A 115,343-nucleotide genomic window follows, 5' to 3' on the forward strand; every position below is an offset into this window, starting at 1 on the left:
GGGTTCCTGTCTGATTAAGGCCTTCAGCAAAGAGCCCCGTTTCTTTATCGATTGTGGTTATCCAGGTGGGAAGGGCATCATCTTTTAGCCAAGTGCGGATGCGGTGTATTGGATATGTCAGTGAGTTCATGTACTCCTCCAAATAAAAAGGCACTCGATTGAGTGCCTTGAATCTCTTCTTTTAGAAAAAGCCTACCGCGACACCGATGAAGGACAGAACAACCAGTGAGAGCATCGCTTTAACTGGACTCAGACCTTTCTTCGCCATTGCAAACCAAGTTCCCAGTACGACAATAAGTGGCAGCAATTTCGGGAAGATACCGTCTAGCATCAGCTGAACATTGATGTCTACACCGTCCTTTGTGATGAACTCTAGTCCGGTTCCAAGGTTGACGTAACTGGCCGCGACGCCGCCCATCACAAATACACCGAGCAAAGAGAGTGCCTCGCGGATTTTGGTGGAGCGGTGGCTGACGAGCATTTCCACAGAGCCTGCCCCCATTTTGTAGCCCTTCATAAAGAGCTGGTAAGAACCGATGATAGCGATTGCGTTAAAAGCCACGATATAGAAAATCGGGCCGAGCATGCTGCCGCCGGCAGCCAGCGCCATACCGATACTGAGTAGGATAGGCACTAACATACCGGGGATCATCGAGTCACCGATACCAGCCACTGGCCCCATCAAGCCGACCTTTAGGGTGTTGATGGTCTCCCCGTCAATCGGTTCGCCGTTAGCTTTTTTCTCTTCCATACCAACGGCCATGCCGTTGATGATGGCGCCGAGCTGAGGTTCGGTGTTGTAGAATGAGGCGTGACGCTTCATTGCTTCTTGGCGCTCTTCCTTATTCGGGTAGAGTTTCTTTAGTGCCGGCATCATACCCAGGCAGAAGCCAAAAGATTCCAGGCGCTCAAAGCTCATAGATGAGAGGTTATACATCATCCATGCACGCCAGCATTTGATGAGATCTTTTTTATCGAGCGTTACTTTCGCGCCAATCTCAGTGCCAATTTTTTCATGTTGTGCAGTCATTAGAATTCATCCTCATCATCGTCAGCGTGTTGAACGGGAGTTGCAGTGACTGTTTGTGGCTCGGGTTTGTAGTTGTAGTGCAGTAGTGCAAACAGGGCACCAATCATGACTAGGCCGACCATGTTGAGCTTGAGGAATACGATGCCGACAAAGCCAACCAGGAAGTAAATCAGCATGGTCCACTCTTTGATGATCTGTTTTAGGAGTATCGCAATACCGACAGCGGGCAGAATGCCTCCGAGGACGGTCATGGTATCGATAACCATTTCCGGTAGGCTGGCCATGAAGCCTTCGATATATTGGTTACCAAAGTACACGGCAATAAACGTGGGGATGAAGCGCATTAAAAAGTTTGTTATTTGCGGGTAGATGGCGGAGTTCATATAAACGCCGTGCTCGTCGCCTGCTTCTACGGCAAGATCGGCTCGGTGGTTCCAGTAGGAGTTAAGCACCATCATGAAGTTAAAGATGATGGTACCGGCGATCCCGATAGTGGCGGCTATGGCTACGGCAACCTCTACGCCTTGCCCGGACATCACGCCCAATGCCACGGCAGGGTAGGCGACGAAGTTCAGATCTGCAGGCATAGAACCGCCCGGGGTCACCATTGCGATATAGACGGCTTGTACCGCGACGCCAACCATGATCCCCGTTTGGACGTCCCCCAAGATAATGCCGATTAGCATACCTGATACCAGTGGCCTGGTGATGGTGTACCAACCACCAGTTAGCCCGAGTAACCATGGGGTGGATAATGCTCCGAGATAACACAGTATCCCGATCAGTACTGCTTCTAAAAACATAATATAGTCCTTTCTTTCACGTCGTTTTGTCCCTTGCCATCAGTGCTGAAGCACCAATGAAATCGAACTTATAGTTAATTCAGCTTCTGTTGTGCGTCTTGCCAGGTGTAGGCGCTGGCATCCGGGACCAGTCTAAAATCGATATGGTGACCGCTTTGGGTTAGGAAATGAAAAGCCGCAATCTCGGCCGCGTTTACGCACTGGTTGGAGCCGATGGTTGTGGTCCCCTCTCTTGCGCTCATCGGGCCAACATTGATTTTGTTGTTCAGGTTGTCGAGGCTAATGCCTGCTTCGCAAATTTTCTGCAAAGTTACCGGCGACTTGGCAATAACAAAGTATTTCTTGTCGCTGGCTATTACTTTTGGCAGCTTGGTAATTGCTGTTTGGGTATCAAACAACCATACCTTTACATCCGTAACCGCCCCTTTCATGACCTGAGAGAGCAGCGGATCGGCAGCGACCGCATCGTCAATGGCCACGATCCCATCGCAAGGGAGCTCTTTTGCCCAGCGGGTCATGAGTTGTCCGTGGATCACGCGGTCATCGATACGTACAAATGAAATGGCCATGTTTACTCTCCTTAAAAATCGTCTTCTTCAACTTCAACGCGGTTGACAGGTTTTGCGACGACCACGGTTTTCAATGCCTCCTGGCGAAGGGTCTCTGCAACTTCTGGTGCGCTGTTATGTTCGGTGAAATCGGCGGTCATTAGCAGGGTGGGGAAGTTCACTCCTGTGATGACTTCAACGTCAGTGCCAAATGCAGTATCAAAGGCGTATGTGCAAGCCACGTTGTAGGGGGTGCCACACTCCAAATCGCACAGTACGACGATGCCATCGACATCCGGAGCTATCGCGTTGATTACTTCACGAAAATCCTGTTTGAATTTTTCTATCCCCCCTTCTTCTGTCAGGCAGACCGCAGTTGTTCTTTCTAATGTCCCGAACACCATATTGGCACTTTGTATTAGTGCGGTGGCGAGTGGGCCGTGGCTGGCAACAATGAAATGCAGCATAGTTAACCTCTTACAAATGCTTTGATAGTGGCGATCTCGTGTCCTTTGCTTTCCCCATGTGGCTTGATGACATAGGAATCGATGTTGGCCGGAATGACAAAGGTTTCTGCATAGTGCACAACAAATGGGGCAAATTGATTGTCGGGACTCAAAACAAGGGCCTCGCGTCCTTCGACCAAGTTCAGAACATTGACTGTGCCCTCAGTTTTGTGAAGAACTGGCTCTGTGAACCAATGCCGCCGAGTTTCTATAAACTCCCTCTCATGGAGTCCGGTTTTTTCTTCGCGCCAACCGTCCCCATGCGCAATGGGTTCAATTGCGTTGACGAGGTGCTGCCTGCACCACTCAGTGTTGCGCTCCCACTGGATCACTTCCTTGCCATGACCGAGATGTACTGGTCGTGGTAGCCCGTCAAGGCCTAACCGATCCCAATCCCATAGTTTGAATGTGAAGATATAGGGCGTTGCGCTGATTTCCAGCACCATCGAGTCTGAGCCGGAGCAATGCACCGTGCCCGCAGGGATTAAGAAGTGATCGTGTTTCTTGGCAGGAAATTGGTTGATAAAACGCCCGTCATCGAAAGATTTTTCGCCTCGTTGCGCCGCCTGAAGTTCGGCCATCATCTCATCCGGGTTGATGCCGGTTTTGGTTCCCAGGTACACACTGGCTTTGTCGCCGGCATCGAGCATGTAATAGCTTTCATCCTGGGTGTAGTGCATGCCGAATTCATTTTGAATGTATTCGGTCAGTGGATGTACCTGTAAACTTAAGTGCTGGCCTTCCATTGTATCGAGGAAGTCAAAGCGGATTGGGAACTCGGCCCCGAAGCGGGCATGTACGCGTTCACCAAGTAGTGCTTCTGGCTGTGTCAGTACCAGGTCTTGAGACGGAATTTCAACGGTCACTTCGCCAAATTTAAGCAATAGGCTGTTCTCTTCCGGCACACAATCAAAACACCATGCATAATTCGTTTTATCTTTGTCGAGGTCGCAGATTTCTTTCATCCATTGACCGCCCCAGACGCCGGGGTCGAAGAAAGGAACCAGTCGGAATGGTTGCTCTGTGGCTTGCTTAAGAGCTGCGTTGAATGCTTGACCGGTGATCAGCTTGGGCTCAAAGGCCGTGTTTGTATCTAGAAGGAAGTCAATTTCTGCCAGAAGAGGCGTTTTGTAGCGGTCGAAGGCTCGCCACTCAATGAAGAATGAGCGCTTGTACTTGCGCAGGATATCTTCATCGAGGTTATCGGCTCCCCAGTTGCCAAGTTCGCCGCGACGGAAACGCTGCTGAATTTCCCATCGGGCCATGTCGGCATAAATGAATGTATCCCCTTTGGCGATGAGGCGTGCGCCGTGCCCGAGCACCACGATTAATCCTGTCTTCGTATCGGCTACCTGCGATTTAAGTGCTTCGAGTTTTTCGTTATCGAAGAACTCAGCCAGTTTATGTGGGGCAATAACACCAAATACCCGGTCATTGGTAATGTGCCTTTCCAGCATCTGATGGATATGTGATTCGGGGTATTTCGTGTCATCGGTAGTGATCACCAAGCTCGGCGATAAGGCGGCAACCAGTTGGTCGAGTAATTCGTTGTGGTTCACTCCGTGATAGGTGTCGATGACCAAAACGTGCCTGTCCTGACCGGAAATCCGTTGTTTCAATGTTTGGGTGATTCTGTCCCAGCCTTGTGTGGCATGAGTATCGAAGCCTTTCACAGCTACATGTGGAAACTTGTCATAATTCGATCGACCAGATAGGTATTTCATACATCACCTTGGATTAATCATTTGCTGACAATTTAATCAGTCCATTTAGCAATCCTCAAATAGGTTAACGTGTTTAACCCGTCATTTATCGTTTGTTAATCAGGTATTGAGTGGCTAAATTTGCAGTTAATCTCATAATCGGCTCGATATAACGGTGAAAATCAGGTTAATCGATTAACCTGGTTTTAATCAGTACTTAAAGCCGATATAACTGATAACCGTTAGCGGGAGCTGTGCGGGTGATTCAGCCCAATGAGCCTTTCGCTGTGGTTTTTCATCCGTTGGGAGTTAGGTGCGTGAAAGCAACCATTGCAGATGTGGCGAAGTATTGCGGTGTATCGACAGCGACCGTGTCCTTGGTGCTGACTAACAAAGGCCGTATTTCAGCTAGAACACGAGAGCGGGTTTTGGAAGCGGTTAAGCAACTGGGATACGTTTATAATCAGGCCGCCGCCAACTTAAGGCATAAACGCAGTAACCTGGTTGGATTGGTTATCCCGGAGATTACCAACCCATTTTATTCGGAAATGATTGCAGGGCTCAGTCACTATCTTGAAGAGAAGGACTCGCTATTGTTTTTGGCCAATGCCCAGGAGAGTGTTGAGCGGCAAGTCAAGTTTATCGACTCTCTGCTCAGCCAAAATGCTGGTGGGGTAGTGATGTGCCCGGCCATGGATACTGACCTGGATTATTTGAAGACGGTTGAAAGTCGTGGGTTTCCGATCGTACTGGCGGTCCGGCCGATAGGGGAGGACCTGTTTGATTTTGTTGGCACAAACAATTTTATGGGACTGCAGTTGGCCACCGAACATCTGATCAAAAAAGGGCATCGGCATATTGCCTTTATTGGCGGCCTTGAAGCATCAAAAACACGTTCTCATCGCTTGGGGGGCTATATGTCCAAGCTTATGGAGCATGGTATTCCCTTCAATGAAAACTATATTCGCAGTTGTGCGGCTAGTCGCTCTGAAGGAGCAAAGGTGACGCGAGAACTGCTGGAAAGATACCCTGAAATTACGGCAATTATTGGCTATCAGGATATTGTTGCATTTGGTGTGATGCGGGCGATTAAAGATCTTGGCCAGCGTGTCGGCACTGATATTGCTGTAGTGGGTTTCGATGACGTCGCAGAGGCTTCGGACACCAGCCCCACGCTTACATCGGTCTCGGTTTCAGCTCGGGAGATAGGCCGTGCAGCAGGAGAGATCATTTTGTCGAGAATGGAAGGTGACAAACAGCCATACAAGAGTGTTGTTTTCCCGCCAAAATTGGTGGTTCGGCAATCTTGTGGCGGTTGACAAACTCTTTGTTTATTCCTTCATGATGAGTTTGGTCTGATTCTCTCGCTAAGGCTGTTAATGGGCAGTATCATATACAACAAAATAAGTCACAGAAGTAGTAAGTTATGTCGTTTCCACCTTGTCCAAATTGCCAGTCTGAATTCGTATACCAAGATCAAAATCATTTAGTGTGTCCAGAATGTGCTCACGAATGGAATCCATCAGAAGTCGCGGCTGAAGATACCATTACAGTTAAAGATGCCAACGGAACATTGCTTGCAGAAGGTGACAAGGTCACTTTAGCTAAAGATCTCAAAGTAAAAGGCAGTTCACTGGTACTTAAAATTGGTACAAAAGCAGCCATTCGACGAATCGTCGATGGTAAGGATCACCAACTCGACTGCAAAGTTGATGGAGCGGGTGAAATGATGGTGACTGCTCAGTTTGTGAAAAAAGCCTGAGTAATCTTCAACTGCGCTATAACAGTGCAATCAGGGTGACCCGTTACACTCGGCGGTTTGAGTGGCGTTTTGTGTGCTTTGCTGTTTTTGTTCGGGGAACCTTGTTGCGGGTGTTAGCTGCAAAGGAGTGTTGAGTGACATTAGTTGAGCAATTTGAAGCTAAGCTTCTTGAATATATACAAGGTGAAATGGTTCAAGATTTAGCACATGACATTAGCCATGTATTACGTGTCGTAAACACGGCCAAATTGCTGTGTCAGAAAGAGCATGCAATTGAAGAGGTAGTTGTTCCAGCTGCTTACTTACATGATTGTTTTTCATTCGAAAAGAATCACCCAAATCGAAGTCAAAGCTCTAAATTTGCAGCGGATAAAGCGGTACATTTTTTGGCAGATATCGGCTATCCATCGAAGTATTTCGAGGCAATACATCATGCAATCGTGACACATAGCTACAGTGCTAATATCACTCCCGAAACGCTAGAAGCAGAAATCGTGCAAGATGCCGATCGATTGGATGCGTTGGGGGCGATAGGAATCGCAAGGTGCTTGCAAGTTAGCTCGAAGTTAGGGCGTCCTTTGTACTCAAATGACGATGCTTTTTGTACAAGTCGAGTTCCTGACGATAGTTCGTACACGATAGACCATTTTTATACAAAGCTTCTGTCTCTAGCCAGTACTATGAAAACAGATTCTGCTCGGGCTGAGGCTGAAATACGAACCAGTTTTATGCAAGAGTATCTCAAGCAAATGGAAGCAGAGGTGAGCGGCAGCTAGCAATGTGCAAATGAACGTGTAGATTCTATTTCGACAGCGTTAAGGAATCCCTCTCTTTGATTAATGGGGAGTTTAAAAGAGAGGGATTGTTAAATCATAAACCTAGCGCATTTTGAATAATTCTGTGTGAAACCGGTTTTCTGATACACCCGCAGCATTAAGTCCGGTTTTGAGTATCTCTCCAAACTGCTGAGGACCACAGAAACAGATGTCGAAATTCTTACTCTTCACTTTTTCTATAATTTGGACACTGTCCAGCGGTTCACCACTTTCAGCGTTAACCAAGTGTAGCTCGATAAAATCAAGGCGTTGAATAAGAGACAGTATTTCATTGCGGAAGAATGCTTCTTTTTCAGAATTCACACAGTAGAACAGGTGAACTTCTTTTAGCTTTACCTGCTGTTTTTCAGTCTTCCTTTTTAACCAGTAAAGGCGGGAAATAAATGGCACGATACCAATACCTGCACCGACCCATACCTGTTTCTCGAATTCAGGGATTTGGAAAGAGCCGTAACCACCTTCTACAGTAACCTTCTGACCTGCTTTGAGGTTGTTGACCAGTTTGTGGGTATAGTCGCCCAGATCTTTCACACCAAACTCAATCAATCGGTTCTCTGCGTCGAAGTTCAGCACCGAGAATGGGTGTGGTGATTCCCCGTCATGGAAGTTCAGGTACGCAAATTGCCCCTCTTTGTAGCTGATATCCGATTCCAGATTGATAGAAAAACGTACAGCCATATTCTGATCAGACTGCACAGCGTACGCCTTAACGTTTCCTACTTTTCCGTCAGCTTTATTTTTCTTGCCAATGCTTCCAGACAGTGACAGCCATGAACACCAGATACCAACTATAGAAATTATTGCAATGGCGATATTCATAGGAATGGTGCCGATGTTCCAATCCAGCAGGAGTACAGTATGGAAAATACCGGCGAACATCAAAAGGCCGCCAATTTTGTGGGTGAACTTAAACTTCTTGTAGCTGATTGCCTGAACAAGGCTAATTATGCTGAAGATAAGGAATACCTTAAAAGAAATATCACCAACGTGTTCAGCTATAGCGTGCCAGTTCATACCTTCAATTTCAGGTTGTGGCCCTCGGCTTGGTCTTTGGAGAATACCTGAGCCAACAAGCCATTGGCCGCTCTTGATGATAAGCCAGTGGGAAAAGAGAGAGACCATGGCACCAATACCCAAGTTTTTATGTAGCTTATAACTTTTATCTAGGCCTTTTACCTTCTCCTCCACCCAACGAAAACGTGCTGCAAGTAAAACGGCAAGCCCCATATAGCCCAGACCAAGTAGACCTGAGTACATGGTCAATTGATGACGCCAGGAAAAAAAAGTTGTCTAAACTACTCCAGTTCACCAGTAGGCTTGGCAACCAGAGAAGAGTGAGTATGACTGTAAATCTAAACATAATTCGTTGATCATCAATAACAGGGGAATAATTGATGAGCATAATAAGAATGAAATGTGACGCTATAAAGCAGGTTTGCAGAGCCTTAATTAGCTTTACTTATCTTGACATTTCAGGGGGTAAAAAGCAGTAGGTCTACTGGACTTATGTTTGCCCCATTTCAAGCTAGAGTGAAAACTTAACCACCTTAACTTTACGTAAATTTTCCTTAGTAAAAGTTATTTCAGTAGCCACTCTCTTTGCCAGTACGCTTACTACGTCTTGTAGTCAGAAAAAAACTGCGTTCAATGCAATTATAATCACATGTAAAACTAAAAATAGCGATAACTGATGACTTTACCCATGCAACTGCTTGAAAGGTCAAGCTGTGTTTTGTAGCATATTTGATAATAATTACAAATTATTACAATGCTTTAAGGAAAAAATAATGTTAAAACGCAAGTGGTTGGCTAGTGCTATAGTCACATTGATGCTGTCGGGTTGTGCAGCAACATATGAATCGGCAGAAGAAGCCTATCAAGATGGTGATTATGCTAAAGCAAGAGAATCTTGGCAAAAACTGGCTTTAGAAGGCGATAATCGTTCAATGTATCGTCTATATACCTCAACGAATCGTCCATCAGATGAAGATATTGGTTGGCTAAAAAAAGCGGCGGATTCTGGTTTGGTAAATGCTCAATTTGATTATGGTATGCATGCGCTTGAGCAAGAAAATTTCAAAGAGGCACAAGCATACCTTATTCAAGCGTCAGAGAATAAATCAGAGAAGGCATCAAAAGAGCTAGCTAACAATAAAGACTTATTTCCTTTATGGCTAAAAGCAGAAGAAAGTGACGCTTACTCAATAAAGAAACTTGGTGAGCTATATTGGGAGAAAAAAGAATATAAGCAATCCCTAAAATGGTATGAACGATGTGTTGATAGCTATACGTATTGCTCTTTCTATATGGGACTTGCTTTTGCTAATGGCTACAGTGTTCCACAGGATTATAAAAAAGCGATTCATTGGTACTCTAAATCAGCAAAAGACGGAAACAAGGACTCAGCTAGAAATTTAGCGTGGTTATATGAGAATGGACAAGGTACGAATATAGACAAGGAATCAGCCTTCTATTGGATGTCAAAAGCAGCTTCTTCAGGTTGGACAGTCCCAACAGCCGCTTTGGGAAGATATTATTTGTACGGAATTGGTACTGAAAAAGACACAGATAAAGCATTTAAACTACTATCGAAGGTTGCGAATGAGGATAAGTACGCTGCATATCATTTAGCTGGGATGTATTTTAATGGCAATGGGGTAAAGCAGGACTATCAGAAATCATTTGACTGGTACTCTATAGCAAGTAAATCAGATAATGCCGCATCTGATTATTTTATTGCTCAACACTATTATAAAGGGTTGGGTAGAGATAAGGATCTAACACAAGCTTATAAATGGTATCTTCAATCTGCTGAGAAAGGGGATGTTGACGCTCAATTCAGACTGGGGTGGATGTTAAGTAATGGCGAAGGAGTTCCTGCAAGCTCCAGAAAGGCATTCAAATGGTATCAGAAAGCAGCCGAGCAAGGCTCTGTCTCAGCTCAGAATAACCTTGGGGTTATGTATGACCAAGGTCGTGGCACAGAAAAAGATCTTTATCAAGCTTTCAAGTGGTACGAAAAGTCGGCCAGGCAAGGTAATGATGTAGCGCAGAATAACTTAGGAATAATGTATGAAAATGGTACAGGGGTAAGGAAAAGCAATCAATTAGCTGCCTTCTGGTACGCAAAGTCTGCACAACAAAATCACAAAAAAGCGCAATCAAACCTAAGTGGAATACTAAATAAGCTTAGAACTAAAACCGTTCAGATAAAAAAAGCTTCGGTGTACAACGAAAGCAATTTTGACAGTAAACAACTGCTTACATTACCACAAGGTCAGCGTGTTTATGTGTTGTCCTCTGGAAGTAAATGGACAGAGATATATGTCCCTAAAAACCACACCATTGGTTACTTAAACAATACTCACCTTTACTAAAATGGATTGAAAAATGAAGAAGTTAATCTTTGCACTATTATTTATATGCCAATCGGTGTACGCAAACCCTACTGTATTTGGGCTAACGATTGGTGAAACTACTGTTGAACAACTTAAAAGTAAATACAATGTATCCCATCAAGGTATCAATAAGTATAGTCAAGGTGATATGTATCAGATTCCTCGAAAGCAAATACAATTTGAAGGAATTAATGATGTGACTGTGATCTTTAGTCGCTCCAACAAACTGATTGCGGTTTTAACCGAACTGCCGAAAAGTAAGTTTGATTATTTGAATGGCACTCTTGGGAAAAAATATCAACTAGTAAACCAAAAAATCCCTTTCGTTGGGAATAAATCTGCGACATACAAAGATGGTGAGACTGAGATTACATTGGAAGCTCCACACATGAGCTTTCAACTATCTATGAATTATATCCACTCAGACCTTTTGAAAGCCTTTAATACCCAAAGCGAAAAAGAGAAGAAAAAGAAACAGCAGCAAGAGAGTTCAATGCTTTGATCTAAATAGGTCGTTATTTTGTGCTCACTAGATGTGACGAAAGTCATAGCATCAGAGCTTTCAAGTTACTTTTTCTCATGTTTTAGAAACGATTTAGAGCTATTTACCTAAATCGTTTCTGTCCAAAAGTGAGTTGGATGGTGTGGTGTAGAACTGTAAGCTTAGGTCAAACTACACCACCGAAACCGTCAGATCGCGTATGAGTCAGTACTGATGGCCCTTTACTTCATTCATTTCAGCGTTTGTTGTCAATGGAAATACCTGCTGTCGTAGAACCCATTCGCATGTAACTATTTACAACATTATTATCCTCACAACTGATTTGTGAGGTTTTCATGATCCTATTTCTTATTTGCAGTTTCATTCTTGTATTGTTGTATCCTACCGCTATCGATCTCTATCTTGTTGGTTTACCCCAGATTGCCGCTGACCTTAATGCAACAGAAGCTCAGCTTCACATCGTTTTTTCTGTGTATTTGGCCGGTATGGCAAGCACCACGCTTTTTGCGGGAAAAATAGCTGATTCTGTCGGTCGAAACCTGTTGCTATTACGGGGGCCGTGATTTTCGCAGGAGCCTCTCTAATCCATTTACGATGATTTGGCACAAGCGCAATGCTTACAATCCCAAGGTTTTGTGGCTGAAAGACACCATCAAATCACTTTATTGTTGAAACACTTAAGCATCGCCAACATGCGGAGCACTTGAGCTTTGGCGATCAAACACCTTTTAAGTGGTTTCGGAAAAAATCAACGAATACTCTGGTGCGCTTGGGTAAATGTTCCCTTTTGGGATAGAGAATATACAAAGGTAATATCGGGCTTGTTTCCCAATCGGGAACAAGTTGAATGACCTCTTTTCGTTTTTCCTGCGGCAGTTTGGATAGCGCTAAATCATCCAGCATGGTAACACCGCACCCGCTTAACATGGCATCAACCATCGACGACACAAGATTGACACTGAACGCGCCCTTTAGCTTGATGGGTACCGCTTCCTTGGTCGTTTTATTCTGAAACGTCCAGTTATCTAACATGAACTCTGTATTTCTATAAAGAATGTGGTTGTATTTGTCGAGTTCGGAAGGATGTTCAATCTCACCGTGGCTTTTAATATAACTCTCATGGGCGAATGGCTTGCAATGCAGTGAGCGAAGATAATGCCCGACATAACCTTCCGGCGGGGAGTCAGTCATGAAAAATGCAACATCAAAGCCCGACTCAATGAGGTCTAGCGGACTTTCTGTAAAGATAATCTCTATCTCTAATCCTGGGTACGCCTGATAAAACTGAGCTAAGGGCTCTGTTAACAATATCGCACCGAATGATGCTGAAGCCGCTACACGCAGTTTGCCAACAACCTTTTCTGTTGAACATAACTTTTCGTTAATAACCTCAGCGCTTTCAAATAAGTACTTCACCTGCTTGTAAAACTCAACGCCGTCATAAGTAAGGTTGAACTGGCGGGTTGTCCTTTGTATCAACTGAACAGAAAGAATGTCTTCAAGCTGCTTTAGCTGCCTGCTCACGTGCGCATTTGAACAATTGAGCCTCCTTGCTGCACCAGCAATACTTTTTTCCTCACACAGTGCGATGTAGATGGGGATATAGGTGAGCCACTTTATTTCCATATGGTAATTCTGAATAACTAAATGAGTGCTACTGGAAATAATAGAGGGGATTTAAACTCCCGGCAATACAGAGAGGAGGAAGGTAACAGATGCAGTTATTCAACAGTTGGCTTGAGGGCCAAAACTTAAAAGAGCATGTCTCCAACCCCAATATTGAGGTTGGAGACTACAGCTATTACTCGGGTTTTTATCATTCAAAGTCGTTTGAAGAGCAGGCTGTTCGCTATTTACTGGGGGACGAGTCGACCAAGGAAGTATGGGCAAGCGGTCAGTTTGGAGATGTAGACAAGCTGCGCATAGGAAAGTTTTGCTCCATCGCGTCGGGAGCCACTTTTATGATGGCGGGAAACCAGGGCCATCGCATTGATTGGATCTCAATATTTCCATTTTCAGCAGAAACATTTGGTGGCGATGTTCAGGATGGATTCCTGAGAGCGGGTGATACTGTAATAGGCAATGATGTTTGGATTGGCAGTGAAGCGATGATTATGCCAGGCGTTCAAATCGGTGATGGTGCCGTGATAGGTGCCAGGGCTGTGATTACAAAAAATGTCGAGCCTTACTCTGTCGTTGTCGGTAACAATATCGTGGTAAAAAAGCGATTTGATGAAAAGTCGATTCAATCACTGTTAACGATAAAGTGGTGGGATTGGCCGCTGGAACATATTAAGGGCGCGATGAAATTGCTGTGCAGCGGGCAAATTGAGGAATTAGAGCGATACTTCTTCAAGAATTTGTCAGCCTGATCCAGATAGCTTTTGTGTTTCAGAACGAATATCAGCAGTTCGATATAACTGTAATCGGGCAGGTGCCTGCCCGATGATCTCAGTTTTGTATTCGCTTGTCTGAAGGCTTATTAAGTGTCGGATTTGGTGTTGTACATTTTCTGATTTGTCTTGTCGGACTCAGACCAGAAATTAATGTTGAACTGGGCATCGTCACTTAGTTCGATCCGATGCCAGTACTGCGGAGGGCTGGTAGCAAAATTGCCCGCTGGGATTACAACTTTAATTTCCGGCTCGGTGGCGTTTTCGTCGGCAAAACCGAAGTAAGTTACGACACCTTCCATTACACAAAGCTGGCCGAATACACCTTCAGCAGTATTGTGATGGGAAAGCAGCGCCGCAGGTACGTTCTCTTTGGTAAAAAACGGCGTTGAGCGTTGGATGGTCCAGTTTTTGGGAATGCGTTGATGACTCATAATATCTCTCCTGGCTCTTTGAATTAGTTAGCGCTCTGAAGTGCCTGAATTAGCTGTTTGAAGTTCTCGAAATAACGGAAATGCCTGGCTTACATTTTCTTTGGTGACCACGAAACCTGTGAGTTGCTGTTCCCGGTTATAGGCTTTTGCCAGTACGCCCTGGTCAGAAAACGTAACCTGCCATTTTGATTCGGCGTTAAATTGCCCACCAGACTGAACGGGATAGTTTGGTGTCTTTACCTTAATCATCATGGCCGGAACTTTCAGCTCGCCAGCTCCGGTCAGCAGGTGACTGGCAAGCGCATTAGCACTTAGAATGATCGGTTGTAGAAACGCCATTACCTTGCCGTTGATTTCAGCACAATCGCCAAGTGCATAGATATCTTTGATGCTGGTTCTCAGTTGACTATCGACAACAATACCGTGATTTACGTTTGCTCCGATCTGCTTTGCCAGCGCTGTATTTGGAAGCAGTCCGGCGGCTGAAATGATGCAATCAGCGCGGTATTCAATACCATTGTTGGTAGATACTGCCAGCCCGTCGTCAGCGTCATTAATCGCGGTAACATAGTTTCGGCTATCAATATGCAGACCGTCATTGCGTAGCTGTTTCTCCAAAGGTGTTGAAACAAATTCTGGCATTACACTCGCCATCAGCTGTTCACCCGGCTCAACAATCCGAACCTGTTTGCCACTGGATGCCAGATCCATTGCCAGTTCCACCCCGATAAGTCCGCCGCCCATGATCAGAATCCGTTGTGAGCCTGCGATATGCTGTTGAGACTCCCGGTACTCTTTCAGGCTGTTAAGGGTGATCACTTTATCGACAGCATTACCCTTGAGTTTGGGTACAAAAGCGTTGGCACCGGTTGCCAGAACAAGTTTCGAGTACCGGTAGCTGGTGCCGTTAGCGATGATGGAGTGCGCCTCAGCGTCGATCGCCTCTACTCTGGTATTTGCAAACAGTTCTACCTGGTAGTGACTGGCGAATGCTTCACCCGTCATTGAGATCAGATCATCAGCGGTCTGCCGACGGCTAAAGACATGGCTGAGATCTGGTTTGTTGTACTCATCACCGTTGTCCGTCGTAAATACCTGGATAGCAATATCACTGTTTTTACGGCGTAAGGTTTTAACCAGCTGGTAAGCGGCAAAGCCGCTACCAATGATGATAAGAGGATCTGTCATCAGGCTGCCTCCCCATTGCTTTTGTTGTGTTCAATGAAGACGTCTTTGCCTAGGTTGCACTCCGGACACAGGAAGTAATCCGGTACTTCATTCCACGGTGTACCAGGTTCAACACCCTGATTCGGCTCACCAGTCGCCGGATCGTAAATCCAGTTACATACGGTGCAGATCATGCACTGGCAGTCTGCCGGGTGGGAGCTTTGTTTGGTTGGGACGACTTCTGCGATCGGTGCTACCGGTTCAGGTTTGGTTGTTGACTGAGTCGGAGTTGAAGCCAGGGTTGCTTCTGAATGTATAGCCCATTGCTTAGCAATCTGGCGACCGTGTTCACGGCACTCGCGCATGGCTTTACCGTCCGGACGCCATTTGGTTTTCAGGCTCAGTGCAGTTTCAAATCCGGCATCTGTCAGGCGAGCGTGAATACGGTCTACCGCACCACCGTTCCAGCCGTAACTGCCGAAGGCTGCCGCTTTTTTGCCTCTGAATCTCAGGCCAGTGATCTCTTCCAGCATACCGGCGATTTTAGGCATCATGACATTGTTCATTGTGGATGAGCCGACAAAGATACCTTTTGAGCGGAATACGTTAGCCAGGATTTCGTTCTTATCGTGTTTGGAAACATTGAATACCTTAACCGCCACTTTCGGATCAAAGTCGTGGATCCCCTGGGCAATGGCATCAGCCATCATGCGGGTGTTGTTCGACATAGAGTCGTAGAAGATGGTGATACGATCTTCCTGGTAGTTATCAGCCCACTCTAGGTACTGGTGCACAATCTGAGTCGGGTTATCGCGCCATACAATACCGTGTGATGTGGCAATCATATCTACCGGGACATTAAAGCTCAGTACCTCTTTAATCTTGGCGGTCACCAGATTGCTGAACGGCGTAAGGATGTTGGAGTAATAACGCAGGCACTGCTCCATTAGCTCATTCTGATCTACCTCATCGTTAAACAGGTGCTCATCACAGTAGTGTTGGCCGAAAGCGTCATTACTGAACAGAACAGCATCACCGGTTAGGTATGTCATCATGCTATCCGGCCAGTGCAGCATAGGTGCTTCAATAAAGATAAGCTGCTTGCCGTTACCGATATCAATGGTGTCGCCCGTCTTAACTGTTTTGAAGTTCCACTCGGGGTGGTGGTGATGGCCAACGATAGAATCGATCGCCGCTTCAGTACAATAAATCGGTGTACCTGGTATTTTCTCCATCAGTGCTGAAAGCGCGCCGGAGTGGTCTTCTTCTGCATGGTTAACGACGACAAAATCGATCTCTTTCAGGTCGATTTCCATCTCTAGATTTTGGATAAACTGATGACTGAATCTGTGATCAACAGTATCGATAAGTACTGTTTTTTCTTCACGGATCAGGTAGCTGTTATAGCTGGTACCCTTGGTCATCTTATACTCGGTACCATGAAAGTCCTGAACTTCCCAATCACGTTGACCAACCCAGTGGATGTTATTTTTTACATGAATAGTCATCTTATTTACCTTAAAACAGTTACGACGTTTTCAGATATAAGAGCATGATGTATGCCATGTTTTTAAATCTTTATTTATCAATGCCTTATGATTTGGTGAGGTTGGTTTTTGTTAATTTGACAATATGGATGGCATTGTTAAAAAGATAAATATTATCTAAATGATAAAGACTTTTAGAGGCGATGCTGAGAGTGTTATTTAAGGATTAATAGTAAAAAATAGATTCTTATTTTTTATCTTAAATCAGAATCTTAAGTTCTTTTTTGGCGTGTTTTGTCATTTGGATAAAGATAGGTCGTTGTCTTTAAGATACAATTATTGCCAGTAATACAAAGCTTATGGGTACGAACATGGTTATGGCGAAGGTTGGTAAAGAGTGGATACAGGTTGCACTGGATATTACATCTGGTATCTCTGATCAGGACAGGTTCGACAGATTGCTCTCAACAATCAGGCAGACGCTGAATTGTGATGCTTCAGCCTTGCTGCTATTTCGTGATCAGCAATTTGTTCCGCTGGCCATTAATGGTTTGAGTGCCGATGTACTCGGACGTCGATTTGATATTGAACAACATCCACGCCTCGAAGCCATTGCAAGGGCGGGTGATATTGTTCGTTTTCCGTCTGACAGTGATCTGCCAGATCCTTATGACGGGCTTATTCCTAGTCATGAGGATGAACTCAAAGTCCATTCCTGTATCGGCTTACCGCTTATGCTGGAAGAACGCCTGATAGGCGCGGTAACAATAGATGCCTTTGATCCGACCCAGTTTGATAACTTTAAAAATGACGACCTGCGAATTATCAGTGCGCTGGCAGCAAGTAGCCTGAATACAGCATTGTTGATGGAAAAACTGGAGAGATCGGCAGGGATCGAAGCCAGTACGCCAAGGCGCTCTCACAAGCTTAGCCAGCAAGTTGAGATCATTGGAGAGTCACAGCCTATGCTCGAGCTTAAGGCGCAGATAGATGCCGTGGCTGATACGGATCTTTCTGTATTGATTATGGGTGAGACGGGTGTCGGTAAGGAGTTGGTAGCCAATGCCCTTCATGCTCAGTCTGCTCGCTCAGATAACCCTCTTGTTTACCTGAACTGTGCCGCGCTGCCGGAATCCGTGGCAGAAAGTGAACTGTTCGGGCATGTCAAAGGGGCATTTACCGGAGCAATCAGTAACCGTAAAGGCAAGTTCGAACTGGCGGATAATGGAACCTTGTTTTTAGATGAGGTAGGTGAATTATCGCTTCCTTTACAGGCTAAACTACTCAGAGCTTTGCAATACGGCGATATTCAGCGAGTAGGTGACGATAGAAATATCAAGGTGAATGTTCGTATCATTGCAGCTACCAACCGTGTAATGCATGAGGAAGTGAAAGAAGGTCGTTTCAGAGCAGACTTATATCATCGCCTGAGTGTATTTCCTTTGTTTGTTCCGCCATTGAGAGAGCGGGATAAAGATATTGTTCTTCTTGCTGGCTTCTTTGCTGAGCGGTGTGCACATAAGTTAGCGGTAGCCAATATTAGTTTTGATGCGAGAACCTTGTCTATCATTCAGAGCTATCCATGGCACGGTAATGTTCGTGAACTGGAGCATGCGATAAACAGAGCATCGGTTATCGCAAAATCAAACAGCCAGACAGATCAGATTATATTGCAGCCGAGGCATTTTAATCTTTCTGGTGAGTCAGTCGGTTCACAAAATACCGAATACCAGCCAGATGTCACTACAGATACTGATATGAATGAATACCGGCAACTTGGATTAAAAGAAGCTGTGGATCAATTTCAGACTCAGTTGGTTGAAAGTACTTATCTGGAGAACAATAAAAACCTGAGCGCAACAGCGAAGCAGTTAAAAGTCAATCCGGGCAATTTACACCGCTTAATGAAACGCCTGAATTTGAAATAGGATCAGGGATTGATTTATCGCAGCTCGGAGTGCCAGTATTCACTACCGATTCTGGCTAGTTTTACTGGTTAATGTCTTTAGACTAAAGAGATAAGGACGTTAAAACAGGAAGAGAACCGAGTTGTGGAACTGACCTCCGCCCAATGCCAGCAAGCCAGACTTGCCAGAGATCACCGTTATGACGGGCTGTTTTTTACTGCGGTGAAAACCACCGGTATTTACTGCCGTTCAGTGTGTCCGGCTCCGGCCCCGAAAGAAGAAAATGTCGAGTATTTTCCGACGGCCATAGCTGCAGCTAATGCTGGTTATCGCCCTTGTTTGCGTTGTCGCCCTGACAGCGCGCCCGGCTCTCCGGCATGGTTGGGGAAAAATGCCACTTTGAATCGTGCGTTGCGCCTGATTGATGAAGGGGCATTGTCTGAGCATCCGTTGCCCCGCCTTGCCGAACGGTTGGGGATCACTGAGCGTTACTTGCGCCAGTTGTTCAGCGATGAAATCGGCTTGTCACCCAAATCATACAGTCTGTATCAGCAGTGCCTGCTGGCGAAAAAGCTGCTGCATGATACCCGAATGCCTATAACCGATGTGGCACTGGCTTGCGGATTCAACAGTATTCGCAGGTTCAATGACTGTTTCAGGCAACAGTTCTCCCTTACCCCGACGCAGATCCGTAAGCAGGGTAAAGGCTCGGTTACAACAGGCAAAAAGATTGCAGGTAAAAGCATTGAAATTACCCTGGCTTATCGTCCGCCGTATAACTGGGCTTATCTGCAACAGTTCTTCGCGTCACGTTTGATCCCCGGACTCGAATGGCTGGGCGATAACAGTTACGGTCGGACATTTCATTATGGTAACTGTTTTGGTTATTTCACCGCGCATCATCAGTCGGGTAACGCTTCTTTTCGGGTTGAGCTACAGCTTTCAGAACTCAGTTATTTACCTCGGGTGATTAAGAATATTCGCCGCTGTCTGGATTTGGATGCTGACGTTCGGTTGATAGAAAGTCAGCTCAGTCGGGCGCTGGGTTGTGAGTCGTTGGCGATGGAGGGGATTCGTCTGCCGGGAATCTGGAGCCCGTTTGAAGCCGGGATCCGGGCGATATTGGGACAGCAGGTTTCAGTGAAAGCAGCACGAAATTTGGTCGGGCAGTTTGTGGCACTTAATCCGGATAATCATCAGTCGGCGGATTCGGCACAAACACAGTATTTTTTTCCGAGCCCGGAGCAAGTCAGTCTCTTTGATCTTGAAAAGCTAAAGATGCCGAAACGCAGACGGGAAACGTTGAGGTTATTTTCAGATTATGCGGCCAGCGATAATTCTCTGGATGATAACGCAGCCTTGTTGGAGCTGCCGGGGATTGGCCCGTGGACAGTGAACTACCTGCGAATGAGGGGGCTCAGCGACCCGGATATTTTTCTCTCCGGTGATTTGGGTGTAAAGAAGGCACTAGAGATGCTGCCAACCTCGTTTGATGGTACTCTCGCTGCTCCCTGGCGCAGCTATTTGACTTTGTATTTATGGAGCCTTTTGTCATGAATAATCAGCTATTAAACACTCCGATCGGCTGGTTGAATATTGTCGCTGATGATTCAGCTGTTATTGCGATTGAGTTTGATGCTGATCCTGAGGCTGTACAGGAGCCTAATTCAGTCTCAACCAATTGTTGCCAGCAGTTGTCCGCTTATTTTGATGGCAAGCTGAAGGATTTTGATGTGCCGCTGAAGATGCATGGTACTGATTTTCAGCGCCAGGTATGGCAGGCACTTAACCATGTTCCTTACGGTGAGACATGCTCCTATGCCGATATCGCCAATAAAATCGGCAATCCGAAAGCGGTAAGGGCCGTCGGTGCTGCAAACGGGAAAAATCCGATTCCGATTATTGTCCCTTGTCACCGGGTGATTGGCAGCTCCGGCAAGCTGACAGGCTATGCCGGAGGTTTGGACTTAAAAGTCTGGCTATTGGAGCATGAAAGCGGTGCGAGCCGTCAGTAAGGTATCACTCCTTCTGTAGTTCGATGACTTTAAATTGTTCGACATCAACCAGCCCTTTCACGGTGATTTTCAGCGATGGGATCACCGGCAGGGCAAGAAAGCTCATCTGAACAAATGGCTCGTCAACGGTAATACCGATCGCCTTTGCCGCTGCTTTCAATGCTACGATTTGGCTGGTGATGTTTTCAGAGCTTTCGAGACTCATGATCCCGCCTAACGCCAGATTAAGATCGGCTGTCACCTTTCCATCCCGGACGACGCAGTAACCACCGCCGATATCTAACAGGTGATTAACTGCCAGGGCTATGCTCTGTTCGTCAACGCCGATAGCGACAATGTTATGAGAGTCGTGACCAACACTGGTCGCGATGGCTCCTTGATTGAGTTCAAATCCTTTTACCAGTCCCATTACCGGCGGTAGCTGGTGGCCGTAGCGTTCAACAACAGCCAGCTTGTTGATACCCGGTTGATCGAACTCTTGTCCGTCGTAGTGGCAGACAAGGTGGTTGGTCAGCAGTTCATTGTGGACAATTTCAATGACATGGTAATCCCCGTTTTGTAGTGAGACTGCAAGTTCTTCTGCTGTGAGGGGAGCATGCTGCATAGTTGGCTGCAACGGTGGGGCAGAGGCTTCCAGTTTACTGGTAACTGATTCGTCGAGTCTGAGTTCATCAACAAATTGACCGCCAATCAGCACTCTTTGGATATCAACCTGATGAAGATCCTGAACCAGGTTGATGTCTGCTTTATAGCCGGGAGCAATCAGGCCAAGGCGGTGCAAACCAAAGTGGTGGGCTGCTGACCATGATGCAACCCGATAAGCGAGATGCGGCGGTATGTTGTGATGCTGGATCAGCCGTTTAACCATATAGTTGATATGGCCTTCTTTGGCGATTTCATGTGGATTCCGGTCATCGGTACACAGCAGGCATTGCGGGGAACTGTATTCGGTGATGAGTGGTGCCAGAGCATCAAGATTTTTCGCTACCGATCCTTCACGCAGAATTACCGCCATGCCTTTGGTGAGCTTCTCTTTTCCTTCTTCAAAGTTGGTGGTTTCGTGGCAGTTCTGGATGCCGCTGGTAACATAGGCTGACAAATCAAGCCCGCTGACCAGAGGACAGTGACCGTCGATATTGAGGCCGCTGAAGGCAGAAAGTTTATCGTGTATCGCCGGATTGGCGTTGATAACGGAAGGATAGTCCATCACTTCGGCCAGGCCGAGAACATGCGGATGGTCGACAAAGGCTCTCATCTCTTCCAGGGAAAAATCACTGCCGTTGATATCAAGATCGGCCACGGCCGGAACACAGGAGCTGATCTGGACGAACATATTTTGTGTCATCATCTCGCTGCAACGCAGGAACCACTCGATAGCTTCTTTACCGATAACATTGGTCAGTTCATGGGGATCGCAGACAATACTTGTGGTGCCGAGCGGCAGGGTTGTCCGTTCAAATTCAAACGGGGTCATGGTTGAGGTTTCAACGTGCATGTGGCCGTCAATAAAGCCGGGAACGGCTGTTTGGCTGTGGCAGTCTACCGTTCGTTCTGCGTTCAGCGATTCTGCTTCTGCGCCAACGGCGGCGATATGTCCTTGGTCGATCACAATCGGGCCGGGAATTGTTTCGCCGTTGATCAGGTCAAGCACAGAGAGGTTCGTCAGCTTCAGTGCCGCAGGTTTTTCTCTGCGTTGTACTGCGAGTATTCGGAGCAGCTGTTCCCTGCTGATTTGTTGGGTATGTTTGTGCATTAGATTCGACATCATTTTTCTCCTGATTAATGACCGTCGACGAAGACAAATTTAATAATGAACAGCAGTGCAACAATGGCGACGCCGGGGTGGATTTCACTCCAACGCCCGCTGCCTGCTTTCATTACACAATAGGTGATAAATCCGGTTGCGATCCCTTCGGTAATAGAGAAACTGAACGGCATCATGATGCAAGTAACAAAAGCGGGAGCTGCTTCTGTCATGTCGCCCCAGTTCACCTTTGCAAGGCCGGATGACATCAGAATACCGACGTAAACCAAAGCACCGGCTACGGCATAACCCGGCACCATGGCAGCCAGCGGTGAGAAGAAAATCACGACGATAAACAGCAGCCCGGTGACAACCGCAGTCAGACCTGTGCGTCCACCGACGGCAACCCCAGCCGAACTTTCGATATAAGCGGTAACAGTAGAGGTGCCCATGTAGGCGCCGGTTACGGAGGTAATTGAGTCTGTCATCAAGGCCTGTTTCATCCGAGGGAAGCGGCCGCGGTCATCGGTGATCCCGCACTTTTCCGTTACCCCGATCATGGTGCCGGAGCTGTCGAACAGGCTGACTAGGGCAAAGGAGAAAATCACACCGGCCAGTCCCAGATCTAAAGCGCCTGCAATATCGAGCTGGCCGAAGGTATTCTCAATGCTTGGTGGCATTGAGATAACACCAGTAAAGGTGACATCACCCATGATTGCGGCAATGGTAGTTACGACCACGATGGAAATCAGCACAGCGGCATGAATACCACGGGAAGCTAAGATAACGATAATGAAGAAGCTCAGGGCTCCGAGTACGCATTGCAATGAGCTTAAATCGCCGACGGTGATCATGGTGGCCGGGCTGGCAACCACGATGTCAGCGTTATTGAGGCCGACTAACGCAATCAGAAGGCCGATGCCACTCGGAATACCAATTCTCAGGCAGCGCGGAATGTTACTCAGGATCCATGAGCGGATCCCAAGCAGCGACATTAGAGCGAAACAGATGGCTCCCCAGAAAATAGTTCCCATACCTGTCTGCCAGCTTATTCCCATACCGACAACAACGGAGAAAGCAAAGAAGGCGTTAAGTCCCATGGCTGGCGCCAGTGCAATCGGCAGGTTGGCTATCAGCCCCATGGCGATACAACCTAGAGCACTGATCATACAGGTCACCACGAAAACCCCGCTGGGATCCATTCCGGCGGCAGACAAGATTTGCGGGTTTACAAAGACGATGTAAACCATGGTCATAAAAGTGGTGATACCGGCGATAATTTCTGTGGAGAGGGTAGTGTTATGGGCGGAGAGTTTGAAGAAACGTTCGATGAAACCAGGCGGATTTCCGGTTTGGCTGTTTTGTTGCGGTGAAGGTTGTTGCGGTTTAGGTACTGAGCTTCCGGGGAGCTCATTGACGGGGGCACTATTCTCGTTTCCAGGTACGTTCATAAGAGATTCCTTTTCTATCTTCTGTCTGACAGATAAGTGCCGGGCGGGAATAGTTCACATGAACCCATAGTATGATTCTTGTATTAACTGGATCTATTTTTAATTCATTTCTATTTATATAGAAAATGTCGGATTCATATTGTAACTATTCGATTTTAAAGACCTCTGGCACGACAAGTTACGTTTTATATATTGGCATTGCTCAACTTTATTGTAAGTAAAGGTCATGAATAAACAGGTTGATCGGGTTCTCACTTTATTAGCTTTATTATTCCGCAAACTCAGTCATTTGATGAATTCGTTAATAATGGATTGATTTAAATCAAATGCTTTTGGGGTATTCATTACCAAATATCAGAAATATGAACAGGTTTGGTTTTTTCTGAATTTGTTTAAGGTGTAATCAGCCAAATCTTTTGCAATCGATCAGGAAAGGAATGAATGCGTTAGCTAAAACCCGTGGCAGGCCAAGGCAGGAGGCGGATCAGACTTGTTGTCAGCAAGTGATTCTGGATATTGCCCGAAAGCTGTTCATGAAGCACCCGTATGAGAAGGTTACTACAAGGCGGATAGCCGCTGACGCGGGCGTTGATGTTGCTTTGATTAGCTACTATTTCAAAAGCAAAGCTGGGCTATATAAGGCGGTGTTTGACGATATTTATTCCCCATTCTTTGCCAGGTTGAATCAGTTGGAAAAAGCCTCTGCAACCCGCAATACCATCGAAGATTTATTTATGACGATCTTTTATCTGGATATTGAACATCCGGAATTGCTCGGAATTATATATAAAACCCTGGTGCTGAAAGACGGGCCGCGACGAAGTTTTATTGATAAATCCATTCTGGCTTATACCGACGCTTTCCATATAAAAATATTTACCACTTTACAGGGGAAAGGTTTTATTGACCCGAAACTAGATGTCTTCCTGCTTAAAGATAGTTTCAATGCGCTGGTGATGATGCCTTTTTTCTTTTATCCACTTAAACGGGAAAATTGTTCACAGGAAGAAACCATTGCTTACCTTGAGCAGTTATACCGGCAAAATATCCATTTATTCTTATATGGCTGTGTAGTGGATGAATAAAGCCCCGATTTATTCTTACAAATCGGGGCTTTGTTTTATTGTGTTGTTTTATCGCACAATGTTTCTATCGTTCATTACAGGTGAATCAGTTCACACTTGCTGTGCGGCTGCTACGTTCGCCGGATACAGTGCGTACTTTAACCGGTGCAGCTACCGCTGGTGGGTTTGCCTGATCATACGCCTGCCAGCTTTGACCATTGTCGGTTGAATACTCGATAGCAAGGCCAGGGAATGGCGAGTTGGCTTTGAGCACACCTGCTTCGATGACAGCACCCGGAACCGGTAGGTTGAAGCTGATGCCATCGGTTTCCATATCCGGCAGGATTTGCTGGCCAAGCAGGTTAGCAAAGCGGTTGTAATCTGCATTACGTGCAGGTTCATCTGCTGCTACTTTGTTCTTGTCATGGGCTTCCCATGGTGCGGTATGCCATGCACGTTCTGCCAGTGCAATAGCGCGAGGGAACAGCATGCCCTCGAATTGCTCTTCTGTACGAATGGTTTCCGCCCAGATTGAACCTTGCAGACCCAGAACATTCTCTGGACGCTCAAGTGATTTCACACCGGCCTTAGCCAGTACTTCTTCTTTGGTGATTGGTACACCGGCACGGGTGAAGTCGGCGTTAGCGAACAGATCATCAGGCATAAAGCCGAATGACTTACGGGTATCGGTAAAGCGAGGTGCCCAGTAATAGCCGCGTTCTTCCGGATCCGGCTCGTACGGATGGTCGAAGTAGAAGTGGCTGGCCTGGTTATAAACAACGCCGTAGCCGTTGTTAGCCAGGTTGTAGGCGCGGTCGGCAACACCCCATTCCCAGATGTTTTGCCATGCGTTACCGGCTACTTGCTTGTTGACCATCTGGCTAGGTGGGTAAACCTTGTTATTGTGCATCAGGCCGTCTTCCCAGCCGCCCAGGTTCAGACCATGGTTGGCGGTGATTGTCGAAATGCGTTCGACAAAGTAGCGGCTGAGTTCTGAAACATCCGTCACGCCTTTGTTATTGTTGGCAATAAAGTCCTGACAGATAGGGGAGTCTTTCCAGGCTCCGGCAATTTCATCACCGCCGAAGTGGAAGGTTTTCAGTGGCTGGATATCCTGATGAAGGGCAACCAGTCCGGCAACAACGGTATCCACGAACTTGTAAGTTGATTCCATACAGACGTTCATTGCGTTGTCGTTGAACATCTGCACTGAATGGTATTCAGTCTTATCATTGAAATCAGTTAGCAGGTATTCGTTGGCTTTGGCAGCATCACCTTGCTTCATGAAGTTGTGGTAGCGGGCTTCCATTGACTTGATTGCGGCATGGGCGTGGCCCGGCATATCCAGTTCTGGGATGACTTCAATATTCAGATTCTTGGCGACGCGAAGAATTTCACGGTAATCCTCGGCTGAGAAGAAGCCGTTTGATTCAGCCGTACCATTTGGACCCGCGCCCAGGAACGGCAGCAGACATTTCTGCTCTGTGATGTCGTGACAGCGTTTTGAGCCTACTTCTGTCAGCTCAGGCAGATCTGCAATTTCGATACGCCAGCCTTCATCATCGGCAAGACGAAGATGTAGTTTATTTAGTTTCAATGTTGCCATTTGTTCCAGCAACTGAAGCATAGAATCTTTGCTGCGGAAGTTACGGATAGTATCGATAGACAGGCCGCGGTAATGGAAGCGAGGAGCATCGGTAACATTGGCTGATGGAATCGCCATACCATCTTTCAGTTGCAGCAAGGTTTGCGCGGCATAGAAGGCACCAGCCTGATCGACGGCTTTGATCTTGATGGTGCTGGTGGTTGTATTTACGTCAAGGTTATAAGCTTCTGCCCACTTTTGCTGGCCGTCAACCGTCACTGAGCCCCAGCCAATGTGGATAGTGTTCGATGTCGCAGGTGTCCAGTTTACTGTTTGCAGGCCTAGCTGTTTGGCCAAATATTCTGCCTGCTCCTGATAGCCGTTGTCGAAGGTAACAACCCAGTTATTATTTAGGGTGACAGTTTCTGTACCGACAGTTATCGCCGCTGGTGTTGGAACAACGCCGGCAAGGTTGTCGATTTTGTTTAGATCGGCGTTACGCTCATAGCGGTCTTTTGCTGTAAACGGGTCGTAATGATCAGCCAGTGCACTGCTGTTGTAGCGTTTCCATTGTTTGGCTGAAGTAAAGTCGCTGACGAAAGGTAATTCATCACCAGGTTTTACTGGTACTTTGCCGTTGATGGTGTTGCTGGTACTGGTGATGAGCGCGGTAATTTCCTGGCCTTTGTCTTCAGAAACAAGATACCAGTTTGGCATGATATCGGTTTTTGCAACCTGCCAGTCACCGGCATCAAACTCAAAGCTAAATGTCTCCCCCTGTTTCAGAGGTTGGAACTGCGAAGTTGGTTCGAGCTTGAAAATATCGCCGTTCACATGAGTAACTTTTAGTGCTGATGTGGCGACAGTTTTAAACATGCGGATATGACTGAAATAGATAGCCCAGCCAGAAGCCGGTAAGTCTGTCGCGCTGTTATTGGTCAGAGAGAGTGAACCTCGGAATGTGCGCCATTCATCCTGGGTGTTGTCCAGCACGCTGTAAGTGACATCAAGTCCGCTTCCGAGCTGGCTTAAATTTGCAGGTGTAATGGCATAAGCCTGTGAGCAGCATGCTGCCGCAAGTGCTATGGACAGCAGTGATTTTTTTATCATATTTCCCCCTTGTTTTACGTTGAAAACAAAGGGTATGTAAAAGAGTATTGGCGATAGAAATGTTATTAGCGATTACATCAAATTACATTCTTGTTTTTATTCCCAATTATCAAGTTATTGGTAACGGATAATTGCTGTTGACATGCTTTTGCGATCGACTGCGCATCAGCGTTTTTTGTATAAATCGTACTAATTTAGTTATTAAAAACACTAATTTGCTGTTCTTTTCATTCGTTGAGAAAATTTGAATTAAGAAAAGCATCTTATGACTTCATTAAGAGTGATGGGATATTAACAATGGAGTATGAGGTGAACGTAAAAGGATTATTGTTTGTTGCGATAGGTGTTTATTGGGTTATTGCAAATATCATTAAGCCGGATCTACTCCATAGCATGCGAGGAGCAAAAACTTTCATCAGTATTTTTGGTGAAGATGTGTACAGGCTATATACGTTTATTATTGCAATCGCGGCTATCGTTTATGGCCTTTTAGTGACAGCGAATATTATCAGCTTAAATTTTGAATTATTGAGCGCTTAACCTTTGTTAAATCGTGCTCTGTATCCTTTATAGCATGATTGCCTATCTCGATAATCACAGCAATCTGCAAAAAAACTTGAAGTGAAACAGAAACGGGAAGATCTGCGGTCTTCCCGTTTTTTGTTTCATTTATCGTCAAAGACTGGTAGTGTCGCTGCCCTTGCTGGTGTATTGGGTTGAGGTTAACGGGGAAAGGCCGGCTAGCCTCAGTGAGAACTGGTGCACCCTCCTTTGTTGCCGTGATAATTCGCCCGGCATCTTATCTGAACCAAATAGGATACTGACTGTGAGCCAGACTGACTTTTCGACCCTGGATTTGAAACCAGAGTTACTTAAAAACCTGTCGTCATTGGGTTATAACTCGATGACACCAATTCAGGCGCAGAGTCTGCCGCATATTCTGGCTGGTAAAGATGTGATTGCACAGGGTAAAACAGGCTCGGGCAAGACTGCTGCATTTGGTCTGGGTGTGTTGGATCTTCTTAATGTGAAGCGTTTTCGGATTCAGTCGCTGGTGCTTTGCCCGACGCGTGAACTGGCTGATCAGGTAGCGAAAGAAATCCGTAAGCTGGCTCGTACTATTCACAACATCAAGGTGCTGACACTTTGTGGTGGTATGCCGTTTGGACCGCAAATCGGTTCATTGGAGCATGGTGCACACATTATTGTCGGTACACCTGGACGGGTAGAAGAGCATGTCCGTAAAGGTTTCCTGAATCTTGATAACCTGAATCTGTTGGTATTGGATGAAGCTGACCGTATGCTGGAAATGGGCTTCCAGGACGCGCTGGATGCCATTATTGATGCTGCACCGAAGCGTCGCCAGACTTTACTGTTTAGTGCGACCTATCCGGCACAGATCAAGTCAATTGCCGAACGCATTATGTTTAAACCGGTGATGACGAAGGTGGAATCCACTCACGACAATAGCAGCATTCAACAGCACTTTTATAAGGTAGATAGTAACGATGATCGTTTGACGGCATTACGTCTGTTGCTGTCTCACCATCGCCCGGAATCAACAGTGGTTTTCTGTAATACCAAGCGAGAAACACAGGAAGTGGCTGATGAGCTGGAGCATTACGGTTTTAGTGCGATAGCGCTGCATGGCGATCTGGAACAACGTGAGCGTGACCAGACTTTAGTGCGTTTTGCCAACAAGAGTGCTTCTGTGCTGGTTGCAACCGATGTTGCTGCACGTGGTTTGGATATTGAATCTCTGGACGCGGTAGTGAACTACCATATGGCGCGAGATACAGAAGTCCATGTTCACCGTATTGGCCGAACTGGTCGTGCAGGTAGTAAAGGTGTGGCTTGCTCATTCTTCAGTGACAAAGAGCACTATAAGATTGCTCTGCTTGAAGACTACCTGGACAAAACCATCGAAGGCGAAGAACTACCACCGATGCATTTATTGGATCAGCCAACTCATCGTCCGGCAATGGTAACTTTGCAGATTGGTGGCGGTAAGAAGCAGAAAGTCCGTCCCGGTGACATTCTGGGAGCGCTAACCGGTGAAAACGGCATTGCCGGTAACCAGGTAGGTAAAATCAATGTCTTTGATTTCTGTGCTTATGTCGCGGTTAACCGTGATGTGGCTCGCCCTGCATTGAAAAAGCTAGAAAATGGCAAAATGAAAGGTCGTTCATTCCGCGTTCGTCAAATTCGCAGCTAATGGCCAAAAAATGATATTAAAAAACCCGCTTCGGTGAACCAAGCGGGTTTTTTGTTTTTGGGCTATTTAGCTGTCTGCTTAGCAGATGGCTTATTTACAGGAATGCCAGCAGTGGAGAGATACACAGCAGGATACCGGTAAAGATAATGATGTTGGTTGCCATGCCTTTGTATTTCGCCAGATGCGGAACCTTGTATACCAGGTAAGCCGGGATCAGACAGCCAACCAGACCGAAGACCGGGCTGCAGACAGAAGTGAACGACAAGATTGGCGCATTGATGGCAACGGCACCCCATGCCAGCAGAATGATGAACAGGGTGACTAGTTTGTTTACTAGCGTAACGTTGATTTGTGATTCTTTGTATTTACGCAGCAACACGTTCATCGCTAGGCCGCGGCAGGCTTCCTGAAAAGCCAGGAATACGCCGAAAAATGAAGTAACAACCGCGAAGATGTTGATTATGATACCTGTGATAGTTGCCCAACTGCCAGGGAAGTAGCTGGCGATAATTGCTAGTGCTGAGATGTTCTTGTGCATGGCTTCTGTTGCTTGCTCTTGGCTGATTGCCAGAGTGAAAGAAACAGCAAAGAAAAACACGATAAAAAATAGCAGGAAGAAAGCAATCTTCATTGCTCGGGTTGCTTTATAACGTGCTACTTCGATGGACTTTTCATGCGAACGGTATGAAATCACCATCGGACTCAGAGACTGGATGAACAAAATTGAAGTCAGGGTGAACGGCAGGGTGATGATGGCATCTTTGATCATCGGGCCGATGTCGCCGACTGCCGGAATGTTAGCAAGATCCCAGCGGGCAACAAGCAGGATACCCATCACGGCAACTAGTGATAAAACAGTAATTGCCATAAAACCGGACAGTTTAAATAGCAGCTTTTCACCTTTGGAACCGATAAAAGCCAACGCACAGATCAGGGCAAGACCATAGAATACGTTGTCATTCAGATGACCTTCGGTAACACCGTAGGTATGCAGGTATGACGCGCTGTCGTTAGTCACGGCAAGCGAGTAAACCAAAACCCAGATCACCAGCATGATGAAGTAAAGCACACCTAATAGGATCCCCCAGTTTTTGCCGAGGTAACCTGAAATAATACCTGGGTAGTCAGTACATTTCTTGGATTCTGCCAAGGTGTTAATGAACAGCTTTTGGAACATGTACATTGCCGGGTAGCCGATAACGGAAGACAAAAGGAATACCCAAAGTCCCATTACGCCCACCTGTACCGGAAGGAAAACGATCCCCGCACCGATGGCCATACCGATGCTCATCACGATCCAGCCGATATCGACGCTGTCGAACTTGATCGCTTCTTTCCATTCCTGTTCTGTCATGTCTGCTTTGCCATGCAAAGCGGGTTGATAGCTTGTTTGTGCTGATTGTTCAGCATTTAGTAAATCGGCCATTATGATTCTCCAGCCATAAATCGATGTAGGGTCATATTTCTTATTTTTTTAGCGATAACACCCGAATTGATGTGATTGTTTGCCGTTGCTGTTCTATGAAATCAGCATGCATTTTTTTTCACTTTTTTCTGATGCTTATCGATAGCATACGCTCGTCAAAGGAGAAAAAATTTCCCTCAGATAGAAATATGACGCTCGAATTAGAAAATATTTCTCTCAAAATGGCTGACGCATAAAAGGATTTTATCTTTTTTGATTTAAATCGTGTCCGCCACAGATGGTGAGCCATAAGAGCATGATTTAGTTCAAAAATCCAGTCAAAAAATGAACAATTGGAACAGGTTGGGTGAGTTTTAAATCAAGAGAAAAATCACAAAAAGATCATTTAGATTTTGGTTTCTTATATTCCATCTAATGCATTAGTCTTGTTGAGTGTGGTTTGGGTTTAATTTATGGAGGGAATATGTTGGAGCTTAGGAAAGCAACAGAAAGTGACTATGAGATATTGTGCGGGCTATCAGTAACTGAATCTCAGGCTGAGTTTGTGCTGCCTGTATCTGATACCTGGACAGAGAAAAAAGCAGAAGAAGATTTTTATGTTATTTGTCTGAAGGAAACAGATGCAGAAGAGCTGGTGATTGGTTTCTTTCTTATTGATCGTAGTTTTGCTAATCATCAGACATTCCGGACTTATGGTGATTTAGGGTTACGATCTTTTTTTATCGATAAAGCTCATCAGGGAAAGGGGTATGGTAAAGAAGCGTGCCTTCAGCTTGGTCCTTTTGTGAAAGACAACTATCCACAAAGTGAAAAACTAGTGCTAACAGTAAATGTGAGAAACCCCAAAGCCAGAGCTTTGTATTTAGCTTGTGACTTTGTCGATACACAGCAACTTTATCTAGGCGGTCCAGTGGGGCCTCAGCATATTTTGTCTTTGTCAGTTAAATAAAAGCGTGGGATGTCCCGTTTGAATAGGGCGGGAACACTTTCGTTTTTACACTGTAAACTCGGCTTGGACATTAGGTTGTAACGAGAGCGCTTTAATCGCTTCACGAAAGCCGTTTAGCTTATCGTCATGGAGTAAGTTGTCATGGGGGAACTTACGACTATAGATAATGGTTCCTTCTGTATTAAGACAGATCACCGCTGGTGCTGACATTCCCTTTAAAGCTCCGGTATTAATTTGGAGTCCATAGTTTTCAGTGAAAACCGGATCCCGGAAGAAGCTGGCGGTATGAATATAGTCGAGCCCTTCCTTTTGACAGAATTGCTCAATGGCGAAAGGTAGATCGGCTGAAAGGCACAAGCAGTGGATATGCTTGTTCCTGCCAGCTAGCAGATTCAAATCGCGTAGTGATTGTGCCCATTCGGCAATATGAATAGAAGGAATAATGTTGAGCAGTATATTTTTTCCTTCTAAATCGGAAAGGGATATATCGGTGTTACTGTTGTCCGCAAGGATAAAGCATGGAGCCTGAGTTCCTGCATTAGGAAATTTACAGGCGTGGCCATCAACTTTGTGCGATGCAATAGACATACAATCCTCTTAAAAGCTCGGGCTGTGGTTTACGTATTGCTTAATTTCGAAGTTCAGCGCTTTGAGAAAGAGTTGATATTCCCTTGTTCCTTGCAATGCATTCATTAGGATTATTGAAGGCGATTTATAGGCTGATAACAAGGCGTGTTCATAGTTGATATCATGGCGTTTGCCGCACATTAAAACGGCAGCAATGCAGAATTTAACAATGTCATCGTTGATATTTAGTTTGAGCTTTTCGCAAAGCGACAGCATTTTTTTTAACGGAGCAGATTGGTTCGTTAATGACATTTAAACCTCATGATATCTCTGTTAAGCGCTGGAACTGAAGATGATGAGTTGCTTTGGCGCTATGATTTGCTTCCTGCTGACTGATTTTCTTCTTCTCTTTTGATAACCATCACGCGCCATTTTTTATGTTTTCTGATAGAAAATCAGAACATGTATTTTGACACTTTCGTGCTGATGCCATAATCAGCTTTAGTTTCAGGCTGGCATGTGAATGGCATTACCTGCAGGCTTTCACCATCCACTTTTGTAACTAGCTCACCACCACCGATAAAGGTGATTTTATAACCAGTTGTGATCGCCTGACTCATACCATGTACATCGAAGTATTCTTCAAGGGTTGTGAAATCAGCAACCTGGTGATTCTGACATCCGTCGTTAAAGAAGAATGTATTGAATTGTTGCTTTGGTGTTTTCTGTAGCGTGTTGCAGATCAGGTTCATTGAATCAACATTGAAGATGATCATTATTATTCCTTATTGTTAACGTGGCCGGTTGATTTTGTGAAAGATATCACGGTTTTTGTGTAATCTGGTCTAACCATTTCATTTATTTATGACAAGAAATTACAACTTATTTATACCGCCGTGAATATATTGCTGATTTTAAGAACTTTTTTGTCTCAAAATTGGTATGTAAATTTTTTTCTAAATGTGAATTTTTAAACGCTTAAAAAAACATGCATTTTCAAGGGAAGTTATGTGTTTTTGTCTTGAAAGCAAGTCATGAGTGCCTTTCTAACAACTCTTAAAGCTGAAAACACGTAAAGGGGGAATTGAATTAGAGATGAGAGAGCATGCTTAAATGCGCAGTTGTGTGAATATCGATCATGGTCTCATATTAAATGATTTCATCGGTTTCCTTCCTTGATGCTTTCTTTTTTTAGTCCACCATTAATATGTAACAATGTGCACTGTGTGGTTATTGTGAAATAGGAATAAAAACGTAAGGTTCTTTATGGATGAGGATCTTAGTTGTACGGGCGGCTGCCATTTGCTCATTTCAAGTTTTGTCGTATCTCTGACATGAGCAGGCTGTAGCGAATAATAAATTCAATACAGGTGTCCTATGAACGTCAAGAGTATTCAATTAAGGATCATTGCCCCTTTTGTCCTTGTGGTGGCAGGCTTTTTAGCGGGCTTTGGCTGGATGAGCTATAACGAAACGCGTTCACAGCTTTTTCAGCAACTTCAGGTTAGAACTGAGAACAGCCTTCAACGGTTACAGCTGAGCTTGCCGGAATCGGTATGGAATTTTGATCTCGAATTTCTGGCTGAAAGTGTTGATTTAGAGATGAATGCCGATTTTATGGCGGCCATTGCTGTAAAGAGTGATGGTGAACTTATGTTGTTCAGAGCGAAGTCACCAGATGGCAGTATTGTCGATGTTAGCGCGGCACCATCCTCAAACTCGTATAGTCTTCAGTCATTACTGCATTATGACGATGGCAACGGTCAGCAATCTGTTGGTGAAGTAACAATTTATATTGATGACAGTTTGGTTCATAACAAACTGCAACAGTTTCTTCGTGAACTAGCGATCGAGATTGTATTGCTGGAAATTGCAATTACAGCGTTGATGATACTGCTGGTTAATCATGTCGTGCTGTCTCCTCTTCGTAAAAACATTCAAACGACAGTGGAAATCACAAAAAGTGGGGATTTTCGACAACGGCTTAATACTGACTCCGGTGATGAAATCAGCCTGGTTGGGGAAGGGATCAACAACTTCATCTGTCGATTGCAACAAATCATTGGTCAGGTATCGCGACTCTCTGAGTCGGTGTTAAGCAGTGTGAGTGCTACGGTATCGGTAAGTCATGAAACAAATGATGATCTCCATAAACAAATGGATGGTATCCACACTATTGCGGAAGCCATCATGCAAATGAGCCAGGCGAATGAAAAAGTCGCGCAGGGGGCAATATCTACCTCTGATTCGGCTGATCAGGTGCAGAAACTAGCGGAACACAGTTGCCAAGTGGTTAATCAAGCGGTCAAGAACATTGAAGCGTTGGCAGAAAAAGTTCAGCGAACAACCGAGGTACTTCAGGAGCTGGCCGAAGACGGTGAGCAAATCGGCACTGTGACAGTGGTGATTAAAGATATTGCCGACAAAACTAATCTTTTGGCTTTGAATGCTGCTATTGAGGCAGCTCGGGCCGGGGAGCAGGGGAGAGGTTTTGCTGTTGTGGCTGAAGAGGTGCGCTCATTGGCAATGCGAACTCAGGATTCGACAGACGAAATCACTCAAATCATCGAGCGGCTACAAAACGGTTCTAAGGATGCAGTAAATGTGATGGTAGAAGCATTGGAACATGTTCAGCTGGTTGTTGATGAAGCATCTGATGCAGAGACATCGATCAGTAGAATTACGCCGGCAATCTGCACGGTATCTCGAATGAGCAGTGAGACTGCTAGCGCCTCAGAAGAGCAGAGCTATGCGGTGAAAGAGATCAATCAAATAGTTGAAACTATTTTGCAGTTGAGCCGGGAAACGGTGGATCGCGCGGTTAATACTGAGCAGCTCAGTCATGATTCAGCGCAGCTGGCAACAGAACTTCAACAGCAAATTGCCCACTTCAAGGTATGAGACTTGTTTTTAGCCTGATTCATGAGAAGGGATTAACAATGAATATGATAGAAGAGTTCAAACATAAACTGATATTGGCGGTATCGGTATTCGCTTTGGGACTTTCTTCCCTGAGCACTGTTGCCGCAGAGTATCCTGCTGACGTTAATTTAGTAAGTGAGGCGTGGGAAGATGCCACTCTAGAGGATGGCAGTGGTCTTTACTGGGATATTATGCGGCTTGTTTATGAACCCCTGGGTATCCGGGTTAATTACAGCACAACCTCTTACGCGCGAAGCATTTCTTTGGTGAAGCAAGAAAAAGCGGATGCCTGGCTTGGCGCATATTCTGATGAAGTTGGTGGTGTGTTGTATCCTCAATGGCATTTTGATGCAGATCTGGTTTCGGCTCTTTATAAGAAAAATGATGCTCTGAACTGGCAGGGGGAACAAAGTCTTGCCGGGAAAAATGTGGGCTGGATTAAGGGCTACGGCTATAACGACTATATGGATACCAAGTTTAAAAACAAGGAATACAAGTCAAGAAAACAGGCGATTAAGTTGCTTGAGGCAGGACGTCTGGATTTCTTTCTGGACGCCAAGGAAGAACTTGAAGAAGAGGTTGAAAAAGGCTATTTCAATGCGGCTGATTATGAAATTAAACCGATCATGCAGCTTAATTTGTACATGGCATTCAGTAACAATGAGCGCGGACGTCAGCTAAAAGACATCTTTGACGAACGTTTCCCTCAATTGCTTAAGTCGGGTGAAATCCAACAACTTTATAATAAGTGGGATTGGGAAACCTTCCCGTTTAACGAGCAGTAAAACTATATCCGTCCATACCTGCTACTTTGCCGATATGGACGTTTTCAACTCAGCTTTTCTTACCACTCAATTTCTAAATCAAATCTCTCCTGAAGCAACCTGCAATCGAGAATAAACATCGAAGCGATCATGTTATTGATTATTCCAAAAATCCCAATTTCAGTAGCGTGATCGGCTAAACAACAAACAATCAGATAGAAATATAGACTGCGATAGCGTTAGTTATTGACATAATTAGCATAAATAAGTAATTAATGCATTTATTGTGAATTGTTATTCACTTGGATTTTTCCCGAATATGGAGATTTACGATGAACAAAATGTCTTTGACTCTTGTCTCTGCTGCAATTCTGTCTGCACTCAGCATGAGTGCTAATGCGTGTACTGGCCTGATTGTGGGTAAAGGCGCTTCCGTTGACGGCAGTATCATGATTGCCCGTAACGAAGATTTCGGTGTTAATAACTGGAATAAACACCTTGCGTTTCGTCCGGCACAGAAAAATGAAGCTGGTGACTGGAAGCTGGGGAATGGCCTGGTTGTTCCAATGCCGGAGCAATTTTATGCATATTCTGCAATTCCGGACTGGGATGCGAATACGGTAGATAGCCATGGCAAGTTTTATGAAGAGCGTGGTATCAACGAATACAATGTTGCGATTTCTGCTACCACCAGTGCGGAAGTAAATGACAAAGCTCAGAAAGCCGATCCATTGGTAGAAAATGGAGTGATTGAAGCGGTGATCCCGACGTTGATCCTACCTCAGGTGAAAACAGCTAAGGAAGGGGTTGCGCTGCTGGGCAAATATGTTGAGCAGTATGGTGCTGGTGAAGGTAATAGCCTTTATATTGCTGATGTGAACGAAGCATGGTTGGTGGAAATCGGTTCAGGTCATCACTGGATTGCAGTGAAAGTGCCGGATGACAGCTACGCAATGATTGCAAATGGCTTGCGCGTTCATGGCGTTAATCTAAGCAGCAAAGATGTGATGCATTCAAAAGGTTTGATGGCGTTTGTTAAAGAGCATCAGTTGCTGGATAAACCAAATGCGAAGTCATTTAATTTTGCTAAAGCCTTTGGTGTGACAGGGGATCTCTATAACACTGACCGTGAGTGGTTGGGGCAGAAGATGCTGACATCATCTGAAAAACAGGCAACCCGCCAAGATCAGTATCCGCTGTTTATGAAACCGGATCAGAAGATTTCAGTCAATGACGTAGCTGAAGTGTTGAGTGCGACTTATAAGGGTACAGAGCTTGAAGCGAAAGCCAAACGTCCGATTCGTGTTGATCGCCAGCTTGAATCCCACATTATTCAGCTTCGTAAAGAAATGCCGTTTGAGCTTCAGGGCCTGATCTGGCAGAGCTTCGGTGTATTGCCTGAATCGGTTTTAGTGCCAATCTACTCTAGTCTGCAGGAGTATCCAACGCCTTATCAGACAGGTAGCGATACGTACACCGATCAGTCGGCTTACTGGCAGTTCCGCAGCCTGACAGCACTGGCATCAGCAAACCCTGATAAGTACCTGCCAATGCTGAAAGAAACATGGGATAAGGAAGAATCAAAACTGTACAAGCAGGTCAGCAATTTGGATATGACGCTGAAGTCACTTTATAAGTCAGACAAGCAGGCTGCGCTTAACATGGCTTCTGATTATTCATACGGCCAGCTGCAGCGTACATTATCTATGGCGACAGAAATTCGCTATAAGATGATGACAGACCTGACTAAGAGCACAGAAAAGAAATACTCTGAAGAAGAGTTCAAAAAAATCATGAGCCTGTAAAGGTTATCTGATTAGAAAAAAAGCCCCCGAAACATCATTGCTCGGGGGCTTTTCTATTAATTTTGGGGGCTTTTGACTGAGGAATGATCGGGTACAGTCTTTTGGGCACAAAAGATGAGCAGTTAGTAATTTTGAGGGTTTACAGCATTTAAATAGCCCAGTATTATTAGCAGCACTTACGGAGAGATGGCTGAGTGGTTGAAAGCACCGGTCTTGAAAACCGGCATACGTTTGTAGCGTATCTAGGGTTCAAATCCCTATCTCTCCGCCACATTCTAGAAGTTGGGCGAAAGCCGGGCTTCAAACAGAATTGGAGCGGTAGTTCAGTTGGTTAGAATACCGGCCTGTCACGCCGGGGGTCGCGGGTTCGAGTCCCGTCCGCTCCGCCACTGATTAGAGCCCCTGTCGAAAGACAGGGGCTTTTTTGTATGTGGTTTCCGCTCCCGAGAGTCCTACGTTCTCTTGGTCGCGGCACTGGCCGTGCGCGTTGAGTCCCGTCCGCTCTGCCACTGATTAGAGCCCCTGTCGAAAGACAGGGGCTTTTTCGTATGTGGTTTCCGCTCCCGAGAGTCCTACGTTCTCTTGGTCGCGGCACTGGCCGTGCTCGTTGAGTCCCATCCGCTCCGCCACTGATTAGAGCCCCTGTCGAAAGGCAGGGGCTTTTTCGTATGTGGTTTCCGCTCCCGAGAGTCCTACGTTCTCTTGGTCGCGGCACTGGCCGTGCGCGTTGAGTCCCGTCCGCTCCGCCACTGATTAGAGCCCCTGTCGAAAGACAGGGGCTTTTTCGTATGTGGTTTCCGCTCCCGAGAGTCCTACGTTCTCTTGGTCGCGGCACTGGCCGTGCGCGTTGAGTCCCGTCCGCTCCGCCACTGATTAAGGCCCTGTCGAAAGACAGGGCTTTTTCGTATGCATTTAATCTGTGTTCGCCTTTTGGGCGAATGAGCTCCTCTTCTTCTAATTTGCTTATTGATTCAGGTATTTCTTTAGCTCGTCTTTTAAGTAAGCCGATATTTTAGATAGCTTTTCAGGTAGTGGTGTCTGATATGGGTAGGTGATGTATAAATCGACTTCTTTGCCACGGTGTTCAGGCAGGATTTGAAATAACTTATCATGCATAGTGGCGGAAAGGATATATGAAGGAATCAATCCAACACCCAGGCCATTTTTGATAAAAGATAATTGAGTTGCGGTTTCATTGACAAAAATGGTGTCTTTGAAACTATTAACGTTCAATAATTCATTTTCAACTTTTAGGTTAAAGCTTGGTGTACACGGAAAAGAGTTTACAACTAGAGTTAATTCATTGATTTGTCTGTTTTTATCTTCTTTGTTTGATGAGACAAAAACCGTGCGATAAGAGCCAACCTTATGAGCAACTAATTTTTCGTCGACTGCTCCAATTCGGATTCCGAGATCAATTTTCTTATCTAGTAAAGGTTCGACATTATTACTGACAACAATTTCAAAGCTTACTTTGGGAAATTGCTTATTTAATCCTGAAAGCACTTCTGAAAAAATCGATGTCGCGATTGATGTCGGAATCGTAATGCAGAAACGTCCGCTGATACCGCTTGATAACGAACTTGCTTTATAGTCCAGTTGTTGGGAAGCATTGAGTAATGAAATTGCGTCACTTTTAAGTGCTAATCCATTTTCAGTTAATGTCAGGCTTCGGGTTGTACGATAAACAAGAGTTGTACCGATGCGCTTTTCCAGGTTTGCCAGTTGGCGGCTGACATGGGCTTTTGATTTTTTCAGTTCCTGAGCTGTTTCTGTAATAGACAATGTTTTACATATAAAAGCAAAGGTAAGTAGTTCATTATAGGTATCAAGCACTTGAATTGTTCCCTCTCAGTAACAATGTGTTCAGTGAAAACCATTTGGGTTATCAATGATTAATAATATATAAATTAATTACGGTTAATCAATATCTCAATCATTGAGTTTAAATTAAAAGCTAACTGAGTGATGAGAGCGTTTCATTGGAAGCTTTACCAGATGAAAAAGTCACACATTAAAGCAAGGTTGATGACATTAATAAAACTATATATTGATATTGTCTCGTCTAAGAAAATATACCGGGAGGATAAGTGATGTCAAGAATGCTAGCTGTAGTGAAATTCTTATTTATACCGTTTGAAAAGAGGGTGAAAAATAAAAGAAGAGTTGTTTGCTCAGAAGAGTTTTCGGAATTCCTTAAAAAGGATCTTGGCCTTTATTAATGTTCGATGGTGTTACTCTTTTAATCAGAGGTAGTTATCTGTTATAACCATGAATATTTAATCAATCTTAATTTCTAACTGATTAGATAGTTTTAAGGCGTTAAAGCTTTGAATTAAGTCGTAGTTTCTATGGGTTGAAAAACTTTTGATTCAAAAATAAAAAGCCTGATGATTCCATAATCAGGCTTTATTTATGGTTGCGACCGGTTTTTTGAATTCTGATTATTTATGTCATTACTCCTCTATATGATTTTTTCTCGGTAGTTGGTGAATGAGCCAGTAACCTATGCTCATACTCAGTACTACAACTCCGACTGCGATAATGTACATGGCATCGGCAGTATCAGCATCAATGATGATAACTTTCCGAGCTATCGCCATGAGTGCTGTTGCCATGACAATTTTGACATGGATGACATTTTCCCTGAGGTAAATCGTGATGTTAATGACAATTTCAATGGCTATTAGCACCGCCATGAAAGCGCCGAAAGTCGCCAGCATATCTGAGATGGTCAGAATATACAGAGGTGGCGTGATTAACTTTTGATAGAGCGTCCATGCCACATCAATCACCCCCATCACAATAACCAATACCATCAGAATCGACAGTGCTCTTACGGACCAGTGAATCACGATTTCCAGCTTTTTTGAGAAGGTGTCATTTTCATCTATCTTCATAGTTTCTCTCCGGTGTTAGCTTAAAACCGGCGAGCTAAAATCATCGGGCTTAATGGTAACAACAGAACATTTCAGGGCATCAAGCATATACTCAGCGGAATTACCCATCAGTAACCCGGCGATACCGGTGCGCGACAGGCTGCCTAGTACAACCAAATCTATGTCTTCCTGTTTCACAAATTGGGGAATAATTTGCTTGGGATCCCCCTCCAGCATTCGTATGTTGATTGGCGTGCCTGAGGCCTCATAAGGTGCAATTAATGATTTCAGCCGATCTGCACGGTCTTGCCTTAACTGTTTGGCTACCAGTGCTATATCCAGGTCTGTGTAACTATTCCATTTCCGGAGGTATCCCTCAGTTTCAAGTCGCCATGCATGGCAGGGGAGGAGCTCCGCCTGGCAAATGGCACTGAATTCATGAGCGATACTGATGATTTTTTCATTAAAGTCAGCACTGGATGAGGTCGTGACATCTATTGCAGCAACGACACGCTCGATGCTTTTGCTTTGCTGTTTTTCGTGTACCGACCAGATGGGAATGTTGGATTTACGCATTAGGTGACGAGTGGTACTGCCCCACTGGCATGTCGTTGTTTTGTCGTGGTGATGGGTATCAATAATGATGAGTTCGGTCTGGTTTTCGTTAGCCGCTTTGATTATTTCAATGAAGGGGATGCCTATTCGGATTAGCGTTGAGAACGTAATTTTCGGGTACTGTTTTTTTAGCTCATGAGTGTGGGCGTTTAGCTGATGGTAGAAAGCCCGGGTTGTTTTATCCAATAGATCCAGGGTGGTAATGGAATAGTTTGCCAGCTCTTTAAGTTCGGCTAAATCCTCGATAACAGTGAGCAGCGTCAGGCTAGCATCGTAGTTATTGGCAAACTCCAGTGCCTGATGAAAAGAAGGACCGAGATCTTGTTCCGGTAATACTGGAACTAATATGCGTCTGAAAGTCATAATTCCTCCTGCTTGGATAGCGAGCCGGTGGTCGCGGAGCTGTGGTGACAGACCTAATGTGACGCAATTGAATGTTAAAATATAATTAATAATTAACATGGTTTGCATAGATTAGAATCTATATATCTGTCATCGCCGGAGGTGGTATGCCTCAGCATTTACGCAACAGATTCAATGTTATTAAGCCATTACGGGTGTTTTTAACTGTCTATGAACTCGGCTCTGTGACTAAAGCAGCTGAGGTGTTGAACCTCACCCAGCCAACGATTTCTATTCAGCTCAAGCAGTTGATGGAGCTGTTGGGCGTTCGGTTATACAAACAGGTTGGACGAAAACTGGTGTTTACTGAGGCCGCCGCGGTTGTTGCCCGACATGGTGAGGCGTTATTTGAGTTGCTGGATCGATTGGAGATATCGCTGGCTGCGCTTAATGAGCTTAAAGCCGGAACGTTGCGTATCGCAGTTGTTACTTCCGCCAAATATTTTATACCGCATTTAGTGGGGATGTTTTGCCAGCGTTACCCTTTGATTGATATTGAACTTAAAGTCGGTAACCGGGAGAAAATCCGGCAAAGATATCTTCAGGAAAAAGACGACATATATCTGTTCAGTCTTCTCTCTGATGAAATGGAAAAGTTGGCGATCAGCTTTCTGCCCAACCCTTTATACGCCATTGCACACCGCTGCCATCCCCTCTCTGCCATGAAGAAAATACAGCCATTTGAGCTGTGCGAATATCCGTTTATTAGCCGAGAGCCCGGCTCGGGCACACGGTATGCGATTGATCGCCATTTTGAGCAGTTAAATCTTGCGCTAAAACCAAGAATGGTTATTGAGAGTAATGAAGCGATTAAGCACTGTGTGCTTGCCGATTTGGGGATCTCGATCTTGTCTGAGTATGCCTTAAAGCCCGAGGTTGGTGATGAGTTAGTGGCTTTACCTGTAGAAGGGTTTCCGATTATGACTCGCTGGCATTTGGTTCGCTCTCCCAATCGGGTACAGACAGCTCTCAGCGATGCTTTTGTGGAGTTTATTACCGACCAGGGGGAAGGTTTGCTGCATGATATTGTTTTGCCATGATTGCTTGTTCGGTTTTGAGTGTGTACTGATAGGCATTATAAGCTTTGGTTTTATCTATTGTTCTTTCAATAAAACTTGTTATTATCCGGACAGATAGTCGGGGTGCCGAAAGGCTGAGATCGCACGTTGCGAGACCCGTTGAACCTGATTCAGTTAATACTGGCGTAGGGAACTATGTGTCTTGCTAATGATTGTTTGATTTATACCTCTTAACATCTTTGGCTCGGGCAGGATCCTGTGCGTCAGTCCCAGGAGCCCGATATGCCAAATCCAGTCACAGCATTCATATCTGTCGCTTCCTTCAGGTTCTCCCTATTAGCCTCCGGAATTTAGCCACCGGAATTAATAACTGCAATTTCTGAGGGACAGCATGAACACACAAACCATAATTCAAGCCCTGCAAGCGGTTCGTGAGCAGAAACCACTGGTCGTAAACCTTACTAACTACGTTGTAATGAATAATACCGCCAATGCGCTGTTGGCGATTGGAGCTTCACCTATCATGGCGCATTCCCGTGAGGAAATGACGGAAATGATGGCTTTTGCCGGCGCGTTGGTTATCAATATCGGTACCCTGGACAGTGTATGGACGCCGCGTATGGTATTCGCTGTTGAACAGGCAAATCTTAATAATAAACCGGTAGTGCTCGACCCTGTCGGCTGCGGTGCCAGCCGCTTACGAACAGAAACCTCTCGCCAGATTGCGAAGGCGGCCAATAAGCTGGTTATTCGGGGTAATGCGTCTGAAATTATCGCTCTTGCAGGCGAGAAAGGACAGAACAAAGGAGTGGATGCTCTCGATAGCAGTGAAGCAGCAGTGGATGCGGCGCGCTATTTGGTCGGGGAATACCAATGCAGTGTGGTTATTTCCGGTGAGGTTGATTTTGTTGTCACCAATGAAGGACAGGCTCAATTGCGTAATGGCCATACCATGATGCCTTATGTTACCGGTATGGGATGCACCCTGAGTGCACTGACCGGGGCTTTTGCCGCGGTCGGAGAAGAGACCGGATTAGCGGCGGCGGCCATTCTAGGTGTGGCCGGTGAAATAGCGGCAGAACAGTCGCAAGGTCCGGGGTCTTTGCAGCTTAATTTGCTGGATGCCTTGTATCAGCTTGATGAAGAGACGCTGGTTCAGCGCCTAAAGCTGGTTTAGTTTTGGGGAGTAAAGAATGAGTCCGTATCGTTTATATCTTGTTACTGATGATCAACAGGATCTGGATACCTTAAAGACCGTTGTTAAAGAAGCTGTCACGGGCGGGGTGACCATGGTACAGGTTCGGGAAAAGCATGGTGATGTGCGTGCTTTTATCGAAAGGGCCTCGGCAGTGAAAACAATCTTGCAGGGCACCGGTGTTCCGTTGATCATCAATGATCGTGTCGATGTGGCACTGGCTGTAGATGCCGATGGTGTACATCTGGGCCAGTCCGATATGCCTGTTGAAATGGCTCGCCGGTTAATCGGTAAAGACAAGTTGCTCGGCCTTTCTGTTGAAAATGAACGGCAACTGGCTGAGGCTGAATCTTTGCCTGTCGACTACCTTGGACTGAGTGCGATTTTTGCTACCCCGACCAAAGCTAACATTAAGAAGGAGTGGGGCATTGATGGCCTGAGTCATGCCGTCGCGCAAAGTGCTTTCCCCATTGTGGCAATAGGCGGGATTAATGCGTCAAATCTTGATGCAGTTATTGCCACCAATGTCGATGGTGTTGCGCTGGTTTCGGCAATTTGTCATGCCGAATGTCCGAGAAAAGCTGCTCGTGCTCTTATGGAAGTATTGTCCTAATGGCAGCCTTTTGGGGGTTAAAAACAATTGTCCGGACCATCTATTTTGGATGTTGTTCGGACAATTTCCAAAGCCGTCAGTTTTCCATGTACCCGCTTACAACCGGTTTGCCGCTCTCACTTGTCATCATCAGCATATTTGAGTCTTTAACCATCAGTAATTCTGTCGGAAGCAATGCCGGGCGATTAAATTCAAAGGCAGCTTTTTTAACAGGTGCATCCAGGTCTGCCATTAATTGGCCGACCATATACATCCCATGCGCTATTGGCTTTTTATAGCCAAAAAGCCGAGACAGCAAACTGCAAAGGTGAATCGGATTGTAATCTCCCGAAATGTTGGCATATCTTCGTGACATCTTTGGGGTGATGACTGTTTTTATTGCATGTCTTAAATTGGTCGGGCTGGCAAATTGAGTGTTCTTTTGCGGCCTTTTCGGTGCTGTACTTTGTCTGGTTCGAATCAGATAACGGCTTTGGTAACGGGCAACGCACTGGCCCCGTTGGGAGGTCAATTCGCCCGTCAATTCAAATTCAAACCCCTTATCTATGTTGATTTGATCCGTGACGGTTAAAGAGAAGCTGTATTCTTCGGTCGGTTTTATTGCTGCAAAAGATTCAAATGAAATATAACGGTGAACAATGCCCCTGAGCGTTAGTTTTGCTGCTTCCTGGTTAAGCAAAAAAAGTTGTGCTGGTTGTGTGGCGACAAATAGAAATGGGACTGGAACAATGTCTGAATTAAACCCTAAAAAGTGACAGTAATTCTCCAGCTGGCTTTGGTTAAAGCGAAAACCTGTTACAACTAGTTGGATATTTTCAATTTTGTTTTGCTTGTTGCTCTTTAGCATTGCTTTCGCTAACAAGGGGGCTGAATTGGGCAAATCTGAGCTGTTAATCGTAATATTCATTTCTTATTCTTACGCATATCCTATGCATGCAGGCATAAAACTGATGCGGTAAATTACCATTAATTCAATGGCGGAAAAATGGTGAAATCAGACATATCCCAGTCTGTTAAATAGGCTCTTTTCCTGTTCCGGCTTACTCTTCTAAAAACGCCATCAAAGCATTGAGCCTTGCTGTATCGCGCAGGTACGGCGGATAAATGATGTACATGTCAATTTTCTCCAGCGTAAAGTCTGGCAGAACTTGTATTAAGCGACCTTTTTTTAATTCGTCGGCAATCTGGAATATTGGCTGAAGGGTAATTCCTGCACCTTCAAGTGCGGCATTGAGCATGGCCTGACTACTATTGATGTTTAGTCTGGATCTGACTTCCGGGGCGTAACGTTGGTTGCCATCATAGAATTGCCATTTTAGCGGGTATTTGCTGGTGTTGTGTTGCAGGCATTGATGATGAGTCAAGTCATCCGGGTGTTTGGGAAAACCAAATTGTTCTAGGTACTGAGGAGATGCACACAGCACCATGGAATAGCTACGGATTTTTTTTGCTATCAGGGATTCATGACCTCGGGTGTGGTCAAGGAACATGATATCGAAGCCGTCTTTTAAAAGATCAACTGGCTGATTGCTGAGGGTGACATTCACCGTCATTTTCGGGTGTGCGGTCTGGAATTTGGCCAAACGTGGGGCAAGGAAAGAGATCCCAAAATTAACCCCTGCTGCAATATTTAAATTACCACAGGGCTCGTTAAGGCTGCGGTGGATATCATTTTCGGCGGCCAGCAATTCAGACAGAATCGTTTTGCATCGGCGGTAGTATTGTTCTCCGGCCGGTGTCAGGCTTTGATGACGGGTCGATTTATTCAGCAGTTTAGTTCCCAATGAAGCTTCCAGTCCCCTGATGTGCTTACCCACCATTTGAGCACTGATATCCCGTTCTTCCGCGACGGCGGCAAATGAACCGCATTCAACGGCTTGGACAAAAATTTCGATACTGGTTAAACGATCCACGGTATAGCTCTTCTGTCGTCAGAGGTTTTGACTCTTGATGATTTTATTATTATTCGAAACTCATAGTTTCGAGTGAATGCTTTTTCTATACATTTATCATCACCAATTCCGTGAGTATCATCACGTTTTGTTTCTTTGATCTCCCCGACAGGACGGTTTGGCTCTGTTGGCGGCTTGATGTGTTGAAAAGGAGTGGTGAGTGTGAACGCCGCTTTTTCTTATATTCCTCGTGAAATTGCTTTTAGTGATATTTATATCCCGCCGTTATTGGTGGCGGCATTGCTTGGTTTGGTGCTGACATCTGTAACAGTGCGATTGCTTAACAAATTAAGGTGGCATCGCTTTTTTGTCAGCCCGCCGTTAGTCGAGCTTTCACTGGCGGTGATTTATACCGTCTTAATCAGTATTTTTTTGATTTCAGCGTAATTGTTTGTTGTGAGTTTGCCTGTGATAAAACGTGTTTCTTTAACTGTGCTACTGGTGTTAGCCGCTTTATGTTCCATCGGATGGAAGTATCAGCAGTATCTGGAACAGCCCTGGACTCGTGATGGACAGGTCAGGGCGCAGGTAATTCAGATTACACCGCGTGTGACTGGGCCGATTGTTGCGATGCACGTCAATGATAATGCCGAAGTGCAATCCGGCGATACTTTATTTGAAATCGACCCCCGTACCTACGAGGCGGCATTAAAGCAGGCTGAGGCAAATCTGGCTCAGGCGAAATCGAAACTGAAAAAAGCCCAGGATGATGCCAAGCGCGGCAAGTCGTTACATCGCCGGGAGCCGGGGGCATTGTCTCAGTCAACGCTGATTAAGCTGGATAATGCCGTTGAAGCGGCTGATGCGGGTGTCATGGTCGCGAAAGCCGCACTGGAGCAGGTCTCTCTGAACCTGGCATTTACTCAGGTGAAAGCGCCTGCCGATGGATTTGTGACTAACCTGACTTTGCGTACAGGTAGCCAGGTTGTGGCTAATCAGCCCTCGGTTGCGCTGGTGGATCGGAATAGTTTCTGGATTGAGGCCTTCTTTAAAGAAACCGATATTAAAGATGTTACTGCAGGCGCAAAAGCTGTGGTGACTCTGATGACCTATCCGGACCAGCCGCTTGAGGCCAGAGTTGAAAGTATCGGTTACGGCATCGCTCACAAGGATGGTAGTACCGGCGTGGAACTGTTGCCAAACGTGAATCCTAACTTCCAGTGGATACGTCTGGCACAGCGGATCCCGGTAAGAATAAAACTGGATAAAGTACCGGATGATATCCAGCTCAGGGTGGGTACTTCAGCTTCAGTGATGATCATCAAAACTGCGCAAGATGTGTAGGAGGTGAGATGATCAGTGAACGCTGCAAGCTACCATTGAAAGTGGCGTTGGCGCTGACGCTCGCCATTGTCAGTGCTTTGTGGTTGGGATGGGATAAACCCTACTGGGCTGCATTTGCCGTTATTGTGATGGCGGCGACAGAAACGTCCGGGCATTCATTACGAAAAGGCCGACACCGGGTGTTAGGAACAATCGCCGGGGTAATTTCTGCGTTTGTCTTTGTCGGGCTCTATGCCCAGCAGCCTTTACCATTTCTGCTTACTTTCTCTCTGTTTGCCGCGGTTTGTGTTTACTTGCAGACAAACCCGCGCAACGGCTACATGTGGTCGATAACACTGATGGTTTGTTCTTTGATTCTGGTCATGGGGAAACTGTCAGGAGAGCTGACGTTCAACATTGCTATGCTGCGTTTGCAGGAAACGCTGCTTGGAGTGCTTTGTTTTACCTTGGTCTTTAGCCTGCTTTGGCCGGTATCAAGCCGTCGTTTGTTGCATGCCACATTGCAGGGCTTTTTTGTTGAGCAGCAGGAAAAGGTCAGCCAGAGTGCCTGTTTTCTGGCCGGAGAAGGTGAGCGATTAAAAGGGTTGGGCTTTGGTGACGGGATGCGTTTTTTGTCCCGGATTGAAGACTTATTGCCTGCTGCGATGGCAGACAGTTATCACGTCTCCCGTGAGATAGCTGCATGGCAAAGATTCCTGGTGCAGCTGAAAAAATGGGCGTTACTTTGCGGACACCTTTCAGAAGCCTGCGATTTGCTGGATTCATCAGAGATCCCTGGCGGGCAGGCGGAATTGCTGGCATTACTTGCCCGCATTAAACAGCGTTTTGCGACTGCAGGGCATTTGCTTGACCTCAATTCAGGAAAACCGAATACAGCTGAATTGTCAGCAGTAGAAAGAATTCGATTGCATGCTGACCATGATATAAACCCGCAATACAGTGGGGCGATTCTCTTGCTTGAGCAGGTATTGAATCAGATGGATGAGCTGAGCTTCGAGTTATTGGTCACTTTGCAAGAGGCGGTAGGTCAGAGGCATGGTAATGCCAACTCATCAAACCGATACGATAAATCTGTGAAGTCAAATGGCGCTGAAGCATGGTTTCGTTTTGATCCTGAGCGGATTTATCCGGCATTAAAAACCGTCATCGTTGTTTGGGTTTGTATTGCACTCTGGCTGTATGTACCGATGCCCGGCGGTGCCATGATCGTATTGCTTGGGGTGATATTAGGAAGTGTGGTTTTCACCCTGCCATTTTGTAATGTGAAATCGCTGCTTTATACCATGATGGCCTGGTCATTGGTGGTTTTGTTGCAATACGTCCTGCTCATGCCGGTATTCACTGAAGTATGGCAACTGGCTCTGTTTTACTTTATTAATGCGTTCGGAATCTGGTTTGTTTTCTGGCAACCTCAGCAGTTGCTGACCAAAATGCTGGGCTCACAGCTGCTGGTTATGATGACAATGGGCGCGGTTCAGTTGACGCCGCAGTACGATATTCAGTTTGCTTTGCTGCAGTTGTTGTTGATTGTTGTCGTGATGCTGGTGATCTTTTTTGTCAACCAGACCTTCTTTTCAAGCCAGCCGGAACAGGTTCTGCTGCGCCAGATGAGTAGGGTGCGACACTTATTTATCTGGCAATTGCGCTTACTGGGAAAACCGGGCCATCAACAAAACCGTAAGCAAAAAGTGATAAGTAAATGGCTGAATAATCTGATATGGAATCAGAGTTCACTCCATCCCGTTGCGGTGGCAGAGGTGGCGACAACCCGAATAAACTGGGCCGGTTACCCGGATGTTGATACAGAAAAGCTGAGTTTAGTTATTTCGCGCCTTTATGCTGCAAATCTGCGCCTGAACTCGTTGCGCGACAGTTATCGGGCTTATCTGGCTGTTCAGGATGAAGGTTCAACGTCACGTCGAAACGCAGATCTGGACCGATGGCTCGCAAATTCTGTAACGGCATTGTCGAATCTGCTTGAAAAGACCAACGGGCTCTATTGTCTTCAACCGACAAAAGAACAGCTGGCACAAATCCTGTCTCATCTTCATTTGTATCGGCAGGAGATCAATTCCGATTCGTTGTTGCAGCTGACATTAAGCAGGGAAAAAGCATCGAAGCTTTATCAGCTGGTCGCAGCACTGAAATTGCTACTGGATGAATTAAAGCAATTGAACGGTTTGGTTTCTGAAGTGGGTTTTGAGCAACTCAGGTATCGTTATTTTTCATTATAAACGTTGAGATTGTCGCTCTTAGGCCATTTATGAATTGCTTTGAAACAAGCTAATGAAAAAGCCGCAACCAAAATTATGGTTGCGGCTTTTTTCTTTCCGGCAAACCTTCAAAAAGTCTGCCTGAAAGGGATTTATTTTATTACCGAATTACTGAGCCAGTGACTGCCACTTGTCGTAGATGCCCTGTGCCAGCGCTTTGTTATCCGTGAAGAAATACGGAATGTTTTCGTTAGATTTACCTTCGAAGTGAACGGTGAAATCTTTGTCGCTAATAGTCGTTGGATGCAGAACCCAGTCACTGTCATCATCCATCATGTCATTGCCGCTGATAACCAGTGCTTCGTTCTCGATCTTCCAGGTTTGCTTCCAGGTTTTCGTACCTTCAGTAATTGTTACTGCATCGCCTTCTTTGGCAAACGCGATGGTAACAAAATCTGGATCGGCATTGTCAGTCGTTGAGTCATCCCACATGTGATAGAAGGTTTTGCCACGGTAAGCTGCGTCAGTAGCTGTTATTGCAGTGTACCCATTATCAATATTCGTTTGAGTGTAGAAGATCATGTCATCATCTGGTGTTACAACCAGGCTAAATGCATCACTCATGTAGATAGCTTCATCAATACCATCTGAAGTTTTAAAGCCATTTGTAGTGAACTCAATCGGGAATGTTTCTGGCTTCCCGTTATCGTCTGTAACTGTGACTTCGTTTGTAGCAAATGTCAGTTTAGATAAACCTTCGCGACGGAAGTAAACTTCGTTGGTGCTGATAGAGTAGAACGTTTTGTCTGAACCAACAAAGTACTCTTTCACTGTCGGTGGCATATCGTTGATAACCGCTTTGCCTGCGTCATCAAAAGTGATAACAATGTCGTCAAGCTGCTGGCTGTTGTTGATTGCCTCATCGACAGCTTTGACGATGTCACCAGACTGCTTCAGCAATTGGTCTGATTCTTTTTTCGAGGCTTCAATTGAACTGCCTAGTTCAGAGGTCACTGAGCGGGCAACTGCGTGTACTTTTTGGGCATCCTGTTTTGTATCCTGTACTGTTTTGCCTGCTACATAGTCACCAGCAATCAGTTCTTTCGGCAGGTTTAGTTCTGCTGCCAGTTCATCAATGGTGATTTCTTTAACGGCTGCCAGCGTGGTAAAAGGAGTAACAACATCTGAACCGGCTGTTGCCATCATCTCTGTGGTTTGAGTCAGGCGACCACCTTTGTCGGTGTCGTAAGTTTTACCAGCAATTGCACGGACGATCAGAGAGTACTTGGTATCTTCGTTTTTGATTGAGATTACGCCATTTTCGTCGGTGAGTTTTTCCAACTTTTCATTGGCGTCGGCAACATTGTTGCCGTTACGGTCAACATAGACTTCTGCATTAACCAAATAACCATCAAGAACTTTAACGTTCGTGCTGGCATTGTTTAATGCGTTACCGTTACTGTCGTTGCTTCCACCACATCCTGTAAGAGCGAGTGCCACTGACGCTGCTAATAAACCTAGTTTTTTCATTATCATTATTCCCATTCAAAAACGATGAATACCGAAAATTGGTGTATCGAATCGGCGGCTAAGTTACAGGGGAGGGATTGAGCCATCAAGGAACGGAAAAGCGACAAAAAACCGTAAGATTTTTTGCCGCTTTTACTAAAAATAGTTAATTGGTAACTCAGGCCATTTTAGTTTGCAGCCAGCAACGGGAGAATTTCAGATCCTTCTCGATCAGGCTGTTACTGCATTGCAGGAGCTGGCTGATTTCCTGATTTTTCATTCCCAGTAAATACTTTAGCTTCAGTGCCTCAGACTGCCGTGGGTAGTGCTGACTGAAATTATCCAATACTTTATCCATACTCAGGAGTTGTTCGAACCGATCTCCTTGGGAGTTTGGTTCTGCCTGGGGCATTTGCTGTCTTTTCTGAGCGTTAAGGGCTCGGGCATGATCAATGAGGATTTGTCGCATGACTTTAGCTGCCATCAGGTAAAACTGGCGGCGGTTTTCTATATGGGATAAGTCTGTGCCTGCCAGTTTCAGGTAAGCATCATGGATCAATGCTGTGGTGTTGTTGATGCAATCACTCAGCACCTGATTATCATCGCCGTGTTTTTTTGCATTTCGGGCTCGCTCCTGGTGGGCGATACTACGTAGCTGCAAATAAGCAAACCGGTACAATTCAGACTCTGCGTTTTTATCGCCATGGTGCCATTTATGGATGATTTGGGTGATATCCTGACTCATGTTCGTGACTCCCTGTTTTGGTACTTTTTCAGCTCGGAAATCAAATGTGTCTGAGGGTGTTGAATTCCTTTATTATCGACAACGATATGCTGTTGCAGGCGGTACAGAACACCTTGTTCCCAGTTTTCTCCTGCTGGCAGGTATTCCCAACTGGTATAACGAGGCTTGGTGTCAGTGTCATACCATTTAACAGCGGTATTGAGCTGAGCAAGTGTTGCCTTTGAGTTGGCTGGTTCCAGCCACCACATATCACTGTGTGATGCGGTTACATCGTTGGCGTAAGCTTTGATCCCGGTCGGGCATTCATCGTCGTCAGGCGCTGCAGAAAGTACTTTGCCGCCTGTGACTAACAGGCATTGATTATCGATGTTACCGTCGCTGAGGTAAGTTGTTTCCTGCCAGATGCCGTCAAAATCAACATGGTGATTTGCGTCAGCTCGGGTTGTCAGCCAGATTGATTCAGAGCGGTTAAGGTGAGAAACGTTTTCCTTAGGTCCCAGCCCTTGGTTTTTTTGCATCAGTAACTGTGTATTTGGGTCGTAATTAATCGCGACTGTGCGGTATTTCCAGTCTATTTCGTCATCGTAATCTTCAATGGTAAATCCGTTAATATCATTACGGGTACAACCCTGGATAGCGCAGCCGATAAGTCCACCCCATTCGGCAAATACTTCGATAGGTTCAAAAAGCACTTCGGTATACCTGTGTTTGGTATTCAGTTCACAGCCGGAAACAGAGCCGTCAGTACTGCCAAAGTAGTCACCGATATCCGGGTACTCATAAATCCCTTCTGCTGTGACCATATAGGTCATACTGCCAATCGGGCCGTAGTAGTCTGGTGATGACTTTCTTGCCACATCAAAAAAGCACAGGTTGCCCTGCCAGTCGCGGCGTTTGATGATGATATTGCGGAATTTTGTATTGAGCGGACGCAGGATCACTTCTTCAGAGGTGAAGTTCTTTTCGATATAAGTCTGACTCTCATCGAGGTGACGGGCAGCTTCCTGAACGGAAACCAGATTAATGCCCAGCTTGTCTTTTGAAGCGTCCAAAGCCTGAAGGTTTATTTGGCGCAACTTCTTCTGAAACTGCGGATCGGACAGTGCTTTGCTGACAAGGATTATTTCCTCTCGATTGCCTGGGGTACTGTCCAATGACAGCAGTAGTCGGGTCAGGTTAACACTACGGCTGGGGGTAGCTGATGCCAGTGTCGGGGTGACAACTTCCTGACCTGATAATGTCGCAATCGGAAGTGCAGATTTGTTTGTGCCCAGATAGAAGGTGACAACGTCGCCGTCTTTATAATTGAAAGCCCCCTTGTCAGTAAAACCATCCAAGCTGGAACTGGTTTGGTAATAAAGCCCGGTTACCGGGGAGTCTATGAAATAGCCGGTCTGAATATCTGAGGCAGCCTGAATTTCAGAGGCAGACATCACCAAATGGCTGATGGTTGCCAGAGTAATGGTGGAAAAAGTCCTTTTCATCATGAGATATAACCTAGTTTGATACTGATGTTGCACAATTTTGTTGGCAATCTATTTTTATTGAGTGCTTCTCCGGCACTGGTGTCATCATTGCTAACAGCATTTTTTGTTTTATGTGTTGTGGCAGATCCGGGTTAGACAAAATACGTCTGCGGGTCAGCTCAAGCATGGTCTGAACCGACATCTGTCTGTCGACATCCCCTTTACTGTGAAAGAGCAGGCTGGTGACCTCAAACATCATGTCTTCGGCGATTGCTTTTTCCTGCTCCAGTTGTCTGTTTTTATGAACTAATGTTGCTGAAAATAAGACGGCGCACAGCAACAGGCATCCGGCCAATGCTGAAGGTAGTGGCCGACGCTGTATCAGCTTGTGGGTAACATAAAATGGCTTGTGGGCTTTCAGGCTGATTGGACGTTGGTTGAGAATGCTTTTGATGTCAGCCATCAGTTCTATAACCGACGAGTAACGCTGCCCGGCATTTTCTTTTGTTGCTTTATCTATGATCAGCTTTAGATCTGATTTTGCCGGCTGCTCACCCATCATGAATAACAGTAGTTTTCCGAGAGAGAAAACATCACTCTGGTTGGTCAGGTATTGGCCGTTTTGTTGTTCAGGGCTGGCAAAAGCCTTGCTGTAAGCCAGAAGGGGGGCGGCATCTTGTGAAGACTGCTGCTGTTTCTGGGTAATGTTAAAGTCGAGGACTTTTGGCATCAGTGCGTCGTCAACCAGCACGTTTTCAGGCTTGATATCGGCATGTAAGATCTGGTTTTGGTGAGCATGCTGGATCGCCTGGCATATCCGGATAAACAGCTGGAGTTTCTGTCTTTGGTTCAGGTTTCCTGAGTTGATGACTTCATTGATGGTCCGGCCTTTTACCTTTTCCATCACAATATAGACATATCCCTGGTGTTCACCACCATCGAATACTTTGGCGATATAAGGATGGTTCAGTCGGGCGAGCAGCTGAGCTTCCTGAAACAGGAATGCTTTTCCCAGAATATCGGTCAGGGATGGCTGGATGAATTTGATCGCCAGCTCCTGTTCAAATGTCTTATCACAGCGTTCGGCAGAATGAACAACCCCCATACCGCCGCGACCGATTTCGTCATTGATTTTGTATTTGTCGATCGTAAGACCGTTGAAGCTGATGTCGTTATCGAATACCTGTTCGACATGGAAGCCCAGCAGTTGGGTCAGTGCTGCGTCTGTTGCCTGATTTACATTAATTAGCGGTAGAACTTGTTGGTAAAGCGACGGGTGTCGTTTTTTAAGATCGTCAAGAGATCGCTGTTGCTCTGCTTCATTGAGATCAAGCAGCTGATAGAAAATTTCAGTGGAACTAAAGTTAGCTGTCACGGGAATGGCGTTGTTCTTTTATATATTGAGCAATATATATAAAAAAATGGAACGCTGTTAAGTATATTATCATTAAAACACGTGTTTACATGACATACATAGCAGTTTTGTGTCTCGGTGGTGATTATTTCATCTGTTTTTAGTGTCAACAATCAGACTAAGGTCTGATACACATTGTTAACAATCATCCTTGAATAATTCCCTTTCTGGTTCTAGATTTGCTCATAAGTTGATTAATTGTTAACAACAGGTATGAGTAAACAAAGTTCATTTGCAGGTTCTGTCGACAATCCTTATCTCAATGAAAAAGCCGGTAATGATGATGCTGAGCGGGAGAATGCAGGTAAGGAGTTGACCAAATCAGAGAATCTGACTGAGCAATTAATCGAGCTGATAGTTAACGGCGATTTCCCGGAAGGAAGCAAAATATCCGAACCTGAACTGGCTCGCCGCTTTGGCGTTAGCCGTGGGCCGTTGCGCGAAGCAATGATGCGGGTGGAATCACTTGGGTTGGTAGAGCGAGTGCCGCATGTAGGTGCAAGGATCGTGACGCTGACCAGAGCAAAGCTGCTGGAAATTTACGCGGTGCGTGAAGCACTGGAAGGAATGGCTGCTCGCCTTGCCTGCATCTATATCACAGACGAAGAAATCGATGCGCTTCAGGATTTGCTGGAAACTCACCGCAAGCATATTGAGCTGGTTGACGGTGCTTCTTACTTCCATCAGCAGGGCGACTTTGACTTTCACTATCGGATCATTAAGGCCAGCCGTAACAGCAAACTCATCCACCTGTTATGCGGTGAGCTTTATCATTTATTGCGAATGTACCGTTACCAGTCCCAGCGTTCACATTCGCGTCCCTCTCAGGCATTAGGCGAACATTTCCATTTACTTTCGGCGTTGAAAGACAGGGATGGCGAGTTGGCCGAAATGCTGATGCGGCGACACATTATGCGAAGCCGTCAGCTGATTGAACAACAACTGAAAGATGACAAGGAGTAAGTCTCATGAGCCCGGGAAAACGCTTCAGGCAGGCCGTTGCAGCCAATCATCCGTTGCAGATTGTCGGCACCATTAATCCGTATTGCGCCATGATGGCGGAGCAGGTTGGTCACCAGGCGATTTATCTTTCCGGTGGTGGTATTGCCAATGCCTCTTATGGCTTGCCGGATTTAGGGATTACGACGCTGAACGATGTGCTGGAGGATGTCCGCCGGATCACCGCCGCAACAGAGGTGCCTTTGCTGGTGGATATTGATACCGGTTTTGGCGGCGCGTTCAATATTGCGCGCACAATCAAGGAAATGGAGCGAGCCGGGGCTGCTGCAGTTCACATGGAAGATCAGGTTACTCAGAAACGTTGTGGTCACCGCCCTAATAAAGCCATTGTCAGCCAGAGTGAGATGGTCGACAGGATTAAGGCGGCGGTCGATGCCAAAACTGATGATGATTTTGTCATTATGGCGCGAACGGATGCATTGGCAGTGGAAGGGATGGGCCCGGCAATAGAAAGGGCTGCTGCTTGTGTTGAAGCCGGTGCCGATATGATTTTCCCTGAAGCGATTAAAACGCTGGATCAGTTTCGGGAGTTCGTTGCTGCGGTTAAGGTACCGGTTCTTGCCAATATTACTGAGTTTGGCCAGACCCCGCTGTTTGGTTGCGATGATTTGGCTGAGTGCGGAGTGGATATGGTGCTTTATCCACTGTCGGCCTTTCGGGCAATGAACAAAGCTGCGCTGAATGTGTATCAGCACCTCAAGCAAGAAGGGCATCAGCGTAATGTTGTGGAGTTTATGCAGACCCGGGAAGAGCTCTATCGCTTTTTGGGTTACCACGACTATGAGCAGAAGCTCGATAAATTATTCAACGATAAATCATAACTACAACTCTTCCTGAAGGTATTGAAATACAGGCAAGTTAGTATTTCGTTTATTAGTGGGAAGACCATTTATTTAGTGGAAAACCCAAGAAAAATATTCATAACTGCTGCTGTTATCGGGTGGTAAGGCTCTTTTTTGCCTGAAGAAAACAGGAAACAAAGATAACGGTAGATATTTTTCAATAACGTGAATCACAGAAGAGTGAAAGGAGTCTGCTATGACTGCGATAGCCGTAGCTGATAAGAAAAAGGATAACTCGTTAAACAATAAACCTCTGGGTGGTGCTGGCCTTCGCGGCCAGAGTGCCGGGGTAACCGCATTATGCACGGTCGGTAAAACCGGCACTGGGCTGACTTACCGTGGTTATGACATAACTGACCTTGCTAAACACGCTGAGTTTGAAGAGGTTGCCTATTTGCTGCTCAAGGGCAAATTACCGACACAGGCAGAACTTGATAGCTATAAACAAGTGCTGAAAGAAGCTCGCGGTCTGCCGCCGGCATTATGTCAGGTATTGGAAGCGATTCCGGCTGATGCTCACCCGATGGATGTGATGCGAACCGGGTGTTCTATGCTGGGAAATTTGGATCAGGAGCAGGATTTCTCTGAGCAGTGGGAAAAGACTGACATTCTGCTTGCCATGTTGCCGGCCATTATCTGCTATTGGTATCGCTACAGTCATGATGGTATCAGGATTGATACCGCCAACAGTGGGCAGGACAGTATCGGCGGTTATTTTCTCGAAATGCTGACAGGTAAGGCTCCGTCTGAGCTGCATAAGCAGGTGATGCACTGTTCATTAGTGCTTTATGCCGAGCATGAGTTCAACGCCTCGACTTTTACTGCCAGGGTTTGTGCGTCCACTTTATCTGATCTCCATTCCTGTATTACTGCTGCGATTGGCAGCCTGCGCGGGCCGTTGCATGGCGGGGCCAATGAAGCGGCAATGGCCATGATTGAGCAGTGGCAGACGTCCGACGAAGCGGAAGCCGGCATTTTGCAGATGCTTGAGCAGAAAGAAAAAATCATGGGATTCGGACATGCAATCTATCGTGAGTCTGATCCGCGTAATGCCCTTATCAAAGCATGGTCAGAGAAACTGTCAAAAGATGTCGGTGACACTACGTTATACGCGGTTTCTGAACGTGTTGAACAGGTCATGAAGCGTGAGAAAGGCTTGTTTTGCAATGCTGATTTTTTCCATGCATCGGCTTATCACTTCATGGGTATTCCTACCAAGTTATTCACTCCTATTTTCGTTATGAGTCGGGTTACGGGCTGGGCGGCACATGTTTATGAGCAGCGTGCCAACAACAGGATCATCCGTCCGAGTGCGGATTATACCGGGCCAGAGCACCAGGAGTGGCTTCCTATTGAGCAACGTAGTTAGAACAGTACGGATGCAATAGACAAGTAAACGAATTGAGCAGGGAATAACACAATGAGTATGAACGTAGATATTAATGAACGCCCGCAACCGGATAAACTGCTGGTACAGATTGCCGAGTATGTTGTCAATACTGAAATTGAATCAAACGAAGCCTACAATACGGCCCGTAACTGTCTGATGGATACGCTGGGATGCGGTTTGTTGGCGCTACGTTTTCCTGAATGTACCAAGCATCTCGGCCCTGTTGTGCCGGGAACTACCGTCAGGAACGGTGCTAGGGTTCCGGGAACTTCCCATGAACTGGATCCTGTGATGGCGGCGTTTAATATCGGTTGTATCATTCGCTGGCTGGATTTCAATGACACCTGGTTGGCGGCTGAGTGGGGCCATCCGTCCGATAACCTGGGGGGGATTCTCGCCACTGCCGATTACCTTAGCCGTGTTGCTGTTTCACAGGGGAAAGCACCGCTGACCATGCGTGATGTGCTGACGGCGATGATCAAAGCGCACGAGATCCAGGGCGTACTGGCGCTGGAGAACAGCTTCAATCGCGTCGGTCTTGATCATGTGTTGCTGGTACGGGTGGCATCGACTGCTGTTGTCACCAAAATGCTGGGTGGTGATCGTCAGAAGATCATTGATGCGGTTTCCCAGGCCTGGGTCGACGGTTGCTCACTTCGTACGTATCGTCATGCGCCGAATGCCGGTTCTCGTAAATCCTGGGCAGCAGGTGATGCCACATCACGGGCGGTACGTCTTGCTATGATCACCATGAAAGGAGAAATGGGATTGCCGTCGGTGCTGACAGCATCACAATGGGGTTATTACGATGTGTTGTTCAATGGTGAACCGTTTCAGGTTAATCAGACGTTTAACAGCTATGTGATGGAAAACGTGCTGTTCAAGATCTCTTTCCCGGCTGAGTTTCACGCTCAGACTGCGGTGGAATGTGCAGTAGCACTGCATGAAAAGGTCAGAGACAGAATTGATGTGATTGACCGTATTGAAGTGACAACTCATGAATCAGCGATTCGGATCATCTCTAAAGTCGGTGATCTGGCCAATCCGGCAGACCGTGACCACTGCCTGCAATACATGATTGCGGTGCCATTGCTGTACGGTGATCTGGTGGCTGAGTATTACGAAGATGAATTTCATCAAGGTGATGAGCGAATTGATGTTCTGCGTAACAAGATGGAAATCATCGAAGACAAACGTTACAGCGCCGACTATCTCGAATCAGACAAACGTTCAATTGCCAATGCAATTCAGATTTATTTCAAGGATGGGTCTTGTACAGAGAAAGTCGCGGTTGAATACCCGATTGGTCATCGCCGTCGTCGTGAAGAAGGAATCCCGGTGTTGGAGCGTAAGTTTGTGCGTAACTTGCAAACCCGCTTCCCTGTTGCAACCTGTCAGGCGATTTTTGATTTGTGCAGCGATCAGACCCGCTTGGAGGCAACTCCGGTAAACGAGTTTATGGATCTCTTCGTGATTAATTAAAGTTTTTTTGTGATCTTGATCATCCTCCTTTTCTGCACTATCAATAAAAACAGTGCATTGCGAAAAGGAGGATTCTATGCAGTTTAATCTGATTATTGTGCTGTTTGCGCTGGCTGCTCTGGCGCTGGATAAGTTCTCAATGTTTGACGATAAGTCTGAGCGTTACGTTAATGCGCCTGTTGATATATCATCATCATTGGTCGCGTCAACAGACAGAAGCAATGTGCAGTCATCGTCGGCAAAGAATCAGCCTGTAGTTTATCAGCAAGTAGCCAACAGAAAAGAGATGACAGTTACCAGAGAAACCAACAGTGCAGATCACTTTGAGCAGAAGATGTTTCCGACCAGGCATCAGGTGGTATTAGGTTCTGTTGTTGTGCCTTTCGAGCATTAAAAAAGCCGCATCAAGCGGCTTTTTTATATTGTTTTAAAAATGTGGCTCTTGTTTTTCTCAGCAGAGATTGAGAGTCCTGTTTTATTTTTTGCCTAACCAGTTTGTTGTCCTTACTCATAGTAATGACTCACGGCGCTCCTTGCGTGCCTTTCTGACGTTGTTATAGATTTATGATATTAATGTCCATTCACTGCAAAAATAAACACAAAAGTGTGATTTAAATCGCAAATAAATGGGTGGAACAAAATATATCGTACAAGTGCCTTAATAGATAGCGAGATATGGTCGCTCTAAATGCAGAATTTTGTAACTGTGATCACACTCACGTAAGGGGCAGAAACTAGTGAGTAGTTTCGCTTCAATCACTTGGCGAATTAATGTTCAGGCTGTCACGGAGATCGATGAGCGGCTGCTGGCTGATTTCAATGATACTACGAACTGGGCGATCTAGTTCGACGATCAGTGTAAGTACTAAAGAAAAAGCCAGTGCAAAAGGCAGTGACGCGACTAATGTCCGATCTTGACCCTGAGAGCCAACCTGAATGCCATTCAGGGCAATGGTCAGAAAAGTAAGTAAACCGAGTGTAAACCAGATGCTGGCTGGGATACGTCCCCGAATACCTTTATTTACACGCTCTGTGTGGGTATCAATCACCTCATTCAGGGATTCAATATACAGGCGGCTGGCTGCAGGTTTTCCTTTATGATGGGCAGCGGCCGCCTGCTGCCATAGTTGCTGTTGAATGTTTTCGCTGATACGGATCACCTCATTGACTCTGGCTTTGCGCTCGCTTTGCTGCTCTACCACTCTCAGATTCACATATTCTTTCAGTAATTCTCTGCTTTTGCTCCGATAAGGCTCGTCAAGCAGCTCGGTTCGAAGAACTGCGGTTCCAACCTGGTTAGCCTCGTTTAAAACCAGTTGCTTCCTTGTGTCGTGCTTAGCCGCAGCCATGCTGAATGTGATGGCAAGTATGAACGCCAGCAGGCTGGCAAGACCGGTTGCCATCGGGGTGATGGTCTTACTGATTTTATTTGGCAGAAAAAGCTGTGCCAGACGATAACCAAATTCAAACATCAGTAATATGGCCCCGAAAATCAGGCCCAGGATGATGAAAATTGACAGGGAGTCGATGAACGATTCTTGATACATAACACTGCCTTTGCTGCTTTGTTTTATTGGAATGCTCCGGCGTTTGAAAAGGGCTGTAGCAAACAATGCAACAGATTTAAGTAGTTACTCTGTTCAGTATAGCGTTATACATCGGCACGGATGACCAGCAGTTGAGAAAGGGCTTTTACTACTTATGTGCGAAACCGAATGTTAAAGGATTGAAACAAAATGTGTTCACAGTACTATTCTGTTTCGGTTTTATCTTCTATGGTTTTTGTATCATCAGGCATTTTGCCTTAACGATATCAAGCTGATTGGCTAACTGCGTTGAAGGAGAAACCTATGGGATACAAACATGTATTGCTAGCGCTAAATCTGGATGAAAACGCAGAGAATTTAGTGTTGAAGGCGGCAGAACAGGCCAGAATCAATCATGCGCTCTTTAGTGTGATTCATATTGATCCGGACCTTGGGCATTTGGACGAGGGTGTTCGGGAGTTTGATGAAGCTAACTTGGATGAAAAAGAACATTATGAATCGGTTCAGGCTATGAAGCGGCTGTTGCGTGGGGCCAATTACCCGGTTTACAAGCACCTGTTTTATACCGGCTATATTGAAGATCAGATGATTAATGCCGTCGAAAAGTATGATGTTGATTTGCTTGTACTAGGTCACCATCAGTCAGGAATTATTCGACAGTTGATGATGTCGCTAACAGAGCCTTTGGTCAGGCAGATGCCGTGTGATATCCACCTGTTCCGGCTGGATTAGTTGGCAGCCCTAATTGTGTGAGGCATAGAGAGCTTCAGGTGGTCAGCGGAATCCCATCTGTAGACATATTCATTGACCAGGCTTCCGTCAGGAGCCTGCCATTGTTGGGTTTTGCAGTGGCGGGCTCCGAATTTTTGATAAAACGCCTGGGCACCTGTGTTACTGGCCTGCACTTCAAGGTACATGCCATGGGCTGTATATTCTTCATAGGATAAACGGGCTGCGGTCTGCAGCAGTTGTTTTCCTACTCCCCTTCCTTTGCAGCTTTTGTCTATGTGGAGATTTTCTATAAGAGTTCCCCACTGCGGATGGTTGTTGAGATAAAAACAAATGAAACCAAGAATTGTCTTTTCATTATTATCACAGGCAACAAATATTCTTTGGTTTGTTAGTGGTTGCTGAAACCGCTGTTGCCAGACTTGGTATCTGTCTTGATAAATATCACGGGTGAGATATATGTGTGACAATTCTCCTCTGTAAATATCCTGCCAGCTTTTTGAGTGTAATTTTGCTATCTGCGGCATATCTGCTTTACAGGCTGTTCTTATTTTCAAGCCGAATAACCTTTCATTGGATGATTATTCGTTATTTTAGTTCATGGTGAGGGAGTTAAATGCGGGCCTTATGAAGTAACTTGCTAAAAGGCTTTCATCCCTCTAAGGCATTAGACTTATCTCTTTGTTATTAGGTGGATTGGTTGCTGTGCAATATAATTCACTGTAGATGTTTGAAATAGAGAGTAAATATATGAAGCCAGGTGAGACAGGAATTAAACGGATTATAGATGCTACTGGTTACTCTATTCAGGGTTTAAAAGCGACATGGAAATATGAAGAAGCCTTCAGGCTTGAGATGATACTGCTGCCAATTCTGACAACGATCACATTTTTTCTTCCGGTAACAAAGTTAGAGCAATTAGCTATGGTAGCCAGCTTGGTTCTTGTCGTGATTGTGGAGTTGTTAAACTCAGCTGTTGAGGCTGTGGTAGACCGAATTGGTCATGAGCATCACGAACTGTCAGGAAGAGCCAAGGATATAGGTTCTGCGGCTGTGTTTGTTACCATGCTTTTGGCTGGATTCACCTGGCTGCTGGTTTTAATATGACCTGTTTGATTGCGGGTGATTGCTTGTATTAAGGATAAAAATATAAACTATATTCATAACGTCTTATGAATATAGAAAAGCCCGACGAAAATAGAAAAAGCCGGGCTATATTCCCTTTGTTAGATAAATTAATAATAAGAAAGTATATTTAAAGTCAGGATGTTCTGGATATTGTCCAGTTATTTGAGCAATCATGGCACTCTAATTCAGCATCTGTGATGCTTTTATTGATTAATTCGGTGTTATGGGAGTCACATTTCGGGCATTGAGTTCTTGATGGCGGGCAATTAATATCAACGCAATGATTGGTTTTGTCCATTGATTTTATCATTGGTTGCTTGCATTCAGGGCATAACATTTAATAAATCTCCTTTTATTAAAGTCAAACAGTCAAATTAACTAGTAATTTAATATCACCATAAACTTTAAATCTCCAGTTCTCAGAGGTGTTCATTTTATGTTCATTGATCCGAATCAGAAAAGACGGTTTGAAATAAAATATCAACCCGAAACTATTAAAGCAGGTATATGTTTATCATACTAATAATATACAGTTGATTGTTTCAGTTTTGTGGGTAAAGCTGGTGGTATGTCTCTTTGGTTAACTATATAAATAGTTACTTAACTTCTTAATTATCATGAAGCTATCCCGTTGTTTTCTGGCTTATGTTTGTGGACATGCGGGGTAATTAGATGCTCTGGATATTTATAGATTTCATCTTGTTTCGCTTAAGTATTGAAAGCAATTGTCAGCATATCAACTGGTTTGATATTGGTCGCGTTTTATTATTAATAAGTGTGCATAACTGCGTGAAGCGAGATCAATAAAGTGTCGGATTGTGTAATTATTTATCAATTTATTATTTACATGCCTTCTTTGTGAATACATTATTTCCAACCCTTTCGATGGTATTAATGGAGACTTGTCTCCGGAATAGGTGTATGTGGAAAAATATAAGTAATAAAAGTATTGGTTTTCAATTAAAGTTTGCGATCAGTGTTTTGTTACTGATTGCGTTTAGTTTAACGGCCACTGTCGTTTACCGTAATTCATCCGATATTTTGCTTGAGCAGACAATGGCTGAGCATCAGTCAAAGTTGGATGCGTTGGCGGTTTCTATTGCTGGTCAGTTTGATGTTTTCCTGGAAAATGCTCGTGAGCTGGAAAGTGCGTTTAGAAACGGATATTTAAATGGTCTGAAATTTACTGGCGAGAACGTCAACTTTTCGGGTCATCAGGTGCAGAATATAGTACGAGACGGTGAATCGATGATTAACAGCATTGATGTTGTTGATCGGTTCACTAATGATACTGGTGCCATTGCGACCCTTTTTGCAGCATCGGGCAATGATTTTGTTCGCGTGTCTACCTCTTTGAAAGACAATGCAGGCCAGCGTACTTTAGGCACCACTTTGGGTCAGGGGCATTCGGGTTTCCTTAAGCTGAAAAGCGGTCAGCCATACTATGCCAAGGTGGAGCTTTTTGGTCATGCATATTTGACCTACTATTCACCGATTAAGAACAGCCAGGGTCAAGTTCAGGCTATCTCTTTTATCGGGATTCCGCTTGATACTGCATCTAAAGCAATTTTTGCCAGCGTGTCGAAAGATACCTGGGGTGATACAGGCTATACCATTGTTGTTGACAACGATAGCAAAGCTCAGGGTATATACCTATACCACCCGGTTAACAAAATGAAGGGTGCAAAGATTCAGGATGTGTCTGATTACAATGGTAATAAACCATTCGGCGCAATTTTTGAGTCGAAGAGCGGGATCATGACTTACCCGTATGAGCACAACGGCATTATCGGGGATAAGTACCTTGTTTACACTGAAGTTCCTGGCTGGAACTGGAAACTGTTAGGCGGTACTTTCATTGATGAAGTAACCAAAGGTAGTCAGCAATTACTGAAAGTGATTGTAATGGTAGCTTTGGCGGCCGGTGTTGCGACCTTCCTGATCTTGAGTTTGTTCTTGAGTAAACTGACACGCCCGCTGACAACACTGACCGGTTACATGGATCGTCTGAGACAGGGTGAAGTAACTCTGCAGATGGAATCAGGTGAGGCAAGTTCAGGTAACGAGATTGTTCGTCTGACATACGGTGTGTCTTCTATGGCTGCCAAGCTGAATGAGTTGGTCAGCGAGATCCGCCAGACCAGTGAATCTGTAAACTCACAGGCAACAAGTGTTTCTAATGATGCAAACCAAAGCCTGACCCAGGCTGATGTTCAGCAGGAACAGGTTGAGCAAGTGGTAACAGCAATCGAAGAAATGGCTTCTTCAGCGCAGTCTGTTGCTGAACAGGTTGAGGCTATTGCTGAAAATGTGCGCTCTGCCAATGAAGAAAGCTCATCTGGCTCTGAACTGGTTTCTCAGGTGAGTATTGAAGTGGCGAACCTAAACGAACAGTTGGTTCAGTCAGCAGAAGCTATCGATATGGTAAGCCGTGAAAGTGACAACATTCAGTCAGTGACACGCATGATCGATGAAATTGCTGAGCAGACTAACCTGTTGGCATTGAATGCGGCTATTGAGGCTGCCCGTGCCGGTGAGCAAGGTCGAGGCTTTGCGGTTGTTGCTGATGAGGTTCGTACTCTGGCACACCGTACTCAGGAGTCAGTGAAGGAAGTGGTTGGCATTATTGAGCAGCTGCGTTCTTGTACCAGCAGTGCTGTGACCATGATGTCGGAAAGCCAGGAGCGCGGTAAGCGAGTTACTGATCAGGCGATGCAGGCCGGTATTGCGCTGGAAGGTATCACAACTCAGGTGACTGAAATTGCTGCTCAGGCTGAGACTATTGCCGCAACAGCAGAAGAGCAGGCGCAGGTTAGCCAGGAAATCGCAATGAATGCGACTGAAATCAGCGAGCTGAACCGTCAGGGACGCGAAGTAGCTGCTCAGACGTCACAGAGTGCGACAAACCTTCAAGGGTTATCTGAAGAGCTTAAGGGCCAAGTGGATTACTTCCACTAATCAGACTTGAATGTTGCTATTCGACTATGATGCAAGAGAGGCTTCGGCCTCTTTTTTTTATGTTTAGTTCGGCATTAATAAGCTCGCTATTGTTTCGTATATCGATTACCTAAGTTAACTTGTGTGACGCTGTAACCTTGGGTGTGTTCAAAGATCAAATGAAAGGCGAGGAGCGTGCAGCCCCCCGCCAATATGAGGATTAGATATTTATGCTGACCGGAATTTTACTTGGCAGTAAATAGCTGTACTCCTCACGGTTTTGGTTTCGAATATTAATTTCCTCTTCTATGTCATTTAATGCTTGTCGGAACTGATCGAGTGGCCCACCGTCTTTGGTAATATCAGGATCTTCAAACCAGTTCAGGTAAGGGAACTCATTGGTTTTATATTCGCCCAATTGTCGGTAATAAACACCACCAAGCACTTCTAACACCGATAGCTGTTGCAGAGATTGCTTCAGAGGCGGCAGGGCTTTCACCCATTCTTCTTCACTGTGAATATCGGACGGGGTTTCAGCCCAGAAGGCGCCGGTGACAGCCGGAGCAAAACTCATCAGTGTTCGCTGTGGGAAATTCACAGCAGCATGCTGAGCACTTGCGGTGAAGATCACCATAGTTAACACATCTGCCAGCTGCTCTCTTGTTGTAATTGGTTTAAAGCCACTGATGGCACCTTCAGTCATTAACGACTCTGTCCATGCAGTCAGTTCGTAGTCATTAACAATGTCATCATCTGCTTTGTAATAAATCTCGATATAGGACTGAGTCCAGTTACGGACAGCGTCCCAGACCAGGATGGCATCATCACGATACGGATAATCCGGCAGGTAGTCTTTGTTATCGACATTTCGTGATGCCAGATCGTTTGGCAGCATGTACTGGTAGAAATCAATGTTAAGCCGATCAGTTCCTGCAGCCTGCTGAGTGGCTTGGATTTTGCCGCCGAAAATATTATCAATTGGGCCTTCCGGTGCGATCAGTGAATTTGCTGCACTGTTATTGATAAACAAGGTTCCTTCGAAATGAGGAAGCAGCAGGATATTGACTGGGTGAGTTTCAGCCAGACAGCGGTTGGTTGAAATAGTGAATGCTTCAATGACTAAGTGGGTACGGGCCAGGTGAACGAAAAGCTCATGATAGTTACCGTCGGCAACCTGAACCATGGTCATCGCAGCTTGCCATTGCCAATATTCTGGTGTGCCGCTGTTGTCTTCTACGGCGTAGAAGATGGCAGATGATGTCGGATCCTGGCCATCTTGAATTGCTACCGGAGTGAGTGACTGCTTACCTTTAGGAATCGAAAACAGCGCCATAGGAGCAAAGACTTTTTTATCTGGTCGTTGTGAGTGTTCGGAAAGTTGTTCTAGCTCATGGTAGTCCAGCAGGTATAGGCGCTTGTCTGCAATTGCTTGCTCAAGAGAGTCATCAGATCCCATGACATTCTGATAACCCTGTTCTGTGACAGGGAAATTAGCAGGTATCGCTGTGATCCCTTGGATCAACATCGGATTTTGTCCGGCAACGCGGAAACGTGCAAAGCAGTCATTTTTCTGGAAGACTTCAGCGACAGCAGGCAGTGGCAGCTTTTTAAACAGATCTTTGTAGGCTTGCAGGCCAGCTTCATCTCGGTGTTCCTGAACTTCTTGCTGAACCAGTCTCTGGAACATGTTGATCAGTGATTTAAGCATCAGGCTAGAGTTAGTGATCAATGCCAGTTGTTGTCCCGGTTTGATGTGTTCAATTGCAGCGGAGACTTCTCGGAAGCCGTCTTTTATGTCGATAAGTTCGGTAGCATCTTTCACATTGGCGATAAGGTTTTCGACCACCGGAATTAGTACCTCGGCGACTTTTACGGCCCAGGTCAGTGTTGGCAAGGCTTCTTTAGGAACGTGCTTAACGATAGGCACCGGCCCGACATTCGGATTTTCAGTATCCCATTCATAGTGTTCTTGAGTGAATTTCAGCTGAATTTTACGTTTGAACTGCTCTAGTTTGCTGTCATCTTGAGGAAGGGTTGGGTTTCTGCGTGGAAATAAATTAAACATGATGAATCCTTTCTTAATAGCATTCGTATAGATGCCAGTAGGGTTAAAAAGAAAAAGGTACTGTCATGCTGATGGTAAAAAAGAGCGCCTTTACCACCATACTCCACCGGACCACGGCTTTTGCTCTGATTGAGCGATCACTTGATGAGGTATGTAAACGAAGATAGTTCAACTTCGGATAGACATAATCTAGATGCATTTAATTTCATATTGTTTTGATGTTAACGTGAATTTGATTCCTGAATTTATGAAATTAAAAGTTAGGTTGAACATCTTTGTATGAACTTGATCGATATTGGTATTAGTAAGCTTTTTATCTGCAAGGGGACTCTGCCTTGTCGTTTTAGTCGATGCAGCCTGTCTGGTTGCTACGTCCTGATTGTTGGCTTGGCCGTTGCGTAACCTAAGTGTTTGGTATAACTACTGCGTTGTATAACTGGGCGCTGTCATGGTGCAGGTGATTTTTTTTTGCACCATGATGGATCGCTGGGGGTGAGCATGGTCCTTTGTTCTTCTTTACATTTTTTTAACCTTTATGGTGTAACGCACAATCGTTGTGCGCCTTTGGTTGTTTTTATTGTTTATAAATCAGTCAATTAAGTCGCAATAATTACAAGCGCTAATTTGGCTCCCCAAAATGGTTCGTAATGGCATAAAAACTGCTCTGCTAACTGCGTAATATGATTAACCAACAAGGATGTGGAGACGTTTGTGGACAACATCAACAGCGCAGTAGAAACACTGATCCAAAGCTCAAATACTTTATTTATTCTTATGGGAGCCATCATGGTTCTCGCAATGCACGCCGGATTTGCCTTTCTGGAAGTTGGTACAGTCAGGCAGAAAAACCAGGTAAATGCACTGGTAAAAATCATTGCCGATTTTGGCTTTTCCGCCATTGCCTATTTCTTTATTGGCTACTGGGTTGCCTACGACACCACCTTCCTTTCCGGAGCTGCGCATCTCAGTGATGGCAACGGCTATGAGTTGGTTAAGTTTTTCTTCTTGATGACGTTCGCAGCAGCTATTCCGGCTATTATCTCTGGCGGTATTGCCGAACGTGCGCGTTTTTATCCGATGTTGATCGGTGCTTTTTTCACTGTTGGTCTGGTTTATCCGTTTTTCGAAGGAATTGTCTGGAACGGAAATTTAGGTTTTCAGGATTGGCTGGAAGCAACCTTTGGTGCCGGGTTTCATGATTTTGCCGGTTCGGTTGTTGTTCATGCTTTCGGAGGCTGGGTTGCGCTGGTGGTAGTCGCTCTTCTGGGTATTCGAAATGGACGCTATCGCAGTGGACGTTTGGTTGCATTCGCACCGTCAAACATCCCGCTTCTTGCTTTGGGGGCATGGATCCTGACGATTGGCTGGTTTGGCTTTAATGTAATGTCAGCACAAACCATGGATGGTATCAGTGGTCTGGTTGCGGTGAATACTCTGATGGCTATGGTTGGTGGTATCGTCACTTCGCTGTTTGTTGGTAAGAATGACCCCGGCTTTATTCATAATGGTCCGTTGGCTGGCTTGGTGGCAGTCTGTGCAGGCTCCGACCTGATGCACCCTGTTGGCGCTCTGGTTACAGGTGGTGTTGCCGGCGCACTTTTTGTGTGGCTCTTCACTTATATGCAAAACAAGATGAAGCTTGATGATGTTTTGGGTGTCTGGCCGCTGCATGGTGTCTGTGGTGCATGGGGCGGTATCGCAGCCGGGATATTCGGTAGTGAAGCGTTTGGTGGCCTTGGCGGTGTAAGTATGGCAAGCCAGTTCATTGGCACAGTTGCAGGTATTCTGGTGGCGCTTGTGGGGGCTTTGGTCGTTTACGGTGTTATTAAGAAGACGGTTGGACTGCGTCTGAGTGACGAAGAAGAATATATCGGTGCCGACTTGGCAATTCATAAGATCGGTGCAATCAGCGAAGACTGATTGTTCATACTGAATGTTCTTTATCATTAACGGCTGTGCTCTCTAAGTACAGCCGTTTTAATTTACTGAGATAAAAGATAATTTTACCGTACTTTGACATAAGGATGACGAAAGCCGGACATTTAGCCTCCTATAATCGTACCTTGTTCGATTGAGATTTTGTCAGGAGTTACCATGAATAAACTATTTCTTGCACTGGTCATAGCCGGATTCGCGATTGCAGGTTGTGACCAACAGGGCTCTGTCGATTTGGCATCACAAAGCCATGCAGACACGCAGGTGGTAACTGAAAACCAGCCGCAGGTTGAGCAGTTGATATCTGTCGATACTGCGCATAATGCCCGAAATTCTCTGGATTGGAATGGCGTATACCATGGCACTCTGCCTTGTGCTGATTGCAGCGGCATTGAGACAACGCTGGAATTAAGGCTAGATGGCACTTACATGCTGAATGAAAAATACATTGGCAAGAAAGACGGTGAGTTTAAAACTGAAGGTAAATTTAACTGGAATGCTGCCGGAAATGCTATCGCTGTTCCAAGCGACAGTGAAGATGCTGTGCGATACTTTGTTGCTGAAAATCAACTGTTCAGATTAGATAAAGATGGTCAGCGAGTGACCGACGAGTTAGCTGATGCTTATACGCTGAAAAAATAATGATACAGTTATAAATATATTATTTGCGATAGCCTGACTTCGGTCAGGCTTTTTTATTTCAGTTATTCATGGTAGTGAAAAAATATCGCAATTGAGTTCACAGTTAATAAGCAAACTTAGATCTTCTGTCAGGAAATCAAAATTACTGTGTTCATAAATAATTTATATTATTCACCTAACCACACTCGTTTATTCATATGGCTTTTGAAAAATAGTCTTTTTACTTCAATGCCTTGCATAAAGCAGCTCTTATTTTTAATATGCATTTTGTGCATAATTGGTCGCGCTAAGTAGCCCGTGAGCATTTTCACAAAATGTCTGTTGATAATTGCTTAGTCTTTCTCCTGTAACTTCCTGTTTATCAAAAATATACGATCTAAAAATCACATAAGAGGGAATTTCAATGAAAGGCAGTGATATGCGTAAATCACCATTGGCAATAGCATTATTCGCAATTACAGCACTGGCTGGTTGTAATGATGAAACAACGAATGTTATTGAGCAGCCGAAAGTAACTACAGATGCTTCTGTCGCGATGCGAACAGTATTTTCTGATTACCAAAAGGCAATGGATACATTGGATAGTACAAGCTTCGGTCAAATAAATGATCAGATGGCATCATCACGCCAGGCTGTCGATCGTTTATATCTTGATAAGCTGGAATCTATTAATCGTGATTCTTTATCTGATGAAGATAAGATTTATTACGATACTTTCCGTTTCGACCGCAATATCGCAATTCGCGGTGCATCACTGCCTAATACCCGGTTTGGTAATTTCGCTATTCCGATCACCCATTTTTATAACTACATCAAATGGAATGCCGAATATGCCGGAGATAAACAGAACAAGCTAGAAGATTATCAGCAGCACATTCAGGTAGTGCGTGAATTTACCGCCTGGGTTAATAACCTCCATGCTCAGTATTCGATGGGGCAGATTGAACATGCTCAGTTACCGAAAGTGTTAACTGAAAGATTGGTGACAAGTACTGAGGAATCAGTTGCAGCTCATGATTATCAGATGTTGAAAAAAGGGCTGGCTGATATTAAAACGCATACCGGCTATGACACTGAATTCTACAAAGAATATGAGCTGGCTGTGGGTGATGCAGTCAGAGCGACTACTGAGTTGATTACCTACCTGAAAGGCGATTACATGACAGCGGCTCGAGGTGTGGGCAGTTTGGATGATCGCAATATTGGCTGGGGTGATTTGCCTAATGGGCAGGCCTGGTATCAGTGGCATCTGGATCGAAATAGTACGACCGGGAAGTCTGCGATGGAGCTCAATCGACTGGGTGAAGATTTGGTTGCTGACGCCAAAGCTGAAATGGAACGTGTAGCCAGGATCCTTGTTAAAAATCGCGGTAAAACAGTTGAAGCTGACTGGCGCGATGACAAAGGAGTTGTAAGTAAGAAGACATTTGTATTGGAAGATGCTGACGGCAACATTGATTTGACAGCATTTTTCGCTTTCCTTAATAGCCAACAGTTCTTTTATGGCCGTGATGGTCGGACGATTTCTGGTACTGTGCACGCTGAAGCCTGTAAAACTGCATCGGACCTCTCGGCCTGTGAAGCGGCTTTGACGGACTACTATAAATTCAAGAACGATGCCAATGATGTGGTTGCCCGATACTTTAAACCGATAGAAACTGATTACAGCATTGTGCCAATTCCGGCAGATGGCGAACTATATGAAGGGGTCGCATCCTACGGTCAAAACGAGTTTAACCTCAATACAAACCCTGACTACAGTTTGCAGAAGTGGAATGTTTCGACTCTGCTCCTGCATGAGGCTGCACCGGGTCATCACTTCCAGAATGCTTACTCGCTTGAGTATCCACCAGCGAATAAGCCCGATTACATCAAAGATGTCAGTTACACCGCCTATGCAGAGGGGTGGGCGCTTTACACTGAATGGCTGGGACTGGAAATGGGTATCTATGGTGAGTTAGATGCCAATGGTAAGCCGACATTTGTTAACGGTACCGGCATGTGTAAAGAAGACCTTGATTATTCTTCTTTCCAGGGCGGTATTTACAACAATGCTGAAGAGTGTAATGCGCTGCAATATTTCGGTAGTCTGAACGAAGCCCAGTTACGTAATATGCGCCTAGCCGTTGATACTGGTATTCATGCTAAAGGCTGGAGTATTCAGGAAGCGCGTAAATACATGAGAAGTAACTCAGCTTTAGGTACAGGTGATATTGAATCTGAAAGCTTTCGTTATGCGGCTTATGTCGGTCAGGCCGTGTCTTATAAATCTGGCTATCTGGTGATTAAGGAAATGCTTGATAAAGCTAAGTCTGAGCTGGGTAATGATTTTGAGTGGGCAGAATTCCATGATCAACTGTTGAAGTATGGTGATCAGCCTATGGAAGTGGTTCAGACCAGCATTGAAAACTGGATCAAATCAAAGCACTAAATCACCCTGATAACTCATTGTGAAATCAGCCCTTGCAATAAAAAGCGGGGGCTTTTCTGTTTTGGCTATGTAATTTTGTTTTATATCCTCGTTTTCTCTTATCCATTACAATGAAAACCAGTCAGAAATCACGAGTCCGGATCCCGATGAAAATTGATCTATCCAACATGGTAACGGAAAGCCGTAATGCCGCCAGCCAGCAAATCGATACACTCTCGACAATTGAGATGCTAAAGGTCATCAATGAGGAAGATAAAAAGGTCGCGTTGGCGGTAGAACAGGTATTACCGCAAATCGCCCTGGCAGTTGATGTGATTGCGGCAGCTTTTCAGAAAGGTGGACGATTGATCTACAGTGGTGCCGGAACATCCGGTCGATTGGGTATTTTGGATGCCAGTGAGTGCCCGCCTACTTATGGCACTAAGCCAGAGCAGGTTATCGGCTTGATCGCTGGCGGTCATCCGGCGATTTTCAAAGCGGTGGAAAATGCCGAAGATAACCGGGAGTTGGGCGCAGACGATCTTAAGACGCTAGATTTCAATCATAATGATGTTCTGGTCGGTATTGCCGCCAGTGGTCGGACGCCTTATGTGTTGGGGGCAATGGAGTACGCAAAATCTCTCGGTGCAACCGTGGGGTGTATCAGTTGTAATCCGCAAAGTGCGATGACTGAACTGGCAGATATCAGTATTACTCCGATCGTTGGCCCTGAAGTGGTGACGGGGTCTTCGCGTATGAAGGCTGGGACGGCACAGAAGCTGGTGCTGAATATGCTAACAAGTGGGGCGATGATCCGTATCGGTAAAGTGTACGGCAATTTGATGGTTGATGTTGAGGCCACCAATGCCAAACTTGTTGAGCGACAAAAGAAGATTGTAATGGAAGCCACCGAGTGCAGCCGCGAAGAAGCAGAAACCGCGCTGGTGGCTTGTAACGGTCATTGTAAGACCGCTATTGTGATGATCCTGGCTCAGCTGTCTGCTGGTGAAGCTAAATCACTGCTGGCCAACAATAACGGCTTTATCCGTAAGGCAATTGAAAGCTGACAGTTGGTATTTAGCTCCTCTTCTTTTTTGTTGAAGAGGAGCTTCATAATTCTCTTCGAACCTAGGATCTCACTTCTACATCCGTTTTAGGGATGCAGCAGCAAGCCAATACCTTGCCTTCTTCTTTTTCTCCCGGAAGCAGGGCTGGCACATCCGGTTGCTCCACTTCACCAGACTCAAGCGTGACTTTACATGCACCACAGAAGCCGGCACGGCAGCTATTGGCAATGGTAAGACCAGCATCTTCTGCCTGTTCCAGCAGTGTTTTCTGGTTGTCGCCCTGGAAAAGGTTGCCATCAACACTAATGGTAACGCTTTGGGTTGCCTGTTCAGTATTGCCTTTTATCGGGCCGAATGCTTCCTGATGGTAGTTAGCCTCAGGAAGACCAGTGTTAAGCAGCAATGTTTTTGCTTCAGTCATAAAGGCATCCGGGCCACAGACAAAGACCTGTCGTTCTGCCAGGGATGGAATGTACTTTAGCTGACTCTCACTAAGCCTTCCGGTCAGTCCGTCCCAGTCGGCTTCTGGTCGGCTAAGCACAAAGATAACTTTAAGCTGCGGGTACTGAGCGGCAAGATTTGCCAGCTCTTCCCGGTATGGGATATCAGCCTGACTGCGGCATTGGTGATGGAATACTACATCGCGGACCTTGTCGTGATCAGCGAGGTAGCGAAGCATAGAGATCATCGGTGTAATACCGCTGCCGGCAGAAAGCAGGAGTAACTTGTCGGTATGCAGACCAAGATGGAAACTGCCATCCGGCTTCTCAGCAACTAAAGTATCGCCAACCTGCAGGTTATCGTGCAGCCAGTTCGACACCCGGCCATCATCAATGCGCTTAACCGAAATCGCATAACGTCCCGGACGTGACGGGCTGGAAGACAGGGTGTAGCGACGGGCTACATACTCACCGTTGATTTCTAACTGAAGCGGCAGGTGCTGCCCCGGCTGGTAGGTTGGCATGGACTGTTGTTTGGTCGGTTCTAGCCAGAAAGTGCAGAAATCTCGGGCAATGTCTTCACGTTCAACACAGGTTAGTGTCAGTTTTTCATCACCGTTATCTTCGTAGACTTCTTTTGTTTTGGTTTCCAGAACTTCAACTTTATCGCCGGCTTTGATCACACCTTCATTCAGGGCAACCAGATTCTGGCCGAAGAAAACATCACCCGACTTGTCAGCGCGGAATTTCGATAAGGTCACCAACGGCTCTTTGAGCGGGTGCGGTTCACCGGTCTCCGGGTTAACTGTGGTCAGGATACAACGAGCACAGGGTTTAATCGCTTCAAACTCGACTTCACCGATACGGATGCGTTTCCAACTGTCTTCGGCGAAAGCTTCAGTGCCGGAAACGACCAGGTTGGTACGGAACTGATCCATGGTGTGCTGTTCCATGCTGCGTTCATTCAGCGCATCCAGCGAAGCCTGGCTAATCACTAACAGCGGATAACCATCGGCAAAGCTGACATTTTGCTGGATCTTGCTGCGAACACGGTTGGATTGCTCGCCAGTGTAGAGCAGGCGTACGTCTTCATCCATAACATGGCTGAACCAGGCATCAGCTTTTGATGATGTGGTGTAAGCGCTGAAAGTGTCGCTCCATACTGTGGCATCAGCTTCATTCATAGAGAATTCTGCATATTTCAGGATGAGTGGCGACATACCGGGAAAGCTTAGGGTCAGGCCATTATGCTGAAGTGTTGCACTGACTTTGACCAATTGTGGGTACTTGCGTGCAGTAATCATGCTGCCGTCTTTTTTTGCCACCATAAAGCGACGATCGAAACATAATCCCTGTTTTTCGACCCAACTTTGCGACAGGCTGAGTCCGCTGACAGACTTGACGGGGAATACATTAATTTGCGACAAGTTCGGCGTTTGAGAAAGAACCGTTTTACCGGCTGATGCTGACTGGCTCACTGTAACTGTCCTTGCTGAGTTATTGTTCTTATTTGTAATGGAGAATGATTTTATCAAAGACAGCAAGGGATTGTGGTATGAGGATCTTACTTTGCTTCTTTTGGGAATTTGAAGAACCAAAAGAAAGGCCCCGAAACCTTTCTTTCAGAGAGGATATCGGGGCCGCAGAGGTTGGAGTTAAAAGACGTTAATCCGCCAGAAGGAACAGGTTGGTCGGGTTGATTGTCAGGTATGCGTGATCGGCCAGGTTGGCATTGAACTGAGACGAATTCAGTTGCAGCAGAAGCTGTTGATCATGCCAGCGTACTGACACTTCATACATAGATCCCATGTATACTGCGCTTTCAACTACGCATTGCTGACAAGGTTCACCTTCATGGGCCAGTAAAATAGCTTCAGGACGAATACCGACCTGATAGCTGCCCTTCAGTTTGCCTTCCACCACTTTTGGATCTGCTGGAATCCGGTAGCCGTTAATCTCAATATGTTCACCGTCGTAATAGCCGGAGAAAATGTTGGCATCACCCATAAAGTTAGCCATAAACATCGATGCTGGTGACTTGTAAAGCTCATCCGGTGAACCCTGCTGCATGATATCGCCGTCTTTCATCACGATAACCGTATCAGAAACCGCGAAGGCTTCAGTCTGGTCATGGGTAACATATAACGATGTGATGTTGAATCTTTGCTGCAGTTCGCGGATCGTTTCCCGCATATTACGACGCAGGTTGGCATCAAGGTTACTCAGGGGTTCATCGAAAAGCAGCACTTTAGGTTTCAGTACCAGTGCTCGTGCCAGAGCGACGCGTTGTTGCTGGCCGCCAGAAATCTGGTCTACAAAGCGATCGCCCATCCCCTCTAGGTCAACCAGCTTTAGGGCTTCATCTACCCGTTGTTTGATCTCATCCGCCGGAAGCTTGAGCATCTTCAGCCCGTAGCCGACGTTGTCGTGTAGCGACATATGCGGGAACAGGGCATAGGACTGGAACACCATACAGATGTCACGGTGCTGGATTGATGTATTGGTGACATCCTCGCCATCGATAAAGATCTGCCCGCTGGTGGGTTTTTCCAGACCGGCTACCAGTCGAAGCACAGTGGTTTTACCGCAGCCGGAAGGGCCGAGAAGGGTAACCAGACTGCCTTTTTTGATTTCTAGATCAAGGTTGCCAATGACCGTGTTATCACCAAAGCGCTTGCAGACATTTTTTAGTACTACAAAGTTGTCGTTTGCCATGAGGAAGTTCTCCAGTTTTATTCTTGGTTGTTGGCTTTTGAGCGGGAAACACGGGCTTCGCCGACAAGGAAATCAAAAGTAAGGATGATGCCAAGCATCACGAAAATCAGGATTGAGCCGTAGGCGATAGCAATCCCGTATTCACCGTCTTCAACCCGGTTCAGGATGTATGAGGTTGCTACACGGGTTTCCGGCGTAACCAGGAAGATAATGGCACTGACGGTTGTCATCGCCCGGACGAAGCTGTAAATCAGCGTCGACAGAATTGCCGGACGCAACAGCGGGATCAGGATATGGATAATGGTCTTGAACGAGTTAGCGCGCAGGCTGAGTGACGCTTCATCCAATGATTTATCCAACTGGCCCAGTCCGGCCACCCCGGCACGAATACCCACGGGAACGTTACGCATTACCATTGAGATCACCACGATCGCTGCGGTGCCAGTGAGGTAAACTGGCGCATCGTTGAACGCCAGGATATAGGATACCCCGGCAACCGTGCCCGGAACGGCAAAGCAGAGCATGGTGGCAAATTCGATCACTTTCTTGCCGTGGAACTGTTGGCGCACCACGATATAGGCAATCAGCAGGCCGAACAGAGCGGTGATCGGCGCGGCAATACCGGCGTAGGTCATGGTGGTTATCAGCGATGGCCAGGCACCTTCGCCCATTCCCAAGCCGAACAGGTTCATGTAGTTATCCAGCGTCAGGCTGTAATCCACACCCCAGTTCACCGTGAAGCTGCCGTAAACGATGCTGCCGTAGAGCAGGACATTAAAGGCCATCCAGAAATACAGCACACCGGTGACACCGTGTTTTAGTGTTGTTGGCAGCGGCTGGACATCACCGCGGTAAGATTTACCCGAGATGGTGACGTAAGAGCGCTTGCCGATCCAGACGTACTGAACCACAAAAATAGCCAGTGAGAACAGCAGCAGAACCGCGCCCAGCGTACTGGCGGAAGCGTAATCTAACTGTGCGCCTGCAATGTAGAAGTAGATTTGGGTTGCCAGCACGTCAAAGCTGCCGCCAAGTACCAGCGGGTTACTGAAGTCGGCCAGCGACTGGACAAAGATGATCAGGAACGAGTTAGCCAGCGCCGGTTTCAGCAGCGGCATCACGATTTTGAAGAAGGTTTGGTAGCGGTTGGCACGCAGGGTATAAGACGCTTCTTCAAGCGACGGGTGCAGTGATTTCATCGCACCGTCGAGGATCATAAATGACATCGGCGAGAAAGCCAGAACTTGAGCCATCCAGATGCCGGTAAAACCGTAAAGCCAGTTGGTGTGTTGTAGCCCGAACCAGTCAACCATCAGCTCTGTGATATAGCCGGAACGGCCAAGCATCAGGGTAACACCCAGGCCGACTACAAACGGCGGAGTAACAATCGGCAGGATGGAAAAGATCCGGGCGATGAATGCTGAACGCTTGGCGATACGGGTGGTATAGATGGCAAAGATCAAGCCAAAGAAAGTGGCGGTGATACCGACTGATGTACCCAGGGTTATAGAGTTCAGGATGATCTGAATAATCTGCGGCCGGGTCAGGATATCGACAAACTGCCACATTACGAAGTTGCCCATTTCGTCTTCGAACATCGGGACGAAAATGGCAATACTCGGGTAAATGATAAAGATAGTGATCAGCGAAACAATGCTGACCAGCGCACCGATAACAAAGACATCGCCGCCAAGGTATTCAAGCCGAGCCAGAGCCAGGGTCATGATACTGCCGAGAGCGATGAACAAAATGATGCACGCATAGCCCATGCCCTGACCGGTATACCAGGAAGACATCAGGGTGAAGAGCATGCAGAATCCGGCATAGCCGATATCAAACTTATGGCGGGTTCTGGCGTATTTATTTTGTGGTTGAAGCGGGCGCAGCAGCAGTACCAGCGGCAGGCTGAACCATAGCCACGCGATGTTCATGCCGCTCCAGCCCATGGCGTCCCTGAACTCTTGCGGAGTGGACTCGAACAGGCCGTAATCAAGGGTAAAAGCAGGCAGGAGCACGAAAGCCCCGACTAACGCAATAAGCCAGTAAAACACCGGATCACGCCGTTCTGAACTTTGGAGCTGTCTTGACGGGATGTCAGCGGCTAAGTCATTCATTGTTGGATACCAATTATATTTGTTGGTGTGTTGCTGATTTCAGGGTGCACGAAGCCCCAAGAAATCATCTTGTACTTCTCGTGTGGAGCAATGAGCAGCTGCTGTCAGCTGCTCATATTTCGGGTGAGGCTGGCGGTTATTCGCCCATCTTGACGACGTTAACCCACTTATTGATCAGACGCTTACGCTCATCGGAAGAGCCGTAAGTTTCCATGTCATAGTTGATTAGCGAAAGCTTGCTTGGATCCAGGGCGTTAGGAGACTGCTCTGCGGTGGTGTTGGTTAGGATCTGGAATGATTTACCTTTCTGCCATGCCAACTGCTGGCCTTCTTTAGACAGTACCCAGTCAACGAACAGTTTGGCGTTGTCCATGTTGCGGGCACCTTTGATGATGCTGACGCCGCCGATTTCGTAACCAGTACCTTCACATGGAGAAATCAGCTCCAGAGGGGCACCTTTAGACTGTTCCAGCGAGTAGTCATGCAGGAAGCCGATACCGATAGCAATTTCACCGCGTGCAGAGTTACGGGAAGGTGTCACACCGGATTTAGTGTACTGCGAAATGTTTTTGTCGAGTTTCTTGAAGTAATCAAACGCCTTGTCTTCATCCCAAAGCTGGATGAAAGTAGCCAGTGCGGTGTAGGCCGTACCAGAGCTCTGCGGGTCAGCGATTTGGATTTCTTCTTTGTATTCAGGTTTGGTCAGGTCATTCCAGCAACTTGGAATTGGCAGGCCTTTTTCAGCAAGGCGTTCGGTGTTGACGCCGAAACCAAGGATGCCCATGTAAACAGCAGAGGAGTAGTTGCCTTTGCGTTTGGCCGGATCGCGGAATTTCTCCATGATGTTGTTCAGCTCAGGCGACTTATAGGCAGCCAGCAGATCCATTTCACCAGCCTGTGACTGTGGATCCAGGGTGCCGCCGTACCAGACATCAGCGCGGGGATTCTTTCTTTCGGCCTGGATTTTTGCCAGGGTGCTGCCCGAACCGTTACGGACAAACGAAGTTTTCACGTCATACTTTTCAGAAAATGCCTTGGTTTCAGCTTCACACATGGCGTTGGTTGCGCTGCAGTAAACAACCAGACGGCCTTCTGCCATAACCTGGGGAGCTGCCATGGCTGAACCAAGAATGCAGGCTGCAAGCAGGCTGCGTTTAGTTTTTGCTTTCATTATTATTTCCTCTGCTTTTTATTGGAGCCCGATGTCAGAGTTCACAGGTAGGAAACACCGGGCTTTTACCGCCACCTTGCGGTAAATCTTTATTCGCAGGCGAAACGGTAGCGGCTGGAGGAAAGAAAGCCCTGAATGCTATAACGCAGCTACAGTTCGCTGTTGTGCTTTGATGAAAGGCAGGATCAGCAGGCCGATAGAAGCGGCGGCCAGAGTGATAACGCTGAAGAAACCTTCCCAGCTAAATTGTTCGATAATCAGTGATACCGGATAACTGGCCAGTGCTGCACCAAGGTAGCCGAACAGGCCGACAAACCCGGTGGCGGTGCCCGCGACATCTTTGTGCGAACACTCGGCGGCAGCCATTCCAATCATCATTTGTGGTCCGAAGACAAAAAAACCGATCGCGAAGAAGCATCCTGACAGTACGGCAAAGTTGTCCATCGGTGTAAGCCATAATGCTGCTACGGAAATAAAAATCCCCAGTGCAAAAATCAGGTTCATCGGTGCCCGGTTACCGCGGAAGAAACGGTCTGAACCCCAGCCGCCAAATAGTGACCCCAGAAAGCCGCCGACCTCAAACATAGAGACTGCCGTATTGGCGGTCAGCAGGTCGAAACCGTGGCGTTCGGTCAGGTACAGGTTGCCCCAGTCATTGACGGCAATCCGCACCACATAGACCAGCAAATAAGAACTGCACAGCAGCCAGATGTATTTATTGCCGACTACATATGTAGCCAGGATCTGGCGGAAACTGAGCCCTTTTCCTTCCTGTTCCTGTTGCAGCTCTAGCTCATCGTTGCGCCATTGCCCGACGGTTGGCAGCCCCATGGTGGAAGGCTTGTCCCGCATATGGAAACAGAGCATCAGTCCAACCATGATCCCGATCGTTCCCGGGATGATAAATCCGTAACGCCAGCCCCAGTTGAGGGCGGCAAAGCCGATAAACAGCGGAACCAGCGCACCACCTAAGTTGTGGCAGGTGTTCCATATCGACCACCAGAAACCCCGTTCGGAACGTGAGTACCAGGTAGTGAGCAATTTGGCACAGGGCGGCCAGCCCCAGCCCTGAAAAAAGGCATTTAAAGTCCAGAGCACTGCGAATACCGCCAGTGAGGAACTCATACCAAAGCAGATATTAATCAGCCCGGTTGCCATTAGTCCCAGCCCCATGAAATAACTTGGATTGGACTGGTCACTCACCATGCCGGAAATAAATTTTGAAATTCCGTAAGTGATGTAAAACAGGGTGCCGAGAAAACCGATATCGGAGTGAGTCAGACCGAGATCCGCCAGCATAGCCGGCATGGCGAAATTCAGGCTTTTTCGGGTGAAATAAAATACCCCGTACCCGATATACATCGAGAACATCAAATGCAGCCGCCAGTGCTGGTAAGTGGCATCAATCCGCTGTTTATCCGTTATCGTTTGCGCGGGTTGAGCTGATGTCAGAAAGCCCATCATGACGGTGTGTTCTCCCTGTTGCTGAATAGATAGTAAGTAAATGAATGGAGAAATGAATGAGACAGGATTTTAATTACCTAGGAAAAATTCCTAGTTACCTTCACTGCTTGGTATTTTTGTGGGCAAGTTAACAATAAACCGGGTGCCGTTTCCTGACTGAATGGAAAAACTGCCGCCCAGTGCGCTGACCCGCTCTTCGATTCCCCTGAGTCCCTGTCCTTTGCTGCGCCAGTCCTGCGGCAGGCCACAGCCGTTATCGCGTAACTCCAGACTGAAGGTGGAGCCGGGCATCAGGCTGAGATGGACCGAGGTGGCGTTGGCGTGTTTGCTGACGTTATTGAGCAGTTCCTGGATGATGCGGTACAGGGTGACAGCGGTAATGTCATCGAGTTTATGGTTGGCAATACCGATATTGAGCTGGAAGTCGATTTGGCGTTCGGCAAATTTCATTTCCTGAGCCAACTGGCGCAGGGCATTTTCCAGTCCAAGTTCATCAAGGATTTGCGGTCGCAACTGCGTGAGCAACTGGCGGGTAGAACGGTGTATCCGCATTGAAAGCGAGTGAATCGCTTCGGCAATGTTTTTGGTGTTGTCTTCCTGTGTAGTGCGGTCGGCCAGCATCGCCTGGATCTGAATGGCTGTGATGTTCTGACCGATCTCATCATGTAGTTCGCGGGCAACGGATTTGCGGATATCTTCTTCAACCTTTACCAATTGGCGGGCGAGTTGCTGTTTATTGTCTAACTCTCGGGCCAGCTCGCTGTTTACCATTTGTAATTGCTGTGCAAGCAGGTATTGACGACTGATGGCAATGCCAAGACCCAAGCCAACCAGGGCTTGAGTGGTGATAAAGACTTTCAGCTCCATGTCACTGGAAAATGCACCGGACAGCTGGCGGGCACTGGTAAGCAAGATACTGTTCATCACTGCCGCCAACACACCGCCCTGCCAGCCGTAGCGGTAGGCCATGAAGATATTGGGCAGCAGCATGATCAGCAATACCAGAGGTTCAAGCTGTTCAAGGAAAGTCAGTTCGGCGATAAGCCCGATAGTGAAAAAGCCGATAGACCACAGCAGGGCTGACGGACGAATGGTTATTTCCTGGTGGATCAGAGTAGGCGTCAGTGGCAGCCAGGTTTTGTTGAGGTAGTCATAAAGCAGGTAGCAAAACGGAACTAACAAGATCCCGCCGGTAATTGCGGTAATAGTGGCAGAAAAGACATAACCGGCCGGAAGACTCATGGGCTTGCTGAGCAGCATTGTTATCAGGCCGATTGCCATTCCATGAACCAGAACCAGTCCGATAAGTGCCAGTAATCGCTGCCAGTATGTTTTTAGCTGTTGCCAGACTCCGGAAAAAGGCAGGATCAGGAAATAACCGATAAAAGGTGTGAGGAACAGAAGCTGGTCATGGGGCTGGCTGTCGAGAATAGAGAGAAGCCAGCCGCTGATGGTCAGCTCGCAGCCAAGAAACAGCAACCAGAATCTGCGCGGAGTCAGCACCTGTACTGCCAGCTTTAATCCTGCGGGAAGAAACAAAGCGGCCAATAGCAGATCCGGGGAGAGATAATTGCTGATGCTCCACAAACAAAACCAGCTAATGGTAAAAAGAACAGAGGCAAAGGCATAAGAAAAACAGTTGCCGGAAATTTGGTTTTCAGTCGTCATTATTCAACCAGCAATTTGTGCTGCAAGGCGTAGCGAATGAGTTCAACATTGTTCGACAGGCCGAGTTTGCCGAGGATATTGGCACGGTGAACATGAATGGTTTTATGACTGATAGTCAGTTCGGCAGCAACTTCTTTGACCCCTTTGCCCTGGACGAGCAGATCGAATACTTCCCGTTCCCGTTTGGTCAGTTCATCCAGTTCTTTCGGTGCAGTCGGTGCATTACTGAGGTTAAAGAGGGCATCTGCGCACAGATAACGGTCTCCGGCGGCGACGGTCCGGATTGCGGTCACCAGTTCACCGGGGCCGCAACGCTTAGACAGATAGCCGCTGGCTCCGGCTTCAATGGCCTTACTGACAAAAGAGGCTGAATCGTAAATGCTGAGAAAAATAGCCCGAAAAGCGGGGTTGTTCTTTCGCAGGCGCTCCAGCAGGCTCAGCCCGCTTTCGTCCGGCATGGAAATGTCTATCACCGCAACATCAATATCAGTGCGTGAAAGGGTGGCATAAGCTTCTTTTGCTGAGCTGAATTCGCCTTTTACTTCTATATCCTGTTCGACATTAAGCAATTGGGCAAAGCCGGAACGCACCATAATATGGTCATCGACCAGGGCGACAGAAATCATGTCCTCATCCTTTGTTATTGAATTATTCGCCGTTGATTGGTTCGGCGTATTTTTATATTTGATGAGGCTGTGATTATCGGCGCGAAATCGATTTCAGATCCAGTGGCTAGGTCGCAAAAAAGAGCTCTGTTATTAGCTGTGGTTCATGAACCATATGACAGCATGGCAGGTGCAGCATAGCCAAATCTTGCAATTGGACAGCACTATTAAAGCTTGACGGGAATTTATGCATTTATAACGAAATAAACGGCGCATCAATTGAGCGCCTGCTTGAATTTAAATGAACTTGTTGTGACCAAGTTATCAGAATTGGATGAAATTCAGCAAATTGAGCAATTAACTCACTGAGATTATATTCACAATTGACGAATCAATCGCAAAAATAAAATGTTGTTACAGCCCGATTATTAATAATTTTGTGGATAATTAATCGTAAAGTGACTATTTATCCTGTTTTGATTCACTTTTAGTGAAAAAATGTTTTGATACGTGTCACATTCACTCCAAATAAATTCCCTTACCATTGCGCCAGTTTCGTTATTCATTCAAATAAAACCTATTAAAGATAAATAATTATCTCTGTACTACATATAAGGAAAATATCGACATGGCTGCCGGTATCATTAAAGTTTCTCGTAACACCGAAAACGCACCAAAAAGCGAACTATCATCTCAAACAGTTGCTTTTTCTCACTACAATAACTTTTCTGCACAACTGCCTGTAGATCCTAAAACAGGCGAAATCGTTGTTGGTGACGTAAAAGAACAAGCAAAACAATGTTTGACTAACATTAAAGCCATTGTTGAAAGCATTGACCATGTGATGGATGACGTTGTTAAAATCAACGTGTTCCTAAAAGACATCGCAGACATGGAAGCCGTTGATGAAGTTTACGCAACTTTCTTCGACAACCTGATCCCAACTCGTACCGTAGTTCAAGTTGCTGCGCTGCCTATGAGCGATGCATTGGTTCAAATGGATGCACTTATCTCTAACGGTGAAGGTACTGCTCCTCAAGATCCTTGCCCACTAGTAAAACTAACTCGCAACACTGAGAATGCACCTAAAAATGCACTAGCATCACACACTGTTGCTTTCTCTCACTACAACAACATCTCAGCACAGCTTCCAGTTGACCCTAAAACTGGCGCAATTGTTGAGGGTGGCGTGAAAGAGCAAACAGCTCAGTGTTTGAAAAACATGAAAGCGATCCTAGAAAGCATCGACGTGCCTTTCGATGACATCGTTAAAATCAACCTGTACCTGAGCGATCTAGCAAACGTTGATGCAGTGAACGAAGTTTACTCAACATTCTTCCCTGATTCAGCTATCGCTCGCACTGTAGCTTACGTACCAGCACGCTCTATCATTGCTGCAGACGCACTTCCAATGGGCGCATTGGTACAAATCGATGCTTCTGTATCTCACGGCGACGGCACACCGCCACAAGAAGTTGAAGATCGTCACAACATCGTAATTCGTGCTAACAACACTGACGCAGCACCACGTAGCCCGCTACACACACAAACTGTTGCTTTCTCTCACTACAACCACATCGCAGCTCAGCTTCCGGTTGACGTAGCTACAAATGCAATCGTTGCTGGCGGTGCTAAAGAGCAAGCAGAGCAATGTCTGAAGAACATCAAAGCTATTGTTGAAAGTGTTGACCACGTAATGGACGATATCGTTAAAATCAACATCCACCTTAAAGATGTTGCTGATATCGATGCAATCAACGATGTTTACACTACTTTCTTCCAGGGTGACCTGCCAGCTCGCACTGTAGTCGGTGTTTCTCAAATCGAGATGGATGCGCTAGTACAAATCGATGCTGTTGTATCTAACGGTGAAGGTACTCTTCCACAAGCAAAATAATTAATGGATAGCAGCTTATAGGAATTTAATTTCTATAAGCTGGATTCAGATTATAAAGTTCGGGCAGGTTTCTTATTATTTAATGGTTTTAATAACTTTTAAATAATAAGAAGCCTGCTCTTTATTCATTTCTTTTTATAAAATAACTTGTACCTTCCTTAAGGGTAAAAGAAATATAACGTCAATATAACCCGCAATTCCAGTCTCCCTTCTTCTATATCATCAGGCTTTTTAGCATAACTAAAAACGCTGAATTAATTCATTCTGAACCAGCCCTTATTGCATAACGATCGCTATTTATTTTTTTATCGAAATGTGAATTCAATGTTGCTGGTTTTTTGACCTGTATCAATGGAATTCACTATTACCCCTTTAGAGGTATGCACAGGGGGAATTATTGGTATTAACAATAGATTAAGCCCTGTTTTTTATGTGTGTATTAGAAGCTAATTGATGGCTAACCAGCTTGAATATAAGAGAAAAGAATAAAAACAAGTTTGTGTTTTTAAGTGCCTGTTTTTCAAGGTTTACGAATTTTAGCTGGTGGAAGCCTGAAAGATAAAAAGGGAGTTTTATCAATGGATGAATACCAAGTCTGCAGCCTGGTTGTGTTAACCGCACCGGAACAGACGGGATCGGTCAAGCTGGCAATTGAAAAGCTGGAGGGAGCAGAAGTACCAGTATGCAATGAAGCAGGAAAAATGGTGGTGGTGCTGGAAGGGGATAGCAAGGACGGGCTGGCTGAACGCTTTAAACAAATCCAATTATTGCCCGGCGTTATTGCCGTCACTTTGGTGTATCACCAGGAAGATGGAACATCTGAGCTGAAGGAAGCAAATAATGAAAGTCAGTAGACGTAGTTTCTTAAAGGCCAATGCAGCAGCGGCCGCAGCGACGGCCGCAGGGCTGACGATACCTGTGTCTGTTGCCCGTGCTGCTGGCGAAGACAAGGAAGTGAAGTGGGATAAAGCCCCGTGCCGTTTCTGTGGAACAGGTTGTAGTGTGCTGGTCGGTACCCAGAATGGTCGGGTTGTTGCCTCGCAGGGGGACCCGGATGCGCCCGTTAACAAAGGACTGAATTGCATCAAGGGCTATTTCTTGCCCAAAATCATGTACGGTAAAGATCGTCTGACTCAGCCGTTGTTGCGCAAGACCGACGGGGTGTATGACAAAGACGGCGAATTTACCCCGGTCAGCTGGGATGAGGCTTTCGATGTGATGGCCGACAAGTTTAAGCAGGCACTGAAAGAAAAAGGGCCGACATCTGTCGGTATGTTCGGTTCCGGTCAGTGGACGGTATGGGAAGGCTATGCGGCGGCGAAACTGTATAAAGCTGGATTCCGCTCTAACAACATTGATCCCAATGCCCGCCACTGTATGGCGTCGGCGGTGGTCGGTTTTGGCCGTACGTTCGGTATGGACGAGCCGATGGGTTGCTACGATGATCTGGAGCATGCCGATGCCTTTGTGCTGTGGGGCTCCAACATGGCCGAAATGCACCCGATTCTATGGACCCGACTGACAGACCGTCGCTTGTCGTCAGATAAAGTGAAAGTAGCTGTGCTGTCGACCTTTACTCATCGCAGTTACGAGCTGGCAGATAATCCGATCATTTTCACCCCGCAGACGGATCTTGCCATTCTTAACTTCATCGCCCATTACATTATTTCCAACAACAAGGTAGATAAGGCGTTCCTCGAAAAGCACGTCAATATCCGCAAGGGCGACACGGATATCGGCTATGGTTTGCGTCCGACCCATCCGCTGGAAAAAGCGGCCAAGAATCCGGGCAGCAAGAAGTCATCGCCGATGACGTTTGATGAATATGCCAAGTTCGTTTCTACCTATACCGCTGAATATACCTCCGAGCTGTCCGGCGTGCCGGTTGACCAGCTCAATGAACTGGCTGAGCTGTATGCTAACCCTGATGTAAAGGTGGTCTCTTACTGGACCATGGGCTTTAACCAGCATACCCGTGGTGTCTGGGCTAATAACCTGGTTTACAACATTCACTTGTTGACCGGGAAAATCTCTAAACCCGGCTGTGGTCCGTTTTCATTGACCGGTCAGCCTTCGGCCTGTGGTACGGCGCGTGAAGTCGGTACGTTTGCCCACCGCCTGCCGGCAGACATGGTGGTGATGAATCCTAAGCATCGTGAAATGTGTGAAACCAAGTGGAAGATTCCGGCTGGTACGATTCCGCCGAAACCTGGCTATCACGCAGTACTTCAGGATCGAATGCTTAAAGACCGTAAGCTGAATGCTTACTGGGTAATGTGTAACAACAATATGCAGGCCGGTCCGAATATTAATGAGGAACGACTGCCGGGGTACCGTGATCCTGAGAACTTTATTGTCACTTCAGATCCTTATCCGACTGTAACTGCCATGGCTTCCGACCTGATTCTACCGACCGCAATGTGGGTGGAAAAAGAAGGGGCTTACGGTAATGCCGAGCGCCGTACTCAGTTCTGGCGCCAGCAGATTTCTGCGCCGGGAGAGGCGAAATCCGATCTATGGCAGCTGATGGAGTTTTCCAAACGCTTCAAGGTAGAGGAAGTCTGGCCGGCAGATCTGATTGCTAAAAAGCCAGAGTTGAAAGGTAAGACATTGTTCGAGGTGCTGTTCAAAAACGGCAATGTTGATAAATACAGTCTGGATGAACTTGCTGCAGATCAGCTCAATGATGAATCTCGCCACTTCGGCTTCTATGTTCAGAAAGGTCTGTTTGAGGAGTATGCCTATTTCGGTCGCGGCCATGCTCATGATTTGGCCCCGTTTGATATGTATCACCAGTCTCGCGGCCTGCGCTGGCCTGTCGTCGACGGTAAGGAAACCCTGTGGCGTTATTCCGAAGGCTATGACCCTTATGTGAATAAAGGGGAAGAATTTGCCTTCTACGGTAAGCCGGACAAGAAAGCGGTGATTTTCGCGCTGCCTTATGAGCCGCCTGCAGAAGCGCCGGATAAAGAATATGACCTCTGGTTGTCGACCGGACGGGTTTTGGAGCACTGGCATACCGGGTCAATGACCCGACGGGTGCCGGAGTTGTACCGTTCGTATCCGGATGCTGTGGTGTACATGCATCCGCTGGATGCCAAAGAACGTGGTTTACGTCGTGGTGACGCGGTCAAAATTGTATCCCGTCGCGGCGAGGTTCTGAGCCATATTGAAACTCGTGGTCGTAACCGGGTACCGCAGGGACTGGTCTTTATGCCGTTCTTCGATGCCGGCCAGCTGACAAACAAGCTGACACTGGATGCGACAGATCCGCTTTCCAAAGAAACCGACTTCAAGAAATGTGCGGTGAAAGTGGTTAAAGCGTAACGGACTAGGAACAGAGTGATGAAGACTCCGCGCGGAAATATGTCAGACAGTCGGCGGCGCTTCTTAAGGGATGCGGTGCGAACTGCGGTGGGTGTCGGTACTGCGGCAACAGTCCTGGGGCTGCAAAGCAGGCAGAGCCAGGCGGATGATGCCAGTGTGCCGGTTCGCCCGCCCGGAGCGCTGGATGAGCCTGATTTCCTTCAGGCTTGCTTGCGCTGTGGCTTGTGTGTTCAGGCATGTCCTTACGACACATTGAAGCTGGCGACGCTACTGTCGCCGGTGGCTGCCGGAACACCGTATTTCACGGCGCGGCAAATACCGTGCGAGATGTGTGAAGACATTCCTTGTGTTGTTGCCTGCCCGAGCGGCGCTCTCGATCCGGCACTCATTAATATTGATGATGCCCGGATGGGAACGGCTGTACTGATTGACCATGAAACCTGCCTTAACTGGTTGGGATTGCGCTGTGATGTCTGCTATCGGGTCTGTCCTCTCATCGATGAAGCCATCACGCTTGAGCCAATCCGTAACAAGCGAACCGGCTACCACGCGAAGTTCATACCTACCGTGCACTCCGATGTCTGTACTGGTTGCGGAAAATGCGAGCAGGCCTGTGTGTTGGATGAAGCGGCAATCAAAGTTGTACCGACTGCACTGGCGAAAGGTCAGATGGGACAGCACTACCGCCTGGGCTGGGAAGAAAAAGCCGAGCATGGCGGCAGTCTGGTACCGGAAGAGCTCAAGCTGCCTGTGCGTCAGCCGGATAACACCGGGGGAGGTCAATAATGGCTAAGCGTTTTGCTAAAAACCGTGCTCAAGATGCTGGCAAAGCGGCTGTTAAGTCTCTGGGCTGGTGGAGGGCACACCGTTTTCTGCTGCTGCGCCGTAGTTGCCAGTTGTTGATTATCGGCCTGTTTATGGCCGGACCGACCTTGGGAGTACTGCGGGGAAACCTGTCATCGAGCACCCTGTTCGATACGGTGCCGATGACAGATCCATTGTTGTTGCTGCAAACCCTGGTGTCCGGGCATCTGCCTGAGCTGACTGCGTTAGTGGGCGGGTTGATTGTGGTGGTGTTCTATGCCGTTATTGGCCCCCGTGTTTTTTGCGGTTGGGTTTGTCCGCTAAATATGGTGACTGATCTGGCAGCCTGGTTAAGGCGAAAGCTGGGCATCAAAGTGAGTTATCGCTGGTCGCCACGTTTGCGTTACTGGCTGTTGGCAGTATTGCTGTTGGGGAGTGCGGTATCCGGCACCGTGTTGTGGAGCTGGATTGATCCTGTTGCTGCGTTGCACCGGGGGCTGGTATTCGGGATGGGAGCCGGTTGGATCCTGATTCTGATGGTGTTCCTGCTGGACTTGTTGCTGGTGGAACACGGCTGGTGCGGGCATTTGTGTCCGCTTGGTGCAGCCTACGGGGTCATAGGTAGTAAGAGCCTGATGAGGGTAACGGCAACGAATCGGGAAGCGTGTAACAAGTGTATGGATTGCTTCAATGTTTGTCCTGAGCCGGAGGTATTGCGCCAACCATTGAAGGAAGGTGATCGCCGGGTTATGAGTCAGGACTGCATCAGCTGTGGGCGCTGCATCGACGTCTGTTCCGAAAGGGTATTGGAATTTAAAACAAGAATTGGAGCCAAATATGAAGGGTAAGTTTGTTGTGTCTGTGCTGCTCGCGGCCGGTGTCAGCGTTGCGGCCTTCGCCGAGGTTACCTCGTTACGCGGCGATCAGGAAATTGGAGCGAACAACGAGGTGGCAACGATTAAACAGGTGCCGAAAAAACAGGATCGCCTGGCGTTGGATTATGTCAATCAGCCGCCGTTGATCCCACACTCAACCGATCAAGTGCAGATTAATCCGAGCAATAACGGTTGCCTTGAATGTCATGATGTCGATAAGTACCGCAAGGCGGGGGCACCGCGGGTGAGCCCAACGCACTATATGGACAGGGATAACAAAATGCTGGGCGATGTCGCTCCCCGTCGTTATTTCTGTCTTCAGTGCCATGTCACTCAGGCGGATGCCGCTCCTATGGTTGAGAACACCTTTGAGCCTGCCGGTAAATTCGGTGAATAAGGAGGGCAGCATATGGGAATTAAGCTACCGGGCTTCATTCAGCGTTTCTGGAGCTGGTTCAGAAAGCCCAGCCATCTTGCGGCAGGCAGCCTCCTGACCGGCGGTATTATTGTCGGTATCATTTTCTGGGGGGGATTTAACACCGCGATGGAAATGAGTAATCAGGAGCAGTTTTGTATCAGCTGCCATGAAATGGAAAACAACGTTTACCAGGAATACGTCGGGACCGTGCACTACAACAACCGTAGTGGGGTGAGGGCGACCTGTCCTGATTGTCATGTACCTAAGGAGTGGGGGCCGAAAATGGTGCGTAAGATCCAAGCCAGTAAAGAGCTTTATGCCAAAGTGCTTGGAATTGTCGATACACCGAAAAAGTTTGAAGAACACCGGTTTGAAATGGCTTCCCGTGAGTGGGAGCGGATGAAAGCGAATGATTCGCAGGAGTGCCGCAATTGCCACAATTTCGAATATATGGACTTCACAACCCAGAAACCTGTGGCGTCGAAGATCCACGATGAAGCCGAAGATCAGGGCAAAACCTGTATTGACTGCCACAAGGGGATCGCTCATCAGTTACCTAAAGGGCATAAAATCGAAAAAGCAATTTAATACGATGACCATGAAATATTGTTGAGTTGATGTCTTTTTTTAAACCTTCTCCCCTCGTAAGCGTTTGCTTTCGGGGGGATTTTTTATGTGTGCTTTGATTAACAAATGAGGGGATTTTGTTCGATTTGCTTGATGTGCGATCAATTGCTTAAAAAAAGTCTGCATATTGTGATTTTGGTTCCGGCTTTTGTGGGAAGGATCAACTCATCTCTGTACGGATTACGTTACCTTACGCCCGAACTGGCCTGTTTTTGTCCATTATTAGATTAAGAAATACCCACAATCGATTGAGATGATGTGCCTGTGAATTCAAAAGTGAACTTAAATGAGATGTTATTAATTGAGTCTCAGTATGGTGTTGTAATCCATAGGGATTTCAAACCGCTGTATGCGGATGATAACTACGCGCATTATTTCGGCTACGAAAGCGGAGAGGATATTATGTCGATGGCGAGTATCTTGCCGCTGATTGCGCCGCAGGAGCAGCAGAACGCCGTGGAATCCTATCAGGCTGTTATGTTCGGTAAAGAACGACCAGGAGTGCGTACTTACCGCAACATCGATAACCAGGGTAGTGAGCTTATTGTTCTCTCCGTAGATCATGTTGTGGATTGGGAAGGACAGCCTGCGATGCAGGTGACAATTATCGATCTCCGTCACCATGTTGAGACACAGCGGCAGCTCAGGGCAAGTGAAGAACGTTATCGTGCACTTGTTGATGGTTCAATTCAGGGGATTCTGGTTCACAAAAATTTCAGGCCGTTGTTTTGTAATGAAGCTTATGCACAGATGCAGGGTTTTTCGAATGCTCAGGAGCTGATGGAGCATGGCTCTATCCTGCCGCTTATTGACATGGAGCATCATCCACAAGCCTACAGTGATAATCTTCAACTGCTGGCCGGTGAAAAAGAAGCCATCAAAACGGAAGCGAAAGGGATTCGCACTGATGGTTCAACGGTATGGTTGAGTTTACTTTCACGCCCCATAATATGGAATGGAGAGCAAGTGGTGCAGGTTACGGCAATGGATATAACCGAGCAGCAGTTGCTAAAGGAGAGGTTGGAGCATCGCGCCAATTTCGACGGCCTCACCAACTTGCTGAATCGCCGTGCGACAATGGAACTGCTTGAAAAACAGTTCGAGTTTGATAAGCGCAACGGTAATGATATGTGCTGTATTTTGATTGATTTTGATGACTTCAAACTAATTAACGATTGCTATGGTCATCACGTTGGAGATCAGGTGCTTAAACTGTTTGGTAAGACCTGTAAAAAGAGTATTCGAAAGAGTGATTTTATTGGTCGCTGGGGTGGGGAAGAGTTTGTGATGGTACTGCCACGGACAGCCATAGATCAGGCGGCTTTTATTGCTCGCCGTATTTCTAAATGTATCAGCGAACAACGTGTTGAAGTCGGTGAACATACACTCAGCTTTACTGTCAGTATGGGGGTTGCCGCGATGACTGAAAATACAACGTCAGCGGAACAAATGATTAATGCTGCGGATAAGGCACTTTATCAGGGTAAGAAGCAGGGAAAGAGCTGTGTAGTTATTGCGGCTTAGCTGTTTTATTCAAAGATATTAATTAATGAAGGGCAGGTTGCTATTGGCAATCTGCCCTTTTAGTTAGGAAAGATTATTAAACTTCAGTCTTCTGTACTTTTTTGGAGAGCTTGCCTTCAAACTGAATCAGAGATTCACGTTTGAGCAAGTTAAGAAATGCATTGAATGACTCAATCTGATCCGGCCTGACTGTTTGTTCCGGAATTGCCAGCTCGGTTGTCAGCAACAGTTTTCCGTCAGGTTTCAGGAAAACTTGGCGATGCATGGTTCCGAAGTCATGTTCAAAGTTTAGAATGGCCGGCGTGTTAGTAATTTTCCAGATCTTATTGGTGTCGTACAAAAACTCAGAGCGCACTTTCAGTCCAGGAAAATATTCACTGAACTGCTTGTTCGACAGCTTCATTATTTCCAGCTCATTTTTAAGCCATGCATCGTTTTCTTCATAAGTCAGTTCAGTGTTGGTATTGAGGAATGGGCGGAGAACGGCATCAGAATAAACCGCCAAATCAGCCGTCATAGCATTTAGGTCAGGAATATCAAAAGATGGTTCGGCATAGGTCGAAACCTCATTCTGATATTGGGCTGTCAGCCACTCAGCCTGCCCTTTAGCGGTTTTATTCAAAAGCAGGCCACGCATGGATGAGGCGTATTCACCATGATAATGTCGCTCCTGTTGTTCAGTTTGTCCGCCCTCACTGTTGAATTTGATTCGGGTGCTGATATCCATTTGCCAGCGGTAGCGGCTGTTATTAATGATGGTCGGCATTTGTGCAGGTTTCAGTGGCAGCGCAACTTTGTTCTGAATCCAAGATGGCGTGTATTGCCAGTTGGTGTCTTGATCTGTTGCGTCAAGGCAGTATTGGATTCCAAGGCGATCAAAACACACCACGACATGATCGAAATATCGCATGGTTGGAATACTCAGCACATTCGGTGACGTGCGATCGGAGGCGATTAACGTCAGGTATGGATGAATGCCGATATGGCGAAGCAGTTCAGCCAACAGCATGGATTTGTCTTTGCAGTCGCCGTAACGGTTTTTGATTACTGAAGCAATGCTGTGCGGAGTGATAGCATGACCAAGCTCAGACATGGAGACATAGCGGATATCCCTCGCGACGAATTCGTGAATGCGGCTGATTTTCTCATCAGTCGTTTCTGTGCCGGGAAGAATACGATCAAGCAGTGTTTTCGCACCTGATGTGTCTTTCAGTGCCTGATGCATAGCGGCGTTGGAGGTATCGATTACCTGTTGCCAGTTTTGCAGTTCACCGATCGCTATCTGGTCGATATGATCCCGCCAGTAGATATTCGAATCCCCTTCGAAAGCCGGAATGTTTGAACCTGAGCAGCGCATGCGGTTGGAGCTGCCTTCACACTCCACATTATGGCTACTTGATGACCAGTGAAGCTTATGTTTGGCAGGCCACTGAACAGACAGTTCAAAAGTGGTAATCGGGTAATTTCGTTGCGAGTAGAATATCTCAGACCAGTCGGCTTCTTGTTTGCTGAGATCACGGTCAATTTGATATTCGAGAACGGTTAAGCTGCCATCAGACAGGCCGGGAATGGTGAGAACGACTTCTTTGCTATCAGAAAAACTACGGTAGTTGTCGGTATCCAGCACTTGCGCTGAAGATGGAGTAAGTGAAGTGACCACGCCGTGCTTGTCGATCGATGCGGCAGACAGTAGCGTTAGTTTCTCCATTTTCTCATTGAAGTAAATAGAGTGATCACCGTGGTTTTCGACATCCCGGGTGGTCGGGTAGTACCAGAGTTCACGAATATGCTGAGTCACTCTATCTTTTTTGAAGCGGATGTCATTGGCCAGCATCACCAGAGAGACTTCATCCGGGCGGTGTTCTCGGCTGCGATAAGCGTCAGCTGTATCAAAAAGCCTTCCGCTTTCAGAAAGTTTCCATTCAATGGCCTCTTGGGCTGTGGCTTGGCTTGTGGTTAGCAGAGCGGTCAGACAGAAAAGCAGACGAAGGTTCATTTTCATAACGGTTTAAACTCCTTCGCCATCTTCTTGAAGTTGTCTGCGCGTTTGCGGTAAGAATATTTCGGAGCTGTGAGGTGGCCGATCAGTTCATAAAGATCATCGCCATGTTCAAAAATTGTCATAGTGTAAAGTAGCGGATCGCCCAGCGACTTACCTTCACAAGTGACATAAGTAATGACGCTCATCTCGGTTGGAACCAGTCTCCGTTCTTCACGGCATTGCATGCCTGGCTCATCTTCCTGAACTATCTGGATTCGTTCTCGGACTTTGTTATTCAGCGTATCTTGATTGGTATATTTGAAAACAATGAAATAAGAGCCTTCTATTTCTCCTGCCAACTCCAGTTTCGCTTCACCCTCAGAAAAGCTGCCAATCTCAACTTGTCGCCAGCCTGAACCATGAATCGGCAACTGGAAGTTATTTTCCGTTGAAGCAAAGAGACTGTTGTCAGTCAGCGGTTTGATTTCTTGAATCAGGTATGGGGAGACAGATGAATAAATGGCGAGGCACAGCACAATAGGAAACATAGGGATGATAACCAGCCACTCTTTCCAGCTGTAGCCGGATGATTTTCCTTTGAACTGAATATTGTCGTACTTTGATGCGCACTTATGTTTGATGGCATTAAAGCGCTTACTGAGCATACAGAATAATCCGGACCAGATTATCAGGGCGAGGAAATCAACCCAGCCAGGCAGAGCAAACTTTGATGAGACCCAAAACAAGGTGGTCACAGAAATGAGGGATACGGCCCAAAGCCTGAAAGTGGCCACTGAATAATTGATATCCAGCTTGTTTTCCAGTTCTTTAAGATGCTTATTGAGCGTAGGACAGGCAAAGAGCTGGACAAGAATAAAGTTAGGGACAAACAACCAGAGCCATGGCTTAAAAGGGTGACGGCTTAACAGTTTCATCTCTTTTATTCGGGCAACCATCCAGAAACAGGTATAGATACCAAAGGTGCTGAAATGAAGGAAAAACTCCCACCACGGAGAGCGTATAGCCCGAATTTCAATGCTGGAAGACGGAAGGTTGTGATCCGGACTCAGCTGATTGTCTGGTGTCTGAACCGTTCCAGCTGTTGCGGTTTCTGCGACTGTCGTATCAGGAATCGATGAGGCGTTGTGAGTCATGGGTGAAGATAAAGCCTTAAGCAATAAAGTGCTGATGTGAAACTGTGGGCATTGATGTTATCAATCAAACACTCAGATGTGAATCTGGTTGATGTGCAGTTGTGAAGTCACTGAGTAAAACGTGTAATAACTGAGGATGCAGATGTATCGAGATAAAAAATCCAGCTATTGAAGTAAAGCTACTGATGAATAAGGTACAAGGTATAGCGATAAAGTTGTGAGCAGGTCGGAGAAATGTGGCATGTGCGGAATAAGCGAGGTTCCTGTTCCGTTGTTCCGTAACTCGCTTATCCGCACATAGGTATAACAGGACAGTGCCAGCCTAAGAGTCGATAGCCGGACTACAAAGCTGAGAAGAATGCAAGCTTGTGAGAGTGCAGCTGTCCTGTTCTGGTGATGAGTATAGGTTGACAACTGCATATTAATTTAGTGATATTTGGACGTTTTTTGGGATAATTTAGACATTCTGTACCACGCTTTTTCCTTATGTCCGCATCAGAACTATTAAATTCGCTTCATAGCTCAAACAATCGCCATCCTGACGTCAGATTTTTGCTTCTGCCTCTGCCTGATTTCAACATGCTGCCATTTGGCGGCTTTCTCGATAAGCTCCGTTTGTCTGCTGATGAGGAAGATCACAGCCAGCAGCGTTATTGCTCCTGGGATATTGCCGGGCTGGAGCCGTCAATGATCACATCAAGTTGTGGTGTGTCGGTGGCGGTGCAGAAGACAATCGATGAGATTGAATTGGCTAACTATGATTACCTGGTGGTGTTCGGTGGGCGAAGCGCGCGGGGCAGTCTGGAACTGACAGGTCAGTACAGTCATGTGCTGCGTAAGGCTGCGGCCAGAGGTGTCGCTCTGGTCAGTATTGATAATGCCTGCTTTTTGTTTGCTGCATCCGGTCTGCTCAATAACCACAGTGTTGCCATGCATTGGCGTCATGTGCCGGAGTTCAGGACTATTTTTCCCCGCATTGATATCCGTACCGAGCTGCTTTATTGCATTGATCGTAACCGGATCAGTTGCGCCGGTGGCCGGGCGGCCATTGATTTGGCGGTGGAACTGTTGTCGCGCCATTGTGGCCGGACAAGAGCGCAGAAAGGCTTGGCGGATATGTTAGTCGATGAGGCGCGCGGGCAACTTCACCAGCTGAAATCTCTTGATGAAGAGTCACGTATCAATACCACAGCCGGACGCCATGTCGGTCGGGCAATAAGTTTGATGCGACAGCTATTAGCTGAACAGAAAACCGTGGATGAACTGGCCGATACGTTGGCTATCAGCCGACGGCAGCTTGATCGTCTGTTTAAAGACCATTTTGGTAAAACTGCGCGTGAATATTGGGCTGAAATGCGAATGCAGCATGTTCATTGGCGGATCGTCAATTCCGCTCATAGCTTGCAATATCTGGCTGATGAAGTCGGAATTCAGGATGTCAGCTACCTTTGCAAGGTATTCCGTAAGCGCTTCGGCCTCAGTCCAAATCAGCTCCGGAAACAAGATATGCCGGGTATAACGCCGAAGCTATAATTCGTCCAGATTATCCAGGCAGTACCGGGCTCGATTCAGTACTTTTTGCTGTTGCTCATCAGTGAGTTGATCCCAGCTTCGGTAGATCATTCCAACTCGTGGGTTGCGGGTCAGACGTTTTTCATGAGTGTGAAGAAAATGCCAGTAAAGGCTGTTGAGCGGGCAAGCGTTATCTTCGGTTTTGAGTTTGACGTTGTAGTGGCAACCGGCGCAATAGTCACTCATTTTGTTGATGTAGTTACCGCTGGCAGCATAAGGTTTGGTGGCAACAATCCCGCCGTCGGCAAACTGGGTCATGCCGCGTACGTTTGGCATCTCAACCCATTCAATGGCATCAATGTAAATCCCTAAATACCAGCGATCCACTTCATTCGGATCAATCCCTGCCAGCAGGCAGAAATTACCGGTAACCATCAGGCGTTGAATATGATGGGCGTAAGCATAATTCAGCGATTGGTTGATGGCGGCTTTCATGCAGGCCATTTTTGTCTCGCCGGTCCAGAAGAATTCCGGCAAAGGGCGATTTGCCCCTAATTCATTTTGTTGTTGATAATATGGCATGTTCCCCCAGTAGACACCGCGGATGTATTCTCGCCAGCCGAGGATCTGCCGGATAAAGCCTTCAACTTGAGCTATATCTATCTCGCCATCAGAGTTGTGCCATGCGTCCAGAGCAGCCTGTATAACCTGCATTGGATGGAGTATTTTGCTGTTCAGAGCAAAAGAGAGCCGGGAGTGATACAGGCTCCATTGGTGATCACTTTTTCCGGTCATGGCATCCTGGAATTGACCAAAACGGGGAAGTCCGTAGCGGCAGAACCAGGCCAGTTGCTCGATAGCTTGCCCGCGGGTGACGGGCCAGAGAAGATCATCGTTCGTGGTTCCGATTGTTTTTACTTGATGTCGTTCAAGTCTGTCCCTGATGTCACGAATCGGATTACTGAATACAAGCGGAGCCGGTATCACAGCAATATCGTCAGGCTTGAGTTTGTTGCGGTTCTGCTTATCAAAATTCCATTTGCCACCAACAGGCTTGCCGTCGGACATCAGGATGTCAAAGCGCTTTCTCATTCGGCGGTAGAAATGCTCCATCAGGATATGTTTGCCCAGAGGGAACTGCTCCATCAGTTCCGAGCAAGGCAAAAGGAAGTGCTCACTATCGTATTCACGTATGGTTATAGCGGAAGGCAGCTTAAGGGTATGGAGCTGTTCATACAGCCTGTATTCGTCCGGTCGCTGAAACTCAAAGTGACAGATACCGTATTGCTCACAAAGTGAATTAAGTAGTGCCGGAAGATCTGCGTAGCCTTGGGTATCATCAAGAGTCAGATACAAAACATGATGTTCGGCTTGAGACAGGGCATTGGCGAAGTTAGCCATGGCCGAGAAAAAGGCGCAAACTTTTTGGATATGATGCCGGACATAATCCGTTTCCTGTTTCAGCTCGGCAATAACATAGAGTGTGCTGTCATCTTTTTCTTTATACCAAGTGTGAGAAGCATTGAGCTGATCCCCGAGTATCAGCCGCAATGTCTGATATTGTTTGTTTATCGACATCCTACTTTTCCTTGTTATGAACAGGCTCGTTACGTTTGTTGCCTGACTTCCACACGGGTTACCATCACCCGCTTTTTTTACTCGTAACTTCTGCCCTTTCCAACTACTAACTAATAGCGCCTATTTTATCGGCCAGTCAGCAGCATCGACGGCATCAAGGTTGCCGTCATTCTCATTCCCTCTCCATTTACGGATAAAGGATTGCTCGGGATCATAGAGTTCAGTTTGTTTTAACAGATTGAAATGACGGTGCTCTTTCGGATCGGCACCGACTCCGGCGAGGTACTGCCAGTTTCCCCAGTTAGAAGCTACATCGTAATCAATAAGTTGTTGTTCGAAGTAAGCTGCACCGTAGCGCCAGTCCAGGCTGAGTTCGTTAACCAGGCAACTGGCAACCAGTTGGCGTCCCCGGTTAGACATAAAGCCGCTCTGGTTTAGCTGGTTCATGCAGGCATTGACGATGGGGTATGGGGTATTGCCGTGACACCAGCGCTTAAAACGCTCCGGGTAAAAACTGGTATTGGGCGATTTGTTTTTGATGCCCTTGAAGCGGAACAGTTTCTGCTGATGGTTGTGGGCATACCATTGGAAGTATTCTCGCCACAGCAACTCAAACTTGATCCATTCGGTAGACGAGTTTTGCTCGACTTGTTGGTGGTAGATTTCAAGGCGTTCGATAAGCGTTCGTGGCGAGAGACACCCCAGAGCCAGCCAGGGAGATAATTTCGTTGAATTTTCCCAGCCGTCCAGGGCATTTCGGGTGAGTTTGTAATGGCTAGGGTGGCGACTGGCAAAATAAGCCGTTAGGTGCGACAGTCCTGCTTCTTCCCCGCCGGTAAATTCGGATGGGTGATGAGTCAGCAAGGGACTGATGACATCAAACTTTGGCAGAGTATTCGGTGGTGAAGGTAGCGATGTTAGTCTTCGCATGGGTGTCTGGATCGGGTGGTTTTCAACCTGCTTGCGGAACTTGGAGAAAGTAGGTGGTAGATCTTCAATATCGAAAGGTAACTCCGGTTGGTCAAAAAGGGTATGGCTTGCGACCGTTGTAAACTGCAAATATGGATAACGTTTCTTAAGGATCTGCCAGCTTTGGTTTTCATAAAATCCGGCATGCTGGCTGCGATAAAGTACAGATACATTATATTGAGTGATTAGCTCCGGCAGGATGTTGAGCGGGTGATCAAGCAGAATAACCAGATGCTGTTGGCATTGGTTTAGCTGACGGTTCAAGTCGGTTAATGATTGCAACAGGAATTGCTGACGCTGAATGCCGAGCTGAGTGACAGAATACGGCAGCATGTTTGCTTTGTGCTGGGGCAGGCAGTAGATGCAGATCAGCTCGTTGACCTCCTTTGCCGCCAGTGCCAGCGCCGGATTGTCATGCAGCCGTAAGTCATTTTGAAAAAGGAATAACCCCGTAACCATAGCTTTCAGTTAGTTATCAATACATAAGTTAACTATAGCTCGGGGTGGTGTCGCTTATTGTGCTGATTCTGAATTTAGCTTTTTGATAATTTTCGCCGGGGAGCCACCAACCAGGGTATCTGGCGGAACATCACGGGTGACCACAGAGTTCGCAGCAACGACAGAGCGGGCACCGATAGTGACACCCTGGCAGATCACCACCTGACCGCCGATCCAGACATCATCTTCGACAGTGATCGGTTTACAGGTGGTTTCCCAGCGCCGGCGGCTCTGATAATCCAGTGAATGGGTCGGTGTATAAAACTGGGCGTTGGGGCCGATCAGTACGTTGTTTCCGATATGGATTTCGGTGTTATCCAGCATGGTCACACCCATATTGAGGAAGGTGTTACTGCCTATGTGAATGGTTTTTCCGAACTCGCACAGGAAAGGCGGGGTGACAATACTCCCTTTCCCCAAAGAGCCGAGAAGCTGCTCTAGCAACGCCTGCATCTTATCGCCCGGGTTATTGTTGATTTGTTGCTTGAGGGAGGAGGCGTTGTCCCTGATAGCGCAGATCTCGGGATCCAGACCATTGAAGTCTTCACCGTTAATCATCTTTTCGAATTCTGTCATGACGTTACCTGAAATTTCGGTTGGGTCGAACTGGGTAAGGTAATCATTCCGGACTGGAATGGATAAATCGCTAGTTGGTTTTATAGCCTTGTTCAAATAAAAAAACCGGGCCCTGAGGCCCGGTTTAAAGTCTCACTCAGACTTTAATAATCGATTAAGCTAGCGCTTCCATCTGACCTTTGATGATTTCAGAGTGGGTACCGAATACCGCCTGGAAGTTGTCGCCTTTCTCGAAGACACCTGCTGCACCCAGAGCTTTCAGGCGAGCTGTGTCAACTTTAGAGCTATCGTGAACTGTAACACGTAGACGCGTGATACATGCTTCTAGGTCTTTGATGTTAGCTTTACCGCCGAATGCTTCAGCAATATCTTTAGCCAGGCCATCAGAAGCAGTGTTTACTTCAACTTTAGATTCGTCTTCGTCTTCGCGACCTACAGTCTTCAGGTTAAGTGCCTTGATTAGCGTTGTGAACACTAGGAAGTAGATTACTGCGTACACAAGACCGATTACTGGTAGCAACCAACCGTTTGTTGACTGACCGAATAGTAGGGTGAAGTCAAACAGACCGTGGCTAAAAGTAGTACCGTGTTTAATGCCCAGCAGAATCATTACCACGAAAGCTGAACCTGCTAGTAGTGCGTGAGCAACGTACAGTACTGGAGCAACGAATAGGAATGCGAATTCGATTGGCTCAGTAATACCAGTTAGGAATGAAGTCAGAGCAGCAGAACCTAGGATTGAAGCAACTTTCAGTTTGTTCTCTGGCTTAGCAGTTACGTACATTGCAAGACATGCAGCTGGTAGACCAAACATCTTGAACATGTAACCACCAGCTAGGTTACCCGCAGTTGGGTCGCCAGCTAGGTAACGAGGGATTTCACCGCGTACAACTTCACCAGCAGCAGTTGTGAACTCACCAACTTCGTAGAAGAAAGGTGCGTTCCAGATGTGGTGCAGACCGAATGGGATTAGAGAACGTTCAACGATACCGTAGATACCGAATGCAACTTCTGGAGACTGGTAAGCAGCCCACTCAGAGAAGCTTGCGATACCTGCACCGATTGGCTGCCATACAACAGCAAGGATAGCAGCAACCACACACGCAGCCAGTGACGTTACGATAGGAACGAAACGTTTACCGCCGAAGAAGCCAAGGTAAGTTGGTAGCTTGATAGAATGATATTTGTTAAACAGCTGTGCGGCCACCAAACCCATGATTACACCACCGAATACACCGGTGTCTGTACCTTCTGCGACAACGCCAAGTACGCGGGTCATTGTCAGGTAACCCAGACCTGCTGCCAGTGCTGCTACACCGTCGTTTTTGGTAAAGCCTAGTGCAACACCGATGGCAAATAGCAATGCCATGTTGGCGAACACACCCAGACCGGCTTCCGTCATTACTTGAGCAACGATATCAGGTAGGAACTTAGCAACCTCGGAGTTACCACCGATACCAAGTAGGATACCTGCAGCTGGCATACACGCTACAGGTAGCATGAGGCTACGCCCCATTTTTTGCATAGTACTAAAAACGTTCATTTGAACCCCCATTCATTATGAACTTTTAAATCCGTATTGTATTGTCTATATATGATTTGAAACTATTTTCGCTAAAAACTCACCTGCTGAGTGAATCAGGAAATATAATTAGCGATAAAACTTTTAATTGTGCGGTTATCTGTTATCTATATCAGTTGATAACCTTTTTTATAAAATAAACACGTCGTCTTAAATATGGCTTTTTAGCTCTTTATATGATTTTCATGTTTATTTGTTTTACTCCTTGGAGTTTTGTTTTCTTCCCTCCAATTCATGTTGCTTATCATAGGTGAGGTTTAAAAAAAATTACGAGTCGTACGTCACACTGGATGTAACATAGTGTAATTTATAGTTTCTTTAGGTAACGAAAAAACGGAGTTATGTAAGTTTAACGTAACGTTGTTTCGTAACGATGAGGGGTAAAAAGTGCTTTGAAACCAACTTTATTTCGCCTATGTATCTGAAATAAAGGTGATTTTGTCTTTTGTTTCAATGGTTTTTGAATGTTACATTTCAGCTGTTTCTTTTCATATTGTTACGCAGATTTGGTTTTGTGATCGTTATAACAAATCAAGTTATGCTGTAATTTGCATATTTTAAGTTAAGCAGTTTTTTTATATCAAACTGGTTGGTTAAAATATGTGAGCTTCAAGTTATATAGAAAGGCTTTTATATTTTCTTTGTGCTTTTTTCTTAGTTGTAAGAGTGGTTTTATACGTTCTTAACACTGGTTTTTTTAACCTGTTTGGTAAGGTATTTAATAAAACCAATAAAACGGTTTCTTATAGCCTTTATTTGTGGCTTGTGTGCATGTGCGGTTTGTTTTTAATATTACAAATCTCCCTTATTCTTTAAATTGTATTGTCACACAATAAAGTGTGATGACGTTCAATTTCATGATTGGAATATAAAGCTTTATATTTTACCGTTTCGGTTTAGGCGTATTAGAATCAATAGGTAAAAAAATAGCCGGCTTAAGCCGGCTACTTTGAGAGCTCTAGCTGAACAGATTAGTCAGCGATCTCTGCGTTGTGGTATACGTTCTGAACGTCATCACAGTCGTTCAGTGCATCCAGGAATTTTTCGAATGCAGCAACGTCGTCACCAGACAGCTCAGTCATTGTCTGAGGAACGAATGAGATTTCTTCTACGTCGAGAGTTACGTCTGGCATTGTTGCTGTCAGCGCGTTCTTAACTTTGAAGAATTCAGTGTGAGGAGCAAAAACAGTGATGACACCGTCTTCACACTCGATGTCGGAAACATCAACGTCTTCCATCATCAGGTTTTCCAGCACGGCTTCTTCATCTTCACCTTTGAACTGGAATACAGCCTGATGCTCAAACATGTGAGCTACGGCACCTGGGCCACCGATTTTAGCGTTGTTCTTAACGAATGCCTGACGAACATCCATGTAAGTACGGTTGTTGTTGTCTGTCAGGCAGTCAACGATAACCATGCTGTTACCCGGACCAAAACCTTCGTAGCGCGCAGTTGCGAAGTCTTCGCCTGCACCGCCGGTCGCTTTATCGATCGCTTTTTCGATAACGTGGCTTGGTACCTGATCTTTTTTCGCTTTATCCATCAGACGACGTAGGGATAGGTTGCTTTCTGGGTCACCACCGCCATTCTTCGCACATACGTAAATTTCTTTACCGTACTTAGAATAAAGTTTTACTTTGGCGCCCTGGGTTTTTGCCATAGACAATTTACGGACTTCAAAACTGCGTCCCATAGGAATCACTCTCTTTAGATATTTGGGATTTCTGTTGGAGCCGGATTTTACCAGCTAGCAGGTGGTTAAGGCTAGTGTCAATATAGACAACAAAGATTACTGTTGTTTGATAACGAGCAATCGACGAACAATAACCACTTGCTAAGACTTATTGGAACACGCTGAGATCGATCTTTTCGATTTCACTTACCGCGCAAATAGTCGGATGTTTCACCAGATCTAGCAGGTATCGACCAAGGTTCGGATAAGCCATTGGTGTTTTTTCTATGGCAAATGACCACAGTGCCAACATGAACAGGAAGAAATCACAGGCTGAGATTTTCTCACCGAGAAGATATGGTTTTCCTTCCAGCTGTTGATCAAGCACAGCTAAAGCTTCCCCGATACGTTCTTCCTGAGCCGCTTTAACAGTTGGAATCGCATTGTCATCTGTTGTGTGTCTGTGCGGATAGAAATAAGTCATCAACTCAGCTTGAAGGGTATTGTTGAGGTAGGTAAGCCACTGGAAGAACAACGGGCGTTCTTTACTTCCCGGTAAAGGCATTAGATCTTTTTCCGGGTGTTGCTCACATAGGTGGATACAAATCGCCGGGCTTTCAAACAGCGCCAGTGAGTCATCAACTAATGTCGGAATTCGACCTGCTGGATTCAGCTTCAGGTATTCAGCCGATTTCTGAGAGTTTGATGTTCTGTCGACAAGGACTAGCTCGTAATTCAGGTCCATGTAATGTAGTAAAAAATGAGGGGCCAGACTGGCATTTCGAGGATAGTAATAGAGTTGGTACATTTAAAATCCTTGTCTAATTCATCGGTATTGCAGTTTGCTTATCGGGTTCAGTTACTGAAAACCTACCCTGATGCTGTGTTGTGTTTTCTTTCAACAGTAATGAAAACAGGAGTCAAGTATACACATGAAATATGCAACTAATTTGACTTTGGCGGTAATGAAATTAGATTTAATGTATTTTCACTGTTACTGCGATTCACTTCTGAACTAATAAGCTGAATTAGAGCAAGCTTTAAACGGTTGAAAGAAAACTACTGAAAAATTGCTTTACAGTATTCAGATGTCTCAGTATTATTCGCCGCACTTACGGAGAGATGGCTGAGTGGTTGAAAGCACCGGTCTTGAAAACCGGCATACGTTTGTAGCGTATCTAGGGTTCAAATCCCTATCTCTCCGCCATATTCTAGAGGTTGGGCGCAAGCCGGGCTTCATACAGAATTGGAGCGGTAGTTCAGTTGGTTAGAATACCGGCCTGTCACGCCGGGGGTCGCGGGTTCGAGTCCCGTCCGCTCCGCCACTGATTAAAGCCTCTGTCGAAAGACAGGGGCTTTTTCATATGTGTTAACTTTTGTGTCTGCCCTTTGGGCGAATGAGTTCTCGAAGAGTCCCGCAGGAAGGCCTGCCCGTCGTGTGACCCCAGTAGAGCGCTAGCCCGGCCGCTCTGCTACTACATTGAAGGCTTAGACTAGGCGTTTCCATTGCACCACATGTATTTCTTCCTCTTACCTGTTGTTTTAACCGAAAGATAATAGCTTCCTTGTATGTAATGACATTGCGTCTATCTGCTGGGTGCGAGCGTTTTCTTTATCTTCTCTTTGTTACAGTAAATATAAAAAAGCATAAATATTGAATTTATATTTGTTCTGAGATCTTAATATTGTCGTTTGATTAGAGTTTGTTGTGCTTAAAATGACAACGGGCAAAAAAATGCTTGCTGATATTACTTTCACCTTTTGCGTTTGGATTTGTTTCGTTATTGACACATATATTATTTGGTTGCATTTAGAATATGACTAAAACTCACCAAAAATTGGTGAGTGGAATGGTTGGTGGTAGGTTTATTCCTCTCAATGGGTTTGATTAAAGTCTTTATGGTTTTTTTGAGCTTATTCCTGGATGCTTATTCTGATTATTTATTTTCTCTTATATAGGTGTCGATGTACGTTAAGCTTGCTCGTTGGGGATTGGCTTTTTGTTTTTGTCTAATAAATAATCTTAATGCTCTTATTTTGATAAAGAGCAGAAAAGATTGGTTGTTTAGTAATGTTTTATAAGAATTTATCAGTTGGTAAAAAAATTGCGGTGATCTTTGCCGCTATAACGGCAATAGTTATTGCATTTGGCATTTTTCTGATGAACGAGCTTAAGCTTGTTAGGGTGGGAGTGTTAAATTTTGCAGATTCGACAATACCGAGTCTTATTTCAGTTGAAGATTTACAGTTTGAGGTTTCTTATGTTCGACGAACGCAGTATGCGATTTTAACCTACAGTGACCCTCAAGCGATTCGTCAGAGGATTGATAAGGCGGTAGAGCAGAATCGCCAAATTGAAAGAATGTTTGAGGCTTACAAAGCTTCCGTTGAAGGTATTGCTTCTGATCATGAGCAACAGGTGATCAGAGAGCTTAGTCTTGCTTGGCGTAATTATCAAAACTCGTTAAATGGATTTGCAGAAGCGGCGCTGAAAGGCGACGTTGCAACAGCCCAGCCTATTCTTGCGGGTACGTTTGATGAGTTCCAAACGCTGAGTGCAACATTGGACAGCTTAAGAGAGATTAATCTGGGATTTGTTAAACAAAACCGAACCGATATGCTGGCGAGTACAGATCGCGTAAGTACTATTTCTTTAACCGTGATTGTTTCTTTAGTCATTTTCATGGGCTTGATGAATTTGTTTCTGACCCGTCAGATTTGTCGTCCACTTAATCAAGTTATGGATTTATCCGGTGAGATTGCATCCGGTAACCTTGCCTACCATTTAGATCGCGGTGAAATCGGTAATGATGAACTGGGTATGCTGGCGGATTCGAGTATGAAAATGCAGGAAAATCTTCGTACTCTAGTTGAAGAGGTTATTGCTGCTGTTACTCAGCTTGGGGCAGCAGTAGAAGAAGTGAGTGCGGTTTCTGAGCAGTCATCTCAGGGTATGCAGCAGCAGCAGAATGAGATCACCATGGTTGCAACAGCGATGGATCAGATGAAGGCAACAGTTGCTGAAGTAGCGAGTAATACCGAAGTGGCATCTGTATCTGCTACATCAGCGAGCGATGAATCTCGGTTAGGTAGCAAAGATATTCAGCAGAGTATTGAGTTAATTCTTCGTGTATCTGCAGAAATTGACAATGCCGGTAAGCTGGTTCAACACCTGGAACAAGAGTCGAACAATATCAATATGGTGGTGGATGTCATCCGTGATATCGCCGATCAGACTAACCTGTTGGCACTTAATGCTGCGATTGAAGCTGCACGAGCCGGTGAACAGGGCAGAGGTTTTGCGGTTGTTGCAGATGAAGTTCGTACATTGGCTGCTCGTACCCAGGACTCTACCGGTGAGATCGTCTCTATTATCGATAAGCTACAAAAAAGCGCGATTGAAGCTAAAGAGGCAACATCTGAAAGCTGTAATATGATTCAGGATTGTTTAGCTCAAAGTCAAAATACCGGTCGTACTATTGAAAGTATTGAGCAGAGCGTCGGTCAGATTGCCGATATGAGCCAGCAGATTGCGAGTGCATGCAGCGAGCAGGACTCAGTAACGGATGAACTGGGACGAAATGTCGAAACCATTAACCAGTCTTCAAAAGAAGTGGCGACTGGGGCAGAGCAAACAGCACAAGCTTGTGTTGAATTAAGCCAGTTGGCTGCAAACCTGCAGTCGATGATGAGCCGGTTCAGAGTTTAGGGCTTTTCGTGTAATAAATATAAAAACCGCTGCCATAGTGCAGCGGTTTTTTGTTGGTACATCGTCTCAAGTTTTAACTGGCCAAATAGTCAATTTGTTTTAGCCATTGTTGGACAATCACGCCATATTCCGGTGCTTTGATTAGGCGAAGCTGTTTAATAGATTCCTGATAGTTACCCAGCTCATATAAGCTGATAGCCAGCATAAAACGCCACTGAGCATTATCAGGGGTATCATCTACCAAAGTTGTCAGAACATGGCGTGCCGGGCGCCATTTGCCAAGACGGAATGCGATTTGCGCTTTCTGAATCATTTGGGCTGTAGTTAATGGTTGGTGCTTTTCCATTTCACTGAAGGTTTTCAGTGCAGCAATATGATCGCGCCCAAGCAGGTTGGCATTAGTCAGCAATTTATATAGTGCTTTGTGATCACTGATTTTTTGTTCTTTCAGCCCTCGCTCCAGTATTGGTATCGCTTTATGGGGCGCAGACTGATTCATATAGAGTTGTGCCAGTAATATCCATGAACGATCTGGCAATATTTCTGCGTGGTATGCTGCGCCCAGAACCTTCAGAGCTTCTTTTGCCTGTTGGTTTTCAAGGTAGTTATAGCCAAGACGCTCCCAGTAATTGCCATTAGCCGGGAATAGCTTGGTCATTGTGATTAATAACGCTCTGGCTTTGTCTTTTTGTTCTGATTTCTCATACAGAGAAAGCAGGAGGCGATAATCATTTTCTCCTCTCTGTTCTATATTCATTGCATCTAGAACATCACGAATGGCAAGCTTAGTTTTTTCCTGTTGCAAATAAGCATGAGCTGAAAAAATGTAGTTATTGGCCAGCTGTGTTTGGATACTACTGACTTTTTCCGATTGTTCTTGCATGAGAGTCTTTAACTGCGCTTTTGCCGCAGGAAGCCAGTTTCGCAGAAACTGGCTGGTGAGCGGGTACTTGCTTTGTTGGTAGCTTAATTGCGCACCCAACAAATTAAAATTGAGTACCTGCTCCGTTGTCAGTTCAAGTTGTATGATTTCCTGAATCCGTTGCAGCGCACACGGATAGTCTTTTAACCTCATACAGTTATCCAGGTACAGGTTGCCGGCTAACAGCTTGACTGTATCGGACTGATTTTGAGCGTACTTGTAAAACTGAATGACTTCAGGAATAGCTCTCTCCGGAGAGTTGCCGATAGCATTCTGTATCCGCTGATACGATTGATAGATCTCTGGTGAAACTTCAATCGCATTAACGTGAAATGCGCTCATAACCAGAACCAGAGCGCAGATTTTATTTTTTAAGTTCATAGCTGATTTTTAACTGTTGCCACGGGGATTGCCCGGCTGCTGGTGGCTGAAAACGCCAACGGTAAGCCGCCCTTTTAGCTGATTGAGCAAACACACCAATCGGGTTTTCTGATATCACTTTGATTTTTGATACCTTGCCATCTTCTTTAATGAACAGGTGCAGGATAACCTCACCTTCAATCCCTAACTGTTTAGCCCTGGGTGGATACTGAGGTGGCAGCTGAAAAACGGGAGTAGCGGAAATCAGACCGCTGGCCATATTGGCTTTGACTGAACTGTTCGAATTTGCCAGCGTGAGATCCAGTTTTGTCAGTGAAGGTTCAATACTGAATTCAGTCGCTGTCATTGCCGGTAAACTTATCGCTTGTACTGGGCTGATTTTGCTTACTGACAGATTGATTTCAGGCATGGGTAACTTGCTGATGGCCGGTTGCTCAGTTGTGTGTGCCAGTTCAGTCGGTTCTTCTGGTTGTTTGGGCTCATCCATTGAGCGAAATTGCCGGAAAGAAAGCCGCATATCGTGGTTATCTGACTTAACCGGCTCACCCCAGATCAATGAATTCATGACCATAATCAGGCATGTATTAACAACTAGGGCCAGTATTGCCCCCATCAGGTGATGGTTAGATTTTCTTGTTGGTAGCAACGGCGACATTGCTGACTCCTGCCAGGCGAACCTGATCCAATGTTTCAATTAATCTGCCTGTTGGGACATTGTTGTCTGCATTTATCACCACTGAAAGCTGCTCGCTTTGCATCACACGGGTTTTGATTTCACTTTTGACGAAGCGAATATCAATTGGCTTTTTATCCAGCCAGATAATGCCTTCCTGATCGATAGAAACGACAACATTTTTTGCCGCCGGATGAGAGTCGCTGACACTGCTGTCAGGACGGTTAACATCAATGCTGTTGAGTTTGGTAAAGGAAGCACTGACGAGGAAGAAAATCAGCAGAATAAACACCATGTCGATCAGTGGTGTCATATTGATATCAATCGATTCCTGATTGTCGGTCGAATGGTAATTACGCATCGGTTATACCCGGGATAATTGCTGTGAAAAGGCCAGTGAAAACTTATGAGCGCGCTGGCTTAACCTGTGATGAAAAAATACGCCTGATAATGAAGTCACCAGACCGGCCAGTGTTGTCAGTAGAGCACTGGCGATCCCCGTTGAAAAGGCAAGAAAACTGCCTGTCTCTGCGGTCATGGCCTGAAATGTATCAATCATGCCGTTAACGGTTCCAAGTAAACCAAGTAAAGGTAATATCTTTGACAGGGTGTTAATCATCATCTGATGAGCGAACATCTGTTGGGAAAACATGCTGACGAGGCAGCTTCTGCTGCCCTCGTTCGCTCGTTGTTTTTGTTCCAATTTCAGCCAGACATCAGAGTATGTCTTAAGTAGCTCTTTACGGTGGTGGTTTTGGGTGAAAAAAGCGGTACCGATTAAGTACCACATCACACATGACACCATCATAATCAGCCAGAAAATTACATTAGTTCTGATGAAGTGGCCAAATGCCTCATTGATCTCGAAAGCATCATAGATCATGATTTTCATCCATTTCCCGAATCGCGATCAGTCCTGCTCCCTGATGCTCAAGAATGTGGATCAGGGTGTTGCTCCTGCTGTTAAGGAAGCAGTGAATCAACACCAGCGGGATCGAGACAACAAGGCCGAGTGCTGTCGTCAGCAAGGCTTGGGAAATACCGGATGACAGAATTTTTGGGCTGCCGTTACCAAATGCGGTGATGGCCTGAAATGTTTCAATCATGCCGGAAACTGTCCCCAAAAGCCCAAGTAATGGTGCAATTCCTGCCAGAACAGCCAGTGTAGGAAGGCCTTTCTTAAGTTTAGGAATCTCGCCAAGAATCACTTCATCTAGCAGGCGACTGAGCTGATCGGCACACACATTAGCTTTGTTGCCGATTTTAAGCATTCTGCCCAGAGGGTTATCGCCGGGTGCTGCCAGATTTAAACGCTGGTTTTCGATTTGTTTACTCTGACGGAATAACCGGATGCCTTGGATAAGAGCAATAACAAGGCCTGCAAACCCAACCAGCAGAATCAGGTAGCCAACGATCCCTGCTTGCTTTACACGCTGCCAGTTATCCGGCTGTTCACCGGCAATAGCTAGCAATGCACCCCTTGATGGGTCAATGGTTGCGGTAACCGACTCGTTATTGGTTTGTTCAAATTGTGCCAGGTTGTCCAGTGGCTCCCCTTGCGGTTGGTGTGGAAGCAATATGAATGCACTGTTTTCACCAAGATAGCGCACATAACCTTGCTGAGTAAAAGCTGTAAATGTACCGATTCGGGTAACTTCGTTTTGTTCTATTACGCCGTTTGGTTGCACAACAGAAGTGTTGAATTTCGTAATTTTTCCACTTTCCACCATTTGAAGCATATAGCCTGTCCAAAGGTTCTGGATATCAGTGTCAGTCGGCTGATGTTTATTATCCAATAATGGTGAAATTCGCAGCTTATCATCAGGAAACTGTGCGGAAAGCATAGAGTTAGATGCAAAGTGGTCAAGATCCGAAGCGGCTGACTGAAGTTGTTTAAAAAGCTGCTGAAGATCTGCACTTTCTTCTGCAAGCTTTTGGGTCAAGACTTCGATTTCTTTGTGGTTATTATCTATCTTTGCCAGTAGTAAATCCGTTTGTTTATTTAGTGTGTTCAGCTGAATTTTTGCTGCTTTAGTTGTTTCAGCTTGTTTTGTATGTAGTTTTTTAAATTGTTCCAACTGCGCATTATCGAGGGTGATATCTTGCTGGTAGCCCTGTCGGACTCGCTCCAACAGGTTATCAAGTTCATTGCTGTAACCAGTATTTGTGATCAGGACACTGATCATAAAAATAATGACTTTTCTCATTAGTTTGCTCGATAAACCGGAAGTGAAAGAAGTTGAGGTGAAATCTGTTGTTCGGCCAGTTTTATTGCTGTGCTGACTTCTTGTAGCGCTTCTTCATTTAGAGGCTTCCATGTGCGGGATTGCTTATTCCACATTCCACCTTGTTGTTGATCGGGTGTCAGGTAATAAAGAGCAAGGCGACCAATTCTGAGCTGGTGCATTAATGTCGGTGAATTACTGAATGGCAGCGGTGCTTCCCAGCTCTCAATAGTTGAGCCGTATTCCGTTTCAATTTGATAAGCTTCTAGAATACGTCGGAATTTGTTATTGGTATCCAGAGTAGGATTACTAAGCAGTTTTTGTAACTCTTTAACTCTTGCCTGACGCTCTTGCCAAAGAAAAGGCATGTCATTAGCGACGAATTGTTCAAGAACGTCGATCATGTTTTCCATTTGTGGCACAAGCTGTTGACGAACCTTGGCCAGAGCTGCTCGCTGCTCTGTTAACTGTTGTTTTTGTTTTTCCTGTTCCTGAACCTGCGCAGACAGGTTTTGGTTATATTTTTTTGTTAGCGCACTTTCCCTGAGTAGATTTTGGTATTCCTGCAATAGCGCGTCAGTCTCATCATCAATAGCTTCGATTTTTGCGTGTGTTTCTATCGCGGAATTCATCGCTTTTTTTTGCGATTTCATCACAGGTTCAAGGTGAGATTCAGCGTGTGTTACCGAAGTAACCGCTATCAGGCTCAACAGCATCCAGCACTGCAAAGGGTTTATTTTCATATGGTTATTTTTCAAGAAACAGAGATGGAGCAGGAATATACATTTAAATGATAGTGATAGCAATTATCATTTACACTAGCGGTTTTAACTGTTAGCATCCTCCGCCTTAAGAGTTCTGATTATCAAACAACCAGATATTGTTATGAAAATAATAAAAATCCAAGACATTCTGTTAACAGCAGGGATGGCTGCGACAGGTTTTGCTGCGACTTCTGTTTACGCAGCATCTGACGTAGAGAGTAACGAACACCTCGTAGAAGAGACACAAGAGGTAGTTGTCGTCGATCAGGCTGATGACGGACTTACTTCAAAAACAGTAATTGATCGTGAAGCCATCCAAAATACGCCAGATGGCAACGGTAATATGACGGATCTATTAAAATCGCATGTGAACGTGCGCTTTGAAAAAGATACTGAAAATGGTTTCCAGAACGGTGAAATTAAGCCTGCTGGTGTTTCGATTAATGGTGCTCCAAATCAGCAAACTGCTTATATGGTCGATGGTGTTGATATTAATAACGACATCGATCCAACCGGTATTTTGTATGGCGATGGCACGGCGGGGGTGATGCCAGGCTTAAGTTCAGAGCAGGCATACTTCTATGATTCGTCAATGATTGGCAGTGTCACTGTATATGACAGTAATGTGCCTGCAAGTTTGGGTGGCTTTACTGGTGGTGCAATTGTTGCTGATAGTTTGTTCTATTCTGGTGTGGATCGCGTTGGTGTTAACTATCGAACCACAAATCATCGTATGGCTAAAATGACTGTTGATGAGAACATTCGTGAACAGTATGAAAAAGCACAGGTAGCTGCAGGGAGCTCCAACGCGGAATTTCAGCCAAAGTATCAGAAAGACTTTGTTAACGTTGTTGTTGAGCAAGGTTTAACTGATGAGTTAGGTATGGTTATTGGTGCCAGCCGC

At 46.0% G+C, this 115,343-nt stretch carries 96 protein-coding genes, 4 tRNA genes, 1 pseudogene and 1 riboswitch (2 of these 102 running past the window's edge); of the genes and pseudogenes, 50 read left to right on the forward strand and 51 right to left on the reverse strand.

Annotated features, from left to right (window positions below):
* The 6 genes from AACQ93_RS17395 to AACQ93_RS17420 form a co-directional block, all read right to left on the reverse strand.
* A protein-coding gene (locus AACQ93_RS17395) for an AGE family epimerase/isomerase (RefSeq protein ID WP_064607050.1) crosses the window boundary here: on the reverse strand, positions 1-130 show its 5' end (the start). 998 nt of this gene lie to the left of the window's left edge; only the first 130 of its 1,128 coding nucleotides appear in the window; the start codon lies at positions 128-130; its stop codon lies off the left edge, out of view.
* 51 nt (positions 131-181) lie between these two features.
* Positions 182-1,030 (reverse strand): PTS system mannose/fructose/sorbose family transporter subunit IID, encoded by an 849-nt coding sequence (locus tag AACQ93_RS17400; RefSeq protein ID WP_064607054.1) that lies wholly within the window; start codon positions 1,028-1,030, stop codon positions 182-184.
* Positions 1,030-1,833 (reverse strand): PTS mannose/fructose/sorbose/N-acetylgalactosamine transporter subunit IIC, encoded by an 804-nt coding sequence (locus AACQ93_RS17405; protein WP_064607057.1) that lies wholly within the window; start codon positions 1,831-1,833, stop codon positions 1,030-1,032. Before AACQ93_RS17405 ends, AACQ93_RS17400 begins: the two co-directional genes overlap by 1 nt.
* 74 nt (positions 1,834-1,907) lie before the next feature.
* A complete protein-coding gene (locus AACQ93_RS17410) occupies positions 1,908-2,402 on the reverse strand; it encodes a PTS system mannose/fructose/N-acetylgalactosamine-transporter subunit IIB (protein ID WP_064607060.1) in 495 nt (164 codons plus the stop codon).
* An 11-nt stretch (positions 2,403-2,413) separates the two neighbouring features.
* Positions 2,414-2,848 (reverse strand): PTS sugar transporter subunit IIA, encoded by a 435-nt coding sequence (locus AACQ93_RS17415; RefSeq protein ID WP_064607063.1) that lies wholly within the window; start codon positions 2,846-2,848, stop codon positions 2,414-2,416.
* Between the two features lie 2 nt (positions 2,849-2,850).
* Positions 2,851-4,611 (reverse strand): class I mannose-6-phosphate isomerase, encoded by a 1,761-nt coding sequence (locus AACQ93_RS17420; protein ID WP_064607066.1) that lies wholly within the window; start codon positions 4,609-4,611, stop codon positions 2,851-2,853.
* Positions 4,612-4,907: 296 nt separating this feature from the next.
* Here AACQ93_RS17420 and AACQ93_RS17425 point away from each other — a divergent pair, with 296 nt between their 5' ends.
* The 3 genes from AACQ93_RS17425 (at position 4,908) to AACQ93_RS17435 (ending at position 7,128) form a co-directional block, all read left to right on the forward strand.
* Positions 4,908-5,909, forward strand: a complete 1,002-nt coding sequence (locus AACQ93_RS17425; protein ID WP_064607069.1) for a LacI family DNA-binding transcriptional regulator — start codon at positions 4,908-4,910, stop codon at positions 5,907-5,909.
* 107 nt (positions 5,910-6,016) lie between these two features.
* A complete protein-coding gene (locus tag AACQ93_RS17430) occupies positions 6,017-6,352 on the forward strand; it encodes a zinc ribbon domain-containing protein YjdM (protein WP_064607072.1) in 336 nt (111 codons plus the stop codon).
* Between the two features lie 134 nt (positions 6,353-6,486).
* Positions 6,487-7,128, forward strand: coding sequence for an HD domain-containing protein (locus AACQ93_RS17435; RefSeq protein WP_064607075.1), 642 nt, complete (start codon positions 6,487-6,489; stop codon positions 7,126-7,128).
* A gap of 102 nt (positions 7,129-7,230) precedes the next feature.
* Here the strand turns inward: AACQ93_RS17435 and AACQ93_RS17440 are convergent, their stop codons facing one another.
* Positions 7,231-8,445, reverse strand: coding sequence for a ferredoxin reductase family protein (locus AACQ93_RS17440; RefSeq protein ID WP_232323351.1), 1,215 nt, complete (start codon positions 8,443-8,445; stop codon positions 7,231-7,233).
* A gap of 530 nt (positions 8,446-8,975) precedes the next feature.
* Between AACQ93_RS17440 and AACQ93_RS17445 the strand changes: the two genes are divergently transcribed.
* The 3 genes and pseudogenes from AACQ93_RS17445 to AACQ93_RS17455 all read left to right on the forward strand — a co-directional run.
* Positions 8,976-10,565 (forward strand): tetratricopeptide repeat protein, encoded by a 1,590-nt coding sequence (locus AACQ93_RS17445; RefSeq protein ID WP_064607084.1) that lies wholly within the window; start codon positions 8,976-8,978, stop codon positions 10,563-10,565.
* Positions 10,566-10,578: 13 nt separating this feature from the next.
* Positions 10,579-11,088, forward strand: a complete 510-nt coding sequence (locus tag AACQ93_RS17450) for a hypothetical protein (RefSeq protein ID WP_064607087.1) — start codon at positions 10,579-10,581, stop codon at positions 11,086-11,088.
* A gap of 335 nt (positions 11,089-11,423) precedes the next feature.
* Positions 11,424-11,674 (forward strand): annotated as a pseudogene (locus tag AACQ93_RS17455) (MFS transporter); the annotation flags it as partial.
* Positions 11,675-11,805: 131 nt separating this feature from the next.
* Here the strand turns inward: AACQ93_RS17455 and AACQ93_RS17460 are convergent.
* Positions 11,806-12,714, reverse strand: a complete 909-nt coding sequence (locus AACQ93_RS17460; RefSeq protein ID WP_064607093.1) for a LysR family transcriptional regulator — start codon at positions 12,712-12,714, stop codon at positions 11,806-11,808.
* 89 nt (positions 12,715-12,803) lie between these two features.
* On the opposite strand from AACQ93_RS17460, the gene AACQ93_RS17465 reads away from it, so the two are divergent.
* Positions 12,804-13,460, forward strand: coding sequence for a CatB-related O-acetyltransferase (locus AACQ93_RS17465; protein WP_064607095.1), 657 nt, complete (start codon positions 12,804-12,806; stop codon positions 13,458-13,460).
* A gap of 110 nt (positions 13,461-13,570) precedes the next feature.
* Here the strand turns inward: AACQ93_RS17465 and AACQ93_RS17470 are convergent, their stop codons facing one another.
* From AACQ93_RS17470 to norV, 3 genes are read right to left on the reverse strand one after another with little or no spacing between them, the layout of a single operon-like run.
* The gene (locus AACQ93_RS17470; protein ID WP_064607099.1) at positions 13,571-13,915 is read right to left on the reverse strand and encodes a DUF1971 domain-containing protein; all 345 of its coding nucleotides are present in this window, start codon (positions 13,913-13,915) and stop codon (positions 13,571-13,573) included.
* Positions 13,916-13,942: 27 nt separating this feature from the next.
* Positions 13,943-15,103: an NADH:flavorubredoxin reductase NorW gene (gene norW, locus AACQ93_RS17475; protein WP_064607101.1), complete on the reverse strand. Its 1,161-nt coding sequence runs from the start codon at positions 15,101-15,103 to the stop codon at positions 13,943-13,945.
* Positions 15,103-16,590 carry an anaerobic nitric oxide reductase flavorubredoxin gene (norV, locus tag AACQ93_RS17480; RefSeq protein WP_064607103.1) on the reverse strand — a complete coding sequence of 496 codons (1,488 nt, stop codon included), beginning with the start codon at positions 16,588-16,590 and terminating at the stop codon, positions 15,103-15,105. Before norV ends, norW begins: the two co-directional genes overlap by 1 nt.
* 356 nt (positions 16,591-16,946) lie before the next feature.
* On the opposite strand from norV, the gene norR reads away from it, so the two are divergent.
* The 3 genes from norR to AACQ93_RS17495 all read left to right on the forward strand — a co-directional run bounded on the left by norR (position 16,947) and on the right by AACQ93_RS17495 (position 20,491).
* Positions 16,947-18,497 carry a nitric oxide reductase transcriptional regulator NorR gene (gene norR / locus AACQ93_RS17485; RefSeq protein WP_064609594.1) on the forward strand — a complete coding sequence of 517 codons (1,551 nt, stop codon included), beginning with the start codon at positions 16,947-16,949 and terminating at the stop codon, positions 18,495-18,497.
* 123 nt (positions 18,498-18,620) lie between these two features.
* On the forward strand, positions 18,621-20,033 hold the full coding sequence (locus AACQ93_RS17490; protein WP_064607106.1) for a DNA-3-methyladenine glycosylase 2 family protein: 1,413 nt from the start codon (positions 18,621-18,623) through the stop codon (positions 20,031-20,033).
* Positions 20,030-20,491, forward strand: coding sequence for a methylated-DNA--[protein]-cysteine S-methyltransferase (locus tag AACQ93_RS17495; RefSeq protein ID WP_064607109.1), 462 nt, complete (start codon positions 20,030-20,032; stop codon positions 20,489-20,491). The genes AACQ93_RS17490 and AACQ93_RS17495 overlap by 4 nt, the downstream gene beginning before the upstream one ends.
* Before the next feature lie 4 nt (positions 20,492-20,495).
* Here AACQ93_RS17495 and adeD read toward each other — a convergent pair whose 3' ends face one another.
* Together adeD and AACQ93_RS17505 are read right to left on the reverse strand one after the other, a co-directional pair.
* Positions 20,496-22,259: an adenine deaminase gene (adeD, locus tag AACQ93_RS17500; protein WP_232323352.1), complete on the reverse strand. Its 1,764-nt coding sequence runs from the start codon at positions 22,257-22,259 to the stop codon at positions 20,496-20,498.
* An 11-nt stretch (positions 22,260-22,270) separates the two neighbouring features.
* On the reverse strand, positions 22,271-23,686 hold the full coding sequence (locus tag AACQ93_RS17505) for an NCS2 family permease (RefSeq protein ID WP_084419284.1): 1,416 nt from the start codon (positions 23,684-23,686) through the stop codon (positions 22,271-22,273).
* 437 nt (positions 23,687-24,123) lie between these two features.
* On the opposite strand from AACQ93_RS17505, the gene AACQ93_RS17510 reads away from it, so the two are divergent.
* On the forward strand, positions 24,124-24,771 hold the full coding sequence (locus AACQ93_RS17510) for a TetR/AcrR family transcriptional regulator (RefSeq protein WP_064607116.1): 648 nt from the start codon (positions 24,124-24,126) through the stop codon (positions 24,769-24,771).
* Between the two features lie 85 nt (positions 24,772-24,856).
* Here AACQ93_RS17510 and AACQ93_RS17515 read toward each other — a convergent pair whose 3' ends face one another.
* Positions 24,857-27,445 carry a family 20 glycosylhydrolase gene (locus AACQ93_RS17515; protein WP_064607119.1) on the reverse strand — a complete coding sequence of 863 codons (2,589 nt, stop codon included), beginning with the start codon at positions 27,443-27,445 and terminating at the stop codon, positions 24,857-24,859.
* A gap of 309 nt (positions 27,446-27,754) precedes the next feature.
* On the opposite strand from AACQ93_RS17515, the gene AACQ93_RS17520 reads away from it, so the two are divergent.
* Positions 27,755-27,985 (forward strand): hypothetical protein, encoded by a 231-nt coding sequence (locus AACQ93_RS17520; RefSeq protein ID WP_198160179.1) that lies wholly within the window; start codon positions 27,755-27,757, stop codon positions 27,983-27,985.
* Positions 27,986-28,271: 286 nt separating this feature from the next.
* Positions 28,272-29,660, forward strand: coding sequence for an ATP-dependent RNA helicase DbpA (gene dbpA, locus AACQ93_RS17525; RefSeq protein ID WP_064607125.1), 1,389 nt, complete (start codon positions 28,272-28,274; stop codon positions 29,658-29,660).
* 94 nt (positions 29,661-29,754) lie between these two features.
* Here the strand turns inward: dbpA and AACQ93_RS17530 are convergent, their stop codons facing one another.
* On the reverse strand, positions 29,755-31,086 hold the full coding sequence (locus tag AACQ93_RS17530; protein ID WP_064607128.1) for an amino acid permease: 1,332 nt from the start codon (positions 31,084-31,086) through the stop codon (positions 29,755-29,757).
* A gap of 439 nt (positions 31,087-31,525) precedes the next feature.
* On the opposite strand from AACQ93_RS17530, the gene AACQ93_RS17535 reads away from it, so the two are divergent.
* Positions 31,526-32,035 carry a GNAT family N-acetyltransferase gene (locus AACQ93_RS17535; protein WP_157097600.1) on the forward strand — a complete coding sequence of 170 codons (510 nt, stop codon included), beginning with the start codon at positions 31,526-31,528 and terminating at the stop codon, positions 32,033-32,035.
* Between the two features lie 45 nt (positions 32,036-32,080).
* On the opposite strand, the gene AACQ93_RS17540 is transcribed toward AACQ93_RS17535, so the two are convergent.
* The 3 genes from AACQ93_RS17540 to AACQ93_RS17550 all read right to left on the reverse strand — a co-directional run bounded on the left by AACQ93_RS17540 (position 32,081) and on the right by AACQ93_RS17550 (position 33,378).
* Complete coding sequence (locus AACQ93_RS17540; RefSeq protein ID WP_064607136.1) at positions 32,081-32,623, reverse strand: redoxin family protein; 543 nt, start codon at positions 32,621-32,623, stop codon at positions 32,081-32,083.
* A 9-nt stretch (positions 32,624-32,632) separates the two neighbouring features.
* Entirely contained in the window at positions 32,633-32,914 is a 282-nt protein-coding gene (locus AACQ93_RS17545) for a hypothetical protein (protein WP_064607139.1), read from the reverse strand.
* Between the two features lie 143 nt (positions 32,915-33,057).
* A complete protein-coding gene (locus tag AACQ93_RS17550; protein WP_064607142.1) occupies positions 33,058-33,378 on the reverse strand; it encodes a hypothetical protein in 321 nt (106 codons plus the stop codon).
* A 601-nt stretch (positions 33,379-33,979) separates the two neighbouring features.
* On the opposite strand from AACQ93_RS17550, the gene AACQ93_RS17555 reads away from it, so the two are divergent.
* The 5 genes from AACQ93_RS17555 to AACQ93_RS17575 all read left to right on the forward strand — a co-directional run bounded on the left by AACQ93_RS17555 (position 33,980) and on the right by AACQ93_RS17575 (position 38,482).
* Positions 33,980-35,503 carry a methyl-accepting chemotaxis protein gene (locus tag AACQ93_RS17555; protein WP_064607145.1) on the forward strand — a complete coding sequence of 508 codons (1,524 nt, stop codon included), beginning with the start codon at positions 33,980-33,982 and terminating at the stop codon, positions 35,501-35,503.
* Positions 35,504-35,541: 38 nt separating this feature from the next.
* Positions 35,542-36,309 carry a substrate-binding periplasmic protein gene (locus tag AACQ93_RS17560; RefSeq protein WP_232323353.1) on the forward strand — a complete coding sequence of 256 codons (768 nt, stop codon included), beginning with the start codon at positions 35,542-35,544 and terminating at the stop codon, positions 36,307-36,309.
* Positions 36,310-36,620: 311 nt separating this feature from the next.
* Positions 36,621-38,093 carry a C69 family dipeptidase gene (locus AACQ93_RS17565; RefSeq protein ID WP_064607148.1) on the forward strand — a complete coding sequence of 491 codons (1,473 nt, stop codon included), beginning with the start codon at positions 36,621-36,623 and terminating at the stop codon, positions 38,091-38,093.
* Positions 38,094-38,273: 180 nt separating this feature from the next.
* A tRNA-Ser gene (locus tag AACQ93_RS17570) sits at positions 38,274-38,364 on the forward strand.
* Positions 38,365-38,405: 41 nt separating this feature from the next.
* A tRNA-Asp gene (locus tag AACQ93_RS17575) sits at positions 38,406-38,482 on the forward strand.
* Positions 38,483-39,056: 574 nt separating this feature from the next.
* Here the strand turns inward: AACQ93_RS17575 and AACQ93_RS17580 are convergent.
* The 3 genes from AACQ93_RS17580 to AACQ93_RS17590 all read right to left on the reverse strand — a co-directional run bounded on the left by AACQ93_RS17580 (position 39,057) and on the right by AACQ93_RS17590 (position 41,950).
* Positions 39,057-39,929, reverse strand: a complete 873-nt coding sequence (locus tag AACQ93_RS17580) for a LysR family transcriptional regulator (RefSeq protein WP_084419286.1) — start codon at positions 39,927-39,929, stop codon at positions 39,057-39,059.
* Positions 39,930-40,549: 620 nt separating this feature from the next.
* Complete coding sequence (locus tag AACQ93_RS17585; protein ID WP_064607155.1) at positions 40,550-40,993, reverse strand: phosphate-starvation-inducible PsiE family protein; 444 nt, start codon at positions 40,991-40,993, stop codon at positions 40,550-40,552.
* A gap of 15 nt (positions 40,994-41,008) precedes the next feature.
* Positions 41,009-41,950: a universal stress protein gene (locus AACQ93_RS17590; RefSeq protein ID WP_064607158.1), complete on the reverse strand. Its 942-nt coding sequence runs from the start codon at positions 41,948-41,950 to the stop codon at positions 41,009-41,011.
* Between the two features lie 146 nt (positions 41,951-42,096).
* On the opposite strand from AACQ93_RS17590, the gene AACQ93_RS17595 reads away from it, so the two are divergent.
* The 3 genes from AACQ93_RS17595 to thiE all read left to right on the forward strand — a co-directional run bounded on the left by AACQ93_RS17595 (position 42,097) and on the right by thiE (position 44,816).
* Positions 42,097-43,029, forward strand: a complete 933-nt coding sequence (locus AACQ93_RS17595; protein WP_064607161.1) for a LysR family transcriptional regulator — start codon at positions 42,097-42,099, stop codon at positions 43,027-43,029.
* A gap of 88 nt (positions 43,030-43,117) precedes the next feature.
* Positions 43,118-43,217: riboswitch (TPP riboswitch) on the forward strand.
* Positions 43,218-43,399: 182 nt separating this feature from the next.
* Positions 43,400-44,185 carry a hydroxyethylthiazole kinase gene (gene thiM, locus AACQ93_RS17600; protein ID WP_064607164.1) on the forward strand — a complete coding sequence of 262 codons (786 nt, stop codon included), beginning with the start codon at positions 43,400-43,402 and terminating at the stop codon, positions 44,183-44,185.
* Between the two features lie 16 nt (positions 44,186-44,201).
* Entirely contained in the window at positions 44,202-44,816 is a 615-nt protein-coding gene (thiE, locus tag AACQ93_RS17605) for a thiamine phosphate synthase (RefSeq protein ID WP_064607168.1), read from the forward strand.
* A 76-nt stretch (positions 44,817-44,892) separates the two neighbouring features.
* Here the strand turns inward: thiE and AACQ93_RS17610 are convergent, their stop codons facing one another.
* Positions 44,893-45,723 (reverse strand): MaoC/PaaZ C-terminal domain-containing protein, encoded by an 831-nt coding sequence (locus tag AACQ93_RS17610; RefSeq protein WP_064607171.1) that lies wholly within the window; start codon positions 45,721-45,723, stop codon positions 44,893-44,895.
* Between the two features lie 133 nt (positions 45,724-45,856).
* On the reverse strand, positions 45,857-46,729 hold the full coding sequence (locus AACQ93_RS17615; RefSeq protein ID WP_064607174.1) for a LysR family transcriptional regulator: 873 nt from the start codon (positions 46,727-46,729) through the stop codon (positions 45,857-45,859).
* Positions 46,730-46,930: 201 nt separating this feature from the next.
* Here AACQ93_RS17615 and AACQ93_RS17620 point away from each other — a divergent pair, with 201 nt between their 5' ends.
* The 3 genes from AACQ93_RS17620 to AACQ93_RS17630 are packed head-to-tail and all read left to right on the forward strand — an operon-like array spanning position 46,931 to position 50,286.
* A complete protein-coding gene (locus AACQ93_RS17620; protein WP_198160181.1) occupies positions 46,931-47,155 on the forward strand; it encodes a DUF1656 domain-containing protein in 225 nt (74 codons plus the stop codon).
* Positions 47,156-47,176: 21 nt separating this feature from the next.
* The gene (locus tag AACQ93_RS17625; protein ID WP_036799317.1) at positions 47,177-48,052 is read left to right on the forward strand and encodes an HlyD family secretion protein; all 876 of its coding nucleotides are present in this window, start codon (positions 47,177-47,179) and stop codon (positions 48,050-48,052) included.
* 8 nt (positions 48,053-48,060) lie between these two features.
* Positions 48,061-50,286 (forward strand): FUSC family protein, encoded by a 2,226-nt coding sequence (locus AACQ93_RS17630; RefSeq protein WP_064607177.1) that lies wholly within the window; start codon positions 48,061-48,063, stop codon positions 50,284-50,286.
* A 147-nt stretch (positions 50,287-50,433) separates the two neighbouring features.
* On the opposite strand, the gene AACQ93_RS17635 is transcribed toward AACQ93_RS17630, so the two are convergent.
* From AACQ93_RS17635 to AACQ93_RS17650, 4 genes are all read right to left on the reverse strand, one after another.
* Positions 50,434-51,795: a hypothetical protein gene (locus tag AACQ93_RS17635; RefSeq protein ID WP_064607181.1), complete on the reverse strand. Its 1,362-nt coding sequence runs from the start codon at positions 51,793-51,795 to the stop codon at positions 50,434-50,436.
* A gap of 157 nt (positions 51,796-51,952) precedes the next feature.
* Positions 51,953-52,519 (reverse strand): ECF-type sigma factor, encoded by a 567-nt coding sequence (locus tag AACQ93_RS17640; RefSeq protein ID WP_007464598.1) that lies wholly within the window; start codon positions 52,517-52,519, stop codon positions 51,953-51,955.
* Positions 52,516-54,006, reverse strand: a complete 1,491-nt coding sequence (locus AACQ93_RS17645) for a hypothetical protein (RefSeq protein ID WP_064607184.1) — start codon at positions 54,004-54,006, stop codon at positions 52,516-52,518. Before AACQ93_RS17645 ends, AACQ93_RS17640 begins: the two co-directional genes overlap by 4 nt.
* Positions 54,007-54,016: 10 nt before the next feature.
* On the reverse strand, positions 54,017-55,360 hold the full coding sequence (locus AACQ93_RS17650) for a serine/threonine-protein kinase (protein WP_064607187.1): 1,344 nt from the start codon (positions 55,358-55,360) through the stop codon (positions 54,017-54,019).
* Positions 55,361-55,612: 252 nt separating this feature from the next.
* On the opposite strand from AACQ93_RS17650, the gene AACQ93_RS17655 reads away from it, so the two are divergent.
* From AACQ93_RS17655 to AACQ93_RS17675, 5 genes are all read left to right on the forward strand, one after another.
* On the forward strand, positions 55,613-56,362 hold the full coding sequence (locus tag AACQ93_RS17655; protein ID WP_064607190.1) for a GntR family transcriptional regulator: 750 nt from the start codon (positions 55,613-55,615) through the stop codon (positions 56,360-56,362).
* 5 nt (positions 56,363-56,367) lie between these two features.
* A complete protein-coding gene (gene prpB / locus AACQ93_RS17660; RefSeq protein ID WP_064607193.1) occupies positions 56,368-57,240 on the forward strand; it encodes a methylisocitrate lyase in 873 nt (290 codons plus the stop codon).
* A gap of 217 nt (positions 57,241-57,457) precedes the next feature.
* Positions 57,458-58,630: a bifunctional 2-methylcitrate synthase/citrate synthase gene (prpC, locus tag AACQ93_RS17665; protein WP_064607196.1), complete on the forward strand. Its 1,173-nt coding sequence runs from the start codon at positions 57,458-57,460 to the stop codon at positions 58,628-58,630.
* A gap of 51 nt (positions 58,631-58,681) precedes the next feature.
* Positions 58,682-60,133, forward strand: coding sequence for a bifunctional 2-methylcitrate dehydratase/aconitate hydratase (locus AACQ93_RS17670; RefSeq protein WP_064607199.1), 1,452 nt, complete (start codon positions 58,682-58,684; stop codon positions 60,131-60,133).
* Positions 60,134-60,209: 76 nt separating this feature from the next.
* Positions 60,210-60,527 carry a hypothetical protein gene (locus AACQ93_RS17675; RefSeq protein WP_064607210.1) on the forward strand — a complete coding sequence of 106 codons (318 nt, stop codon included), beginning with the start codon at positions 60,210-60,212 and terminating at the stop codon, positions 60,525-60,527.
* 358 nt (positions 60,528-60,885) lie between these two features.
* Here the strand turns inward: AACQ93_RS17675 and AACQ93_RS17680 are convergent, their stop codons facing one another.
* Complete coding sequence (locus AACQ93_RS17680) at positions 60,886-61,680, reverse strand: bestrophin-like domain (RefSeq protein WP_064607213.1); 795 nt, start codon at positions 61,678-61,680, stop codon at positions 60,886-60,888.
* A 303-nt stretch (positions 61,681-61,983) separates the two neighbouring features.
* On the opposite strand from AACQ93_RS17680, the gene AACQ93_RS17685 reads away from it, so the two are divergent.
* Positions 61,984-62,412: a universal stress protein gene (locus AACQ93_RS17685; RefSeq protein WP_064607216.1), complete on the forward strand. Its 429-nt coding sequence runs from the start codon at positions 61,984-61,986 to the stop codon at positions 62,410-62,412.
* Here AACQ93_RS17685 and AACQ93_RS17690 read toward each other — a convergent pair.
* Positions 62,409-62,966, reverse strand: a complete 558-nt coding sequence (locus AACQ93_RS17690; protein ID WP_064607219.1) for a GNAT family N-acetyltransferase — start codon at positions 62,964-62,966, stop codon at positions 62,409-62,411. The two genes, AACQ93_RS17685 and AACQ93_RS17690, sit on opposite strands and share 4 nt — an antisense overlap.
* Before the next feature lie 193 nt (positions 62,967-63,159).
* Here AACQ93_RS17690 and AACQ93_RS17695 point away from each other — a divergent pair, with 193 nt between their 5' ends.
* Positions 63,160-63,516: a diacylglycerol kinase gene (locus tag AACQ93_RS17695; protein WP_064607222.1), complete on the forward strand. Its 357-nt coding sequence runs from the start codon at positions 63,160-63,162 to the stop codon at positions 63,514-63,516.
* Positions 63,517-64,458: 942 nt separating this feature from the next.
* Positions 64,459-66,495, forward strand: coding sequence for a methyl-accepting chemotaxis protein (locus tag AACQ93_RS17700; protein ID WP_064607225.1), 2,037 nt, complete (start codon positions 64,459-64,461; stop codon positions 66,493-66,495).
* A gap of 199 nt (positions 66,496-66,694) precedes the next feature.
* On the opposite strand, the gene AACQ93_RS17705 is transcribed toward AACQ93_RS17700, so the two are convergent.
* Positions 66,695-68,539: a lipoxygenase family protein gene (locus AACQ93_RS17705; RefSeq protein ID WP_064607228.1), complete on the reverse strand. Its 1,845-nt coding sequence runs from the start codon at positions 68,537-68,539 to the stop codon at positions 66,695-66,697.
* A 711-nt stretch (positions 68,540-69,250) separates the two neighbouring features.
* On the opposite strand from AACQ93_RS17705, the gene AACQ93_RS17710 reads away from it, so the two are divergent.
* The 4 genes from AACQ93_RS17710 to murQ all read left to right on the forward strand — a co-directional run bounded on the left by AACQ93_RS17710 (position 69,251) and on the right by murQ (position 74,593).
* Entirely contained in the window at positions 69,251-70,459 is a 1,209-nt protein-coding gene (locus AACQ93_RS17710) for an ammonium transporter (RefSeq protein WP_064607231.1), read from the forward strand.
* A gap of 174 nt (positions 70,460-70,633) precedes the next feature.
* Positions 70,634-71,116, forward strand: a complete 483-nt coding sequence (locus AACQ93_RS17715; protein ID WP_064607234.1) for a copper resistance protein NlpE — start codon at positions 70,634-70,636, stop codon at positions 71,114-71,116.
* Positions 71,117-71,519: 403 nt separating this feature from the next.
* A complete protein-coding gene (locus tag AACQ93_RS17720) occupies positions 71,520-73,547 on the forward strand; it encodes a DUF885 domain-containing protein (RefSeq protein WP_064607237.1) in 2,028 nt (675 codons plus the stop codon).
* Between the two features lie 146 nt (positions 73,548-73,693).
* Positions 73,694-74,593, forward strand: a complete 900-nt coding sequence (gene murQ / locus AACQ93_RS17725; protein WP_064607242.1) for an N-acetylmuramic acid 6-phosphate etherase — start codon at positions 73,694-73,696, stop codon at positions 74,591-74,593.
* Positions 74,594-74,654: 61 nt separating this feature from the next.
* Here murQ and AACQ93_RS17730 read toward each other — a convergent pair whose 3' ends face one another.
* The 7 genes from AACQ93_RS17730 to AACQ93_RS17760 all read right to left on the reverse strand — a co-directional run bounded on the left by AACQ93_RS17730 (position 74,655) and on the right by AACQ93_RS17760 (position 84,791).
* Positions 74,655-76,511 carry a hybrid-cluster NAD(P)-dependent oxidoreductase gene (locus tag AACQ93_RS17730; protein ID WP_064607244.1) on the reverse strand — a complete coding sequence of 619 codons (1,857 nt, stop codon included), beginning with the start codon at positions 76,509-76,511 and terminating at the stop codon, positions 74,655-74,657.
* A gap of 187 nt (positions 76,512-76,698) precedes the next feature.
* The gene (gene fbpC, locus AACQ93_RS17735) at positions 76,699-77,748 is read right to left on the reverse strand and encodes a ferric ABC transporter ATP-binding protein (RefSeq protein WP_064607247.1); all 1,050 of its coding nucleotides are present in this window, start codon (positions 77,746-77,748) and stop codon (positions 76,699-76,701) included.
* A 17-nt stretch (positions 77,749-77,765) separates the two neighbouring features.
* Positions 77,766-79,862 (reverse strand): ABC transporter permease, encoded by a 2,097-nt coding sequence (locus AACQ93_RS17740; RefSeq protein ID WP_064607250.1) that lies wholly within the window; start codon positions 79,860-79,862, stop codon positions 77,766-77,768.
* 136 nt (positions 79,863-79,998) lie between these two features.
* Positions 79,999-81,033 (reverse strand): ABC transporter substrate-binding protein, encoded by a 1,035-nt coding sequence (locus AACQ93_RS17745; RefSeq protein WP_064607253.1) that lies wholly within the window; start codon positions 81,031-81,033, stop codon positions 79,999-80,001.
* A 138-nt stretch (positions 81,034-81,171) separates the two neighbouring features.
* The gene (locus tag AACQ93_RS17750) at positions 81,172-82,497 is read right to left on the reverse strand and encodes an MFS transporter (RefSeq protein WP_064607256.1); all 1,326 of its coding nucleotides are present in this window, start codon (positions 82,495-82,497) and stop codon (positions 81,172-81,174) included.
* A gap of 90 nt (positions 82,498-82,587) precedes the next feature.
* Positions 82,588-84,165, reverse strand: a complete 1,578-nt coding sequence (uhpB, locus tag AACQ93_RS17755) for a signal transduction histidine-protein kinase/phosphatase UhpB (RefSeq protein ID WP_064607259.1) — start codon at positions 84,163-84,165, stop codon at positions 82,588-82,590.
* Positions 84,165-84,791 (reverse strand): response regulator, encoded by a 627-nt coding sequence (locus tag AACQ93_RS17760; protein WP_064607262.1) that lies wholly within the window; start codon positions 84,789-84,791, stop codon positions 84,165-84,167. Before AACQ93_RS17760 ends, uhpB begins: the two co-directional genes overlap by 1 nt.
* Before the next feature lie 607 nt (positions 84,792-85,398).
* Here AACQ93_RS17760 and AACQ93_RS17765 point away from each other — a divergent pair.
* The 8 genes from AACQ93_RS17765 to AACQ93_RS17800 all read left to right on the forward strand — a co-directional run bounded on the left by AACQ93_RS17765 (position 85,399) and on the right by AACQ93_RS17800 (position 94,242).
* Positions 85,399-86,667, forward strand: a complete 1,269-nt coding sequence (locus AACQ93_RS17765; RefSeq protein WP_064607265.1) for a RidA family protein — start codon at positions 85,399-85,401, stop codon at positions 86,665-86,667.
* Positions 86,668-87,245: 578 nt separating this feature from the next.
* The gene (locus tag AACQ93_RS17770) at positions 87,246-87,521 is read left to right on the forward strand and encodes a chaperone NapD (RefSeq protein ID WP_007463581.1); all 276 of its coding nucleotides are present in this window, start codon (positions 87,246-87,248) and stop codon (positions 87,519-87,521) included.
* Complete coding sequence (napA, locus tag AACQ93_RS17775) at positions 87,508-89,994, forward strand: nitrate reductase catalytic subunit NapA (RefSeq protein ID WP_064607271.1); 2,487 nt, start codon at positions 87,508-87,510, stop codon at positions 89,992-89,994. The genes AACQ93_RS17770 and napA overlap by 14 nt, the downstream gene beginning before the upstream one ends.
* Before the next feature lie 18 nt (positions 89,995-90,012).
* Positions 90,013-90,780 (forward strand): ferredoxin-type protein NapG, encoded by a 768-nt coding sequence (gene napG, locus AACQ93_RS17780; RefSeq protein ID WP_064607273.1) that lies wholly within the window; start codon positions 90,013-90,015, stop codon positions 90,778-90,780.
* Positions 90,780-91,646, forward strand: a complete 867-nt coding sequence (gene napH / locus AACQ93_RS17785) for a quinol dehydrogenase ferredoxin subunit NapH (RefSeq protein ID WP_064607276.1) — start codon at positions 90,780-90,782, stop codon at positions 91,644-91,646. The genes napG and napH overlap by 1 nt, the downstream gene beginning before the upstream one ends.
* Positions 91,636-92,070, forward strand: a complete 435-nt coding sequence (locus AACQ93_RS17790) for a nitrate reductase cytochrome c-type subunit (RefSeq protein WP_064607279.1) — start codon at positions 91,636-91,638, stop codon at positions 92,068-92,070. The genes napH and AACQ93_RS17790 overlap by 11 nt, the downstream gene beginning before the upstream one ends.
* Before the next feature lie 18 nt (positions 92,071-92,088).
* Positions 92,089-92,679, forward strand: a complete 591-nt coding sequence (napC, locus tag AACQ93_RS17795; protein WP_064609598.1) for a cytochrome c-type protein NapC — start codon at positions 92,089-92,091, stop codon at positions 92,677-92,679.
* Positions 92,680-93,009: 330 nt separating this feature from the next.
* Entirely contained in the window at positions 93,010-94,242 is a 1,233-nt protein-coding gene (locus tag AACQ93_RS17800; RefSeq protein ID WP_064607284.1) for a sensor domain-containing diguanylate cyclase, read from the forward strand.
* A gap of 76 nt (positions 94,243-94,318) precedes the next feature.
* Here AACQ93_RS17800 and AACQ93_RS17805 read toward each other — a convergent pair whose 3' ends face one another.
* Positions 94,319-96,244, reverse strand: a complete 1,926-nt coding sequence (locus AACQ93_RS17805) for a DUF3857 domain-containing transglutaminase family protein (RefSeq protein ID WP_084419290.1) — start codon at positions 96,242-96,244, stop codon at positions 94,319-94,321.
* Complete coding sequence (locus AACQ93_RS17810) at positions 96,241-97,377, reverse strand: hypothetical protein (protein ID WP_064607287.1); 1,137 nt, start codon at positions 97,375-97,377, stop codon at positions 96,241-96,243. The genes AACQ93_RS17805 and AACQ93_RS17810 overlap by 4 nt, the downstream gene beginning before the upstream one ends.
* Positions 97,378-97,863: 486 nt before the next feature.
* On the opposite strand from AACQ93_RS17810, the gene AACQ93_RS17815 reads away from it, so the two are divergent.
* Positions 97,864-98,910, forward strand: a complete 1,047-nt coding sequence (locus AACQ93_RS17815) for a GlxA family transcriptional regulator (protein ID WP_064607290.1) — start codon at positions 97,864-97,866, stop codon at positions 98,908-98,910.
* Here AACQ93_RS17815 and AACQ93_RS17820 read toward each other — a convergent pair.
* The 6 genes from AACQ93_RS17820 to AACQ93_RS17845 all read right to left on the reverse strand — a co-directional run bounded on the left by AACQ93_RS17820 (position 98,905) and on the right by AACQ93_RS17845 (position 106,573).
* Positions 98,905-100,467, reverse strand: a complete 1,563-nt coding sequence (locus tag AACQ93_RS17820) for a cryptochrome/photolyase family protein (RefSeq protein ID WP_064607297.1) — start codon at positions 100,465-100,467, stop codon at positions 98,905-98,907. The genes AACQ93_RS17815 and AACQ93_RS17820 overlap by 6 nt on opposite strands.
* 120 nt (positions 100,468-100,587) lie before the next feature.
* Positions 100,588-101,895 carry a DASH family cryptochrome gene (locus AACQ93_RS17825; RefSeq protein ID WP_064607300.1) on the reverse strand — a complete coding sequence of 436 codons (1,308 nt, stop codon included), beginning with the start codon at positions 101,893-101,895 and terminating at the stop codon, positions 100,588-100,590.
* Between the two features lie 54 nt (positions 101,896-101,949).
* On the reverse strand, positions 101,950-102,510 hold the full coding sequence (locus AACQ93_RS17830; RefSeq protein ID WP_064607303.1) for a sugar O-acetyltransferase: 561 nt from the start codon (positions 102,508-102,510) through the stop codon (positions 101,950-101,952).
* A 154-nt stretch (positions 102,511-102,664) separates the two neighbouring features.
* Positions 102,665-104,053, reverse strand: coding sequence for a PTS glucose transporter subunit IIBC (gene ptsG, locus AACQ93_RS17835; protein ID WP_064607306.1), 1,389 nt, complete (start codon positions 104,051-104,053; stop codon positions 102,665-102,667).
* Between the two features lie 1,010 nt (positions 104,054-105,063).
* A complete protein-coding gene (locus AACQ93_RS17840) occupies positions 105,064-105,786 on the reverse strand; it encodes a YebC/PmpR family DNA-binding transcriptional regulator (protein ID WP_064607310.1) in 723 nt (240 codons plus the stop codon).
* 148 nt (positions 105,787-105,934) lie between these two features.
* Positions 105,935-106,573, reverse strand: coding sequence for a glutathione S-transferase family protein (locus AACQ93_RS17845; protein ID WP_064607313.1), 639 nt, complete (start codon positions 106,571-106,573; stop codon positions 105,935-105,937).
* 308 nt (positions 106,574-106,881) lie between these two features.
* Here AACQ93_RS17845 and AACQ93_RS17850 point away from each other — a divergent pair.
* The 3 genes from AACQ93_RS17850 (at position 106,882) to AACQ93_RS17860 (ending at position 109,474) form a co-directional block, all read left to right on the forward strand.
* Positions 106,882-106,972, forward strand: a tRNA-Ser gene (locus tag AACQ93_RS17850).
* Positions 106,973-107,013: 41 nt separating this feature from the next.
* Positions 107,014-107,090: transfer RNA gene (locus AACQ93_RS17855), tRNA-Asp, on the forward strand.
* Between the two features lie 746 nt (positions 107,091-107,836).
* The gene (locus tag AACQ93_RS17860) at positions 107,837-109,474 is read left to right on the forward strand and encodes a methyl-accepting chemotaxis protein (protein WP_064607315.1); all 1,638 of its coding nucleotides are present in this window, start codon (positions 107,837-107,839) and stop codon (positions 109,472-109,474) included.
* A gap of 73 nt (positions 109,475-109,547) precedes the next feature.
* On the opposite strand, the gene AACQ93_RS17865 is transcribed toward AACQ93_RS17860, so the two are convergent.
* From AACQ93_RS17865 to AACQ93_RS17890, 6 genes are read right to left on the reverse strand one after another with little or no spacing between them, the layout of a single operon-like run.
* Positions 109,548-110,738 carry a tetratricopeptide repeat protein gene (locus tag AACQ93_RS17865; RefSeq protein WP_198160188.1) on the reverse strand — a complete coding sequence of 397 codons (1,191 nt, stop codon included), beginning with the start codon at positions 110,736-110,738 and terminating at the stop codon, positions 109,548-109,550.
* Positions 110,739-110,760: 22 nt separating this feature from the next.
* Positions 110,761-111,432, reverse strand: coding sequence for an energy transducer TonB (locus AACQ93_RS17870; RefSeq protein ID WP_064607323.1), 672 nt, complete (start codon positions 111,430-111,432; stop codon positions 110,761-110,763).
* Positions 111,401-111,811: an ExbD/TolR family protein gene (locus AACQ93_RS17875; protein ID WP_064607324.1), complete on the reverse strand. Its 411-nt coding sequence runs from the start codon at positions 111,809-111,811 to the stop codon at positions 111,401-111,403. The genes AACQ93_RS17870 and AACQ93_RS17875 overlap by 32 nt, the downstream gene beginning before the upstream one ends.
* A 3-nt stretch (positions 111,812-111,814) precedes the next feature.
* Entirely contained in the window at positions 111,815-112,342 is a 528-nt protein-coding gene (locus AACQ93_RS17880; protein ID WP_084419292.1) for a MotA/TolQ/ExbB proton channel family protein, read from the reverse strand.
* Positions 112,323-113,657, reverse strand: coding sequence for a MotA/TolQ/ExbB proton channel family protein (locus AACQ93_RS17885; RefSeq protein WP_064607328.1), 1,335 nt, complete (start codon positions 113,655-113,657; stop codon positions 112,323-112,325). Before AACQ93_RS17885 ends, AACQ93_RS17880 begins: the two co-directional genes overlap by 20 nt.
* A complete protein-coding gene (locus tag AACQ93_RS17890; protein WP_084419295.1) occupies positions 113,657-114,418 on the reverse strand; it encodes a DUF3450 domain-containing protein in 762 nt (253 codons plus the stop codon). Before AACQ93_RS17890 ends, AACQ93_RS17885 begins: the two co-directional genes overlap by 1 nt.
* Before the next feature lie 142 nt (positions 114,419-114,560).
* Here AACQ93_RS17890 and AACQ93_RS17895 point away from each other — a divergent pair, with 142 nt between their 5' ends.
* Positions 114,561-115,343, forward strand: the start of a protein-coding gene (locus AACQ93_RS17895; protein WP_064607333.1) for a TonB-dependent receptor plug domain-containing protein. It continues 1,587 nt past the right edge of the window; only the first 783 of its 2,370 coding nucleotides appear in the window; it begins with the start codon at positions 114,561-114,563; its stop codon lies beyond the right edge, outside the window.

Origin of the sequence: Photobacterium sp. J15, assembly GCF_963870815.1 — a bacterium.
Lineage (GTDB): Bacteria > Pseudomonadota > Gammaproteobacteria > Enterobacterales > Vibrionaceae > Photobacterium > Photobacterium marinum.

Excerpts from the sequence above, each read along its gene's own strand:
- AACQ93_RS17400 (WP_064607054.1), bottom strand. The coding sequence starts at position 1,030 with ATGACTGCACAACATGAAAAAATTGGCACTGAGATTGGCGCGAAAGTA.
- AACQ93_RS17405 (WP_064607057.1), bottom strand. The coding sequence starts at position 1,833 with ATGTTTTTAGAAGCAGTACTGATCGGGATACTGTGTTATCTCGGAGCA.
- AACQ93_RS17410 (WP_064607060.1), bottom strand. The coding sequence starts at position 2,402 with ATGGCCATTTCATTTGTACGTATCGATGACCGCGTGATCCACGGACAA.
- AACQ93_RS17415 (WP_064607063.1), bottom strand. The coding sequence starts at position 2,848 with ATGCTGCATTTCATTGTTGCCAGCCACGGCCCACTCGCCACCGCACTA.
- AACQ93_RS17420 (WP_064607066.1), bottom strand. The coding sequence starts at position 4,611 with ATGAAATACCTATCTGGTCGATCGAATTATGACAAGTTTCCACATGTA.
- AACQ93_RS17430 (WP_064607072.1), top strand. The coding sequence starts at position 6,017 with ATGTCGTTTCCACCTTGTCCAAATTGCCAGTCTGAATTCGTATACCAA.
- AACQ93_RS17440 (WP_232323351.1), bottom strand. The coding sequence starts at position 8,445 with ATGTACTCAGGTCTACTTGGTCTGGGCTATATGGGGCTTGCCGTTTTA.
- AACQ93_RS17445 (WP_064607084.1), top strand. The coding sequence starts at position 8,976 with ATGTTAAAACGCAAGTGGTTGGCTAGTGCTATAGTCACATTGATGCTG.
- AACQ93_RS17450 (WP_064607087.1), top strand. The coding sequence starts at position 10,579 with ATGAAGAAGTTAATCTTTGCACTATTATTTATATGCCAATCGGTGTAC.
- AACQ93_RS17460 (WP_064607093.1), bottom strand. The coding sequence starts at position 12,714 with ATGGAAATAAAGTGGCTCACCTATATCCCCATCTACATCGCACTGTGT.
- AACQ93_RS17465 (WP_064607095.1), top strand. The coding sequence starts at position 12,804 with ATGCAGTTATTCAACAGTTGGCTTGAGGGCCAAAACTTAAAAGAGCAT.
- AACQ93_RS17470 (WP_064607099.1), bottom strand. The coding sequence starts at position 13,915 with ATGAGTCATCAACGCATTCCCAAAAACTGGACCATCCAACGCTCAACG.
- norW (WP_064607101.1), bottom strand. The coding sequence starts at position 15,103 with ATGACAGATCCTCTTATCATCATTGGTAGCGGCTTTGCCGCTTACCAG.
- norV (WP_064607103.1), bottom strand. The coding sequence starts at position 16,590 with ATGACTATTCATGTAAAAAATAACATCCACTGGGTTGGTCAACGTGAT.
- norR (WP_064609594.1), top strand. The coding sequence starts at position 16,947 with ATGGCGAAGGTTGGTAAAGAGTGGATACAGGTTGCACTGGATATTACA.
- AACQ93_RS17495 (WP_064607109.1), top strand. The coding sequence starts at position 20,030 with ATGAATAATCAGCTATTAAACACTCCGATCGGCTGGTTGAATATTGTC.
- adeD (WP_232323352.1), bottom strand. The coding sequence starts at position 22,259 with ATGATGTCGAATCTAATGCACAAACATACCCAACAAATCAGCAGGGAA.
- AACQ93_RS17505 (WP_084419284.1), bottom strand. The coding sequence starts at position 23,686 with ATGAACGTACCTGGAAACGAGAATAGTGCCCCCGTCAATGAGCTCCCC.
- AACQ93_RS17510 (WP_064607116.1), top strand. The coding sequence starts at position 24,124 with ATGAATGCGTTAGCTAAAACCCGTGGCAGGCCAAGGCAGGAGGCGGAT.
- AACQ93_RS17515 (WP_064607119.1), bottom strand. The coding sequence starts at position 27,445 with ATGATAAAAAAATCACTGCTGTCCATAGCACTTGCGGCAGCATGCTGC.
- AACQ93_RS17530 (WP_064607128.1), bottom strand. The coding sequence starts at position 31,086 with ATGGCCGATTTACTAAATGCTGAACAATCAGCACAAACAAGCTATCAA.
- AACQ93_RS17540 (WP_064607136.1), bottom strand. The coding sequence starts at position 32,623 with ATGTCTATTGCATCGCACAAAGTTGATGGCCACGCCTGTAAATTTCCT.
- AACQ93_RS17545 (WP_064607139.1), bottom strand. The coding sequence starts at position 32,914 with ATGTCATTAACGAACCAATCTGCTCCGTTAAAAAAAATGCTGTCGCTT.
- AACQ93_RS17550 (WP_064607142.1), bottom strand. The coding sequence starts at position 33,378 with ATGATCATCTTCAATGTTGATTCAATGAACCTGATCTGCAACACGCTA.
- AACQ93_RS17555 (WP_064607145.1), top strand. The coding sequence starts at position 33,980 with ATGAACGTCAAGAGTATTCAATTAAGGATCATTGCCCCTTTTGTCCTT.
- AACQ93_RS17560 (WP_232323353.1), top strand. The coding sequence starts at position 35,542 with ATGAATATGATAGAAGAGTTCAAACATAAACTGATATTGGCGGTATCG.
- AACQ93_RS17565 (WP_064607148.1), top strand. The coding sequence starts at position 36,621 with ATGAACAAAATGTCTTTGACTCTTGTCTCTGCTGCAATTCTGTCTGCA.
- AACQ93_RS17585 (WP_064607155.1), bottom strand. The coding sequence starts at position 40,993 with ATGAAGATAGATGAAAATGACACCTTCTCAAAAAAGCTGGAAATCGTG.
- AACQ93_RS17590 (WP_064607158.1), bottom strand. The coding sequence starts at position 41,950 with ATGACTTTCAGACGCATATTAGTTCCAGTATTACCGGAACAAGATCTC.
- AACQ93_RS17595 (WP_064607161.1), top strand. The coding sequence starts at position 42,097 with ATGCCTCAGCATTTACGCAACAGATTCAATGTTATTAAGCCATTACGG.
- thiM (WP_064607164.1), top strand. The coding sequence starts at position 43,400 with ATGAACACACAAACCATAATTCAAGCCCTGCAAGCGGTTCGTGAGCAG.
- thiE (WP_064607168.1), top strand. The coding sequence starts at position 44,202 with ATGAGTCCGTATCGTTTATATCTTGTTACTGATGATCAACAGGATCTG.
- AACQ93_RS17610 (WP_064607171.1), bottom strand. The coding sequence starts at position 45,723 with ATGAATATTACGATTAACAGCTCAGATTTGCCCAATTCAGCCCCCTTG.
- AACQ93_RS17630 (WP_064607177.1), top strand. The coding sequence starts at position 48,061 with ATGATCAGTGAACGCTGCAAGCTACCATTGAAAGTGGCGTTGGCGCTG.
- AACQ93_RS17635 (WP_064607181.1), bottom strand. The coding sequence starts at position 51,795 with ATGAAAAAACTAGGTTTATTAGCAGCGTCAGTGGCACTCGCTCTTACA.
- AACQ93_RS17640 (WP_007464598.1), bottom strand. The coding sequence starts at position 52,519 with ATGAGTCAGGATATCACCCAAATCATCCATAAATGGCACCATGGCGAT.
- AACQ93_RS17645 (WP_064607184.1), bottom strand. The coding sequence starts at position 54,006 with ATGATGAAAAGGACTTTTTCCACCATTACTCTGGCAACCATCAGCCAT.
- AACQ93_RS17655 (WP_064607190.1), top strand. The coding sequence starts at position 55,613 with ATGAGTAAACAAAGTTCATTTGCAGGTTCTGTCGACAATCCTTATCTC.
- prpB (WP_064607193.1), top strand. The coding sequence starts at position 56,368 with ATGAGCCCGGGAAAACGCTTCAGGCAGGCCGTTGCAGCCAATCATCCG.
- prpC (WP_064607196.1), top strand. The coding sequence starts at position 57,458 with ATGACTGCGATAGCCGTAGCTGATAAGAAAAAGGATAACTCGTTAAAC.
- AACQ93_RS17670 (WP_064607199.1), top strand. The coding sequence starts at position 58,682 with ATGAGTATGAACGTAGATATTAATGAACGCCCGCAACCGGATAAACTG.
- AACQ93_RS17675 (WP_064607210.1), top strand. The coding sequence starts at position 60,210 with ATGCAGTTTAATCTGATTATTGTGCTGTTTGCGCTGGCTGCTCTGGCG.
- AACQ93_RS17680 (WP_064607213.1), bottom strand. The coding sequence starts at position 61,680 with ATGTATCAAGAATCGTTCATCGACTCCCTGTCAATTTTCATCATCCTG.
- AACQ93_RS17685 (WP_064607216.1), top strand. The coding sequence starts at position 61,984 with ATGGGATACAAACATGTATTGCTAGCGCTAAATCTGGATGAAAACGCA.
- AACQ93_RS17695 (WP_064607222.1), top strand. The coding sequence starts at position 63,160 with ATGAAGCCAGGTGAGACAGGAATTAAACGGATTATAGATGCTACTGGT.
- AACQ93_RS17700 (WP_064607225.1), top strand. The coding sequence starts at position 64,459 with ATGTGGAAAAATATAAGTAATAAAAGTATTGGTTTTCAATTAAAGTTT.
- AACQ93_RS17705 (WP_064607228.1), bottom strand. The coding sequence starts at position 68,539 with ATGTTTAATTTATTTCCACGCAGAAACCCAACCCTTCCTCAAGATGAC.
- AACQ93_RS17715 (WP_064607234.1), top strand. The coding sequence starts at position 70,634 with ATGAATAAACTATTTCTTGCACTGGTCATAGCCGGATTCGCGATTGCA.
- AACQ93_RS17720 (WP_064607237.1), top strand. The coding sequence starts at position 71,520 with ATGAAAGGCAGTGATATGCGTAAATCACCATTGGCAATAGCATTATTC.
- murQ (WP_064607242.1), top strand. The coding sequence starts at position 73,694 with ATGAAAATTGATCTATCCAACATGGTAACGGAAAGCCGTAATGCCGCC.
- fbpC (WP_064607247.1), bottom strand. The coding sequence starts at position 77,748 with ATGGCAAACGACAACTTTGTAGTACTAAAAAATGTCTGCAAGCGCTTT.
- AACQ93_RS17740 (WP_064607250.1), bottom strand. The coding sequence starts at position 79,862 with ATGAATGACTTAGCCGCTGACATCCCGTCAAGACAGCTCCAAAGTTCA.
- AACQ93_RS17745 (WP_064607253.1), bottom strand. The coding sequence starts at position 81,033 with ATGAAAGCAAAAACTAAACGCAGCCTGCTTGCAGCCTGCATTCTTGGT.
- AACQ93_RS17750 (WP_064607256.1), bottom strand. The coding sequence starts at position 82,497 with ATGATGGGCTTTCTGACATCAGCTCAACCCGCGCAAACGATAACGGAT.
- uhpB (WP_064607259.1), bottom strand. The coding sequence starts at position 84,165 with ATGACGACTGAAAACCAAATTTCCGGCAACTGTTTTTCTTATGCCTTT.
- AACQ93_RS17760 (WP_064607262.1), bottom strand. The coding sequence starts at position 84,791 with ATGATTTCTGTCGCCCTGGTCGATGACCATATTATGGTGCGTTCCGGC.
- AACQ93_RS17765 (WP_064607265.1), top strand. The coding sequence starts at position 85,399 with ATGGCTGCCGGTATCATTAAAGTTTCTCGTAACACCGAAAACGCACCA.
- AACQ93_RS17770 (WP_007463581.1), top strand. The coding sequence starts at position 87,246 with ATGGATGAATACCAAGTCTGCAGCCTGGTTGTGTTAACCGCACCGGAA.
- napA (WP_064607271.1), top strand. The coding sequence starts at position 87,508 with ATGAAAGTCAGTAGACGTAGTTTCTTAAAGGCCAATGCAGCAGCGGCC.
- napG (WP_064607273.1), top strand. The coding sequence starts at position 90,013 with ATGAAGACTCCGCGCGGAAATATGTCAGACAGTCGGCGGCGCTTCTTA.
- napH (WP_064607276.1), top strand. The coding sequence starts at position 90,780 with ATGGCTAAGCGTTTTGCTAAAAACCGTGCTCAAGATGCTGGCAAAGCG.
- AACQ93_RS17790 (WP_064607279.1), top strand. The coding sequence starts at position 91,636 with ATGAAGGGTAAGTTTGTTGTGTCTGTGCTGCTCGCGGCCGGTGTCAGC.
- AACQ93_RS17800 (WP_064607284.1), top strand. The coding sequence starts at position 93,010 with ATGTTATTAATTGAGTCTCAGTATGGTGTTGTAATCCATAGGGATTTC.
- AACQ93_RS17805 (WP_084419290.1), bottom strand. The coding sequence starts at position 96,244 with ATGAAAATGAACCTTCGTCTGCTTTTCTGTCTGACCGCTCTGCTAACC.
- AACQ93_RS17810 (WP_064607287.1), bottom strand. The coding sequence starts at position 97,377 with ATGACTCACAACGCCTCATCGATTCCTGATACGACAGTCGCAGAAACC.
- AACQ93_RS17815 (WP_064607290.1), top strand. The coding sequence starts at position 97,864 with ATGTCCGCATCAGAACTATTAAATTCGCTTCATAGCTCAAACAATCGC.
- AACQ93_RS17820 (WP_064607297.1), bottom strand. The coding sequence starts at position 100,467 with ATGTCGATAAACAAACAATATCAGACATTGCGGCTGATACTCGGGGAT.
- AACQ93_RS17825 (WP_064607300.1), bottom strand. The coding sequence starts at position 101,895 with ATGGTTACGGGGTTATTCCTTTTTCAAAATGACTTACGGCTGCATGAC.
- AACQ93_RS17830 (WP_064607303.1), bottom strand. The coding sequence starts at position 102,510 with ATGACAGAATTCGAAAAGATGATTAACGGTGAAGACTTCAATGGTCTG.
- ptsG (WP_064607306.1), bottom strand. The coding sequence starts at position 104,053 with ATGAACGTTTTTAGTACTATGCAAAAAATGGGGCGTAGCCTCATGCTA.
- AACQ93_RS17840 (WP_064607310.1), bottom strand. The coding sequence starts at position 105,786 with ATGGGACGCAGTTTTGAAGTCCGTAAATTGTCTATGGCAAAAACCCAG.
- AACQ93_RS17845 (WP_064607313.1), bottom strand. The coding sequence starts at position 106,573 with ATGTACCAACTCTATTACTATCCTCGAAATGCCAGTCTGGCCCCTCAT.
- AACQ93_RS17860 (WP_064607315.1), top strand. The coding sequence starts at position 107,837 with ATGTTTTATAAGAATTTATCAGTTGGTAAAAAAATTGCGGTGATCTTT.
- AACQ93_RS17865 (WP_198160188.1), bottom strand. The coding sequence starts at position 110,738 with ATGAGCGCATTTCACGTTAATGCGATTGAAGTTTCACCAGAGATCTAT.
- AACQ93_RS17870 (WP_064607323.1), bottom strand. The coding sequence starts at position 111,432 with ATGTCGCCGTTGCTACCAACAAGAAAATCTAACCATCACCTGATGGGG.
- AACQ93_RS17875 (WP_064607324.1), bottom strand. The coding sequence starts at position 111,811 with ATGCGTAATTACCATTCGACCGACAATCAGGAATCGATTGATATCAAT.
- AACQ93_RS17880 (WP_084419292.1), bottom strand. The coding sequence starts at position 112,342 with ATGAAAATCATGATCTATGATGCTTTCGAGATCAATGAGGCATTTGGC.
- AACQ93_RS17885 (WP_064607328.1), bottom strand. The coding sequence starts at position 113,657 with ATGAGAAAAGTCATTATTTTTATGATCAGTGTCCTGATCACAAATACT.
- AACQ93_RS17890 (WP_084419295.1), bottom strand. The coding sequence starts at position 114,418 with ATGAAAATAAACCCTTTGCAGTGCTGGATGCTGTTGAGCCTGATAGCG.